Genomic DNA, 114,161 nt, shown 5'->3' with positions numbered 1-114,161 from the left:
TGCGGGAGGCCAGCTACGCGCTGGGCATCCCGAAGTGGAAAACCATTGCCAGCGTCGTGATTCCCACCGGGCTGTCCGGCATCATCACCGGAATAATGCTGGCGGTGGCCAGGGTGCTCGGTGAGACGGCGCCCCTGCTGATCCTCGTCGGTTATTCGCAGTCGATGAACTTCGACATCTTCCACGGATTCATGGGATCGTTGCCCGGCATGATGTACGACCAGACCGTGGCAGGCGCGGGCGTCAACCCGGTACCCACGGATCGGTTGTGGGGTGCGGCGCTAACCCTCATTCTGGTCATCGCGGTCATCAATGTCGGGGCCAGGGTGATCGCGAAATTCTATGCCCCCAGGAAGTCGTAGGCAGGAGCACTAGTGGCCAAGCGGTTGGACCTTAAGTCCATCAACATCTACTACGGGTCGTTCAAGGCGGTCGCCGATGTGACGATGTCGATCCTGCCCCGCAGCGTGACCGCGTTCATCGGTTCGTCGGGCTGCGGCAAGACGACCGTGCTGCGCACGCTGAACCGGATGCATGAGGTGATCCCCGGCGCGCGTGTCGAGGGCAGCGTGCTGCTCGACGATCAAGACATCTACGCCCCGGGCGTCGACCCGGTCGGGGTGCGCCGGGCGATCGGGATGGTGTTCCAGCGGCCGAATCCGTTCCCCGCCATGTCCATTCGGGACAACGTCGTCGCCGGCCTGAAGCTGCAAGGCGTACGCAATCGCAAGCTGCTCGACGAGACCGCCGAACACTCGCTGCGCGGGGCGAACCTGTGGGAAGAGGTTAAGGATCGGTTGGACCGGCCCGGCGGTGGGCTATCCGGCGGCCAGCAGCAGCGCCTGTGCATCGCACGCGCCATCGCCGTGCAACCCGATGTTTTGCTCATGGACGAGCCGTGCTCCGCGCTGGACCCGATCTCGACGCTGGCCATCGAAGAACTGATCAGCGAGTTGAAGCAGGACTACACCATCGTCATCGTGACGCACAACATGCAGCAGGCCGCCCGGGTAAGCGATCAGACCGCGTTCTTCAACCTGGAAGCCACCGGAAAGCCCGGCAAGCTCATCGAGGTCGACGACACCGAGAAGATTTTCTCCAACCCGACGCAGAAGGCGACGGAGGACTACATCTCCGGCCGCTTCGGCTAGCGCGAAGTCGGTTTGGTCTCGTCCTCGGGAAGATGCCCGGTCGCCTGGAAAATGACCCGCCGCGCCACTTCCACGGCGTGGTCGGCGAAGCGCTCGTAGAAGCGGCCCAGCAACGTCACGTCCACGGCGGCGGCGACGCCGTACTTCCATTCACGGTCCATCAGCACCGAGAACAAATGCCGGTGCAGATCATCCATGGCGTCGTCTTCCTCACGGATCCGGGCGGCCTTCTCCGGGTCGCGTGACAACACCACTTCTTGGGCGTTGTTGCCCAATTCGACTGCGACCCTACCCATTTCGGCGAAGTATCCGTTGACCTCTTCGGGCAGCGCGTGCTGAGGATGGCGCCGGCGCGCGATTTTGGCCACGTGCAGGGCCAGCGCGCCCATCCGGTCGATGTCCGCCACCATCTGGATGGCACTGACGATGGACCGCAGATCGCCGGCGACCGGTGCCTGCAACGCCAGCAGCACGAACGCGCTTTCCTCGGCCTGGGCGCTCAGCGTCGCGATCTTCTCGTGGTCGGAAATCACCTGTTCGGCCAGCACCAGATCCGCCTGCAGCAGCGCCTGGGTGGCCTGCTCCATGGCGATACCCGCAAGCCCGCACATCTCGCCCAGGCGCTCGGATAACTCAGTGAGCTGCTCATGGTAGGCCGTCCGCATGCTGCCAAGCCTACGTTCTCGATGCCGGAAACGGGTGACGCGGTAGCGCCAAAATTCTTTACTCGCAGGTGGTGTCGGCCGCGTTGGTCACCGTCAGGTCGTCGGGCAGCTTGGTCGGGGTGTTGCCGGACCCGCGTTCGATCTGCATGCTGATCGACGAGCCGCTGGGCGCGGGAGTGGCGACGGAGTTGAAGTCCGGCCCCAGCACCACCTGGATGACTTGCCCGTAGCCCGACACCCGCTGGACCTTCGCGTTGGCGAACGACGAGGCGACCGTGGCCGCGGCCTGCTCGTTGCCGGGCGAGAACAACACGGTCGTCGTGTTCACCGAACTGGGATAGTCATCCGGCGTCATCACGTTGAACCCGTTCCGCTTCAGCTGGCTGGTCGCGGTGGCGGCCAACCCGCTCTGCGTGGTGGCGTTCGATACCCGGACCGTGACGTCTTGCGGTGAGGTCGTCGTCACCTGCTGGTGTTGGGCCTCCGGGGCCGCGGTGGGGCTGGGCGCCTTTTTGGTGGTCGGGGCCTTGGTTGAGCCCGAGCCGGACCCCTGCGCGGACGACTTCCCCAAATTCAGTGCGTTCTGGTCGTTTTCCTCGGGGAGCGGGTCGTCGTTGATGATCGCGTCGAAAAGCGCACGCATGTCGGCCATCCGCGGCGGCTCGTCGCCGTTCTGGTCCGTCACGCCGGTGGGCACGGTGACAAACGTCATGTGCCCGGCCGCCATGCCTTGCAACGACTGGCCGAGCTGGACCAGGTCCTTGGTCTTGACGTTGTCCACGTAGGTGTCGTTGATGACCATGTTGACGACGTTGTTGAGCTTGTTGAGGTCGAGCAACGTGTCCTCGGAGATCAGCGAGCGCAACAACGATGACAGGAACAGCTGTTGGCGCTTGATGCGGCCGTAGTCACCGTTGGTCTCGGTGGTGACCTGGCGGGCCCGCACGTAGTTCAGCGCCGTCGACCCGTCGAGCACTTGGCGTCCCCCGTGCTCGAGGACGGTGCCCAGTTCGTAGTCGTGAATCGGTGTGCTGCTGCATACTTCGATTCCGCCGAGGGCGTCGACCATCTTGGCGAAGCCGGCGAAGTCGACGCCGATGAAGTGGTTGATGCTCAGGCCGGACAGCTTCTGAATCTCCTTGACCAGACACTTCGGGCCGCCGAAGGCGAAGGTCGAGTTCAGCTTGGTCTCCGTGTAAACCATCTTCGGACCCCAGGTCTTGGTCTTCTGGTCGTACAGGGGTCCGTACTTGCCGGTGTCTGGGTTCCACGCCTCGCATTGCATCGGAGTGATCGCGAGGTCGCGGGGGAACGACACCGCCACCACGCGTTTGCGGTTGGCGGGAATGTTGACCAGCATCACGGTGTCCGACCGCGCCCCGCCGGCGTCCTCGGTGTCCCCGGCGCCCATGTTGGCGTTCTCCCCAGAGCGGGAGTCCATCCCGACGATCAAGAAGTCCTCGTCGCCGTACTGGCCGCCGGGGTCGCGGATGTCGCTCGAATTCGGGTCCAGTGCGTTGATGATGTTGAGGCGGTTATTCTTCGACGCGCTCCACTGCCACGCCCCGCCGGTCAGGACCAGCGCCAGCACGGCCGAGAACGCCGCCATCGAGCGCGCGGCCAGCAATATCGGGCGCCGCCGTCGCTTGGCCTTCGGCTCGCGGTTCGCAGACCCCACCTCGGGTGCCGGGCCGCCCTCGGGCTCGTCGGGCTCGAACTCGTCGTAATCCGCGTAGTCGGCTGTCCCGAGGTCGGGCAGCTCCGACGGCGGGTCGAGCAGATAGGCCGGGGCGTCGATCACCTGCGTTTCCTGCAGGTCGATCGGCGGGTCGGGCTCGGGCTCGGGAGGCTCGGGGTCGGGCACGACGCGGTGGCGACTGCGCCGGCTGGTGCTCGGGGCCCCGACCTTGGCGATCAGCTCGGCGACGGTGAGCCCGCCGTCGGTGTGGCACCCGCCCTTTTCGGTCTCGACGGGCGGCTCGACGGGCTCGACGGCCTCGACGGGCTCGTCCGCGGCCGGCTCGGTCAGCCAGCGGTGGACGCTGTGATCGGACGGTGGTTGCGCGAACCGCTCCCACGGGGCGGCTCCCGGCGTCGGCTGCGGGGTGCGCCGATGGCCACGAGTGGCGTCAGTGCCGCCATCACCCATGTCCTATCGGCCTCCAAAACTCTGATGCAACTCCGATGCGACGCCGGGACTAGTCATCAGCGCCGCGACCCGCGCCACCCGTGGTCACGCGGTGTTCTCACGCTCCCGCGGCGGCACGCAACCGACCCCCACCGAAGCGCAATGCAGCAAGGTCCACATCGTACTGAGTTATCGGCGCGGACGCGATTTCGAGCGTGTTAACGCTTAGCCACCCGAGTGCATCACATCCGCCCCCGCGGGCACCGTGCAGTCGTCGGGGTCGGTCAGCCAGTCCTCGGGAAGGGCCACCCGGGCCGGTGAACCCTGCCGGCCACGAGGGCCGCACGCGGCGTCCGGAAACGGGACGGTGCGGTCCAACCGGTCGAGCAGAGCGTCGAGCTCATCCAACGTCGTGACCATCGCCAGTGCCCGCCGCAACTCCGATCCGGCGGGAAAGCCATGCAGGTACCAGGCGACGTGCTTGCGGATGTCGCGCATGCCCTTGTCCTCGCCGAAATGCGTGGCCAGCAGCCGGCCGTGCCGGCGCACGATGTCGGCGACCTCGCCCAGGGTGGGCGGCGTCGGGGCCGGGGTGCCGGTGAACGCGGCCGACAACTCGGCGAAGAGCCAGGGCCGGCCCAGGCAACCGCGACCGATGACCACGCCGTCGCATCCCGTGCTGGCCATCATCGCCAGCGCGTCGCTGGCGTCGTAGATGTCGCCGTTGCCGAGCACCGGGATGGTCCGTACCTGCTGCTTGAGAAGGGCGATCTGGTCCCAGTCGGCCGTCCCCGAGTAGCGCTGCGCCGCCGTGCGGGCGTGCAACGCGACCGCGGCCGCGCCCTCGGCCTCGGCGATGCGGCCGGCGTCCAGGTGGGTGTGGTGCTCATCGTCGATGCCGATGCGGAACTTCACGGTCACCGGAATGCGGGTGCCCTCGGTGGCCCGCACGGCCGCGGCCACGATCTGGCCGAACAGCCGCCGCTTGAACGGCAGCGCGGCCCCGCCGCCCCGCTTGGTGACCTTGGGCACCGGGCAGCCGAAGTTCATGTCGATGTGGTCGGCCAGACCTTCGTCCGCGATCATCCTTGCGGCCGCGTACGTGGTCGCGGGGTCGACGGTGTAGAGCTGCAGCGAGCGTGGCGACTCGTCGGGCGCGAACGTCGTCATGTGCATCGTGGCCGGATGCCGCTCCACCAGGGCGCGCGCGGTCACCATCTCGCAGACGTACAGCCCGCTGACCGTGCCGACCTTGGATAGCTCCAGCTCACGGCACAGAGTCCGGAACGCGACGTTTGTTACGCCCGCCATCGGGGCCAGCACCACCGGGCTGGCGAGCGTGATCGGACCGATACGCAAGGCGTCTACCGAATGGTCACCGACGACTCATGGCGAGCTTGCCGGCGGTCTTGTGCAGCTCGTAGGCGGTGGTCTTCTTGCCGGTACGGGCCTCGCGGTCGAGCTGGCGCTGCTTGGACACCTCGAACTTGTCGCAGGACGCCTCGAGTTCCTTGATCAGCACACCGAGGTCGTCACGCAATTCGGCCGCCTCGCCGGTGAAGTCCTCGCGCTCGAAGATGCGCCACTTCTTCAGAATCGGCATGACGACGTCGTCGAGGTGGATACGCGGGTCGTAAACGCCGCCCATCGCGATGATCACGGCCTTGCGCCGGAACTCGGGCACCTGGAAGCCGGGCATCTGGAAGTTCCGCAGGATCAGGTGCAGCGCCTTCATCGCCGTGTTGGGGGCGAGCTCGAACGCGGCCTCGCTGACGTCGCGGTAGAAGATCATGTGCAGGTTCTCGTCGGCCGAGATCTTGGCCATCAGCTGCTCGGCGACGGGATCGTTGCAGGCCTTGCCGGTGTTGCGGTGCGAAATCCGGGTGGCCAGTTCCTGGAAACTGACGTACAAGACGGAGTGGGTGAGGGTCTCGGCGAAGTACTCGCCCTGGTGGTTCTGGCCCGGGCTGAAGCCCCGGTTGACCACCTCGAGGCGCAGCAGCTCCAGCTCGACGGGGTCCACCGCGCGGGTCACCACGAGATAGTCGCGCAGCGCGATGCCGTGGCGGTTCTCCTCGGCGGTCCACCGGTTGACCCACTGGCCCCAGGCGCCGTCCATGCCCATGTTCATCGCGATCTCGCGGTGGTACGACGGCAGGTTGTCCTCGGTGACCAGGTTCTGCACCATCGCAACCTGCGCGACGTCGGACAGCTTGCTCTCCTCGGGGTGCCAGTCCTGTCCGCCCAGCGCGTAGTAGTTCTTGCCGTCCGACCACGGGATGTAGTCGTGCGGGTTCCAGGGCTTGTGCACGCTCAGATGCCGGTTGAGGTACTTCTCCACGACCGGTTCGAGTTCATGCAAAAGCTGTAAGTCAGTCAGCTCCGCTGACATGGCCCCTCCAGTTATCTGTGTCTGCGGGTAGCAGTCAATATATCTGTGTCCCCCGGTAGCATCAAGTTCCTCCGCGGCGCGGCATACGACAGTTTTCGAGGGGCTAACCGCTGCGGGGTGTGGGCGAAACCGCTACTCGGATTTGCCCTGCTCGGCGGGGGGTACGTAGGGCGCCGCCGCGTTGAAGAGCATGTTGACGCAATAGTCGATGAACTGCTTGCGGGTGGCCCCGAGCTGGCCGTTGAGGTAGGCGGTGAATAGGCTCGTCAGCCCGCCCACCAGGCTGGTGGCGATCATCTTCTGCAGCACCGGATCGCCGATGCGCGACAGCTTGCGTTGCAGCAGGTCGATGAAGTTGGGCATCCACTCCGCACCCGACCGGGTCAATACCGGCTCCACCGCGGGGGCCAGCAACAGCACCCTTCCCCGGACGGGATCGTCGACCATGAGCTCGACGAATTGTTCGACGGCCTCGCGCGGCGTCTTCGCGGAAACCAGCGTGTCCATCGCCCGCGCGCAGACGTCGTCATAGACGGCGCGCACGAATTCGTCGCGATCGGAGAAGCTTTCGTAGAAGTAGCGTTCGGTGAGCGCGGCTTTCCGGCACACCGCACGGACCGTCAGCGCGGGGCCGCTGTCGCTGCCGAGCAGCTGCACGCCGGCGGTGATGAGATTGTCGCGGCGCAGCGCGAGGCGGCTCTCTAGGGGAACGCCGGTCCAACGACCCCGTCGTTGACCCGTCTGCACATCGCTCCTAAGCTCTAAAGTGACAACGCTTGTAGTCAGAATTGCCGATACTTACAGGGATCTAATAGTGACCCAACATACGTCCGCAGCGCGGCCGCTGAACAGCGACGCCCCCGACGGCGTGGCCGGCGGGTGCCCGGTGTCGCCGCTGGGCTACGCCTCGCCACCCGCCCCGCTCGGCCCCGATTCATTGACCTGGCGGTACTTCGGCGACTGGCGCGGCATGTTGCAGGGCCCCTGGGCGGGATCCATGCAGAACATGCATCCGCAACTCGGCGCGGCGGTCATCGACCACTCGACGTTCTTCCGGGAGCGTTGGCCACGCCTGCTGCGCTCGCTGTACCCGATTGGCGGTGTCGTCTTCGACGGCGAGCGCGCCCCGGGCACCGGTGCCGAGGTGCGCGACTATCACACCGACATCAAGGGTGTCGACGAACAGGGCCGCCGCTACCACGCGCTGAACCCGGACGTCTTCTATTGGGCGCACGCCACCTTCTTCGTCGGCACAATCCATGTGGCAGAGCGGTTTTGCGGGGGGCTGACCGACGCGCAGCGGCGCCAGCTCTTCGACGAACATGTCGAGTGGTATCGCATGTACGGCATGAGCATGCGGCCGGTTCCGGCGTCCTGGGAAGAGTTCCAGGAGTACTGGGATCACATGTGCCGCAACGTGTTAGAGGATAACTACGCGGCCCGCGCCGTCCTCGATCTGACGGAGCTGGCCAAACCGCCTTTCGCCCAATGGCTTCCGGATTGGCTATGGGTCGCGCAGCGCAAACTGATGGCCCCGTTCTTCGTCTGGCTCACTGTCGGCCTCTACGATCCGCCGGTGCGCGCGCTGATGGGGTATCGGTGGTCGCGTCGCGACGAATGGCTGCACCGCCGATTCGGCGACCTCGTTCGCCTCGTCTTTGCCTGCGTGCCAACGCGATACCGCAAACACCCGCGGGCGCGCGCCGGCTGGGATCGCGCGATCGGCCGAATCCCTTGCGACACACCGCTGGTGCAGACGCCGGCGCGCAACCTGCCGCCGTTGGACGAGCGCGACAATCCGAAGCATTACTGCCCGAACGTCTCCTAGCTTCCGCTAGTCGTGAGCGTGGCTGTGCGACCCTTCGAGGTCGGACTGGTGCACGTGCTGATGAGTGTGTTCGGTTCCGTCGTCGTGGGTGTGGGCATGTTCGTGTGTGACATGGTCATGCTCGTGGGTGGTGTGCGCGTGTGAGTGAGTGCCGTCGGCGTGGCGGTGCTCGTGCGCGTGCGGCGCGTCATGGGTGTGCTGTTCGGTCATCGTTTACCTTCCGAGTGTGAAACGGTTTGTCGTTCAGGGCCGTTCGCCGAGGACACGGCCTTCAGCGCGCTCTCGCCCCGGTGATGGGGCGGCACGCCCGGACCGGCGTGCTCCGCGTTGCGGACCGCATCAATGACGAGTTGGCGGACGTGGTCGTTCTCCAGGCTGTAGAAGATGGTGGTTCCCTCGCGACGCGTCTGGACCAACCGCGCCATCCGCAGCTTGGCCAGGTGCTGGGAAACCGATGGCGCTGGCTTTCCCACGTGTTCGGCCAGTTCGTTGACCGACATCTCGCGGTTGGTCAGCGACCAAAGCACCTGCACGCGGGTGGCGTCGGCAAGCATCCGAAAAACCTCGACGACCAGGCTGGCTTGGTCATCGGGCAAGCGGCCTTCGCTACTATCTGCATGCATACGCAGATAGTAGCCGCTTCACCCCGGCGGGACGACCGTCGACTGGCGTTGCCCGCCGTTGCGCTCGTTCCAGAACCGGTAAACATCCACCGCGGCTTCTTCGGGTTGGTAGCGCATCGGCAGCCGACGGTGGTCCCAGGCCTTGGCGAATTCGTCGTAGAAGGTGGCGACTTCGAAGTACTTCCGGTCGTCGAGGTAGTACTGCTCGTAGGCCTCGCGCGTGGTGAGGAAGACGACTTCGCGGGGCGAGCAGTAATACAGCGAGCCCAGGCACATCGGGCACGGGTGGGCCAGCACATAGATGGTGCTGTCGACCAGGTGCTCGGTGCCGAGTCGCATGCACGCCTCCCGGATCGCCAAGATTTCCGCGTGCGCGGTCGGATCATGCGTTTGGGCCACCTTGTTGGCGCTCTCGGCGAGGACCTGGCCGTCGTTGACGATCACCGTGGCGAACGGGCGACCGCCCTCGGCGACGTTCTGGCGGGCAAGCTCGATCGTCCGTTGCGCGAAGTCCGTCACAGGTACGCAGGGTAGTCCCGAGCGGGTAGGCGATCAGCGCTGTGATACTAACTAGATTGTCTATATTTTTCGGCTTGGGGACGAGGGAATTCCATGGCGCGCACCGATCGTGATCGTTGGGACTTGGCGACGAGCGTCGGGGCGACGGCGACGATGGTCGCCGCCCAGCGGGCGCTGTCGACCGATGAGAAGTTGATCGACGACCCGTACGCGGCGCCGCTGGTGCGTGCCGTCGGCATCGACGTCTACGTGCGGCTGGTGAACGGCGAGATCCCGGTCGGCACGGACTCCGAGTTCGACCCGCAGCGCATGGCCCGCGCGATGGCCTGCCGCACCAGGTTCTACGACCGGTTCTTCCTCGACGCCGCGCAAAGCGGCGTCAACCAGGTCGTCATCCTCGCGTCGGGACTTGACGCGCGCGCATACCGCCTGCCCTGGCCGGCGGGCACCGTCGTCTACGAGGTCGACATGCCGGAGGTGATCGAGTTCAAGACGTCGACGCTGCACGACCTCGGCGCCGAGCCGACCGCCGAGCGGCGCACCGTCGCCATCGACCTGCGCCACGACTGGGCCGCCGCGCTGCGGGCGGCCGGCTTCGATCCGCAGGCTCCCGCGGCGTGGAGCGCCGAGGGCCTATTGGTATATCTGCCCGACGAGGCACAGGACGCGCTGTTCGACAACATCACCGCGTTGAGCGCCCCCGGCAGCCGTCTGGCTTTCGAATTCGTGCCCGACACAACCATTTTCGCCGACGAGCGGTGGCGCGCGCACCACGACCGGATGAGCGAACTCGGCTTTGAGATCGATTTCAACGAACTCGTCTACCACGGCCACCGCAGCCACATCCTGGACCACCTGAACCAGCGCGGCTGGCGGACGTCATCGCAAACCACGAAGGAGTTGCATGCGGCCAATGGCTTCGTCTATCCCGACGACGAACTCGCCGAGGCCTTCGGCGACGTGACTTACAGCAGCGCGACGCTCAGCGGCTGAGCAGGTCGTCCTTCAGGCGGTTGGTGAGCATCTCCTGGAACACCGTGCGAGCCGGGTCGTACAGGTCCTGGAAGGTGACCAGCACCGTGTTCCGGTCGTATTCGGGGATAGATCCCAGCGGAGTCCAGAAGCTGTCGATGTCCATCAGGAAGAACGGTCCCTGCTGGGCCGGCATGGTCCGGCGCAGGTGATAGCTCGCGTCCAGCGCCTGACCCACGCCCGGGCCGTAGCGCACGATCATCGACTTGCCCGGCTGCGCTTCGCGGTAGACCGCCGCGCCCTGCCATTCGGTCAGGGTCAGGCCGGCGGGCGCGATGCGCTGCGGCCCGAGCAGCGGCTCGGCGATCCAGTTGCTCCATTCGATGCGGCCATCCACACCCTGCGGGACCCGGATCTCGAGAACGTAGCGCAGGCCGAGACGTTCCACCCCGACGATCGGCGAGAACTGCGCGCGGGCGTCGATGACGCGCATCACCAGGTCAAGCAGCGCCTCGAAGTTGCTGTACGCGGTGGTCTCGATCACCACCGCCTGGGCCTTCATCGAGGCGGCGAGGGTGTTGTCGCGGTTGACGTAACGGACGAACCGCTCGGCGGCCGGTTGCGGTTGTCCGCCGGCGCCCATCGCCCAGGCCACGTCCTGCGCCTGGCGTTCGATGGGAAGCAGATCCGCGAGCAGACGCCTGAGTTCCCCGCTCGATGACTCCGTGAGGGAATCCGTTGCCGGGTGACGGATTTCCATGGTTACCAGCGCTACTGGCGCGTTTGGGTAGGCCGCATCGACACTCATATCGCCGAGCATAGTCATGCCGTCCGGCGGTTAAACCGGGGCATACCGCGTGTCGGCCGGGGCGGTGAGCCCCGCAGATCGGCCGCGGCGCCGCCGGGCGTCTCGCGGGTAATAAGCGCTGGTCAGTGCCCCTGTTCAGAGTCGGTTGATGCTTGACGTTTCTATGTCGGTTGATCCTTGACACTCATGTTGTGGTTAGGCCTGTGCGCTGGTGCGTAGGGCCCGTTTATTTCGTACCGTGCCGCGGCTGGTGCGGGCGGCGGTTTTGACCAGATCGTCGCCGATCCAAAACCGCAGTAGTTCACCGTCGACGTGGACATCGCAGCGGGCTCCGGCGTAGTGGCGTCCGACGCTGACCTGCTGCCAGGACACGCACACGATGCCGTTGGCGCAGACCCGGCGGCTGACCCAGTTATCACCGGCACGCTCGGCGCCGGGCGGCGCGCTGGTGGGCAGTGCCGGTGTTGCGGTGGCGGGGGTGAACCGTTGGGCGGGTGTGGCCATGTCCAGGGACTGATGCGGGCGGGTGCTGTTGTAGTAGTCCACCCATTCGTCGAGGGCTTGCTGGGCCGTCTTCAGATTAGTGAAAGCTGGTTTGTTGCTGAGGAATTCGGCGCGCATGCTGCGGTGGAACCGCTCGATCTTGCCCGTCGTCGTCGGGCTTCTGGGTTGGGTCAACAAGTGCTCGATGCCGTTTTGCCGGCAGATCGCGTCGAAGAGCACCTCCACCGGCGGATGGTTAAACCGGCCGGTGAACACCCGGCCGTTATCGGTCAGGATCTGCTGGGGCGCCCCATAGCTCGCCAACGCCGCCCGCAGCCCGTCGCAGACCGCGCGGGTGCGCTCGCGAGCCATCAGCCGGGCACAGACACACATCCGGGAATGGTCATCGATTCCGGTCAGAGCCTTGGCGCTGGTGCCATCCGCCAGTGGGAATCCACCGACGATGTCCATCTGCCACAGCTCCATCGGGGTGCCGCGTTCCCAGCGTTTCCACTTGCGCGAGCGCCGATCCCGCGTGCTCGGATCGATCATGCACGCGCGCACCAAGGCACGATAGGCGGCGGATTCCGAGGGCAGCGGCCTCACCTTACGCTTGGCCAGCTCGAACACCAACCGCCGCGGCCCCCAATACGGCCGCGACCGGCGCAACTCCAACAAGGCGGCTTCCACCGCGACCGGCATCTGATGCGGACAGCACACCGGCCGATGCGACCGGTCCACCAGCCCCTCAAGGCCCGACGCCTCATAGCGGGCCAACCAGGTATGCAGCGTCTGCCGCGATACCCCAACTTTCTCGGCGACCTGCGAAATCGACAACCCGTCGCTGATCACCGCCAACACGGCCAGATACCGCTGCTCGGCCACGCTCAACTCCCTCATCCAGGGAGTGTCAAGGATCAGCCGAAGTAACTGTCAAGCATCAGCCGAAACACTGTCAGGCATCACCCGAAGACAAAATATCAACCATCAGCCGAGGTAATACAGCTGGTCAGTGCCCCCACTAGGACTCGAACCTAGGACCTGCGGATTAAAAGTCCGTAGCTCTACCAACTGAGCTATAGGGGCGCGAACGTTCAGGATACTGGGTTGCCGACGTCGCGCGAACGCCGCTCGTTTGAGGATTGGGCCCGTGGTGACCTAAGCTTGCTTGGCTCCCAACGGTAACTGCGTTGCGAGTGCCCCCGAAGTGATTCGGTTCTGGCCCCCATCGTCTAGTGGCCTAGGACGCCGCCCTTTCACGGCGGTAGCACGGGTTCGAATCCCGTTGGGGGTACGCGACGCGGAGACGCGGAGCAAGAGCGAGGCCCTGTGGCGCAGTTGGTTAGCGCGCCGCCCTGTCACGGCGGAGGTCGCGGGTTCGAGTCCCGTCAGGGTCGCCAACACGGCGAGGCACTCAATGCCTTCCGGCCAGGTAGCTCAGTCGGTACGAGCGTCCGCCTGAAAAGCGGAAGGTCGGCGGTTCGATCCCGCCCCTGGCCACCAGTCTTGAGCTGCACGGACGCGGTGATGGCACTCTATGGATGGTTCGGTGTGTCCGGTTCCTGTCCGTTCGCCCGGTTTTTGGCGACGTCCTGAAGCCGGTCGAGATTCGTGGCTACGTGGTCGAGTTCGTCTGAATAGAGGTCGCTGTAGATGTTCGCGGTGACGGTCGGCGTCGAGTGCCCCATCGTCTTCTGGACGTAGCGGAGGTCGGCGCCGGAGGCCCGGGCCAGGCTGGCGTAGGTGTGGCGCAGGTCGTGAATCGTCAGCGGCACCAGTCCGGTTTTCTTTAGGGCTTCGTTCCAGTCGGTATGCCGGCGCCAGTTGTTTGATCTGAGGAACCCGCCATTTGGCGAGGTGATTGCATGTTCTGTGGGCGCGCGATTATCGATCCTTGGTTTGAGCGCGTCGATGACGATTTGGGGGAGTGGGACGGTTCGGGCGGCGGCGCGAGTTTTTGGCGGCCCGACGATGATCCGGCCTTCCACTTCTGGCGCGGCCTGGCGGACATAGAGCCGACGCGCAGTTAGGTCGATGTCGCCGACCCGCAGGCCGACGAGTTCGGACCAGCGCAGGCCGGTGAAGGCGAGGATGATCACCACGTCGCCGTGGTCGCCGCATGCGGCTGCCAGGGCGGCGACTTCGGTGGCGGTCAGATAGCGGTGGCGTTCTCGGGTGGGTATCCGCCCGGATGACACCCCGTCAGCCGGGTTGCTGTGGATTCGACCGTCCTCGCGCGCCATGTCGAGAATCGACCGCAGCAGCCGCAGCGTGGCGAGTTTGGCCCAGGGACCGACGGTCATGGAATCGATGAATTGCTGTATATCCTTTCGGCTGATTTCATCAACCGGGACGTGGCCGAAACGCGGACTGATGCGTAGTTCCCAATGCTGGGTGTAGCCGCTCCAGGTCTTGGGCGACACTGCGGGGCGTTTCAACGCGCTGTATTGCGTCCAGACAGCGGCGAGTTTGGCCCGGCCAAGTCGGGGGTCGAAGCGTCTGGCGCCGATCGCCGCTTCGCCATCCCGGTCGGCCTTGAATGCCCGCGCTTCTCGCAAGGTGGCGAACGTCGACGACGTCTCAGCCCATCCCGACGGGGAGTCTGAATCACGCACCAGGTAGCGCACTTGATAGCGCGGCAGACCGGCCGAATTGATCCGCTTTCGGATACCGCGCGGGACCGATCCGGCCACTTAGCGACGCACCTTACGAAGCCATGCGCGGACTTCAGCTGCGTCCCAACGTCTTACGCGATCAGATAGCGTGTAGCAGGGCGGTCCCACGTCTGCGCCGTGTTCGCGCAATGCGCCCCATCGACTCACCGTCGCAGCGGACACGCCAAGCAGCTCGGCCACCTGCTCCGCTGTTAGAAGCTCTGGAAAGGTCGCTGTCGCGGTGGCGCTGGTTTTGATGCCGAGGGTTGTCATGCCGATGTCCTCAGTTCTCTGCTGAACCAGCGCGACTTGAGCTTGTAGGCCCGTATTCTTGTGCGACAGAACGGATTAGCGAATCGGGCCAGAAGTCGGCGCGTACTCGCATCGTTGACCCGTCTTCGGCGATGACGTATCCGGTACCAGGCTCATTTGGGTTGATCCGATGCGCGGGGGCGGCGTCGGCGAGGCCGTCACCCAAGACCATGGCGACTTCGTCGCGTGAGCGCAGCCGCAGTGCGACGGTTTGGGTGAACAACCCGCGCATGGGCAGAATCTCCTTGCGAGGGTCCTGCATGAATGCGGCGACCACGATGCCTACAGCCCTACCCTTTGTCAGGATGCGTGAGAGTGAGCCCGCAACTTGCTTCCTCAGTGCCGCGTCCGTCATGTATGCGGTCAAGCCCGCGAATTCATCGATGAGCAGCACGACGAGCGGTTCGGCGGTGCTCGGTGTGTGCGAACGCGCTCGGCCGGCCATCCTGCGACCGCGGCTGTCTAGTAGCTCCTCCAAGTTGGTCAGCAGTCTCGCGGCGTTGGCCTCGGTCGTCGCAATGCCGCTGAATAGTGCAGACCCGACTGACACTTCGATCCCGTACTTGAGATCCACGGCGAACAGCCGCACGGTTCCCGCCTTGATGGCTGGGCCTAATCCGCCTGCAATGCCCCAAAAAACGGAGCCCTTGCCCGCACCCGAGCACCCAACAGTGAGGGTGTGCAGGCCGGCGACGCGCAGAGTCCATGCCGACCCATTCTCACGCCGGCCGACCTCGACGCCCGTCGGCTCGACGCTGGTTGGGAATGCAGCGGTCTCTGCCTCTGAAAGGCATTGTTTCATAACGAATTCCACGCGAACCGTGCCGGGGCCGATCAGTGTCGAGCGGGCGGAATGCGCCCCGACAGCGTCACGAATTGCGGGGACCGCGTTTTCGAGGTCGTCCACCGTCTGGCCGGTCCGTGTTCGGACTGTCATCCGTAGGCAGTCGCCGAACATGCTCACCCCGAGAAGGCGAGGATGAGTCCAAACTGTCCTCGTCCTGCTCTTGCCCTGTGCGTCCGTGCGTGTGACGTGCTCGGGAGTCGACAACCCGCAGGCCTTGGCAACCCGTGGCCAGGAGATCGATGCCCAGATCAGCCATCGGGCCCGACATGCTGGTGTTGCAACATAACGCCCAAATGTGGCGGGGGAACGCACTCTCCAAACGACGAGCGAAACGGCGACCACGCCGATCACCGCAATGAGCCACATGGCGCCGACCGCCAGCAGGTGCGTGAGGTCAAAGAAGTCGATGCCGGCGTCGGGATCTGGAATCGAATACGGATCGCTAGGTACTACGGGGTCGTACGGACTCATGCTGACACCCGGTCTCCCGCTGAGGACCCCGCCTTGCCGGTGTCCGCAGTCATACCCGAGGCCCGAAACGACCACGCGATGCGGCCGGATTCGCTCGAACGGTCTACGTACGGCAATATGTATAGTTCCTCGAAAATCACTGGTGTGAAGGGCATTCCGGCAGTGTTCGGTGGGCACACAGGCTGCTTGGGCGTTGCGAACTTGACGGTGAGAGTGCGCGCTCGCTTACTAGCTGTCGGGTCGCCGTCGAGGACTTCGACCTGCCACAACGGAGCGCCTGATTCTCGATCAGTCGCCTGGACCTTGTTGTCCTTCGTCGACCGCTCGTAATCGATCACCGCCGTCACGTCGGACACCACAAACGCTTTGCGTGGGAAAACCTGCTGGTGTGACACCTTGAGCCATTTCGGCACAGACATTTGTCGACCTTTCATGAGAACTGCTCTAGACAAGTTGAGGTTACATAGTCGTCTAGAGGAGTGCAACGGTCGACGCCCAGTTGATCGAAGACTTTGGGCTCAGCGGGCCGGGAACTCGTATTCGAGCAGGTAGGCGGAAGCAACTTTCACCGTGTCGCAGACCTCAACCGCCACGTCATTCGCGTCATATGCGGTTCGCAGCACTGTCAATACGGGAACGCCTGGTTCGAGTTCCAGTTGCCGCCGTTCTTCGGGAGTGGGCATTCGGGCTGCGACCTCCTCGGTGAAGTGACCGAGTACGTGGCCATTCTCTTCCAGTCGGGCGTAGATGCCCCCGGGCCCAGTGTCCACCTGCTCGATCCTCGTGCCTTCGGCGAAAGCAGCCGGGATGAAGGAGACCGCCGTTTCAACCGGTCGGCCATTCGCCAGGTAGCGGCGCGATCGCACGACGATGTCATCGTCCGGTGATAATCGAAGTCGTTCCGCTACAAACGAATTCGGCTTCTCGCGGCTCACCGCAATATTGTCGACTTGCGGCGAGTAACCCGATTTCTCGGCCTCGACGGTAAACGCCGCCTTGCCTGCCGCGCGATGCTGTCGCGCGAATCGATCCGACGCGAGCCGGCGGATGGGGGGCGTCGGGCGAATAAACACCCCGCGGCCATGCTGCGAGACGACCAGTCCCTCGGAACGAAGCTCCTGCACAGCTTGTCTTACCGTCATGCGTGCCACACCGAAATGCTCGATAAGTTCCGTCTCAGACGGCAGTCGTTCCCCGGGAGCTAGCCGGTTGGAACGGATCGCTTCTCGCAACATGCCCGCGATCTGCCGATATGGCGGCTTGTCATCGGCTCTGTCGATTTGTCCAAGTTGCAGCACCCGCTGGCCTTCCATCACATGTCTAGACGACTAGTCTAGGAAGCCAGTCAACCCGTGTCTCTTCTGCCGGCATCGAACAAGGAGGACCCCAGAAATGGCAACCTCGCCTAAGCACTCGGTCAGTGTCGCCGGCATCGTAGTGCGTGACGATGATCGCGTTCTCGTGATCAGGCGGGACGACAACGGCCACTGGGAAGCCCCTGGTGGTGTACTCGAACTAGGCGAATCTTTTGAGGACGGTGTTCGGCGCGAAGTCCTTGAGGAAACCGGATTGACGGTGAAGGTAGAACGTCTCACCGGCGTTTACAAGAACCTGACCCATGGGATTGTCGCTCTGGTCTACCGCTGCCATCCGGCCGATGGGGACACTCACCCCACTGCGGAAGCCCGCGAGGTTCGTTGGATGACAAGGGAGGAAGTTCAGTCAGCGATGAATCCTGCATTCGCGGTGCGTGTACTGGACGCGTTCGACGAAGAAACTCATTCGCGGGTCCATGACGGCGTCAACCTCGTGTCGGGCTGCTAGGGGTCCACTACACGCTGTCCGGATGTAATCCGAACAGTGCTTGATAGAACACTGCTCGCTTTGGGGGCGCTGGCTCGACCTCGCCCGGACGAGCCTGCACGCATCCCAGGAACGCACTAGACGACGGCGCATTCGCCGGTTTGTTCCGGACGATAAGTTTCGTGAACGCTTCGATGTACTCGAGCGCCGCTCGGATGAGGGTGAAACCGGTTGTCGCAAGGTCGGCCACCATTGACGAACCGGTAAAGGGCGAAACAGGTTCGGTCTGCCACACTCCCAGCGCGTCGTAGTGGTGCTGAGTCATCTCATTGTCGGCACCGAGGGCTAACTCGGGAATCACACTGAGATTCAGCGCCACGTTCATCGTGTTGCCGTAGCTGCGGCCAGGGTGGGTGTCGACGGCAAGAACGCCATCGTGGATGTGATTCCTCAACTGCTTGCAGAGCCACGCATACACCCGCAGGCGCGTCACGTCACCCAAAAGTGACTGGTCGTACTGCGTTCGCACTTCCTTGTCGATGAAGGTCCGCGAGTCGAGTGATCCCCGAGCCTTTTTCCGATCAACTGACGGGTCGACCATCGCTTGGTAAGCACGCCCGAAAATATCGAAAACTGCTGCAAGATAGAGTAATTCACGGTCAAAAGCTTCAGCGGTAGCCTCGGCAACATCTTCGTTCCGCTTCCCGTCCAGCGGGTTCGACAGCGCGGCCAGCAGATCGTCGAACGCGCGCGCTGCACGTCTCAGGCGGATGCGAACCGACGTGAATGCCTCTGCGGCCTCAGGTCCACCTTTAGCGGCAGCCGCAAACATTGAAGCGGCATCGAAGTATGGCAATCCGCTGACCGTGCCCCAGTCGTAAAGATTGACGATGGTCGCAGTCGACTCCGTCGTCTCCCAGCTTCCGCCACCCACCAACATGCCGCGCTCGACCGTCACAACCGGATTGCTAGTCACCCGCAAGTAGTGACCGATGAGTGGTACAGCCGCGTCGGGTGTCACGCTGACGACCACATCGTTGTCGGCGACATCTGTTCGTCCCGCAGTGGGGGCGGTGGTGACGATGGCATCGATGCCAACAGCCCCGGCGGCGGCAGCATAGGCAGCTGCACGATGTCGCTGATCGAGCGTCAACGGGGGGAGGCCGTCCGGCGCATCGTGCTCATCGAGCTGCTGGTACGCGGCGAAGAACCGAGCCTTGGACCAGGCACGGTAGCTCTCGCCACGAGCGGTGCTGACGGAGAACTCGGCCGCGTCGCAGAACTTGCCTGCGTCAGCTACGTTCGTGAAATTGACGGTGTGGCAAGGCGGTTCATCGAGCAACTCGGTCCACCCGCTCGGAGCTTCCGTTGCCGCCGGGATCAATAGGTGCACCTCGATCTCGTCGCGCGTCAGGAACCCGGTGATGTAGCCCTCCTCCGGCGGCTCCGCGATGGTCCCGACATCAATGCCCAGCCGCACCGGGCGCGTTGCCGGCCTCAATGGGTACAGAGGCTCCAACTTCGAGTCTCTCGTCGGCGGCCGAACGTAGCGCATGAAGCGCCAGTTGGGCCGGCCGGATGGGATGGTGATCGCCATATTGGGATGGTCGCACTTGGGGATGACAACTCAGATCGGTCCGTAGTGTTCGCATTCCGACGACTGCATGCATACGGCAGGTCAACCGACCGCAGCCACACCAGAGCCGCACGGCAGGGGAGGCGCGCGAGCGCATTGATCGAGGTTTGCAGCGCATTCTTGATGCATGGAACGCCCGCGATAGCGCATAGGAATACTAATAGTATCGTTGCGCTACTATCGGTAGCATAGATGGGACTCACCGACGCGTCGAAGGGGGCGGTTATGCACACGCAATGGATTGAGCAATGCACCGTTCAGCGAGTCTCGCTGCACGAAGGGCTCATACTCGACCTCGACGGTTACAACGAATTGGTGATTTCCCGACCGCTGCGACTGACCCTCCCGCCGGCAGGAGCCTGGCCGTCGGATGAAGTGTTGATCGACCCCATCAACCTTTCGCCCGAGGAGCGGCCACTGTTGGACCTTGCCGGAGCGATCTGCACGCGCGCCTGGTGCGACGACGACGGGGCCTTACATCTCTGTTTCTCCCCCGGCCACCGCATCGACGTCGACCCGGATGTAGCGGCGACCTCGTGGGAACTCTATGGCAAGTGTCACGGATACGTGGCGTGTCTGCCGCGAGGTCGCGTCCGAGCGATTCGGCACGACCTTCCTGTCGACGAGAATGACTCAGACGCAACACAACCCAAAGCCATGGCACATCAGTAGCCCGGGTGGCTGAAGACTCGCTGGATGCTTATGTCAGGGTCCTCATGGCGCGGTCGAGGAAGTCGGTAACCGCGGCGGTGAACGCGTCGTTGTTGTCGCCGGCAACCATGTGACCGGTGCCGGTGACGTCCGTCGTTTCGGCGTGCCTGACGAGCTGGCGGAATTCGCTGACGGTTTCCTGGGAGACTACGTCTGAAAGTGCCCCGCGTACCAACAGCGTTGGGGCCGTGATTCGACGTGCTCCTTCGGCGAGGAATCCGCTGATGGCGTCGAACTCCTCGCTGCCCGTCATGAGATTGCCTTGGAGGACATCGAAGTTGGAGCTGATGAAGGCCGGGTCCCAGCGCCAGATCCATCGGCCATCGCTACGTTGGCGCAGAACCTTGTGCAGGCCGTCGAGATTTTCGGGTCGCGCGCGGCGTGGGTTGTATTCGGCGATGACATCGGCGGCATCATTGAGCGTGCCGAATCCGTCGGGGTGTCCGGCCATGAATGACAGGATGCGACGGGCCCCATGAAATTCCATTCGCGGGGTGATGTCGACCAGGACAACGGCTGCCCAGAGGTCGGGTGGGGCCAGCAGATGGGTAGCGAGGATGATCAGCCCACCCAGCGACGCGCCGACGACGGCGGGGGGACTGTCGGCGCTGACGTGTCCTCGTACCGAGATCAGATCGGACACAAACCGTTCGATGTCATATTGTCCGCTCGGGTCCCAGTCGCTGTCGCCGTGACCTCGTGTGTCGTAGGCGACGACGGTGTAGCCGTGGGAATAGAGTCGACGGGCGGTGGTGGCCCACGCGTGACGGTTCTGGCCGCCGCCATGGAGCAGCAACACGACGGGGTGAGTCGCGGCGTGCCGGTAGCAATCGGCCACGAGAGTGATCCCGTCGCTGGTGCGGATGCGCTCTCGGCCAATTGTCATGTGGTCCGGTGTGGTCGGCCGTTGTGAGTCGAGGATTTCCGTTGCGGCCACCAGCTGGCCTCGCGCAGGAGCGTAGCGATCGCGGGCACCGTGAGGGTGCGAACGACGAAGGTGTCGAGTAGTAGGCCGCAGCCGACGATGAATCCGACTTGGATCATGATTCCGACAGAGCCGACCATCAGGCCGAACATACTCGCGGCGAAGATGAGCCCGGCTGAGGTGATGACTGAACCGGTGTTTGCGACCGTGCGTAGCACGCCGACGCGAATGTTGTGAGCGGATTCTTCGCGTAACCGCGAGATCAGCAGCATGTTGTAGTCGGCGCCGACGGCGACCAGGATGATGAACGCCACAAGCGGTACGGGCCAGGCGATTTCCTTACCCAGGCCGTATTGGAAGACGAGCGTCCCAATGCCCAGTGCCGCGCCATAGTTGAGTACGACCGTACCGAGGAGGTAGAGCGGGGCCAGCAAGGCACGCAGGAGAAGGACAAGGATCACTCCGACGATGACGAGCGTGGCGATCGCCAGCAGATGAAAGTCGGCCGACAGCAGGCGCTGAATATCGGAGTTGACGGCGGGGAAACCGGCCATCGATATCGTGGCGTTGGCCAGGGAGGTGTTCGGGCGTGCGGCCCCGGCAACTTCGGTGATTTTCTGAGCGAGATCCATCGCTTGGCTGCTGTAGGGGTTGTAGCTCGATTCGATCGCGAAGCGGGCGGTCTTGCCATCGGCCGACATAAAATGTTTTGCCACATCGGCGAACTGGCGATTCTCGAAGGTGTTGGCGGGCAGGTAAAAGCCGCTGGCGTTGTCCGAACCGGCGCTGGACCGCGCGGAATTTTGTAATTGGGTGGCGACCTGACTCATGCCGGACAACATTTCGATGTTGCTGTCGGCAAGGGTGTGCACGCCGGTGGCCAGGGCTTGTGCACCCGACGCGAGCTGGCTGATGCCGTTTTGGAGGCGGCGGATATTGCCGGCCATGTCGGCGGGATCGCCGAGTGCTCCGAAAGCCTTGTTCAGCGAGGTGACCGTGCTCTGCAGATCTGCTACGGTGCCCGCCGCATTGTCGCTGCCCGGCTGGTACATGTCGCCCAGGTTGGCGAGCTGGCTGAAAAAGCCGCCATCGCGCAAGGTCACCAGAATCTGCACCTGATCGCGGATCTGGGCACACTCGGGTGTGGTGGCACACCACGGGGAGGTGTTGAGCGCACCAACCAGCGGATCGATCGTGGCGATCGCGTTTTGGGCTTGTTGAGCTTCTTGACGCAGTCCCGGCCCGGTTCGGATCGCTTGATCGATGGTTGGTGTGGTAGCCGAAAGTTGCTGCAGCAGAGGGCGAAAGTGTTGAAATTGCGATCCGCTGGACTGGGCTTGGGTAAGGACCGCGGTCAGCGGTGTCAATGCCGTGCGCAGGGTGGTGTCAAGTTGCGCCAGGCCGCCGGCGAGTTGGTCGGCGCCACTGGTGAGTTTGGCCAGGTCGTCCTTATGGGCGTCTCCCTTGGCGACCGCGCCGGCCATCTTGTTGCCGATCTGGCCGTTTTGCCACGAGAGCTGTGCCTGATCGAGGCGTGCACCGGTGGGCCGAGTGACACCGGAAACCTTGGTGACGCCCGGCAATTGCGACACTCGAGACGCCATTTCATCTAGGTCGGCTAGGCCTTTACTGGTGCGCATATCTGTGGGTGATTCGACGACCATGAACTGTGTGATGACGATATCTTTGCGGAAATGCCTATCCAGCAAGCGATAGCCCTCATTGCTGGTGGTCGTCGCCGGCTGTCCTTGCCGATCGTCGTAGCTGATGTGCATAGTCAGCGCGACAGCCGCGAGGCCTAATACAAGTGCCAGGCTGGCGGCCAGCAGTGGGGCGGGTCGGCGGACCACGGCCACGGCGATCCAGTTCCAGTATCGGCGCGTGCGGTCAGCTTTGGGTTCGCCAATGCCATGTTTCGCGGCAAGCGCCAATACCGGAGGAAACAACGTTACTGTAGCTGCGACTCCGACAAAGACAGCGATCGCGCACGCCGGGCCTAATGCGCTAAATACGCTCAGCTTCGCAAAGACCAAGGATAGAAACGCAAACGCCACAGTCGCGGCGGAAGCCATGATCACCCGCCCGATGGTGGCGGTTGCGTTAATCACAGCCAGGTCAGCCGAAATCATCTGGCGGCGCTGCTCGTGATACCGGCTGATCAGAAACACGGAATAATCGGTGCCGGCACCCAACAAGATGGCAGTCATGAACGCAATCGTGAATTGCGACACCGGCATTCCTGATTCGCCCAGCGCCGAGAGCACCCCGCGCCCGACCGCCAGGCTCACACCGATCACGAGCAATGGCAGCAACGCGGTAACTAGTGACCGATAGATGACCAGCAAAATCACCGCGATCAGACCGGCTGTCACGATGGAGATGCCAATCAAATCCTGCTCAGCCGAATCGATTAGATCGCTGAATGTCGCGGGAGGTCCGGTTACACGAACGATCGTGGACGTACCGCTAAACGACTCGGCGACAATAGCGCGCACCGCCCGAACGGATTCCGCCGCTCTAGGATCGCCGAGCGTGCCAGCTACCCCGACCGGCACATACCACGCCTTGCCATCCTGGCTCATCGCCTGACCCGCAGTAACGGGGTCGGCTAACAGATCCTGAACCAGTCGCACGTGCTGGGAGTCGGCACGCAACCGCGAAACCATCGTTTTGTAGCGCTGACGCACCGGCGCAGTCAGGCCCGTCGGGTCCTCGAATGCAACAAAGACGGTGGTCTTGGACCCCTGCTCGCCGAATGCCGTGCCCATCCGGTCAACCGTCTGCAGCGATGGAGCATCAGGGGGGACCAGATTCACCGACTGCTGTTTCACAACGGTTTCCAGCTGGGGGAACAGCATCGCCAGGACGCCGGCGGTCACCACCCACGCCCCGATGACCAGCACCTTATGTCGGATGCTGAACCCCGCCAGGCGAGCTAGTCGATCACTGTATGCGCCCTCGCCCGCCGCGACCTTGCGAAGTTGCTCCCGAACTGGGCGACTCAGCGTCGCCACCCCCGAGGAAACCCACCCGTTGTCCGCCATCCCCCACCTCCGTTATCCCAAAAGAAACTAACGGTGTCGGAACAGTACCGCTAGTACCCTTTCGCTTCGTCGCCGAAACCGCGACAGGCGTGCACCCGTCGACCGCTACCGCACTACTCACCTGGATTGGCCCGAGAGCACCCCGCAGGCGACGGACCAGCATTTCGCGCCTGGCGCGACGTGCCCCTCGGCGCGCAGGTTGATTGACCGTGACGACGCACCGTCGCCGAAATTCTGAAAGGTTCATGAACGCCGCAGACGAAAAGCCAGCCGGGAAGTTAGCCTGGTGGGATCGTCGTGCACGTGGTTGTACATTTCCCGGTTCATCAAATTGTCGTCCAGGTATGAGCAGTAGCGAGGCGGGTAATGCCGAGGACGAACGCGGTCTTGGTCCGGCGGCGTTCGGTGGATGTCACTGGTAATGGTGCGGCCGCTGAGCCTGAAACCGCGAGCCGCACTCATCCACACTTGGGTCCTGGTTAGCGCAAGCAGCGCATTCATCGCAGAACGCCATCCTCGGCGTGTGCGAGTCCCTGCCGCACAAGTTGGGAGGGTTCGTGGGATGGCCTCATGAACCGACATGCCAGCCGTGCATTGGTGGCCTTTTGGACCACGGGTTGTTCGAGCCGTTGCCTGATCACGAATCCCCCTACTACGCACAAACCCCTACGAATAACTGTACTATTGGTAGCGCTATGCTACCAACAGTAGCGTTAGTTGGGTAGTGGCTGGATCAATCGCCAATGCAGATGCGATTCGGTGCGGGCCAGGTATGCGTAGGGTTTACGGTGACCATATGGAGCGCGACGGTTTTGACATGCCGGTCGACGACGATGTCGATCCGCGCCTGGTGCGCTCCCGGACCCGGCTATTAGATGCAGCCACCAAACTCCTCAGCGCCGGCGGGATTGAAGCCGTCACCATAGACGCGGTCACCAAGGCCTCTAAAGTTGCGCGCACGACCCTCTATCGCCACTTCAGCAGCTCCACTCAACTACTGGCCGCCACATTTGAACGGCTGCTGCCGCAGGTTCACCTTCCGCCGGCGACGGGATCGTTGCGCGACCAACTCATCGAACTGTTGAGCCGACAGGCCACGCTGTTCCAGGAGGCGCCGCTGCACGTCACCACACTGGCTTGGGTCGCGCTTGGCCCAACATCAAACAGCACTCAGGAGACCTACGATCGGCACGCGCTGCGGACCCGGATCATCGAGCAGTATCGCCAGCCGTTCGATCTACTTTTGCAAAGCCCCGAAGCCTGCGCCGACCTCGATGAATTCGACCCCGAGCTGATCCTGTGCCAACTCGTGGGGCCGGTCGCCTTCGCGCGCCTCACCGGGCTGCGTGCCATCGATCGTCAAGACTGTGAGCGCATCGTCGATGACTTCCTCGCCGCGCACCGCCGCAAGGTCGACGAGCCCGCATCGTAGTGATCCCGCTCCGCGGGAATGGCGCCGCCCCAGCCGCTCTGCCTGACGCGCAGTTCGGCTAATTTGCCGACCACGAGATAGGCAAAGACATATAGCCCCGGATGAGGCCCGACCGCAGGCGCTGCGCGTTCTCTAGGTCGACTTCCCAGTTGGGCACTCGGGCCAGCAGGGCGCGCAACGCTATCCGGGCCTCCATCCGCGCTAATGACGCACCGAGACAGAAGTGGATACCTCGGCCGAACGCCACTTGATGTTCGGGTTTGCGCCCGATATCGAACACGTCGGGATCAGCAAACACTCGTTCGTCACGGTTAGCCGAGCCGAACAACAGCAGCACTGAATCACCGACGGACATCGTGACGCCATGCAGCGTGACGTCGCGGGTCAGAGTTCGTGAAAGTCCTTGCACCGGTGAGTCATACCGGAGGAGCTCCTCAACTGCGGGACCAAGCAAGTTGTCATCGGCGACTAGTCGTCGGCGAATGTCGGGATCGCTCGCAAGCACTACTGCGGCGTTGCTGAGCAGGTTCGAGGTGGTCTCATGGCCTGCGATGAGCAGCAACAGGCAAAAGCCAAGGAGGTCCTCGTCAGTAAGACGCTTTCCGTCGATCTCGGCGGACACCAAGGCCGACATCAAGTCGCCGCGCGGTTCGCGTCGACGCTCGGCGAGGAAGTCGGTGAAGTAGGCATAGACGGCCGCAGCCGCGGCCAGCCCCTCGCCCATCTCACCGCGCGCCGGATTGGACTGGACCATCGTGGTTGACCACTGCCGAAACTGTGCGCGGTCCTCGCGAGGAATGCCGAGCAAATCAGCGATCACCATGGCCGGCAGGACGGCGGCAAAGTCGGCGGCAAAGTCAACCGACCCTGCGCCCCGGTCAAGGCAATCTGATAAATCCTCCGCCAGGTCCTCAATCCCACTACTTAACGCCGCGATGCGCCGCGGGGTGAACGCCTTGCTTACCAACGCGCGCAGCTGATCGTGTCGCGGGGGATCCATCAAAATCATCATGGGCAAGAACGATGCGTGGAAATCTGAGCCCGGTGGAGTTGGAAATATGCCGTCCACGGATGAGTAGGTGTGATGGTCAAGCAGCGCGCTGACGACATCTTCGTGGCGACTGAAAACCCACGTGTTGGAATCGGCTGCGCGATACAGCGGGGCTTTGTCGCGCAGCTGCCGGTAGATGGGGTAGAGATCGTCCTGAATCGTCGCATCGAACGGGTCGTAGCGAAGTTGCACCGTCGTCATCTGAGCTCCTACCGCTGTGAATCTAATTATACGGCTGTCTAATCCAGTAGTTTAGACTGTAAGTCCAACCGAGAGGAGCGTCAATGCGCGAGGTTCCGCGAAAAATTGCCGACCGCCTGCCGCCGGCGGCGGCACTTTTCGCAGACCGCGGGCTCAACGACACCAAGATCGAAGACGTCGCCGCCACCACCGGCATCGCCAAGGCCACCCTTTACTACTACTTCGCCGGCAAAGAGGAAATACTCGCCTTCCTCCTCGAAGACGTCCTACAGCAAGTCGCGCACGAGGTCGCCGCAGTCGTGGAGGCAGAAGGCTCCGCCGCTCAGCGCCTGCACGCAGTCATCAGTGCCCAGCTGCGCGTGATGGCACAGAGACCCGCCGTCTGCCGCGCTCTCATCGGGGAACTGGGCCGCGCCGCCCGCATGCCCGTCATCGCCGACATGATCAGCGCCGCATACTTCGCACCCGTCGAGACGTTACTTCGCGCTGGCGCCGGCGACGGCTCACTCGTGACCCTCGACAACCCAGCAGTTGCCGCGATCGCGCTATTCGGTGCCGTCACGACCAGCGCACTGACCTACCTAGTGCTTGACGATGCGCTCGACGAAGATCGAATTGCCAGAACAATTCACGACCTCGTTTTTGTCGGTTTACGACCGCGCTAGCCGTCCCCCGCACCGCGTGGACGGTAGTGCGCAGCTGAGCATGGCCCGCGACTCGGACTATCCGGAGCATCCAGGCGACGCGGGGTCGTCGGAGTGAGCTACAGACAGCGCGTGACGCAGCGGATGAAGTACGGCTGGCCCACCCGTATGCACCGCCAGCCGCAGCTGCTCAATGACTGTGTGCACCTGACGTCGCTCTTCAGTGTCGGAAAGTCCGAATTCATAAAGCTCCCAACGATATTTATGATCCTCCAGCCGCAGGAGTAGCTCGTTGATCACGTTGTCCAGGTCCATCTGCTCAGCGGCCAATTCCTGATGATTCCTCGGCCGCTCACCATCCGGCAGGCGCGGCGACAGTTCGATGGTCACGTGCTAAGCGTATGTAGCCGGTTGCTGCAATGCGACGGTCAGAGGTGAATTGCGTTAGATCACTTACGGCCCGCGAGTTGTTCGTCGCGCACCGCCTTCGCCCGATCCGCCGATAACGCTGCCGCGAGCTGGGATGCGAACGCTGGTCCGTCGTTCACAAGGGCGTAGCCACCCGCGAAGCCGCCTTGGCGGCAGAGAAGTCGCCTCCGACAGACGTTGCGGTGGCGTACTTTGCCAGTCTTGGAGTTTGTTCGTTGAACTGCGACGCGGGTCATTCGCGGAACGAGTGCGGTGGGGAAGCAGTGGGTGCAATCGCTATGAATGGCCTGTGAGCGAGACCACCGACGGATGATCCTTCGGGCCGTCAGGTATGCGTCCTGGGCGATCTCAACGACTGCGGTTGCTCGTTCCAACCCGTGGACCCCCCAAAAGCGACCCGGTCCGCGGCCCGGCCGCCGCCAGGCCTCCGGAACGATGTGCTGGTATTCCTTGTCGCCCAATCTATTCGGTGATGAGTGCTTCGTGAAGTAGATCGCCAAGCGTTTGGGGTCGCAAGCACGCAATCCGTTGAGGCTGTCGATAGCCGTACCGGCGCGCAAGTGGCGTGTGCGTTGTTCAGGGTCGGGATGGGCGACGACTTCCGCCCATTCCTGCGACAACCATTCGCTGAACCTACGGCCTGATCGACCGACGGTATACGGGGGAGCCATCCATAGGTGAATGTGTGGTGCGCCGCGGCGTTGAAATTCCATCTTCCAGATGTAGCGCGCTGGTTCACCCCATTCGCGCTGAAATCGTTTGCGCCACAGCATCATATGTCGCTTTACGCTGGCTCCATCGGGTGCGACCGATTCCCAGTCGCCGGGGTAGGTCAGCGTGACCATCGCGGGTACCCGTCCGCTTTCCACCATCGGCGTGTAGTCCAGCTCGGCGAAGGTGCGGCACATCGCCGCACGCGACTTGCGGGACCATTCGGTGATCGCACGGCCCGACGGGTCAGGCACATCACGACCGGCCTTTATGCGGTCTACCTCGCCCGCTACGTCCTGCATGTGCTGGCCCACGGTCCGCTCAGATGCCTTCTCCGCGCGAACGGGATTGGTCCAGCCGAGACGGACGACGCCCGGGCCGATCGTGATCCGGAATCGCCCGCACTCAGGTTCGACATCCAGCCGGTCCCGTCCATGCGCCCATGGTTCGGCCGGTTCGAACAGCGCCGCTGCCGAGGCCACCATGTTGGGCCTCGGGAACCGCAGCCCCAAGGCATCCGAGGCCGACAGTTCCGCATCAACAATGCCGTCGACGGTGTCGCGGACACTTTTGGCGCATATAACAAGCCCGTTGGTCCCAGCCGGAACACGGTCTACGCCGCTCCCGCCGTCCGACCGACCGCTACCGCTCTCGCGCCCTGCGGCCTTGCCGGCCTCGGGCACTCGCGGTCTACCGGCGTCCGCCGCTCCGTCCGTGTTCCGGCTGGCCGTTCGGGTTGTGTCCGGCCGAAGGGTGAGTCGCTCCGCAATCGAGCTCGTTGAATGCGCGCTCGACCTCGTGATGCCGGGCATCGGGTACCTGCTCCCCGGGAGCCCCCAGCGCGCATCACTGAGTGACGGGCGATGAAGGGTCCCTTGTCGGGAGTGCTGTCACCGTGTCCGGTCTGTGTCCGATCGCCGGACGAGCAGCCTGCGTCAGACGCGCTCAGCGCGGCGTATTTGACGTATGGGAGTCATTAAACCGCAGGCCAGCGGCCGTTCCATCCACCTGAAAAGCGGAAGGTCGGCGGTTCGATCCCGCCCCTGGCCACCAACGTCAGAAGGTGCCGGACGGCGCCCCGGTGACGATCGAATAGGCGGCCTCCCCTAGGACCGCCAGCTCCAAACCGCCTGCGAGCGGGAGCAATCCGACGTCGGCGGCGATCGGATAGCCGATCGCGTTGACCAGACCGGCCAGGGGCTGACCGTTGACCATCTGGCTCACCCCGTCGAGGAACAGGTTCAGGTCGTAGGACGGCAACGAGACCAGGACCGCGGTGGTGATGTCCGCCGTCGGAAGCAGCGTCGAGTAGGCCGTCGACAACGCGGTCGTCGCCGTGCCGACGATTTGGGTGTTCGCCGACTCCAGGCTCGAGATCAGGTCGGTTGGCGTGGGCGGCCCGGTGGGCAGGGCCAGGGTGCCGGGCGATGACGAGAACGATGTCAGCGCCTGCGAGATGTCCTGCAGCGACGGGAGCCGCGGGGGTCCCTCGGCGTAGAGGTCGCCGATCGCGGCGCCGATTCCCTGGTGGATCCCACTGACCAGCGCGGGCCCCAGGGCGGCGGTGTCGCTGAGCGGCGGCAAGAATCCGAACGGCGTCGTCACGTTGGCCGGCCCGGTGGACCAGCCATAATTCGGATCGCCGTAGCCCCAGTTGACCAGGGGTCTCAGGACCGGCTGCACCAGATCGGCGATCGGGTTGCCGACATAGGCGATGTGCCGCACCGGATCCAGCAGCGGCAGGTTCTGGGTCGGAATCATGTAGAAGGTGGTCGTCGTCGGTCCCTGCGTCGGCTGGACGACCGCCGAATTGATCTGCGTCGGCGTGAGATTTTCGTAGCCCCCGTGCACGGTCACCATCCCGACAACGGCGTTCAAGTCGGCGAAGATGTCGATCGGGTATTGCGGAAAATCGGCCCAGCCGTCGTATTCGAGGGTGTAGACCTTGGTCACGAAGTCATTGGTCGGCATCGGCCCGAGTGTCGAAAAACCCAACGTCGGCAAACTCAAACCCGGGAAGCGCGCGTCCCAGCCCCCGTTGGGATTCATCGAATTACCAAGCAGCACAAAGTTTATCGGTAAATTGCTCGGCGTGCCGGCCGGGTCCAGCAGCTGCATTTCCAGCGCGGCGATGTTGGCGCCCTGCGAATAACCGAGAACGTTGACGGTGTTTCCGGCGGCGAGCTGTTGTTGGATCGCATTGTTCAGGGCCGTGACGCCCCGTGCGATCGATATGTTTTGCATCAAGTCCTTGATGCCACTATCCGGATATTCGCCCGCGGGCATGAACAGGGCTTGGACGAGGCCGACGGGGAAATTGGGGGCCACGTACTTGCTGACGACGTTATTCACGAAGGTTGCGGGAGGGAAGGGCATTCCGCTGCCGCCCAGGACGAAAGTGACGGGCGGGTCGGCCAGCGGCGCCGCGCTGACGGCCTCGGCGTTGGCGTAGGCGTTGCCGGCCGCGGTCAGCGTCCCGGCGAACGCACCGTGGAACACCGCCGCCCGGCCGAGCAGCGCCTGCCACTCCTGGCCGTACGCGTTGAACAGGCCCGCAACCGCCTCGGACACCTCGTCGGCGCCGGCCGCCGCCACTCCGGTCGTCCTGCCCGCGACGGCCGCCGCGGCGCCGTCAAGCGTTGTCCGGATCGCCGCAACGTCGGCGGCCGCTGTCGCCAAGACCTGCCGCTGCGCCAGCACGTACGCCATCGGTCCCTCCCTCGCAGGCCAGCATAGGGCGGTCCGGCGGGCTGGGCGGGCGTTCAGGCCAGGCGATCGTCGGGCAAGTCCTCGGCCACAAGGCCTTTCACCTGCTGGTAGTAGATGACCTTGCCGCCGCCGGCCCAATTGCCCTCGGGGATCTCGTGAATCAGCGTCCAAACGTGAAACGCCCGCGATCCCTGCGGCTCGATTCCCGCCGCGGCGCACACCGCGCCGTGCACGTCGGCGGCGAGCTGTTCCTTGCGTTGCCGATCCAGCGCCCCTTCGAACACGGTGAGGTCGACCCGGAATCGGGGCGCTCCCGGGCCGCGGCCGCCGACCGAGAGCTGGTCGGCCTCCATCGCGTGTAGGTACACCAACGTGTTGTCCCGCAGAAACGGTGTGTCCGGGGCGCGTTCGGCGCGCAGCAGTGCGGTCACCAGCGCGTCGGCCAGCCGCCCCAACGCGTCGTCGTCCACCGACCCGCGCACGAAAGTCAGATCGATCATCGGCATCGGTAAACCGCCTCACAGCTTTCGCAGGCCGCGCACGACCTTGACGTAGGGCGCGGTCGCGGATGCGCTCTTGCGCAGACTCGGTTGGATGGCACCGGCGTTGCCGACGACGAGGTATCGCAATCCGTTGTCGCGGAAGTCCGCGATCTGCTCGATGACCTCGTCGGGGGTGCCCACCGCGAACAACTCCCGCACCAGCGATCGCGGCGCCTTGGCCGCGTAGGCAAGTGCGGTTTGCTCGTCGATGGTTTGCGGGATGAGGTCCTGCACTCCGGTGAAGTCGGTCCCCATCGGATGTTCCGCGCCGTGGCGGGCCCAGTCTTTGGCCGGACAGTTCAGCGTGAACACCCGCGCGATGTCGCTGTCCACGACCTCGTCGACCTCGTCGCGGGACCGGCCGGTGACGATGAACCGGATCAGTGCGGGGGTGATGGCCATCGGGTCGCGGCCGGCATCCGAGGCCGCCGTGCGCACGATGTCGAGCTGCTCGCCGTATTCGCTCGCGCGGGTCGTTCCGGGGAACCACCCGTCGGCGTATCGCCCGGTGGCCCGCATCATGCGCGGCCCGTGCGCCGCGATCCAGATCTGCGGCCATTTGCCCTTGTACGGGGGCAGCGCGAAAGTGGCCTTGTGCAAAGGGAAGAACGGCGAGTCGCGGGTGACCAACTCGCCGTTGGAGTTCCACAGCGCGCGGATGGTGGCCACCGCCTCCTCGAAGCGCGCCACCGGCTTGGACCAGTCGACGCCGTAGGGCGCGTTGCTTTCCCGCTCGCCGGTACCGATGCCGAGCACCGACCGGCCGCGGGTGAGCAGGTGTAGCGACGCGGCGGCTTGCGCGGTGACGGCCGGGTTGCGCCTGCCGGTGTCGGTCACGGCCACTCCCAGGCGCATCCGGCCGAGCCGATTGCGGCCGGCCAGGTAGCCGAGCATCGTCCATGGCTCGAGGTGGGCGTCCATCTTGGGAATGATCTTTGCCGCGCCAACGTGCTTGGGGGTCCACATCGACGGCGGCAGCACCGAATTGAGATGGTCGGCCACCCAGAAGGAGTCGGCGCCGCAGGCGAGTCCGGTCAGGTAGTCGGCGTGGATCAATGGCTTCGGCCCGAAGCGCGAATTGATCGTGTTGTGCATGACGCCCACGCCGAGACCGGCCATCGTGTTCTCTCCTTCGGGCCGCCAGCCACAGACTAGCCGATCGGCTACCCGGCACGATAGATCACGGATCGCCGTTCATCAATGGTCAGTCGACCACGGGGATCAGCAGGCGCGACGACGAGCGAACCGTGTTCACGCTGCTGGTCCCGACGCCGGCGTGGCGAAAGTTCATGATCACGGGCGCCGACGGGTCCTGGTCATCGCTGGTGAGAATCAGGCGGATGCGGTGGCCGGCCTTGAACCGTCGGGCGTTGGGGACCAACGGGATTCGATACTCGACGTCCTCGCCCAGCGGTACGCCCCGCGCGGTGCGGCAGGGCAACGCGGGCGCGCCGGGGCGGCTGGCCGCCTCGTCGACCTCGCGCATGCTGGCGCGTAGCCAGCCGGCCGTCACGTCGGTGGCCTCGCCGTCGGGCGCGACGTCCTGCAGCGTCGCCATCCACGCGGTATCGATCGCGGTCGCCGAGGCGACCAGCCGCAACTCGATGTCGCCGACCACGTCTAGGTCCTCGGCGAGCGGTCCGCTCGTCCAGTTCAGCGCCGACGGCGGATCGATTTCGCTGGGCTTGACGCGGCCCAGGCCGGGGCCCAAGACCATGAATTCGCGACCGCCCGGCTCGCCCTCGTCCTCGTCCAAGCCGCCGTCGGCACGCAGGGCGAGTTCGCGATGCGGTGCCTGCGACGGCGGCCACGAGTCCGCGGTGCGCCACTCGTCGGCGCCGGGCAAAAAGTACCGGATCGGTGGCCCGTCGGTGATCCCGGTGTCGAGCCCCTTCAGCCAATGGTCGTACCAGGCCAGCGCCTCAATGTGCATGCTCTCCCACGGCCAGGTCAGCCCGAACTTGCCCAGCATGCCCATCCGCACACATGCGTTGTCCGACAACCCTTTCCACGTGGTGAAGGTTGAGGGAAGGTGCAGCGGCACGTTCTCCCAGTCGCACCCGAGATACACCGGGATATCGATTTCCTTCAACAGCGGCAACAGGTTTCGCTCTTCCCACCACTCGTCGCGGGTCGGGTGCTTGAGGACGGCCTCTTGCCACAGCTCGTCCCACGGGTGCGGGTTGTGCGGCAGGCGGAGAACCCGGCGCAGCATGGTCACCGCCGCCTCGCCGTTGGCGGTCTCGAATTTCTTGTGCACGCGTGGGCTTTTCAGCACGCGCCGGGCCAGGCCGACCGGCTTGCTGCGCCAGAACTCGTCGCTGCGTTCGGCGGTCAGGCCCGTCATGGCGAGGAACGGTGTGACAAACGACGAACTGAGCAGGCCGTGGTGGTTCGCGCCGTCGTACAGGTCCGCCGTCACGGCCAGCGGGAAGATCGCCTTGAGGTGCGGCGGCCGCTCGACGGCCGCCTCGAGCTGGGTCATCGCGAAGTAGCTGATGCCGATCATGCCGACGTTCCCGTCGCACCATGGTTGGGCTGCGACCCACTCGACGAGATCGTGCACGTCCCGGCGCTCCTGAGCGTCGAACAAGCCGAAGGTGCCCTCCGAACCGCAGGTGCCGCGCAAGTTGGCGATGACGTGCGCGTAGCCGCGTGGCACCCAGAAGTCCGTCACGCCGGCCTCGATGAAACCGGCCGGGGCGCCGAGGTCCTGCAGCTGCCGCGGATAGGGCGAGGCCGCGAGCAGCGCCGGGAACCGGCCGTCGGACGCGGGCCGATGAACATCGGCCAACAGCCTGGTGCCGTCGCGCATGGCGATGGCGGTGTTGATGTCGCTGCGCTTCGCGTGCCGCGGCTCGCTGAGGTTGCGGTATTGCCGGCCGGTGGTCTGGGGGCCGTTCAGCGTGGTGATCATAGTTTCACGATACGTTGAAACTAGTCTCAACGCAAGATGAAATTTCACGGTATGGTGAGACCGTGGCAAAACGGTCGATCACCCCGGGCCCGCGCGACGAGCGTGGCGTGCTGGCCGCGCGCATCGTCGGCGCGGCCCGCGACGAATTCGCCGAACACGGCTGGGCCGGCACGGCGATTCGGGCCGTCGCCCGCGCGGCGGACGTCGATCCCGCGCTGATCTACCACTACTTCGGTTCCAAGGAGGGGCTGCTCGACGCCGCCACCACGCCGCCGCAGAAGTGGCTCGATTCGGTCACCGCGACGTGGGCCACGCCCAAGTCCGAGCTGGGCGAGCGACTGATCCGCAACGTGCTCGACATCTGGGCCGACGAGGACGTCGGCGCCGCTCTGCGCGCGGTGGTGCTGACCGCCGCCCATGAGGCCAAGACCCGCGAAAAGCTGCGGCTGATCGTGGAGGGCGGCCTGATCGGCGGATCCACCCTCGGGGACGACGAGGACGAGCGGCTGCGCCGCAGCGGACTGATCGCCAGCCAGCTGATCGGGTTCGCGTTGTTGCGCTACGTCTGGAAAATCGAGCCGATCGCCTCGATGCCCGAGGACGAGGTGGTGGCCGCGATAGCGCCCAACCTGCAGCGCTACGTCGACGGCGACATCGCCGCGAATTGAGCGTGATGCGAGCGGGTGAACCGCGAGAATGAGCAAATGCGTCTGACGGTTGTGCTCGGGGTAGTCCTTGCTTTGGTCGCCGGTGCCGCGCCCGCGCAGGCCAATCCCGATGTGCCCCCGGTCAGCGACGCTGCGCGCGCGGCCGGGTTCGTCGACGTCCGCAGCGTGGTCCCCGACGCCATCATCGACCTGCGCTACGCGACCACGAACAATTTCACCCACACGCAGTTGTATCCGTCCGACGCCCGGTGCCTGGTGCACCAGTCCATGGCCCCGGGGCTGGCGACGGCCGCGACGGCGCTGCGCCCGCAAGGCCATGTGTTGGTGTTCTGGGACTGCTACCGGCCGCACGACGTTCAGGTCAAGCTGTTCAACGCCGTGCCCAACCCGGCGTGGGTGGCTCGCCCGGGGGCGTATGCGCACAGCCACGAGTCCGGGCTTTCGGTTGACGTGACGTTCACCAGCGTGCAGCAGCAGTGCCCGGCCGAGCGGCAGGTCGACGGTTTGTGTCTGGCCGACATGGGCACCGATTTCGACGACTTCTCCTCGCGCGCAACGGCTTACGCGACCCAGGGCGTCACCGCCGACGAGCAGGCGAACCGGGCGCGGTTGCGGGACGCCATGCAGTACGGCGGGCTGGCCCCTTACTCGGGGGAGTGGTGGCACTTCGACGGTCCGGGCGCAGCGGTCGACCGACCGATCCTCAACGTCCCCGTCGACTAGCTGTCTCGCATACTGAGACAGGAAAATCATATTGTGAGTCACGCCGCTAGGCTCGGACCATGGACGACGACCACCGGACCCGCTACACACACGGACATCACGAGTCGGTGCTACGCAGCCATCGGCGACGCACCGCGGAAGACTCCGCCGCCTACCTCCTGCCCCACCTGAGGCCGGGGTTGACCGTGCTGGACATCGGATGCGGCCCCGGGACCATCACCGCCGACCTCGCCGAACGGGTCGCCCCCGCGGCGGTGACGGCCGTCGATCAGGTCGCCGACGTCCTGGAGGTGGCCCGCGCCGAAATCGAAGGACGCGGCCTGTCGAACGTCACGTTCGCGACCGCCGACGTGCACTGCCTCGACTTTCCCGACGACGCGTTCGACGTCGTCCATGCCCATCAGGTGCTGCAGCATGTCGCCGACCCGGTGCGGGCGCTGCGGGAGATGCGGCGGGTGTGCCGGCAGGGCGGCATCGTCGCGGCGCGCGACGCCGACTACGCCGGCTTCATCTGGTTCCCGCAGCTTCCCGAGCTGGATCTGTGGCTCGATCTCTATCGCAAGGCGCACCGCGCCAACGGCAGCGAACCCGATGCCGGCCGGCGGCTGCTGTCGTGGGCGCTTCAGGCGGGCTTCGACGACGTCACCCCGACGGGCAGCGTCTGGTGCTACGCGACCCCCGACACCCGCGACTGGTGGGGCGGGATGTGGGCCGACCGAATCCTGCACTCCGACGTGGGTCGAGACCTGCTGGCGTCGGGGCTGGCCACCGCGGCCCAGCTGGAGGAGATCTCCGCGGCGTGGCGGGCCTGGGCCGCGGCCCCGGATGGCTGGCTGTCGATGCCGCACGGCGAGATTCTCTGCCGCGCATAGTCTCGCGGCACCGCCGTTTTACCTGGTCAACCCTGTGGTATTGGCATTCTCTTTTTTTGCAAGTACGTTATTCACCGATGGATAATACGGCCCACACTCCGTCTGGTATCCCGCTGCAGCCCGTCTATGGGCCGGCGGACGTAACCGCGGCGCCTTCGCAGCCGGGGGAGTTCCCCTTCACCCGCGGCAACTTCGCGTCCGGCTACCGCGGCAAGCTCTGGACCTTCCGCCAGTACTCAGGATTCGGCACCGCCGAGGAATCCAACCGCCGTTACCGCTACCTCCTCGAGCAGGGCGGGACCGGCCTGTCGGTGGCGCTGGACCTGCCCACCCAGTGTGGGTACGACTCCGACGACCCAGAGTTCGGAGAGGAGGTCGGCCGCGTCGGCGTCGCGGTCGACACGCTGGCCGACTTCGAGATCCTGTTCGACGGCATCCCACTGGACAAGCTCAGCACCAGCATGACGATCAACGGGACGGCCGCCATCCTGCTGGCGTTCTACGTCGCCGCCGCCGAGAAAAAGGGGATACCGCGGGCGAAGCTCACCGGGACCATCCAGAACGACATCCTCAAGGAGTACGCCTCGCGCGGAACCTGGATCTGGCCGCCGGAGCCGTCGCTGCGGTTGATCGCGGACACCATCGAGTTCTGCGCGGCCGAGGTTCCGAGGTTCAACGCGATCTCGGTGGCCGGCGCGCATTTCCGCGATGCCGGGGCCAACGCGGTGCAGGAGATGGCGTTCACCCTGGCCGACGGGGTGACCTACTGCGACACCGTGGTGGAGCGCGGCCGCATGACGATCGACCAGTTCGCCCCCCAGATCTCGTTCTTCTTCTACACCCACGGCGACTTCTTCGAGGAGATCGCCAAATACCGTGCGGGGCGGCGCCGTTGGGCGACCATCGTGCGGGAGCGCTACGGCGCGACGACGGACAAGGCGGCGATGTTCCGGTTCGGCTGCGTCTGCGGTGGCGCGTCGCTGTACGCTCCGCAGGCGCACAACAACATCGTCCGGGTGGCCTACGAGGCGATGGCCGCGGTGCTGGGCGGCGTGCAGTCGATGTTCACGGCGGCCTGGGACGAGCCGTTCGCCCTGCCCACCGAGGAAACCACGACACTGGCGCTGCGCACCCAGCAGATCCTCGCCCACGAAACCGGGGTGGCCAGCGTCGCCGACCCGCTGGGTGGGTCCTACTTCGTGGAGGCCCTGACCGATGCGACCGAGGCCCGCATCATCGAGATCATGTCCGACCTCGAGCGGCACGGCGGCATGGTCCAGGCGATCGAGGACGGTTACCTGCAGGGCCTGATCGCCGACGAGGCGTTCAAGATGCATCAGGAAGTCGAAGCCGGCACCCGACCGGTCGTGGGGGTGAACCGGTTCGTGACCGAAGAGCCGGAACACGACGTCGTCACCTACGAGCTCGACGCCGAAGGGCGCGATCTGCAGCTCAAACGGTTATCCAAGGTCAAGGCCGAAAGGGATTCGGCCGCAGTCGAATCCAGCCTCGCAGCGCTGTCCCGTGCCGCCGAAGGAAACGACAACCTGATGCACAAGTTGATCGACTGCGCCAACGCCTATTGCACGGTCGGGGAAATGGTCTCGGCGCTCAAAGCGGTGTGGGGCGAGTTCCAGCAGCCGGTGGTGTTCTAGGTGGCGGTACGAATTCTAGTGGCCAAACCCGGCCTGGACGGACACGACCGCGGCGCGAAGATCGTCGCGCGCACGCTGCGCGACGCGGGCTTCGAGGTCATCTACACCGGCATCCGGCAGCGCATCGAAGACATCGCGTCGATCGCCGTCCAGGAAGACGTCGCGGTCGTGGGCCTGAGCATCCTGTCGGGCGCGCATCTGGCGCTCACCGCGCGGACCGTCGAGGCGTTGCGCGCCGCCGACGCCGCGGACATCGCCGTCGTCGTCGGGGGAACCATCCCGCACGCCGACGTCCCCAAGCTGCTCTCCGCCGGCGCCGCGGCGGTATTCCCCACCGGGACACCGCTCGACGTTTTGGTGCGCGACATCCGCGCGCTGACCGGCACCCCGGACCCCGAAGCAAAGGAAACACAGTGCGCGTCGGAGTGATGATCGGCGCCGAGCGTGGCGACATGGCCCGCAAGGTGGACAAGCTCGTCTCCGATATCGAATGGGCCGAATCCGCGGGGCTGGACACCGCGTGGATGCCGCAGGTGCCCAACGACTTCGACTGCCTGACCATGGTGTCGCTGATGGCCGCGCACAGCTCGCGCATCGAGCTCGGCACCGCGGTGGTGCCGCTGCAGGCTCAGCATCCCATCGCCCTTGCCCGCCAGGCGCTCTCGACGCACGCGGTCGCCGGCGGCCGGCTGGCGTTGGGCGTCGGACCGTCGCACCACTGGATCATCCGCGACATGCTGGGCTTGCCGTACGAGAAGCCCGCCGCCTACACGCGCGACTACCTGCAGGTGCTCAACGCCGCCACCGCCGGGCCCGGACCGGTCGACGTCGAGAACGATTCGTTCACAGTGCACAACCCGCTGGCGATCGGGGCCGACACCCCGATGCCGGTGCTGGTCGCGGCGCTGGGGCCGGTGATGCTGCAGATCGCCGGCGAACTCGCCGACGGCACCGTGTTGTGGATGGCCGACGAGCGCGCGATCGGCGACCACATCGCCCCGAAGATCAGCAAGGCCGCCGCGGACGCCGGCCGGCCCGCGCCGCGGATCGTCGCGGGCATCCCGGTATGCCTTTGCGCGCCTGCACAAGTCGACGAGGCCAAGGAGCGGGCCAACCGCATCCTGGGTGAGGCCGAGGTGTCGCCGAACTACCAGCGGCTGCTCGACCGCGGCGACGCCCGCGATGTCGGTGACCTGTGCGCGGCCGGCGACGAGCATGCCATCCTGGCCCGGATGCGCCAATTCGCCGACGCCGGCGTGACCGACCTGTCGGTGCGGCTGCTGCCGATCGGCGACAACCGGGACGAGCTCGTCGCCTCCAAGCGCCGCACCCGCGACATGATCGCCTCGCTCGCAGCGGAGTTGCGTTGACGGCCGACGCGGGCCCTCTGGCGGGAATACGCATCCTCGAGGTCGGCACCATGCTGGCCGGTCCGTACGCGACCATGCTGCTGGCCGACCTCGGCGCCGAGGTCACCAAGATCGAGCCGCGCGGCGGGGAGATCTCCCGCGGGGTCGGCGCCAGCTACTTCGCCAGCCTCAACCGCAACAAGTCCAGCGTCACGCTGGATCTGAATTCCGAAGCGGGACAGCGAAAGCTGGGTGAGCTGGTCGCCGAATCGCACGCGCTGCTGGTGAACCTCAAGCCGTCGGCCATCCGGCGGCTGGGCCTCACCTACGACGAGCTACGACGGCACAACGAGCGCATCGTCTGCGTCGCGATCACCGGATTCGGCCTATACGGCGGCGACGATCCGGCTTTCGACTATGTGGTTCAGGCGGGCGTCGGCACCGCCGCCCTGACCGGCGACCCGGACGGCCCGCCGACGCTGCCCGGCTACTCGTCGGCCGACAACTCCACCGGAATGTGTGCCGCACTGGGGCTTTTGGCCAAAATCATCTCCGGAACCGGCGGCCAGGTCGACGTATCACTGCGCGACGTGATGCTCTCGCAGCTCAACTACCACGCCTCGGCCTACCTCAACAACGGCGTCGAGCCGCAGCGGCGCCCCCATGGCGCCCACTCGTACTACGTTCCGGCTCAGCTCTTTCCAACCGCGGACGGATATTTGGCGCTGTTCATCACACACGACGGCTTTTGGAAGTCGTTCGCCGCCGAGGCGGGCATCGGGGGATTCGAAACCATGGCCGAGCGCGTCGCCCGCCGCGACGAGGTGCTCGCCGTCGTCACGGCGATGCTGGCGACCGACACCGCCGCCGGGTGGGAACGGCGGTTGCGTCCCCTCGGCGTCCCGGCCGCGGCCGTCAGGACGCTGCCCGAGGCGCTCAAGGCGACGCCGGAAGTCGTTGTGACGGCGGGTGATTTCCGCCTCGTCGGCAGCCCCATCCACGTGTCGGGCTACGAGCCCGACTACCGGCCCCCGCCGGAACTAGCCGACGGCTGACGCGGGCGGCCCGGTGAGGTGGGCCTCGGCGAGTTTACGAAAGGCCGAAACGAGACGGCCGCGGTCGCCGGCGCGCGTCGCCAGAACGACGTGACAGGGCTCGACGCCCTTCAATGGGACCGTGGTGATGTCGGGCCGCAGCGCGCTGCCGCGGAAGCCGGCCGTGATGGCTACCGCCTGCCCGGAGGCGATGACTTCGAACTTGTCCTCGAGCGCGTCGATGAACGGTCCATCGGGCGCTCGGCGCCCGTCCGGGCGGGGATCGATGCGCCAGAAGGCACTCCACGCAGGGTCGGAGTCCCGGATCCGCGGCATCGGTTCGTCGGCGATGTCGTCGAGGGTCACGAAATCCCGACCGGCCAGGCGGTGGTCGACGGACACGGCCAGCATCCGGGGCTCGTCGTAGAGGATGGTGACGTGCAGGCCGTCGGTCGGAAACGGTAGCCGGGTCACCACCGCGTCCACCCGGTGTCCGAGCAGAGCGTCGAGGGCCTGGCCCCAATCCAGGTGTGACACTTGCACTTCGGCGTCCGGATGCTCACGCCGCAGCTCGCGCACCGCGGGGGTGACGATCATCCCCGTCGTGTAGCCGATCGCGATGCGGCTGGGCTGCCCGGCGGCCCGGGCCTGGGCGGCGGCCTGCGCGGCGGAACGCAGCAGCGCCCTGGCGCGGGGCAGAAACACCTCTCCGGCCTCGGTGAGGCGGGTGCCTTGCGGGGTTCGATCCAGCAGCCGAACCCCCAGCTGTTGCTCGAGTCGGCGGATCTGGCGGCTCAACGACGGCTGGGCGACGCGCAGCGCGCTCGCGGCCCGACCGAAGTGGCGGTGTTCGGCGACCGCGACGAAATACCCGACAAGTCGCAGGTCGAGGTCGATAACCGGCGATGCCGATTCGGTCATGCGTGCAGTGTATCGCGATTGGTCGGACTCGGGCCTGGCCAAAAGGGCATTCAAATGCGGCGATGCCAATTCGGTATCGCGCCATATGAAACAGGTCTTGGACATCCGGGGCGGGACGCCCATTGACTGGAAGTCGCGAATACGGTGCAACGAAAGGATCATCCATGCGGGTCTTTGTGACGGGCGCGAGCGGACACATCGGTTCGGCCGTCGTCGACGAACTCATCCAGGCGGGACACCAGGTCACCGGGCTTGCCCGCTCCGACGAGTCCGCCGCGGCGCTCGAGGCCAAAGGTGTGCGGGTGCACCGGGGCGACCTCGACGACCTCGACGGTCTACAGTCCGCCGCCGCGGCGGCGGACGGTGTCATCCACCTGGCCTTCAAACACGACTTCGACGATTTCGCGGGCGCCGCCGACACCGACCTGCGCGCCGTGCAGGCGATTGGCGAGGTGCTCGTCGGGTCCGACCGCCCCTTCGTCAGTACCTCGGGCACCCTGCTCCTATCGCTGCTGGGGCAGGGCGGTCCGGCCACGGAACAGGACACGCTCCCCGGTGGACCGCGCGTCGACTCCGAGAACGCGGTGATCGCGCTGGCCGACCGCGGGGTGCGCTCCTCCGTGATCCGGCTCTCGCCGTTGGTGCACAGCGATCTCGACCACCACGGCTTCGCACACCACCTCATCGGCACCGCCCGCGAGACCGGAAAGTCCGCGTACATCGGTGACGGCGCTAACCGCTGGCCCGGGGTCCACACCCTGGACGCCGCGCACCTGTACCGGCTAGCGCTCGAAAAGTCCCCTGCCGGAACGCGTTTGCACGGCGTGGCCGACGAGGGCGTGCCATTCCGCGATATCGCCGCCGTGATCGGCCGCCACCTCGAGGTGCCGACGGTCAGCATCCCAGCTGAACAAGCCGGTCATTTCGGCTTCCTTGCGCTCTTCGCCGCACTGGACAATCCGACGTCGAATGCCCTGACCCGCAAGGTGCTGGACTGGAAGCCCGAGGGGCCAGGTCTGCTGGAGGATCTCGATGCCGGCCACTACTTCGGCGAGTGAGCGACACCGTGGCTGACGCGGTCGTCGACGCGACGCGAAAGGCGCTGGGGCCGGTGGGCGTATGCCTGCCGGTCTCGTTCACCGACACACCGTCCGCCCACGCGCTGCGCGAGACCGCGCACAGGCTGGAGCGGGCCGGATACCGCGCAGTCTGGACCAACGAGGTGATCGGCAAGGACGCCCTGGTGCAACTCGGCATGCTCCTGGCCGACACCGAGCGCATGGTGTTCGGCACCTGCATCGCCAACATCTGGGCGCGGCCCGCGCAGACCATGCACGCCGCGGCCGCCCAACTGGCGCAGGCGTATCCGGGTCGGCTCATGCTGGGCATCGGGATCGGATATCCGGAGCAGGCGACGAGCGTCGGCCGGGAATTCGGGCGCCCACTCAGCACGATGCGCGACTACCTGGAAGGGATGAACGCCCCGACGTGGCCGCCCGCGCCGGACGCGCCCTACGCCCGCATCGTCGCCGCCAACGGGCCGAAGATGCTGGCGCTGGCAAGGGATCTCGCCGACGGGGCGCTGCCGGCCGGGCTGCCGCACGAGTTCACCGCCCAGGCGCGCAGCGCGCTCGGACCGGACAAGCTCTTGGTGGTCGGCTTGTCGGTGGTTCGCGACATCCAGGCCGCCCGCGAGTCGGTGTCGGCGAGCCTCGCCGTGCCGTCCTATGCGTCCCGGCTGGCGGGGCTGGGCTACTCGTCGCGCGACATCGACGAAGTCAGCGACCGCCTGGTCAATTCCGCTGTCGCCCATGGCCATCCGGCCAACGTCGCGCGCAGCATCCGCGCACACCTGGCAGCCGGAGCAGACCACGTCACGCTGCTGCCACCGGTCGGCGCCGAATTCAATGCCGCCGTCGATCAACTCGAGGAGCTGGGCCCGGCGGTGGCCGGGCTGGGGGAGCCGGCCGTACCCTGACCCTCGAAGCTACCGAGTAGCTACCTGAACGTGCGGCTGGCCGCACGTTCAGGTTCGAGTGTGCGGCCAGCCGCACATTGGCGGTCGGCTACCGCGACGTGAGTTGCTTCTCCGCATAAAGCCGCGCCCACTCGGCACGCGACCGGATGGACACATCGACGTCGGAAGCCTTGGCGCGCAAAGCTTTAACCGTCGCCTGATCGCGGGGGGTTCGGGCGAACGGATCCCAGGTGAAGAACCGGCAGGCGTTGCCCCAGGTGATCTTGTCGATGTCGGAGTCGTCGGCGCCGGCGGCGTTCAGCTCGGCCAGCACCTGCTCGGGCGCGTCGGGCCAAAAGCAGTCCGAGTGCGGGTAGTCACACTCCCACGCGATGATGTCGATGCCGATCTCGTGGCGCAGTTTCAGTGACGTCTTATCGGTGACGTTGCAGGCCAGCGAGTGTTCGCGGAACACGTCACTGGGCAGCTTGTCGCCGAAGTCGCGGCGCAGCCACTTCTGGTTGGTGTAGTGGCGGTCGCTGCGGTCCAAATAGAAGGGAATCCAACCGATGCCACCTTCGGAGAACGCGAACTTCAGCTCGGGGTAGTTGCGCATCGCGGGACCCCACAACAGATCCTGCGCGCACATTGCCGATACCTGGGTGGCCAGGATGATCATGTTGTCGATCGGCGCGTCGGGGGCCATGCTGATCGCGCCGAACCCGGTGCCGATGTGCAGGCACATCACCACGTTTTCTTCGGACAGCGTCCGGAAGACGGGCCCCCAGTAGTTGTCGTCGTGGTAGCTCGGAAGCCCTTCCAGGTGCGGCAGTTCCGGCATCGTGACGGCCCGGCAGCCCTTGGCGGCGACGCGGCGGATCTCGGCGCACATGCCGTCGGGGGTCCAGGTCGGCAGGATTGCGATCGGGATGAACCGGTCGGGGTAGGAGCCGGCCCACTCGTCGATGTGCCAGTCGTTGTAGGCCGACACCATCACCAGGGTGACGTCTTCGCGCGTCATGTTGAGGTGACGCGCGGAGAAGCCGGTGAAGGTGGGGAAACACATTGACGCGAGGATGCCGTTGCGGTTCATGTCCCGAACCCGTTCATGGACGTCGTAGACGCCCGGTCGCATTTCGGCGAAACCGGCCGGGTCGCGGCCCCATTCGTCGGCCGGCCACGACACCACGGCGTTCAGCCCGCTCACGCCCTGCGGCCTGCCCTGGTACATCCACTGGTCGACGCCCTTGTCGTCGACCATGACGATCGGGGCCTCGTCCTTGTATTTGGCGGGCACATGGCGCAAAAACATGTCCGGCGGCTCGACGACGTGGTCGTCGATGCTCACCAGGGTCAGGTCGTCGACCTTCACGGGATCGGTCCTTCTAGCCGTTGCATTCGGCGGTCGTCTCCAGCAGTCGTGGCACGGGCGCGGGATCCAAATGCAGGGCATCGGACATGTGCAGCTGGCCGGCGTTGGCGATCATGTTGTCCAACACGGCTTGAAGATCGTCGCCTTCGATTTCATAGATCGCGACGTATGGGCCGTTCCCGTCGACCGGACGAAACCGGCGTGCCGAGACGATACCGTCGAGCGTCAGGAGTTCGGGCAGATGCACTTCGTCGTACCAGGTGTTGTACTCCTGCTCGCGGTCTGGCGAGCTCGGCCGGCTTTCGACGTACATGATTCCCTTGGCCATTGCCGCCGCCTCTCTGTGGCTACTCGTAGCGCACCGTGACGGAATCCGTGTCGGGTACGCCCTGGCAGGTCAGAATGTAGCCCTCGGCCACTTCGTCGTCGTCGAGAGCGTCGTTGACCCGCATGGTCGCGTGGCCCTCCTCGAGCCTGGCCATGCAGGTGCCGCAATTGCCCGCCTCGCAACTGAACGGCGGTTCCAGGCCGGCTCGCCGGGCGCTTTCCAGCAGCGTCTCGCCGGGGACCAGCGGGACGGTCGCCTTCTTGCGGTCGAGGTGAATGGTCACCGTGCCGACCTTGGCGCCGGTATCGGATGCGGGATCTGTCACCCGTGGAGTCTCCTCGATGATCGTGGTGACCGTCGCCATGACCGCCCCTCTATATTTGCATTCTTCAGTATAGAGAATACTATTCTCACAGAGCGATAGGGTCTTCTCAAGGCGTTCGGACTGCTGGAAGGAACGGGACGTGACCGAGCCGGCAGCGCTCGTGTTCGAGGAACGGCGGTTGAGCCCGCCGCAACTCGACGCGTTGGCCGACGGGCTGGCTACGACCTTGACGAAACGGGGTGTCGTCGCAGGTCAGCGCGTGGCGGTCATGGCGTCGAACCGGCCCGAGTTTGTGGCCGCCCTGCTCGCGATCTGGCGGCTGGGCGCGACCGCGGTCCTGATCAGCTCCGCATGGAAGCGCGACGAGGTGGACCATGCGCTGGCGATCACCGGCCCCGCCCACGCCGTCGGGGACCATCCGGTGCTGGGCGGCCTGATGCCGATGTTGCACCTGGACGAACCGATCACCCCCGGGGAGCCGATAGCTGGGTCGCCATTGCCGCGCGCCGACGCGGTGCTGGCGTTCAGTTCCGGCACCACCGGTCTGCCGAAGGCCGTGCGCCACACGCACGCGGCGTTACAGGAGGCGGTGGGGCACTGGCGCGCGGCGCTGCAGCTGACGGGACGCGACCGGATTCAGGTCGCCACGCCGCCGTCCCACATCCTCGGCCTGCTCAACATCCTCACCGCGCTGCGGACCGGCGCCCGGCTGCGGCTGCATCCGCGATTCGACATCGACCGGATGCTGCAGACGATCGAGGAAGACCGCATCACGGTCGAAATGGCGGTGGCGCCCATCGCGTTGGCGATCGCCTCGCACCCCGGGCTCGAAACCTACGACCTGTCCTCGCTTCGCTTCATCATGTGGGGGGCAACGCCCGTCAGCCCCAGCGTCGCCGAGACGGTGACCCGGCGGACCGGCATCGGTTGGGTGCCCGCCTACGGCACCACGGAATTGCCCGTCATTGCGTGTAATCCGCTGCAGGGGGCGAGACTTGACTCGGTTGGCCGTCCGGTGCCGGGGGTGGACGTGCGCGTGGTCTCGTTGGAGACCGGCCGGCCCGTCGGCCGGGGAGAGGTCGGCGAGATCCAGGCGCGATCGCTGTCGTTGATGGCCGGCTATCTGCCCGCCGAGGCGACCGCCGAGGCGATCCGCGACGGCTGGTATCGCACCGGGGACGTCGGCTGGCTCGACGGCGCCGGTTGGCTGCGGATCACCGACCGCCTCAAGGAGATGATCAAAGTTCGCGGGTTCCAGGTCGCGCCCGCCGAGATCGAGACGGTGCTACACGGCCACCCGGCCGTCAAGGATTGCGCGGTGTTCGGCGTTCCCGACGGCATCAACGGTGAGGCGATCGTCGCCGCCGTCGCGCCGTGCGCGCCCGTCGACCCGTCCGACCTCACCGCCCGGGTGGACGAGAAGCTAGCGTCCTACAAACACCTGAGCCGCATCGTGTTCGTGGACGACATTCCGCGGCTGCCCTCGGGCAAGGTGCTGCGCCGAGTGCTGAAGGAGTCTTATGGATGTACGTCTGACGGCTGAACAGCAGCAGCTTCGCGACGCCGCCGCCAAGCTGGCCGACGATCTCGGACCCGGAGCCGTTCAGGATCTCGACGACCCGAGCCGAATCGCGCGGCTGGACAAGCAGATCGAAACGACCGGGTGGAGGTCGCTGCGCTCCGACGGTGCCTCTGGTGTCGAAGTGGCCGTCGTCGCAGAGGAATTCGGGCGCCGATTGGTCGACGCACCATTCCTGGGGCCGGTACTGGCCGACGATCTGGCGCGCCACGTCGGTGCCGAAACTGGGGATTCGACCGTAGCGGTGGACGGCCGGGTGATCGACGCCCGCGGCGCCCGGCGGGCCCTGTCGCTCTCCGGCACCACGGTCCTGGCCACCGACGTGGCCGCCGGTCGCGCCGGCGCCGACCTGACCCGCGCCGAGGCCGACGCGGTGGGGTCGCCGATAACTCTGGGCGAGGTGTCGTCCGACGTGGCCGGGCGGTGGCTGGCGCTGGCGCTGGTCACCACGACCGCGGACCTGGTCGGCATCGCGCGCGGCGCGCACGCGGTCGCCTGCGACTACGCGAAAATTCGCGAACAGTACGGCAAGGCGATTGGCTCCTATCAGGCGATCGCACACTTGTTGGCCGAAAGCCTGGCGCTGATCGAAGGTTCGGTGAGCGTGCTGCGCCACGCCGCATGGGCGGTGGACGAGCTCCCGCCGCCCGAGGCGATCAGAGCCGCCCAGATCGCCAAGGTCTACTGCGCGCGTGCGACGCGCACCGTCTGCGAGACGGCGGTTCAGGTGCACGGCGGCATCGGCAACACCTGGGAATGCATCGCCCACGTCTACCTGCGCCGCGCGCTGACATCGACCGAACTGTGGCCCGTCACGTGTAAGGAGATCGACTTTGGACTTTCGTGATTCTCCCGACGAGGCCGCCTTCCGGGAGCGCCTGCGGTCGTGGCTTGCGTTGCACGCCAAGGAGTATTCCGGCTCCGGGGATGAGTACTGGGAACGCATGGCCGACTGGCACCGGGCCCTCTACGACAACGGCTTTTTCGGGCTGTCCTGGCCCCGCGACTACGGCGGCCAGGATCTGGCGCCCGTGTACGACGTCATCGTCGACGAGGAGCTGGTGCGCGCCGGCGCTCCGCCCCGTCCCAGCGTGGGCTATCTGGTTTTCGGCATCGGGCGGCACGGCAGTGACGAGCTGCGGAAGCGCTTCCTGCCCGGCATCATCAACGGCACCGAGCGCTGGTGCCAGGGCTTCAGCGAGCCCGGCGCCGGTTCGGATCTGGCGTCGCTGACTACTACCGCCACCCTCGAGGGCGACACCTATGTGGTGCACGGGCACAAGATTTGGACCAGCTACTCCGATGTCGCGGACTGGTGTCTGCTGTTGGCCCGCACGGATCCCGATGCCAAACGCCACCGCGGTCTATCGGCTTTCGTGCTCAATATGAAACAGCCTGGCGTGCAACAGCGTCCGCTGCGGATGATGAACGGCGTCACCAACGAATTCGGCCAGGTGTTCTTCGACGGCGCCACGGTGCCCGCGGACCGGATGGTCGGCGCCCCCGGCGAGGGCTGGGCCGTTGCCATGACCGTCGTCGGGCACGAGCGTGAGCCCTCGACGCTCGGCTACGCGGCCCGATACGGCAAGCTGGTCCGAAACCTGTTCGCGCGCAACTCGAACGATCAACGACCGGTTCCCGAAGAGCTCGCGTGGGCGGCGGTCGAGTCGGAAATGCTGACCCATCACGTCCGGCGGCGCCTGTCCGAGCAGCTGGACGGCGTCTCGCACGGCCCGGAGGGATCGCTCGACAAGCTGCTGATGACCTGGGTCGAGCAATCGGTGGGGCACGCCGCGCTGGCGGTCGCCGGGACCCGCGATCCGGACCTGCTCAGCGCCTATCTGTACAGTCGCGCGCAGAGCGTGATGGGCGGAACGTCACAGATACAGAAGAACATCATCGCCTCGCGGATCCTGGGATTGGGAGTCTGAATGTACGACATGCCAAGCGAAATCGACGTCCGCGCCGACGGGGCGTTACGGATCATCACGCTGAACCGCCCGGACGACCTCAACGCGGTCAACGACAACCTGCACGTCGGCCTCGCGCGGCTGTGGCAGCGGCTGACCGACGATCCCGGGGCGCGCGCGGCGGTGCTGACCGGCAGCGGCAAGGCGTTTTCGGCCGGCGGAGATTTCGCCTACCTCCAAGAGCTGTCCCAGGACGCCGCCCTGCGCGCCAAGACCATCCGGGACGGACGCGAGATCGTGCTCGGCATGGCGCGATGCCGAATTCCCGTGGTGGCCGCCGTCAATGGGCCGGCCGTCGGCCTGGGCTGCAGCCTTGTCGCGCTGAGCGACATCGTCTACATCGCCGAGAACGCCTTCCTCGCCGACCCGCACGTGCAGGTGGGCCTGGTGGCAGCCGACGGCGGTCCGCTGACCTGGCCGCTGCACATCAGCCTGCTGCTGGCCAAGGAGTACGCGCTGACCGGAACCCGCATCAGCGCGCAGCGCGCCGTCGAGCTGGGACTGGCCAACCACGTGGCGGCCGACCCCGTCGCCGAGGCAATCGCCTGCGCAAAAAAGATTTTGGAATTGCCCCAGCAGGCGGTCGAGAGCACCAAGCGGGTGCTCAACATTCACTTGGAGCGCGCGGTGCTGGCCAGCCTGGACTACGCGCTTTCGGCCGAGCACCAGTCGTTCACCACCGACGACTTCCGGTCCATCGTCGCCAAGCTGAACGCCGGCAAGAACTGATCGCGACGCCCGCGAGCCGAACCGCACCGCGAATTTCGGCCGGTTTTTTCGCAGTGCGGTTAGGCTCGCGGCGCTTCGATCGACCGCAGGAATTCGCGCATCACGCGGTCGAACTTCTCGGGCTCCTCGATGAACGGCATGTGAGCGCTGGACTCGAACAGCTCGAACCGCGAACCCGTTATGCGCCGGTGGATTTCCCATGCGTGTTCCGGCACGCATTCGTCGTACCTGCCCGCGACGACCAGGGTCGGCAACGAGATCTCGGGTAGCCGGTCGAACACATCCCAGCTCCGGATGGTCCCGACGATGTGAAAGTCGCTCGGGCCGAACATCGTCTCGAAGATCTGGGTTCCCATGGTCCGGAACGCGTCCTCGAGGTCCCTGGGCCAGGGCCGCACGCGGCACAGATAGGTTTCATTCCAGGTGCGGATGGCGGCCTGGTATTCGGCGGCATGGGTGGTGCCGGCCGCTTCATGACGGTCGATGGCCGACTGGGTTGCCGGGTCCAGCTCGGATTTCAAGCGCGCCACCATGTTCGAGAACTCGGGTATCGACGCGATGCTGTTGGAGATAGTCAGGCTGCTGGCTCCCGAGGGCACATCGAGCGCAAATTGTTGCGCCAGCATTCCACCCCACGAGTTGCCGAAGATATGGAAGTGGCTCAGCCCCAAGCCCCTTACCACGGCGTCCATCTCGGCAACCGAACGCTCCATCGTCCAAAGTCCCGGGTCGGACGGACAGTCGGAATTCCCGCAGCCGAGCTGGTCCCAGAAGATCACCTCTCGCTCGTCGGCCAACCGTTGCAGCGAGCTCAAGTATTGGTGCGGTAGCCCGGGGCCCCCGTGGACCACGAGCAGTGGGTGACCAGTGCCACCACCGACCCGTTTGAACCACACGTTGCCGCCGGGGACCGCGATCGTCCCTTCAAGCAATGTCGCGTCACCGGTCATGCTCAGCCAAAGCCCCCTGGATCGGGTGTCGAGCCGCTATCTCACCAGCAGTGTAGGCAAGTCATGGCCCGTTGGCTTCGTGCAGCTACATCAGCCGGCGCCAGAATTCGTCGTGGTCCGTTTCGTCTCGGGAAATGCGCGGTGCCACCGCGCCTTTGGGCTGAGCTCCGATGCCTGCCGGATCATTGCGCTGACCGATCGCAAAGCCGATCGCAAGGGCGACACCGGCGAGGGCGACGGCCCACAATGTCGCCATCCACGGCAGGTGCGCGAATGTGTCGCACCAACCCCAAGCGCTTCCGCCGTCCCACATCGTCATTTCGTCGCCTCCCAACGTTCAATGCGTCCGTCCGGATAATACCCATAGGGGGTATATGCGTCAAGCGCTCTGGCAGGATCGCCAACGAGACAGCTTTATCGCTCAGCCCACCGCGCAAGAGGAACGACAATGACCAGCGTCGCCAACCCGGTTCCGCCGCAAGAACTTTCGGGAATCGTCGGACACCGCTTCATCTACACCTACGCCAACGGCTGGCAGTACGAGATGTATGTCAAGAACGCCACCACCATCGACTACCGTATTCATTCCGGACATGTGGGTGGCCGCTGGGTCAAAGGGCAGCAGGTGAACCTGGTCCAACTGGACGACGACAACTACAAAGTCTCCTGGACGGAACCCACCGGCACCTGCGTGGCCGTCAACGTGCTGCCCGCCAAGCGCCGAATCCACGGCGTGATCTTCTTTCCGCAATGGGTACGCATGCACGGCGAGCGAACCGTCTGCTTCCAGAACGAACATCTCGACGAGATGCGCGACTATCGGGACCAAGGTCCGACCTACCCGATCTACGAAGTCCCCGAATTCGCCTACATCACCCTGTTCGAGTACGTCGGGACTGACGACGAGACGGTGATCGACACCGCGCCCGAAGACCTGCCGCCGGGCTGGTCCGACCGCACCGGCTGACGGAGCATTGTTGCAACTCGTACTCTCAGAATGAGAGAATAGGGTTCTCATGAAATGTGCGGGTGGCTTCCGTCCGCATTGCGCTCGCCGAACTGGAGAAACCCGTGCCCGAAGCCGTCATCGTGTCCGCCCTGCGCACCCCCATCGGCACCGCCCGCAAGGGGACGTTGCGCGACACCAGCGCGTTCGACCTCGCCCACCACGTGGTCAGCGAGCCGGCCAGGGATCTCGACCCCGCGCGGGTCGACGACGTGATCCTGGGCGAGGGCCTCTACGGCGGCGGAGTCGTCGCCCGCCATGCGGCCATCACGGCGGGCCTGCCGCATGTGCCGGGCCTGGCCAACAACCGGCACTGCGCGGCCGGCCAGGCGGCGGTGCAGAGCGCGGCGGCAAGCGTGCGGGCCGGGATGGATCAGCTCGTCATCGCAGGCGGCGTGAACTCTGCGTCGACCTCCCCGCGGTCGCGGATACAGGTCGACGGGGAATGGGTCGACTGGTTCCCGCCGACCCACCCGGACCGGCCCGACGCACCGAACATGGACATGTCGATCACCGTGGGCTGGAACGCGGCGGTCAAGGCGGGCGTGAGTCGCGAGGAGATGGACGCGTGGGCGCTGCGGTCGCACCGCAATGCCATCGCCGCGATCGACGAGGGGCGCTTCAAGGAAGAGGTCGTCCCGATCGAGACGCCACACGGGCTGTTCTCGGTCGACGAGCACCCGCGCCGCGACACCACCATGGAGAAGCTGGCCGCGCTCAAGCCGCTGCATCCGGAGATCGAGGGCTTCTCGATCACCGCGGGCAACGCCTGCGGCGCCAACGATGGCGCGGCCGTGCTGACCATCGCGAGCGACGCCCTCGGCCTGCCCGCGCTGGCCACCGTGCGCTCCTGGGCGTCCGTCGGCGTCGATCCGGCCATCACCGGTTTGGCACCCGTCGAAGCCATACCGAAAGCGCTTGCACGGGCGGGGCTTTCGATCTCGGATGTGGACCTGTTCGAAATCAACGAGGCGTTCGCGGCGATGTGCGTGGCCACCATCAAGCTGCTCGACCTGGACCCCGAGAAGGTCAACGTCAACGGTAGCGGCTGCTCGCTGGGACACCCGGTTGCGGCAACCGGGGCCCGAATGCTGGTCACACTGGTGCACGAATTGCGCCGCCGCGGTGGGGGAGTAGCGGTGGCGGCCATGTGCGCGGGCGGTGGAATGGGTTCCGCGACGGTCATCGAGGTCGCTGCGCCATAATGCGCACATGACGATCGCCGACCTGATTGCGGGAGCGCGCAACGGATCTCCGCGCGCGGCGGGTCGGCTGCTCAGCCTCGTCGAAGGCGACCAGCGGGACGAGGTGCTGGCCGGCATCGGGCCGGCAACCGCGGTCGACCTCCGGGTCATCGGCATCACCGGGCCGCCGGGCGCGGGCAAGTCGACGACGGTCGGCGCCCTGGTCGGCGCCTACCGCGAACGCGGGAGCCGGGTCGCCGTGCTGGCCGTGGACCCGTCGTCGCCGTTCAGCGGCGGGGCGCTGCTGGGCGACCGGATCCGAATGACCGCGCATATCAACGACTCCGACGTCCTGATCCGTTCGGTGGCGACCCGCGGTCACATCGGGGGGCTGGCCGCCGCGGTTCCCGCGGCCATCCGGCTGCTGGGCGCCATCGGGTATGACGTGGTGCTGCTGGAGACGGTGGGAGTGGGCCAGTCGGAGATCGAAATCGCCGCCGTCGCCGACCCGACCGTCGTCATCCTCAATCCGGGCGCGGGGGACGCGGTGCAGGCGGCCAAGGCGGGCGTGCTCGAGGTCGCCGACATCGTCGCGGTGAACAAGGCCGACCGGGAGGGCGCCGAACAGACCGTGCGGGATCTGCGCGCCGAGACCAAAGCCCCGATCGTCAGCCTCATCGCCGCCCGCGGCGAGGGCGTCGCCGATCTGGTTTCCGCCATCGAAGACCATCACCGAACCGACAGCCGGCAGCGCCGGTTGGCGCGGGCCCGTGCGCAGATCCTGTCGATGGCGCAGACCCGGCTGCGGACCCAGCCGGGTCTCGACCGGCTCGCGGAGGCGGTGGTCGACGGTCACGACGATCCGTACACGGCGGCCGAGAAGCTGCTTTCTTCCCCGGCGGAACAAGGGGATTAATCACCACGCCCCTTGCCTTGCCGCATCTCGGTGTGTTGCATGAAAACATGACACGTTCCGCCGATGAGTTGGTAACCGAATTCTGCAAGCGCTGGGCATCGCCCGATCCGGACGAGTTGTCGGGCTACTTCACCGAAGACGCCGTCTACCACAACATCCCGATGGATCCGGTGCGGGGCCGCGAGGCGATAAGGGAATTCATCGCGGGGTTCCTCGCCGCGTTCGACGGCATCGACTTCAACGTCCATCGGCAGGTCAGCGACGGCACCCTGGTGATGAACGAACGAACCGACGTGATGCGCCGCAAGGACGGTGGGACGTTCCCGTTGCCGGTGATGGGTGTGTTCGAGGTGCAGGACGACCGGATCGTCGCGTGGCGCGACTACTTCGACATGGCGACCATCACCAGCGCGTTCGGCTAGGGGTCCGAGGACTGGATCACGGCGCGCGCCAGACCTGCTGGGCAACGCGATAGAAGTTCCCGCCAAGGACGGCGTCGATGTCGGGAATGCGCCATCCGCTCCCACGAAGGTGGTCGCCGAGCTCAAGAAAGACCTCGGGCGGCATCCACCGGATCGGTCCCCAGCGGGTGTAGCTGTCATCGAACAGGTGCGGATTGCGCACGACCTCGTCGACGAAATCTGCGAAATCGAAAGAGAAGTCGGTGCTGACGCCGACATGCTCGATGCCGACGAGCTCGACCGCGTACTCGAGGTGCCGCGTCATCGCCTCGAGCGTGGGGGTGTTGGGGCCCAGGAAAATGCCGACGCCGGTGATCCCGATGACGCCGCCGGTGGAAGCGCAGGCCCGGGCCTGGTCGTCGGTGATGTTGCGCTGGTGATCCCAGACCGCGCGCATGCAGGAGTGGCTGTAAATGACTGGGCCGCTGGATACCTCGCACATGTCCAGGCCGGTGCGGGCACTGCAGTGGGATCCGTCCGGAACGACGCCTACGGTGTTCATCTCGGCGACGAGCGAACGGCCCCACGCGGTCAGGCCGCCATCCGTGCCGTCCAGGCAGCCGCTGCCGGCGCGGTTGGCGTGGTTGTAGGTCGGCAGCAGCGTTCGCACACCGAGATTCGTCAACGTCGCCAGGTTGGCGAGCTGACCATCGAGGGGCGCGGAATCCTCCAGGTCGAACGCGACGGCGATCCGACCGGCGCGGCTGATCGCTTCGACCTCAGCAAGATTGGCCGCCAGCTCCAGGTCCGGATGGGCATCGACCGCGGCGCGGTAGTGCCGCAGCAACGCCTTCGCGTCGTCGAAGGTGTGCGGCGCATACCCCGCGTTGACCGACAGGAAGGCGCCGCCGCCGCGCCGGTATCGCGTCAGCGGCTCGACCTCGGCGTCGGTCTGTAAAGGCAGGCAGGTGTGCTGGTCCCACAGGAGTGACATGGCTAGTCGAGCAGCCCCTGCCGCATCGCCTCGGCGACGGCCGCGGCTCGGTCGTTGACCCCGAGCTTCTCGTAGAGACGCTGCACATGGGTTTTGACCGTCGACGGCGCCACGTACAACTCGCTCGCGATCGCGGGGATGCTTTGGCCACGAGCGATCCGACTGAGCACCTCGCGTTCACGCGCGCTGAGGACCGGTCCTGTTGCGGTCGCGCGCTGGCGGATCTCGCCGGCCAGGCCGCCGACGAGCGAGGGTGCCACCACATCGCGACCCTTGGCGCAATCCAGCACGGCCCGGACGATTTCGGTGCGGGTGGAGTCCTTCAGCACGAATCCGGAGGCGCCCTGCTGCAGCGCCTGATACACGATCGCGGGCTCATCGTGGGCGGAAATCAGCAATACGCGCGTCGGCAAGTCGTTGCTACGGACCGCCGCCGCCACCTGCGCGCCGTCCATGCCGGGCATCTTGTAGTCCAGCAACGCGACGTCGGGACGGTGCGCCTTGATCAATTCCAGCGCTGTGGCACCGTCGTCCGCCTCGCCCACGACGTTTACCGAACCGCTCGACGACAGCGCACGCACCACACCCTCACGAAAGAGCGGGTGGTCATCGCCCACGACCACACGCACTTTCTCGGCCGTCGCAGCGCCGACCATGGCGATGAGTTTAAACCGTTCGCGCGAATGAGTGGCTCGCAATAAGGCACCGGTCGTACGGTCTTTTGGTGGCGGTGACTCGCGACGTCGAACTGTATCGGGTGCGCAGGGCCCACCAGTTGCGGTCGTATCGGTTCGCATCGGTGCTTCGGATCGGTGTGGTGGGGCTCATGGTGTTCGCCATGCTCATCGGCACCTACCGGTTCGAATGGGCCGACCAGACGACGCTGATTTTCCTGTATGCGGCGGCGGCGCTGTGCGCTCTGGTGCTGGCGTTTGCCCCCTTCCGCCGCGGGGCCGGGATAGGACGGTTCTCCGAAATAGGCCGGTTTGAGCCGTTTGCGTTCACGGTCATCGACGTCGTGACATTGACGGTCTTTCAATTGCTCTCCACCAACGGGATTTATCCGTTGCTGATCATGACCATGTTGCCAATTCTGGTCGGTCTCGACGTGTCGTCCCGCCGCGCCGGGGTGGTGCTCGCCTTTTCCATGGGTGGGTTCGCCCTCGCGGTGCTCGAAGACCCGGAGATGGTGCACGACATCGGGTGGGCTCAGGCGGCTTTCCGGTTCGTGTTGTTTGGACTCCTCTGTGCCACAGCGTTCGTGGTGGTGCGCATCGAAGAGCGGCACACGCGCTCGGTGGCGGGCCTGAGCGCCTTGCGCGAGGAGCTGCTGGCCCAAACGATGACCGCCTCGGACCTGCTGCACCGCCGGATCGCGGGATCCATTCACGACGGGCCGCTGCAGGACATCCTGGCCGTGCGCCAGGAGATCGTCGAGTTGGATGCGGCCTTCCCCGGCGACGCGCGCGTCGGGCGCGCGCTGACCGGCCTGCAGGATGCCTCGAAGCAACTGCGGCAGGCGACCTTCCAGCTGCACCCCGCCGTTCTCGAACAGGTCGGATTGGCCGCGGCGGTGCAGCAGTTGGCCTCCGACACCGCTCAGCGTTCCGGTATCGACGTCTCCACCGACATCGATTATCCGATCCGCAACGACATCGACCCGATGGTGTTCGGCGCTGTGCGCGAATTGCTTTCCAATGTGGTGCGACACTCGCGGGCGAGCCACGCGTCGGTCACCATCCGAATCACCGACGGCACATGTGTTCTGCAGGTGGAGGATAACGGGGTGGGGCTCAGCAACGAGGCCGTGGCGCGCCGCCTGGCCCAGGGGCACATCGGTTTGGCGTCGCATCGGGCCCGGGTGGAGGCCGCAGGCGGGACGTTCGTCTTCCTCGACTCACCCGCGGGCACCCATGTCCGGGTGCAGCTACCGCTGCGGTAGCCAACCCGCTACTGAAGGTCGACGGATTTCCCGGTCGCGGCCGCATGACCCGCTCGATAGCCGAAAACCATTGCCGGGCCGATGGTTCCACCCGCCCCGCCATAGGCCCGTCCGGTCACGCCGCCCATGGCGTTGCCCGCGGCGAACAGGCCCGGTATCGGGTCGCCGCCGACGTGCAGCACCCGGGCGTCGGCGTCGGTGCGCGGGCCGCCCTTGGTCCCCATGGCGCCGATGGACACCGGCACGGCGTAGTACGGTGCGGTGTCGATCGGGCCGAGCGTCTTGCCGGCGAGCGTGGGGGCGCTGTCGTCTCCCCAGTAGCCGTCGTACGCGCTGGAGCCGCGGCCGAAGTCGGGGTCGGCGCCGGCGGCCACATTCCGGTTCCAATTCTCGATGGTGCGGGCGAGGCCGTCGGCGTCGATGCCGGTCTTGGCGGCCAGCTCGGCGAGATCCGCGGATTCGCAGAACCAGTCCGGAACCGCCTGCCCCGGCTCGACACCCAGGAAGCCATAGCGTTGCAGGTGGACCGAGTCGAACACCATCCATCCGCGGTCGTTGACATACCCGCCGCGCGGGTCAAGGTACTGGAACGCGCCGGCCATCGAGTTGTAGTCGGATGCTTCGTTGACGAACCGACGCCCGGCCGAGTTGACGATGATGCTCCGCGGTCGGGTGCGTTCCAGCCGGACGCTGCGGCTTCGCGGCTTTCCTTCGATGGTGTCGCCCGGGATCTGGACGATCGGTACCCACCAGGCTTCGCCCATGTTGGCCAGATCCGCCCCCTGAGACATCGCCATCCGAAGCCCGTCCCCGGTGTTGTACGGCGGGGAGACGGCGCCGTGCATGGGACCGCGCAGAAATGCTTGGGTGAGAACGGGATCCCATTCGAAGCCGCCGGTTCCCAGGATGACGCCGCGGCGCGCGCGCACCCGGATGGTCTGTCCCGGCAAGGCGATCTGGACTCCGATGATCTCCCCGGCATCGGCGATGAGCTGCTCGGCGCGGGCCCCTACGTGGACCGTCGCGCCGGCCTCCAGCACGCCGTTGAGGAGGCCCGCGATCAGGGCGGCGCCGGCGACGCACAGCTGGCCGGGCTGTTCGTCGGCCGCCGCGTCCAAGCGCGACGCGTGCAACCGCGCCAGCGTCTCGGCGTCAAAACCCACGTTGGAGAAATCGATCGGAAACGCCGTGATCCGGGTTGCCCACTCGCCCAATCGATTCAGGTCGAATGGAGCAGGGATGTGCGATCGTCCGCCGCCCGGCCGTCCGCCGGGCAACTCGGGCCGGTAGTCGGGGAATCCGGTGGCGATCTCGAAGCGCAGCCTGCTGTTGGTCTCGACGAAGTCGAGCATCGCCGGGCCGGTCCGCACGAACGTCTCGACCAGCGCATCGTCCATCGCCCCGAGAGCCTGCGCGCGCAGGTATCGCAACGCGTCCGCGACCGTCAATTCCCCTTCGGGAGAACGGTTATGGGCGGGAATCCACACCACGCCGCCGGACACGGCGGTGGTGCCGCCGACGGTGGCGGCCTTCTCGAAGACCTCCACCGACGCACCGGCCACCGCTGCCGTCAGCGCGGCGGTGAGGCCGGCGCCTCCGCTGCCGAGCACGACGACATCGACTTCACGGTCCCACGACATGGACGGTTATCCCTTCAGCTCAGTGGCTAGCTCAACAGCTCCGACAACTGCTTTGCGGCGGTGATGACCGCGTCCTTGCCGCGCATCACGACGTCCTCACGGTGCGAGATGAGGTTGATGCAGGTCGGCGGGGACGGCGCGGGACGGTTGACCGGGACGGCCAAACCGTAGGTGTTCGGCTCGATCTCGCCGTAGGTGATCACCCAGCCGCACTCGCGAGTTTTCGCCACCAGTTCTCGCTCGCCCGGGCGCGGCGGCATGTTCGCAAGCAAGGCGATTCCCGCGGCGCCGCGGTCCAAGGGATAGCGACTGCCCTCGTGAAAGGACAGTTGATAGGCGACATGACTGGGCACGATCACCGCGACCGCCACCTGCTGATCGCCCTCGGCGATGAGCAGCGACACGGTGGTGCTCAGGTCGTCCGCCAGTGCGCGCAGGATCGGCAGGCTGACCTGTCTTACGTTGCGATCGAACGACGCGCCGAGCACCGCCAGGCCGGCCGCGGGCCGGTAACGCCCGTCGTCTCCCTTGGCCACCAACCGAAAGTCGGTGAGCGTGCCAAGCAGTCGATAGGCGATGGTGCGATGCACCCCGAGCTGGTCGGCCAGTTGCTGCATGGTGAGCCCGTTCGGGGAATCGGCGACCAGCTGCAGCGCCGTGAGCCCCCTGGCCAGCGTCTGGGAGCCCGTCATGACCTTGACAGACCTTCGTGGGAGAGCGAAGCTCTATAGATAGCGCACATCAGTGTGCGATATTAGCACACGGCATAGGCCAAAGACGAGAACGAAATTTCCGACTACCAGCAGGCGTGAGAGGAACCGTGGCGGAATTCGAGAGCATATGGAGCGATCTCCAGGGTGTTGCGTTTTCGCAGGGCTACCTCCATGCCGGGGGAGTGCGCACCCGCTACCTGCGCGCCGGGGATTCGGGCAAGCCGGTGCTGGTGTTCTTGCACGGATCGGGTGGCCACGCGGAGGCATACGTTCGGAACCTGGCCGCGCACGCCGAGCATTTCTGGACGTGGTCCATCGACATGCTGGGCCACGGCTACACCGACAAACCGGGTCACCCGCTGGAGGTCGGTCACTACGTCGACCACTTGCTGGAGGTGCTGCGCGCCATCGGTGTCGATCGCGCCAGCCTGAGCGGTGAATCCCTCGGCGGCTGGGTGGCGGCGCGCGCCGCCATCGACCATCCCGACGCGGTCGACCGACTGGTCCTCAACACCGCCGGCGGCTCGCAGGCCGATCCGGTGGTGATGCAGCGGATCATCACGCTGTCGATGGCGGCCGCCGAGAACCCGACCTGGGAAACGGTGCAGGCGCGGATCAAATGGCTGATGGCCGACAAGTCCAAGGACTACGATGACCTGGTCGCCAGCCGCCAACGGGTATACCGCCAACCGGGATTCGTCGACGCCATGCGCGACATCATGGCATTGCAGGATCCCGAGATCCGGGCCCGCAACATCATCTCTCCGGACGAATACGGCTCGATCACCGCGCCGACGCTGGTGCTCTGGACCAGTGACGACCCGACCGCCGACGTGACCGAGGGCCGGCGCATCGCGTCGATGATTCCCAACGCGCGCTTCGAGCTGATGCCAGGCTGCGGCCACTGGCCGCAGTACGAGGACGCCAAGACCTTCAACCGCCTGCATCTCGACTTCCTGCTGGGTCGGTGATGGTCGCCGTGGAGCGGGACGCACCGGTCGACGTCGAGGTCCTCCTCGTCGGTGCCGGCCCGGTGGGGCTGACGCTCGCCAATATCCTTGGCCTGCAAGGCGTCCGCACGCTGGTGGTCGACGAACGGGACACGCTCATCGACTATCCACGCGGAGTCGGGCTGGACGACGAGGGGCTGCGCACCTTCCAGTCGATCGGCCTGGTCGACCGCATCCTGCCGCACACCGTCCCGAACCAGATCCTTCGCTTCGTCGACGCCAAGCGTCGCGTGCTCGCCGAAATGGCACCTCCCGATGCGCGGTTCGGCTGGCCGAAGCGCAACGGGTTCGTGCAGCCGCTCGTCGACGCCGAATTGCTGCGCGGTCTGGACAGGTTCCCCCACGTCGAGGTGCGGTGGCAACGCCCCATGACGGCCTGCCGGCAGGACGGCGACGCGGTCACCGTCGAGCTGGGCGGCGACGGCGGCGCATCCACGACGCGGGCCCGCTACGTCGTCGGCTGCGACGGCGGCCGCAGCATGACCCGGCGCATGATGGGCGTGTCGTTCGACGGGACGACCTCCTCGACGCGCTGGCTGGTGGTCGACGTCGCCAACGATCCGCTCGGCCACCCGAACAGTGAGGTGGGAGCCGACCCCGAACGCCCCTACGCCTCCATCTCGATCGCGCACGGAATTCGCCGCTTCGAGTTCATGATTCACGGCGACGAGTCCGACGAGCAGGCCGAGGATCCGGCGTTTCTGCGGCAGATGCTGTCGCGGATGGTGCCGCACCCCGACCAGGTCGACGTGATCCGGCGCCGCGTCTATACCCATCACTCGCGGATCGCCGGGGCGTTCCGTTCGGGCCGGCTGCTGTTGGCCGGGGACGCCGCGCACCTGATGCCGGTGTGGCAGGGGCAGGGCTACAACAGCGGGATTCGCGATGCGTTCAATCTGGGCTGGAAGCTCGCCGCGGTGGTGCGCGGCCTGGCCGACGACGCACTGCTGGATACCTACGACATCGAGCGCCGCAAGCACGCGCGGGCGATGATCGACCTGTCCACAATGGTCGGCCGCGCGATCTCCCCGACCAACCGCCGGGTGGCCGGTCTGCGGGATGTCCTGGTGCGCTCGGCGTCAATTGTGCCTTCGCTCAAGCGGTATGTGCTGGAGATGCGGTTCAAGCCGATGCCGCGTTACGACCAGGGGGCCGTCGCGCACACGGAGCCCGGCCGGGCCGACTCGCCGGTCGGCACGCTGTTCATCCAGCCCCGGGTCGACACCCGTACCAAGCAGGATGTGTTGCTGGACGACGTGCTGGGCAACTGGCTGGCCGTGGTGTGCTGGAACAACAACCCGCGCAAGATTCTCGGGGACGAGGCGTTCGAGAGTTGGAAAGCCTTGGGCGCGAAGTTCTTTGCGGCACGCCCGCTGACCCAGCTGCACTGGGATGGCCATGACGACCCTGACGTCGTGATCGTCGGGGACCGTAACGGGGGGCTGAAGGCGTGGTTCGACACCCATCAGGAATCGGTGTTATTCCTGCGGCCCGACCGGTGCATCGCCGGTGCATGCATCGCCCAGCGCGCGCCCGAGCTGAGCGCCCGCCTTTTCGACGCGCTCGCTCTCAAGCCGGGAGGGGGTGATTTGCCAAGTGACACTGGCTCTGTGCTGTATGTCGCACAGCCCACTGCTGAATCTTCCGGGGCCGTCGCGGGACCTGCTTGACGACATCGAAGGCGCGATCGCGAAGGCACGAGACTTCGTGCAGGAATACCGGCCCGATGTCGTCGTGACGTTCTCCCCGGACCACTACAACGGGTTCTTCTACAAGGTGATGCCGCCGTTCTGCATCGGCACCAGCGCCAACGGCGTCGGGGACTACGGCACCTACGCCGGGCCGCTGGACGTCCCGGAAGACCTTGCCAACGAATGCGCCAAAGCCGTTCTGGGCGCCGGGGTCGACGTGGCCGTGTCGGCCAGCATGGACGTCGATCATGGCACCGTGCAGCCGCTGGAAAAGCTTCTCGGCCACGCCACTGCGCGCCCGGTGATCCCGATCTTCCTCAACGCGGTCGCCGCGCCGCTGGGGCCGCTGCACCGGTGCCGGGCGCTGGGCACCGCGGTTGGTAACTACCTGGCCGCCTTGGACAAGCGGGTGCTGCTGTTGGGGTCCGGGGGACTCTCCCACAGCCCGCCGGTGCCGACGCTGGCGACCGCGGCCGCCCCAGTGCTGGAGCGGATCGTGCATGGCAGGCCGATGACGCCGGAGCAGCGGCAGGCCCGGCAGCTCGCCGTGATCGACGCAGCCAAGACTTTCGCGGCCGGCGAGAGTGCTCTCCAACCGCTCAACCCGGCGTGGGACCACCGATTCCTCGAGATCATCGACAGCGGAAGGCTTTCCGAGCTCGATCAATGGTCGAACTCGTTTATCGCCCACGAGGGCGGCAGCTCCGCCCAGGAGATCAGGACGTGGGTGGCGGCGTTTGCGGCCCTGGAGGCCGTCGGGGCGTACCGGACGACGCTGCAGTACTACAAACCGGCTCCCGAACTGATCGCCGGTTTCGCCATCCGGACGGCAGTGCCGCAATGACTTCTTCGTTGCCCGGCGCCCCGGACGTCTTCGACCACATCGTCGACGTGCTCGTCGTTGGCTCCGGCGGCGGCGGCATGACCGCGGCGCTGACCGCGCACGCGTCGGGGCTGGACGCCCTGGTGGTGGAGAAGTCCTCCCACTTCGGTGGCTCCACTGCCCTTTCGGGCGGGGGCATCTGGGTTCCCGGAGCACCGGCGCAGCGCAGGGAGGGCTACGCGCCGCCGCCCGAAGGGGTGGTCGAGTACCTCCGGCAGATCACCGACGGTCTGGTCGACGAGGCACGGATACGCCAGTACGTCGATTCGGCGCCGCGGATGCTGGAGTTCCTGGAGAATCTTTCCGGCTGGTTCGAGTTCGTCTGGAAGCCGGGGTATGCAGATTACTACCCGGAGCTGCCCGGCGGCTCTGAGCTTGGGAGCACGATCAATGTGCCGCCCATCGACCTGCGCAGGCTGGGCCCCGACGAGCAAAAGCTGCTGGCGCCGTTGGCGCTCGCGCCGAAGGGAATCTGGCTGGGTCCCAAGGAGCTTCGGACCTTCTACCGGATCAGACAGTCCTGGGCCGGCAAGGGCGTGCTGTTGAAGTTGATTGCGCGGATGGTCCGGGCCAGAGTGTTCGGTGAGCGGATGGCGGCGATCGGCCAGTCGTTGGCCGCCCGGCTCAGGCTGGCGATGCGGGAACGCGGTGTCCCGCTGTGGCTGGACTCGCCGATGGTCGAATTGCTCACCGACGCGGGCGGCGCGGTGACCGGGGTCGTGGTGGAGCGCGACGGCGCCACCCAGCGGGTCGGCGCGCGGCGGGGGGTCATCCTGGCCTCGGGCGGCTTCGACCACGACCTCGCCTGGCGCAAGGAACAGTTGCCGGTCATCGAGCAGGATTGGAGCTTCGGCAACCCCGCCGCCATGGGCGACGGCATCCGCGCGGGCGAGAAGGTGGGCGCCGCAACCGAACTACTTGACGAGGCGTGGTGGTTCCCGGCGATCCAATGGCCGGACGGCCGAATGCAATTCATGCTCAACGAGCGGATGATGCCCGCACAGTTCATCGTCAACGGCGACGGGAAACGCTTCATCAACGAGGCGGCGCCCTACATGGACTTCGGCCACGCCATGATCGACGGCCAGAGGTCGGGGGTGACCCACATCCCGTGCTGGCTCATCACCGATCGCCGGTCGTGGAATCGCTATGTCATCGGCGGCCATCTCCCGATCCCGAAGATCCCCGGCGCGCCGGTACCCACCGGCCGCAAGGTTCCCGCCGCCTGGCTGGAATCGGGCGTGGTCAAAGCGGCCATGACGTGGGACGAAATGGCCGCCAAGATAGGAGTGCCGGCACGTCAGCTTTCCGAAACCGCAAGCCGCTTCAACGAACTCGCGCGCAAAGGCCACGACGACGATTTCAACCGCGGCGACAGCGTCTACGACAATTACTACGGCGATCCGACCTTGCCCAACCCGAACCTGTATCCGTTGGGCAAGCCGCCGTACTACGCATTCCGAATCGTCCTGGGCGACCTGGGTACCTCGGGTGGCCTGCGTGTCGACGAACATGCCCGCGTGCTGCGGCCCGACGGCACCGTGGTGCCGGGGCTCTACGCGGTGGGCAACACGTCCGCCCCGGTCATGGGCCGCAGCTATGCCGGTGCCGGGGCGACCATCGGCCCGGCCATGACGTTCGGCTACGTCGCCGCCAAACACATTGCGGCCCAGCCTGACAAACAGACCCCTTAACTCATATGGGAGGTAATCAATGAAAATTTCGCTGTTCTACGAGTTCGCCCTGCCGCGTCCGTGGGCACCGGACGACGAACACGTCCTGTTGCAGGACTGCCTGGACGAGGTGGAGGCCGCCGACAAGGCGGGGTTCTCGACGGTCTGGCTCACCGAGCATCACTTCCTCGAGGAGTACTGCCATTCCACCGCGCCGGAGATCTTCCTGGCCGCGGCCAGCCAGCGGACCAAGAACATCCGGCTCGGGTTCGGGATCATGCACCTGCTGCCCGCGGTCAATCACCCCGCGCGGGTGGCCGAACGCATTGCGACCCTGGACCTGCTCTCCAACGGGCGCGTCGAGTTCGGCACCGGGGAGGGTTCCTCCGTCGGCGAACTCGGCGGATTCGATGTCGACCCCGCCGACAAGCGCGCCCAGTGGGAGGAGGCCCTCGAGGTTTCGATCCGATGCATGATCGAGGAGCCGTTCACCGGTTTCAAGGGCGAGCAAATCCAGATGCCGCCCCGCAACGTCATTCCCAAGCCGCTGCAAAAGCCGCATCCGCCGGTCTGGGTGGCCTGCACGCGGCCGGCGAGCGTACAGATGGCCGCCCAAAAGTGCATCGGGGCACTGAGCTTCGCGTACACGGGTCCCGGGCCGCTGACCGACCGGGTCAACGGCTACTACAAGGAATTCGAGGAGAGCGGCGTGCCGATCACGCCACAGATCAACCCGAACATCCTGGCCATCGGTGGCGACCTGTCGATGATGGTCGCCAAGACGGAAGAGGAGGCCCTGCAGCGACTGGGGCAGGGCGGTGGATTCTTCTCGTTCGGGATCATGCACTACTACCTGACCGGGATGCACGTCCCCGGCCGGACCGGGGTGTGGAAACGGTACCTCGAAGAGGTCGAGAAGGACCCGACGCTGGCCTACGGCCCCGGACGCGGCGCGATCGGCTCCCCGGACACCGTGCGCGAATTCCTGCGCGGTTACGAGCAGAGCGGCGTGGACGAGATCATCCTGCTGCTCAACCCGCGCAGCCACGAGGGCACCATGGAATCCATCGAGCTGATGGGCAAAGAAGTGCTGCCCGAGTTCATCGAGCGAGACGCAAAGGCGGTGGCCGACAAGGCCAAACGGCTCGAGCCCGTCATCGAGAAGGTGGAGGCGCGGCGGCCGAAGTCGACGGCACCGCTGTTCGACGAAACGTACGCGTTCGGCGGCCTGCCCACCGGCCGTGACAAGTTCACCGCCAGCGAGATCCCCGAGGCCATGGCGGAGATCAACGAAGGCCGCGTCCAGGCCGCGCGACGCGCCAAGGAGCAAGAGAAGGGCAAGTGACGCCGGAAGCGGATTGAGCCGTGGGACAGATCGACGATCTGTGGCGTTACGACGGCCGCCGTGCCGTGGTGACCGGATGTGCCTCGGGCATCGGCGAGCACGTGGTGCGGCAGCTTAATGAACTCGGGGCCGACGTCGTCGGGCTGGACAAGCGCCGCCCGGCGTTCGAGCTCAACGCTTTTCACGAGGTTGACCTTGCCGATCCGGCCTCGATCGACCGGGCGGTGGCGTCCGTCGAGGGGCCCGTCGACGCGCTGTTCAACGTCGCCGGTGTCTCGTCCGGGATCGGCGACCCCCCGCTGGTCGTCACCATCAACTTCCTCGGACTGCGAATGCTCACCGAGGCGCTGATCGAAAAGATGCCCCCGGGGTCGTCGATTGTCAGCGTGTCGTCCCTGGCCGCGGCGGCGTATCGCGACCACCTGGGGGCGGTGGCGCCGCTGCTTAACACCGCGACGATGGCCGAAGGCATCGACTGGTGTCATGCGCATCCGGATGCGTTGGCCGGCGGCGGCTACCAATTGTCCAAAGAGGCGATCATCCTTTACACCATGCGAAAAGCCGCACCCCTTGGCGCACGGGGCATCCGCATCAACTGCACCGGACCCGGCGTCACCGAAACCCCGATCCTCGACCAGCTGCGCACGGCGTACGGACAAGGCTTCCTCGACGACATCCCCAAGCCGCTGGGTCGCGTTTCGGAGCCGGCCGAACAGGCCTCGGTTTTGGTGTTTCTCAACAGCCGAGCGGCCAGCTACATTACCGGTCAGGTGGTGTGGGTCGACGGCGGAAACGTGGGCGCGTCGATTGCGCGCGAGCTCGAGAAAGGAGCGCCGTGGCCGACGTAACCGACTTTCGGCGAGTCGCTCGCGACGTCTGCAACTGGGGGCGGTGGGGAACCGACGACGAGCTGGGCACGCTGAACTTCATCACCGCCGACAAGGTCGCGCAAGCCGCGGGCCTGGTTCGGCACGGCAAGGTCTTTCCGCTCGGCGTGGACTTCGGCGCCTCGGGGCCGCAGGGCGCCTTCGAGTTTCGGCACAATCCCGTGCATGTCATGACGGTGGACGGTGGGGACGTCCACACGCTCACGAAATACGGTCCCGATTGGGCACGCAACCCGCTGGCCAAACAACTCAGCGACTATATGACGGCCGACAATCCGTTCCGCTTCAACGACGACATGATCATCATGCCGTTGCAGGCCGCCAGTCAGTGGGATGCGCTGTCGCACGTCTACTACGACGGTCAGCTCTACAACGGCTTCCCGGCGGATTCGGTGACGAGCATGGGCGCCTTCCACTGTGGCATCGACAAGGTCGACGGCAAGGGCATCACCTCGCGCGGTGTGCTGCTGGACCTGGTCCGCCATCGCGGTGCGCAGGTCTTCCTGGAGGCCGGAAACCCGATCACGCCCGAGGAACTCGATGACGTGGTTCGCGCGCAGGGCGTGACGATCGGCCGGGGCGACATCGTCTTGATCCGAACGGGTTGGTGGGCAAGGTTTCTGGAGACCGGCAACAAGCTGGAGGGCTACTCGGGATTGGATTGGCGGTGCGCTTCGTGGCTGCACGATCACGAGATCGCGGCGGTCGCGGCCGACAACCTCCAGGTGGAGGACCTGGTCTCCGGAGTGGAAGGGATCACCTTCCCCTTGCATCTGCTTTGCCTGCGTGACATGGGGATGATGTTCGGCGAGTACTGGGACCTCACCGCGCTGGCGGACGACTGCGCGGCCGACGGCGTGTACGAATTCCAGCTCGTCGCGCCGCCCCTGAGAGTCGTTGGCGCCGTGGGTTCCCCGGTGAACCCGATCGCGATCAAGTAGAGAAGGCGGGCGCTTGGAGATTCATCGCAAGACACTGCTGGTTGACGGCCTGCACACCAGCTATCTGGAGGCGGGCGACGGCGACCCGGTGGTACTGCTGCACGGAGGCGAATTCGGCGCCAGCGCGGAACTCGGCTGGGAGCGCAACATTGCCGCCCTGGCCGCGCATTACCGAGTCCTGGCACCGGACCAGTTGGGGTTCGGGCAGTCGGCGAAGGTCATCGACTTCGTGGAAGGGCGCCGGATGCGGATTCGGCACGTGGCGCGATTCTGCGAGGAGCTCGAAGTCCACTCCGCGCATTTCGTCGGCAACTCGATGGGCGCCATCAACCTGCTTACCGACGCCACCTCGGACACGCCGCTGCTGCCGGTCCGCAGCCTGGTGATCATCTGCGGGGGAGGCGAGATCAAGCAGAACCGGCATTTCGACGCGCTGCAGCAGTACGACGCGACGCTGCCGGCGATGCGCCGCATCGTCGAGGCGCTGTTCCACGATCCCGGGTACCCGGCGGACGAGGACTACGTGCGGCGCCGTTACGAATCGAGCACCGCGCCGGGCGCGTGGGAGGCGGTGGCGGCGGCCCGATTTCGGCGCCCCGACGCCGCGCCATCCGCGACCCCGTCGAGCGCGCGCGCCTACGAGCGCATCACCGTGCCGACGCTCGTCATCGAAGGCGGGGACGACAAACTCCTCCCGCCCGGCTGGGCCGCTCAGATCGCGAAACAGATCGACGGTGCCCGATCGGTGGTCGTGGAAAAGGCTGGCCACTGCCCGCAAATCGAACGGCCCGCCGCGGTCAACGAGTTGCTGCTGGAGTTCTTCGCAACCGCCTGAAGCCTAGAAGACGTACTCGAGCCGGGTCTGCATGCCGGCTTCCTGGTGATAGGTGTTGTGGCAGTGCAACTGCCACACGCCCGGGTTGTCGGCGACCAGCACGGCCTGCACCTTCTGCTTGGGCAACACGATGACGGTGTCCTTGCGGGGGCCGGGGCTGCCGTCGGCCTTGATCAGCTGGTAGGTGTGGCCGTGCAGGTGAATCGGGTGATACATCATCGTGGTGTTGTCGAACGTGATCGTGGGCCGTTCACCCTCGCGGACGTGCAGCGGATCCGTCTGGCTGTAGGGTTTGCCGTTGATCGTCCAGTTGTACTGCATCATGTTGCCGCCCAACACCACCGGAAGGTTGAGGTCGGGCTGCGGTCGACCCAGGTTGACGGGCGTTGTGGCCGTGAACATCTCGATGGTGCCGACCCGCTGCTTGAGTTCGGCCGGCTGAAACCCCGCGTCCGGTGGGCTGCCGGCCCCGGTGGACAGCAGCGCGCGCGCCAGGCCGTTTTTTCCTTCCGCGAGTGCGACCAGCGGGAAGACGCCGTCGGCGGCAGTCACGATGACGTCGTAGCGTTCGGCCATGCCGATGAGCAGGGCGTCGACCGGGGTGGGGACGACGGGGAAGCCGTCGGTGTGGGTGACCGTCATCGAATGGCCGGCCAGCGCGACCCGAAACGCGGTGTCCGATCCGGTGTTGATGAAACGGATCCTGATGCGCTGGCCGGGCTTCGCGGTGAATGTGGTGGGAGCCGCCGGGATTCGGCCGTTGATCAGATAGTAGGGGTAGTCGATGTCGCCGGCGTCGCCGCCGAGCAGGTCGCTTCTGCCGCCGCCGTTCCCGGACATCCCGGAGGTGGACGTCGTCGAGGCCGGCGAGCCGCTCGGCGTCGTCGAAGTGGTCGTGGTCGTGGTCGTGGTCGTGGTCATGTTCGACCTGCTGGGCTTGTTCGGGCCGGTTAGCTCGCTGTAGAGCTGCTGCGGACTCTTGCCGACGCCGTCGGTCCAATCGTCAAGGACGACAATCCATTCGGCGTCGTAGTCGCCCTCGCTTGGATCGTCGACGATGACCGGCAGATAAAGCCCTTTGTCGGCGTCCAGCCCAGTGTGCGGATGACCCCAGTAGGTGCCCGAATTCGGAACGGAGAACCGGTAGGCGAAATCCTGGCCGGCCGGGATGTTCGCGGTGGCCGGCGCGGCCCCGTCCATGTCGTTGCGCAGCGCGACGCCGTGCCAATGCACCGACGTCGCGACGTCCAACCGGTTGGAGACCGTGACGACGAGCTCGTCGCCGATCTTGGCCCGGATCAGCGGTCCGGGAATGCCGTTGCCATACGCCATCGTGCGGACGACCGGGCCGCCCAGATCGATATCTGTCAGCTGCGGCGTCAGGCCGGCGGTGACGGTGCGCCCGCTGTGTGGCCGGACCGCCTCGGCCGCGGCGATGGCGGCCGCCATTTGGGCGGACGTGCTCGACCCCTGGGACTTGGTTTGGCTGCAGGCCGCCAGCGCCAGCCCGCCGGCGATGCCGGCGGCCATGAAGCCACGGCGGGTGAGCCGCGTCGCGTCGAAGGGGACGGGCATGGAGCGCTCCTCGTCTCGGGTCGAATCACCCCGGCGACTTATACCGTGCTCGGCGGTTGGCCGGAACGCAAGTGCCGGCTGGTTATCGGGCGGCCCGGTAGATCTGGTCTGCCGGGATCGAGGCCACCCCGAGTTCGGCCGCGACGGCGTCGACCGCGCGCCGGGCGACGTCGAGGTCCACCCGGCCGTCGGCGGTGAAGTGGGGGCCGATGTAACGTTCGTAATGGCGTCGGGCCTCCTCGCGCGTCAGCCGGTTCAAAAACGATGCCAGGTAATCGATCGCAACATCGGGTCGCTCGGCCATCGTCTGCAGGGCGCGTCGGTTGGCCCGCACCACGGCCTGCACCGCCCGGCCGTCGATCGGGAGGCGTTCCGCATCCACCGCCACTCCGACGGTGGGGATCTGGAAGTGATCTCCCACCCACGCCAGCACGTGGAAGCCTTCCTCCTCGGCGACCTGCTCCGGGGCAAGAGTGCTGCCGACATAGGCGGCGTCGATCGACCTGTCCCGCAGCCGCCGCAGATCCATCTGATAGTCGCCCGGGGACCGCACCACACACTCAAGGTCGCGATCGGGATCAAGACCGTGCTGGCGCAACACGATTCGCGCGAAACAACCGGGTGCGGTGTGCGGCGCGTGTACGGCGAGCCGGCGCCCGCGAAGGTCCGCCATGGAAGGCACGTCGGCGCCGCCCAGAAACCAGAACAACGGGCGGTGCGTGTTCACGGTCAGCACCGTCCACTCGATGCCATTGGTCAACCGCGACAAGACGGCACGGCCGAGGCCGATCGTGGCGCACGAGCGCAGACGCTCCGTGTCCCAAGCGATTCCGTCCCGCACGGCGACGTGGACACCCTCGTCCGCAAAGTAACCCTCCTGGTCGGCGACGTAGGCGACAAGTTCCTCGTGGACGCCGCGCCCGACATAGGCCAGGTCGATCGTGTGCATGGCGGGTTCAGTCCATCGCAAGTCCGCCGTTGACCGGCAGGTAGTGTCCGGTGGTGAAACCCGAATCCGCGCTTGCCAAGAACGCAATCGTCTTGGCCACCTCGTCGGGAGTCACGAGTCGTCCCATCGGTGAAGCCTCTCCGAGCTGACCCACCCGCTCCGGCGAAAGCTGCCCGGTCACTTTCGTTCCGCTGACGGTGGCCGGCGCGACCAGGTTCGCGGTGATCCCGTGCGGCGCCAGCTCGAGCGCGAGGTAGCGGACGAACTGGTCCAAGGCGGCCTTGGCCGTGCCCAGCGCGATCATCCCGTCGCGCGGACGCCGGGACAGCCCGGTGCTGAGAAAGATCAGCCGGCCGTACTCGCGCGAAATCATGCCCGGCACAACGGCCTTCGTCAGCGAGTACGCGGCGTGCAGTTCGTTGTCCAGCTTGCCGCCGAGCTGTTCCCAGGTGAGGTCGGCGAACGAGGTGACGACGAACGGAATCAACGCGTTGTGCACCAGCACGTCGACCCCGCCCCAGCGTTGCGCGATTTCGTCGGCCATGGCGGAGACGTCACCGGGCGCGGTGACGTCGGCCCGAATGGCCACGGCCTCGCCGCCGGCCGATGTGATGCCGGCGACCACCTCGTCGGCCTGCTCGCCGCTGGCGCGGTGGTTGACCACCACCCGAAATCCGCGTTCGGCGAGAACTCGTGCCGTCGCCGCACCGATGCCGCGGCTGGCACCGGTGATCAATGCGACCCGAGGCATCAGCGTCGATCCCCCGCGTTGGCTTACTGCGCGCCGCTGGAGGTGTGGGAGGCCTTCCAGTCGCTGAACCGGGTGGGGTAGATCGTCGGGTCTTCCCCGTCGATCGGAACGATGCTCTGGTCGTCGAGCACTGCGCCGTAGTAGGGGGCCGTGGGATCGGTCACGACTTCGCGTGCGTCGCCGTCCGCGGCGAGGCTGGCGCGGGCGAAGTCGTCCATGCCCAGCTTTTCGGGACCGGCGATGTTGGTGATGCCGTTGGTCGGATCGCCGATCGCCGCTTGGGTGACGGCCGTGGCAACGTCCTTCGCGGCGATCGGCTGGAACGCCGTATGCGGCAGGCGAATGGTGTCGCCGTCGGCCGCCGAATCGGCGATCCCGCTGACGAATTCGAAGAACTGGGTCGCCCGCACGATCGAATACGGGACTCCCGATTCCTCGATCACCTTTTCCTGCGCGACCTTGGCCCGCATATAGCCGCTGTCCTGGGTACGGTCGGCACCCACGATCGTGAGCGCGACGTGGTGCTGCACACCGGCCTCGCGCTCGGCGTCGAGGAGGTTACGGCTCGAGGTGGTGAAGAAGTTCAGCACTGCATCGTCTTCCCAGGATGGCGAGTTGGCCACGTCCACCACGGTGTGCACGCCCGCCATGGCTTCCGCGACACCCTCGCCGGTGACGGCGTTGACGCCCGAGCTCGGTGAGGCCGAAATCGCCTCGTGTCCCATCTCGGTGAGGTTGGCGATGACCTGCGAGCCGATGAGTCCGGTGCCGCCGATAACCAAGACCTTCATGAAACGATCCCTCCCGAGGTGGCCGATGAAGTGGCGAACTCAGCATTCCACGTACGCGCGAACGCGGATAGGTGCCCAGACCCGGCACCGCTTAAATCAGTTGCTTGACTTAACGCCGCGCACGCCGATTAACTCGTCGTGTGGTCAACGATCTGGCGGGCAAGGTAGCCGTAGTCACCGGTGGCGCCTCGGGAATCGGTCGCGGCATCGTCGAGAAGTTTGTGGCCGAGGGTGCGCGGGTCGTCATCGCCGACGTCGAAACCGAAACGGGGGAGGCGCTGTCAACGAGCCTGGGACCCGACACCTTGTTCCGGCGAACGGACGTGTCCGATCCCGAGCAGGTCGGGTCGCTGGTAGCCGCGGCGGCCGAGAAGTTCGGCGGCCTGCACGTCATGGTGAACAACGCCGGAATCTCGACCACCATGCATCCCCGATTCTTCGACGACGATCTGGCCGACTTCCACCGCGTCATGGCCGTCAACGTTCTCGGCGTGATGGCGGGTACCCGAGACGCCGCCCGGCACATGGCCGCCCACGGCGGGGGTTCGATCATCAACATCAGCTCGATTGGCGGAATCCAGGCCGGTGGCGGCGTGATGACCTACCGGGCCTCCAAGGCGGCGGTCATCCATTTCACCAAGTGCGCGGCAATCGAGTTGGCGCACTATGAGGTTCGGGTCAACACCATCGCGCCCGGCAGTATCCCCACCCCATTGGTGGCGAAGTCGGCGGCGAACATGGATCCGGAGCAGCTCGAGCGCTTCGAGGCGAAGATCCGCCAGACGATGCGGGACGACCGTCCGCTGAAGCGCGATGGCACACCCGAGGACGTCGCCGAGGCGGCGCTGTACTTCGCCAGCGACAAGTCGCGCTATGTCACCGGAACCGTGCTGCCGGTGGACGGCGGGACGGTCGCGGGCAAGGTGATTCGGTCCAAGCGCAAGGAGTGAGCGCGCCGGTCGGCATATTAAATCAAGCGCTTGACTTAAACTGGGGGCCGAGGTTGACTAGCAGGATGACCACCACCGCAGGCAGGGCCGTCCGCACCGAGCGGGCCAGCTCCACCCAGGAGGCGATCCTGGCGGCGGCCGAGCGGCTATACGCCGAGCACGGCATGTTCGCCGTGTCGAACCGCCAGGTCAGCGAGGCTGCCGGCCAGGGCAACAACGCGGCGGTGGGCTACCACTTCGGTACCAAGGCGGACCTGGTCCGGGCCATCGAGCAGAAGCACCGCGGGCCCGTCGAGCAACTGCGCGAGCAGATGGTGGCCGAGCTGTTGGAGTCGGGCACCAAAGACGGGCGGGTCGCGCAGATGCGGGACTGGGTGGCCTGCCTGGTGCGCCCGCTCACCGACCACCTGGCGGAGCTGGGAAACCCCACCTGGTACGCGCGCTTCGCCGCGCAGGCGATGACCGACCCGGCCTACTACAACATCATCGTCAAGGGCGCGCTCAGCTCGCCGTCGCTGGTGCAGGTCGTCGACGGCATCAACGGTTGCCTGCCCGACCTGCCGGCCGAGGTGCGATTCGAACGCAACATCATGGCCCGCAACCTGTTGATGCACACCTGCGCTGACCGCGAACGCGCGCTGGCGGCGGGTTCGACCATGCACCAATCGTCGTGGCGCGCCGCCGCATCCGGCCTTATCGACGCGATCGTGGGCCTCTGGCTGGCGCCGGTCACGCCGGACGAGTAGGGGCGCGCGGATGAAAGTTACTGTCGACCAGAACATTTGCGCGTCCTCGGGCAACTGCGTCATGAACGCGCCCGAGGTGTTCGACCAGCGCGACGACGACGGGGTTGTCGTGTTGCTCAATCCGAATCCGTCGGCCGAGCAGGCCGAGGGCGCACGCCGTGCGGCCGCGGCGTGCCCCGCGCTGGCCATCCACATCGAGGAATGACATGTCGGACACCCTGACGAGCACCGAGACCAGAGCGGATCCGCAGATCCCCGACTACCCGATGGCGCGCGATGCCACGTGCCCGTTCGCGCCGCCGCCCGACGTCATGGCGCTCGCCGAGGCAAAGCCGCTGTCCAGGGTTCGGATTTGGGACGGCAGCACACCGTGGCTCATCACAGGCTACGACCAAGTGCGGGAACTGTTTTCCGACTCCCGGGTCAGCGTCGATGACCGGGCGCCCGGGTTTCCGCACTGGAACGCGGGCATGTTGGCCACGGTGCACAAGCGCCCGCGGTCGGTCTTCACGTCCGACGGCGAGGAGCACACCCGGTTCCGGCGCATGCTGTCAAAGCCCTTCACCTTCAAGCGGGTTGAGGGATTGCGGCCCAACATCCAGCAGATCACCGACGACCACATCGACGCGATGCTGGCCGGACCCAAGCCCGCCGACATCGTCAGCGCCATCGCGTTGCCGGTCCCGTCACTGGTGATCAGCCAGCTGCTCGGGGTGCCATACGAAGACGCGGAGATGTTTCAGCACCACGCCACCGTCGGCCTCGCGCGATATGCGACGGGGGAGGACACCGCCAAAGGCGCGATGAGCCTCAACAAGTACCTCGCCCAGTTGGTCGAGGCCCGGATGGCGAAGCCTCCGAAAGAATCAGAGGACGCGGTGTCCGACCTCGCCGAGCGGGTCAAGGCCGGCGAGCTGAGCGTGAAAGAGGCCGCCCAGCTGGGTACCGGGTTGCTGATCGCGGGGCACGAGACGACCGCCAACATGATCGGGCTCGGCGTGCTTGCGCTACTGGAAAATCCCGACCAGTTGGCCGTCATCCGCGACGCCGATGACCCCAAAATCGTCGCCAATGCGGTCGAGGAGCTGTTGCGTTACCTCAGCATCATCCAGAACGGCCAGCGCCGGGTGGCCCTGGAAGACATCAGCATTGCCGGAGAGGTCATCCGCGCCGGTGAAGGCATCATCATCGACCTGGCCCCGGCGAACTGGGATTCGCACGTCTTCACCGAGCCGGATCGACTGTACCTGCACCGGTCCGGGGCCGATCGCAATGTCGCGTTCGGTTATGGCAGGCACCAGTGCGTGGGACAACAGCTGGCCCGGGCGGAGCTGCAGATCGTCTACCGGACGTTGTTCCGCCGCATCCCCACGCTGGCGCTGGCGATCCCGTTCGAGGAAGTGCCGTTCAAGGAGGACCGGCTCGCCTACGGCGTGTACGAATTGCCGGTCACCTGGTGAAATCTTTTTCCAAGCAGCCCGAAGTGCCGATCCGAACGGAGAGTCAACGATGACGACACAGACCAGCGCCCCGTCGCTATACCCGCCCCAAGGCTTTGGCGCACCGAAGGATCGCCGCGGGCACGCCGGCGGGGTCAACGTCGGCCTGCCGGAGGGCACCGTGGTGTTCTCCGCGGACAACCACATCTCCCTGGCCGACGACATCTTCTATCAACGCTTCCCCGACGAGTTCAAGGAGAAGGCCCCGCGAATCTGGTACGAGGACGGCGCCTACCAGGTCGGGCGAAAGGGACAATCATTCCTCCCCGGCGACTTCAGCGCGGTGCTCATGCAGTACGACGACCTGCCCGGCGCCGCGAGCACCAATATCGAGGCCCGGATCCAGGAGCTGCACGACGACGGCGTCGACAAGGAACTGGCATTCCCCAACGCGGTGCTCGCGCTTTTCCACTACCCGGACAAGCAACTTCGCGAACTCACGTTCCGCATCTACAACGAGTACATCGCCGAACTCCAGGAACGCTCGAGCGGCCACTTCTACGGCGCCGGCCTGATCAACTGGTGGGACCCGAAGGGCACGCGCAAGACGCTGGACGAACTCAAGTCGTTGGGAATCAAGACGTTCCTGATGCCGCTGAACCCCGGCAAGGACGACGACGGCAACCCCATCGATTACTCGAGCACGTCCATGCGCGCCGTCTGGGACGAGATCGAGGTGTCGGGCCTGCCGATCACCCATCACATCGGCGAAACCCCGCCGAAGAGCCCGTGCGAGTTCAACAGCGTCGTCGTCGGGATGATGATCAACATCGACGGGTTCCGGGAGACGTTCTCCAAGTACATCTTCGGCGGCATCCTCGACGACCACCCGAGCCTGCGGATCGGGTGGTTCGAGGGCGGAATCTCATGGGTGCCCTGGGCCCTGCAAGACGCCGAGCACCTGGTGGCCTCGTATCAGCACATGTTCAACCGGCCGCTGCAGCACGACGTGCGCTACTACTGGGACAACCACATGAGCGCCTCGTTCATGGTGGACCCCCTGGGCCTGGAGCTGATCGACAAGATCGGCATCGACAAGGTCATGTGGTCCAGCGACTACCCCCACAACGAAAGCACCTACGGCTACTCGGAGAAGTCACTGGCCGCGGTCGTCGAGGCCGTCGGACCGGAGAACGCGGCGCGGATCGTCAGCGGCAACATCACCAAATTCCTGGGCCTGTAGGGGTGGCGTAATGACGACGCTGGCACAGTCGGACGCCGGCCTGGTGCTCCCCGAGACCCCGGATTTGGCCCGGATGCGTCGCGAGACCGGCGCGCGGTTGCGCACGGCCATGGCGGAACGCGGTGTCGACGCGATGGTCCTGTTGGGCAACAACGCGGTGGTGTACGCCACCGGAACCAGTTGGCCGCTGGGTGATGCGGGTCTGTCCTACGTCGAGCGGCCGGTGGCCGTGGTGCTCGGCGACGACGAGTGGCCGCACCTGTTCCTGCCGTTCCGTGAGGGCGTCGCGCACGAGTCGGAGCTTCCCGCCGACCATCTGCACGGACCGGTCTACCTCGAATTCGACGAGGGCGTCGGCGATTTCGCTCGTCGATTGGCCGATCTGATACCTGCCGGGGCCGTGATCGCGGTCGACGAGTGCACCGGCGCGATGTCACGTGCCGCGAAGTCGTTGTTTCCCAACGGCAGGCCCGCCGACGCGGCGCCCATCGTCAGCGCCGCGAAGGTGGTCAAAACCCCGGACGAACTGGCCTGCATCCGCACCGCCGTGCGGATCACCGACGAGGCGATGATCGACGTTCACAAGGCCCTTGCCCCCGGCGTCCGCCAGACCGACCTGTCCGCAAGCTTTTTGCGGCGGGCCTTCGAGTTGGGCGCCATGGCCAGCATGCTCGAGCCGATCTGGCAGGTGATGCCGCCGAGCAAGGCCGAAGGAGTCTGGACGACGCACGGCGACCTGGCGCTGCCGCTGCTGAGCACCGAGCGCGAACTGGCCGAGGGGGACGTCCTGTGGACCGACGTCAGCATCACCTACCACGGCTACTGCTCGGATTTCGGCCGCACCTGGATCGTCGGTCGTGAGCCGACGCCTCGCCAGCAGGCGCAATTCGAGAGGTGGCAGAACATCATGACGGCCGTCGAGGCCGTGGCTCGTGCCGGTGCCACCGCCGGCGATCTGGGCAGGGCCGCCATCGCGGCCAACGACGGCACCCGGCCCTGGCTGCCGCATTTCTACCTCGGCCACGGGATTGGCGTCAACGCGGCCGAAATGCCCATGATCGGGACGGATCTCGGTCAGGAGTTCGACGACAACTTCGTTCTGCAGTCGGGGATGGTGCTGGTGCTCGAGCCGGTGGTCTGGGAGGACGGTACCGGTGGCTACCGCAGCGAAGAAGTCGTGGTGATAACCGAGGAAGGCTCGACTCGATTGACCGACTACCCCTATGCCCCTTACGGCTCCCATGTCCGTTGACGTTCTGCCCGATGAGCGGGCGCTGCGATCGGGTCGCCGTCAGCGCGCCCTCGACCAGATGGCGGCACACGACCTCGATGTGCTGGTGTTGGGTCGTCAGGCCAACACCCGCTACGTCACCGGCACCCCGCAGCTGTGGGTCGCCGGTACCCGGCCCTTCGGCCCGTCCTGCGTGCTGGTCCGCGAGACGGGCGCCATCCACTTGCTCAGCACATGGGACGAGGGTGTCCCGGAGGACATTCCCCACGAGAATCTTTACGGCATCTCGTGGAACCCCGCCAACACGATGTCGGCGTTGCGAAGCATCGACGGTGCGGCCACGGCGCGGCGCGTCGGAACCGACGCGCTCTCACCGGCTTTCGCGCAACTCTTGCCAACCGCATTTCCCAATGCCGAGCTGGTCGACGGCGAGCTGGCGATGCGCGCCGCCCGGCGGGTGAAAACCGCCGAGGAGATCGTCGCGCTGCGCGAAGCCTGTGCGGTGGCCGAGTCCGGCCTGGCCGCCGCGGTGGCCGAGTTGCACCCCGGCGTCCGCGAGCAGACATTGGCCGGCGTCGTGCTGGAGGCCATGGCGGCCGGGGGCGTGAGCACACCGTCCAATCAGGAATTCGCCTGGATCACCTCGCGCGACCACTCGTGGCGGCGGGTCAGCGGCGACGGCCGCGTGAAAGACGGCGATCTGGTGGCATTTTCGGCCGGCGTGCTGGCCGGCGGCTACATGGGCGAGGTCGGGCGCACCTGGCCGGCGGGGGACGCCGCAGGCGCCGCCGACCTGTATCGGCGCTGGGGCTACCTGTGGGCGAGGCTGATCGACGCCTGCCGGCCCGGCGCCGCGGCCGCCGAATTGCTGGCGGCCTACGAGGCCGCCGGGGAACCGGCGCCCCCGATGCCGGTGGCCCGGGGGTTGGGGCTGGGCTTCGACCCGCCGGTTGTGTCGAAGCACCTGCCGCACACCGCGGCGGACGAACGACTCGAACCGGGAATGGTTTTGGCCGTGACGGGCTACGTGTGGGAGCAGGGCGTCGGTGCGGTGTTCGGGCGCGAGGCGGTGTTGATCACCGCCGACGGGCCCGAGGTCCTGACCTCGAGCCCGTCATGGCGGGCATGAGTGAGCAACCGAGGGCCGAATCACCCTTGGCCGGCTGCACGGTGGTCGACCTCTCCACCGGAATAGCCGGCGCCTACTGCACGAAGCTGCTCGCCGACGGCGGCGCCGATGTCGTCAAAGTCGAAGCGCCGGAAGGCGATCCGCTGCGGCGGTGGTCGTCGTCGGGCGCGTCCATCCCGGCCGACACCGATGGGGCGCTATTCACCTTCCTGTCCGGGTCGAAGCACAGTGTCGTCGCCGACCCGGCGGCCGGCGACGACGTCGAGCTGGTCACCCGGTTGCTGGCCGCGGCGGACGCGGTGGTGTGGTCTCGGGGGTCGCGGGTGGCCGAACACCCACGGTTCACGCCCGACGCGATCCATCGGGCGCACCCACACCTGATCGTCACGTCGATCACGCCGTTCGGCTTGCGGGGTCCCTGGCGAGACCGGCCGGCGACCGAATTCACGCTGCAGGCATGGTCGGGCGGGATCGTCGGGCTGGGCCGCGGGTTGCCCGAACGGGCACCCGTCTTCGTCGGCGGACAGGTCGGGGAGTACATGGCCGGCGCGTACGCCAGCGCCGCGACCCTGGCGTCGCGATTGCGTCGCGAAGGCTCGGCGGGATCCGGCGAGATCATCGACCTGTCGATGCTGGAGACCCAGATCCTCTGTCTGACTTACTATCCGGTGACCTACTTCGAGATGCTCGGCCGGCCCTGGCGAGACGCGAGGCGCCTCACGGTGCCGGGCGTGGCGCAGGCGAAGGACGGCCTGGTCGACCTCGGCTGCGGGACCGCGCAGCAGTGGTTCGACCTGTGCGCGATGGTCGGCCACCCGGAGTGGATCGACGAGGAATCGCCGCTGACCATCACGGAGCAGGCCAACGTCCACGCCGAAGACATCTACGCCTGGGTCGAGGCCAACCTGGTCGACGAGATCCGCGAACTCGCGACGGCGTTCCGGATACCCAACGCGCCCGTCGCCAACGGCGCCAACATCGAGTCGATGGAACCATTCGTCGAGCGCGGATCCTTCGTGCGCAACCCGCGCGGCGACTTCCACCAGCCAAGCCACCCCTACCGGATGCACCCCGCGACGCTACGCCGGCCGGCGGCCGCGCCGCGGTTGGGCGAGCACACCGCGCGGTACCGGGCCGCGGCCCTGACCCCACGACCCGCGCCGGTGACCTCCCGGTCGCCGAAGCCATTGCCGTTCAGCGGACTTCGGGTCGTGGACATGACCACCTTCTGGGCCGGGCCCTGCTGCACTCACTTTCTTTCCATGCTCGGCGCCGAAGTCATCCACGTCGAGTCCGCTCGTCGGCCCGACGGCACTCGGCTCATCGCCGGAATTCCGAGCACCGAAAAGCAGTGGTGGGACAAGTCGCCGATCTTCGCGGCGCTGAACACCAACAAGAGGGACCTGGCGCTGGACCTGCAGCGTCCGAAAGGCCGGGAGGTCCTACTGCGGCTCATTGCGACATGCGACGTGATCGTGGAGAACTTCACCCCTCGGGTGCTGGACCAGATCGGGCTGGATTTTGCGGCGGTTCAAGCGGTTCGGGCCGACGCGGTGATGCTGCGAATGCCCGGATTCGGGCTCGACGGGCCGTGGCGCGACAACCCGGCGTTCGCCTACGCCATCGAATCGGCGTCCGGCCTGAGTTGGCTCACCGGCTACCCCGACCGCCCGCCATACGAGCCGTACTCGATCGGTGACCCGAACGCCGGTGTGCACGCCCTCAACGCCCTCCTGCTGGCGCTGGAGTACAGGCGCCGCACCGGGCAGGGGCTGCTGGTCGAGGCCTCGATGGTCGATGCGGCGCTGAGCATTTCCGCCGAACAGGTCGTCGAGTACACCGCCTACGGGGCGCTGCTGCAGCGCGCCGGCAACCGCGGACCGACGGCGGCGCCGCAAAACCTTTACCGCAGTGCCGACATCGACGAATTCGGCCGGTCCGACTGCTGGGTGGCCATCGCGGTGCAAACCGACGACCAATGGGAGCGGCTGTGCGCTGCGCTCGGATCGCCGTCCTGGGCAACCGATCCCAAGCTGTCGACATACGCCGGGCGGCGCGCTTGTCAGGACCTGATCGATGAGCGGCTCGCCGCGTGGTGCGAGCCGCGCAGCAGCGACGAGATCGTCACCGTCCTGTGGGATGCCGGCGTGCCGGTGGCCAAGGTGATGCAGCCGCACCGCCAAACGGAGCTGCAGCAGCTTTCATTTCGCGACTTCTTCGAGGAGGTCGACGACCCGCTGAACGGCCGGGCCAGGCTCAGCACCGTGCCCATGAGATTCTCCGGAGGGCCCGGGCGCTTCCACACGACTCCCGCGCCCACCCTCGGGCAACACAACCATGAGGTGCTCACCGCGCTGGGCCTGACCCCGGCGGAGATCGCGGACCTGGAAGCCGACGGGGTCATCGGCAGCGCACCCGCGATGTAGACCGCCGGCCAATGTCCCGGCCGGCGTCACACATCCGGCTGCCGCGGCGTCTAGAGGGTATGGACGCACTACTTCATCGAGGCACATTGGTTCTGCTGGGCGCCGGCGGCGCCGTCACGGGCGGGTGGGCCTACGCGGCGCCGCGGCACTGGTATGACAGCTTTCCCGGTTTCGGCATGAGCTGGCTCCCGCAACTCGGCCCGTACAACGAGCACTTCGTCAAGGACGTCGGGGCAATGTTTTTGGCGCTGACCGCGCTGACCGCGGTGACCGTTGTCCTGGTCGCCAACCAAACCCTGGTCCGGGTCACGGCGGTCGCCTGGCTCGTCTTCAACACGCTGCACTGCCTCTATCACCTGTCGATGCTGCAGATGTACAACACCCGGGACGCGACGCTGAACGGAATCCTGTTGCCGCTGCTCGTCGTAGCCGCCGCTGCGCTGTTCACTCCGGTGCGAACCGCTAGTGCGCCCAGCCCTCGGCGGCCTGCTCGTCAAAAGTGCGATCAATGCGGTCGAATCGACGCTTGACCGAGGCGCGCGCCGCCTCGTGTGGCAGCACGTACAAACGATTGGCCAGGATCGCGTCGGCGGTCAGCCGCGCCACGTCGTCGACACCCAGCGTCTGGTCCTGCGCCGGCAGCGGCCCGAGCGACCCCGTCACGTCGGGCGTCGACGCCAGGCCGTAATCCGCGCCGCGGATTCGTTCCGAGTTGGACACCAACTTGGTTTCGACCACCATCGGGCACAGCACCGAAACGCCGATGCCGTTGTCCTTGACCTCGCGGGCCAGCGTTTCGGCCAGGGCCACAACGCCGTACTTGGCCACGCCATACGCCCCGAGGCCCGCGTTGGGGACCAGTCCGGCGAACGACGCGGTGAATGCGATGTGGCCCCCGGTGCCCTGCTCGAGCAGCCGCGGCAGGAACGCTTCGACGGCGTGGATGGATCCCCATAGGTCGATGTCGATCACCCAGCGCCAGTCCTCGTGCGTCATCTGCGCGATCGGACCCGCGACCACGATGCCGGCGTTGCTGAAGAGGACGTCAACCTGGCCGAGCAGGCGAAACGCTTCGTCCGCGAGGTGAACCATCTCCTCGAGATGCCGCACGTCGCACGTCACGCCGTGCGCATCGAACCCCTCGCCGCGCAAGTGCGAGACGGCGTGTTCCAGCGCGGGCTGGTCGACGTCGGCGAGCACGAGGCGGGCCCCGCGGCGGGCAAACTCGGTGGCGGTGGCCAGTCCGATGCCACTCGCCCCACCGGTCACGACAGCGGCGCGTCCTTCAAATCCGTCCATAGGACGGACTATTTCAGACAGCTACCCGCATCGATCGGCAGGGTCACGCCGGTGACGTAGCGAGACTCGTCGGAGGCGAAGAACAGCACAGCGTTGCTGATGTCGATCGGGTCCACCCACGGGACCGGCAGCGTGTGGAACATCTGGCAGATCGGCGCCATGTCGTCGGGCCCGGGGTTCTCGAGGTCCGGCCGGAACATCCGCCACGTGCCCTCGTTCATGATCATCGCCGTGCTCACGTGCGTGGGATGCACCGAGTTGACGCGAATCATGTGTTGCCCCAACTCGACTCCGAACGCGCGCATCAACCCCACCACGCCGTGCTTGGCGGCGACGTAGTGCCCGGTGTGCGGGTACGCCTTGAGCCCCCCGACCGAGCTGGTCAAGATGATCGATCCGCCTCGTCCGCCGGCCAGGATGTGCGGGACGCCGGCCTTCACCGTTTTCCACACCCCGGACAGGTTGACGTCGATCATTTCCGTCCAGTCCTCTTCGCTGGTTTTGTCCAGCGTCTCACCGCCATTGCCGATGCCGGCGTTGGCGACGATGATGTCCAGCCGGCCCAGCTGCTCCACTCCGCTGTCGACGGCGGCTTTCAGTGCGGCATAGTCGCGCACGTCGACCTCGGCGGTGACGATCCGGCGGTTGTGCCCCTTGACGAGGTCGGCCGTCTCGGCCAGGTCCTCCGGGGTCGACGCCGGGATCGCCGAGCCCTCCGCTTGGCCCTCGCGGATGGGTTTGCAGATGTCGACGGCGATGATGTCGGCGCCCTCCTGCGCCAATCGCACCGCGTGGCTGCGGCCCTGACCGCGCGCCGCCCCGGTGATGAAGGCGACCTTGCCTTCGACACGTCCAGTCATTGCTCCTACCTCATTTCCTCGGTGGCTCGGCGCAGAACAGCCGGCATGCCCGGCGGGCGTCAACGGCGGATCCGTTTCGGTGCATTCTGATTCTAGATATTAGAGAACATCATTCTCCGCTGGCAATGGCGTGCGCTATTTGCTCAGCTCTCTAAGGGGGCGACCGGGCGCGCTAGCCGACGAATCCGCGTGAGCAGAAGTCCCACACCTCGTCGGCGGTGATGGGATGGATCGTCGCGTCGTCGGAGCCGCCGCTGGATTGGGCGATGAACATGACGGTCTGCATGGTCATGGCGGCCATCCGCTTCGGGTTGACCTCGGCCCGCAGCTTGCCGGCGTCGGCGGCGGCCTCCATGAGCTCGGTCAGCAACGCCAGCAGGGGGGCGTGGGCGACCTTGACCTCGGCAGGATGCGTCACCAGCAAACGGGGCGCAAAGTCGGTGAACAGCGGCCGCTTGGCCGTCGGGTCGGGGCGCGACGCCTCGTAGAGCAGCTCGACGGCGACCTTGAGGCGCTCCAGCGCGTCGGTCTGGCTTTCGGTGGCGGCGCGGATCTGGTCGGCGGACCGGCTCAGGGCGTCTTCGAACAGGGCGAGCAGAAGCTCGTGCTTGCCGTCGAACTGCAGGTAGAAGCTCCGCAACGACTGCCGGGACCGGTCGACGACCTCCTGGACGGTAAAGTCGGTGCTGCCCTTCTCGATGATGATCGCCTGTGCCGCGTCGAGGAACCGCTGAACTCGCTGTGCCGCACGCAATTTCGCGGTCTTGATCGACCGTTCGACGGCGCGCTGCTTCCAGGCCGGCTCTTCGCTCGGGCTTGTCACGGTCGGCTCAGACGATTGCCGCGTGGGGAGAACATGATTGGACTCTACCGGAGAACGCCGTGCCATCGGTGTGCTCGACCCCCTATGGACGCCGTGTCGGAGATTGTAACTTTCTCACGACGAGAATAGTATTCTCTTACACGTGTGTATGGAAGCTTAATCGCAAGAGCGAACCACGCCGTCCCCGAGAATCCGGAAACCGCCTTTCACAGGAGTGCTGTGCAACTGAGCTTTGATGCCGACGTCGAGGCGTTCCGCGCCGAGTTCGTGGCCTTCCTGGACGCGCATCTTCCGTCCGAGGCCGAGGCGGTCGAGCGCCCCCGGTCGAGTTCGCACATCCCGGAGTGGGCCCGGCGCTGGCAGCGGCTGTTGTTCGACAGCGGATGGCTGCTGCCCGGCAATCCACCGGAATTCGGTGGTCGCAACGCCACGCTTTTGCAGCAATACGTGTATTTGGAGGAATTGGGGCGCCGGCGCATCTATCAGAGTTTCAATCCGCAGGGCGTGGGCATCATCGCGGCGTCGTTGCTGTCCTTTGGCACCCCGGAGCAAAAGCGGCGATGGGCGGTGCCGATTCTGCGGGCCGAGATCACCGCGTCGTTGGGGATGAGCGAACCGGGCGCGGGTTCGGACCTGGCCTCGCTCAAAACGCGGGCGGTGCTTGACGGCGACCACTTCGTGGTCAACGGGCAGAAGGTGTGGACGTCCGGCGCTCACGACGCCGACGTGCTGTTGGCGTTCGTGCGCACCGATCCGGGCAAGCCGAAACACAAGGGCATCAGCGCGCTGATGATCCCGACCGACACCCCGGGCGTGGTGCGCCGCCCGTTCGCGTCGATGTGCGACGGCGATGAAATCGACTTCAACGAGGTGTTTTTCACCGATGCGCGGGTGCCGGCCGAGAATCTCGTCGGCAAGCTCGATGAGGGCTGGCGGGTGGCAACCGGTTCGCTGGGACACGAACGGATCATGCTGTGGATGGGGTATGTCGACCTGTTGCACGAGCTGACCGTCGATTTCAGTCCGTCCGGGGCGCTGGAGCGGGACCGCTACGCCACCCTGGTGATGGATTCCTACGCGCTGCGGCTGCTGGGCTCGGCGGCCCTGGCGCGCGCCGCTCGCGGGGAGGAGGACGTGCCGGCCCAGTCGGTGCTCAAGCTGCTCGGTTCGGAGGCGTTGCAGCGCGCCGCCGAGGACGCGCTGAACGCTGCGGGCGCCGAGGGACTCGTCTACCACGCGGTGACCGCCCCGTTCGCCCCGCTGAACCTCGACAGCCACTACCGCAGTTGGTTCGACCGCTACGCGCGCAGCTTCGCCGCGACCATCGCCGGCGGCACCTCCGAAATTCAGCGCAACATCATCGCCGAGCGGGTGCTCGGCCTGCCGCGCAACTAGCGCGCGTCCAACCAGGCGTAGTAACCGATCGCCGCCAGCCCCGCGGCAATCGCGATAGCCCCTAACACCATGCCCGCCAGGGCAATTCGGGGGTTGCTGGCCTCGCCGCGCTGCACTCGTCTACGGGCGACGTCGCCGGTTATCACCGCCGCTATGCCGAAGGGCACCCCGATGAGCAGCCAGCAGGTGAGGAGCGCGACGATGCCCACGAGCAACGAAGCGACGCCGACCTCGTTCCGGGGTACATCGGGTTGGGTCATTGCGTCCGATCTCTTGGTGGCCTGCCGAGTTTACGCGCCGGCCCCGCCACGCGTTACAGCTGCGCCAGCCGCGGCGCGAAGCCCTTGGCCCGCAACGTCGTCCCGGCCTCCCGGGTCAACTCCCGCGCGCTGCCCAGCAGCCCGTCCAAGACCAACGACCGCTTGACGTGGTGGTGCAGCTGGTGCTCGGCGGTGAAGCCGATGCCGCCCAGCACCTGTTGGCAGTGGCGTGCGGCGGTGAGCGCCGCCTGACCGGCCGCGGCCTTGGCCAGCAGGGACGCCAGGCCGTCGGCGTCATCCGGCTGCGCGGCGGCATGCAGGGTCGCCTCGGCGCCCTCGATCGCGACGAGCGTTTCGGCCAACCGGTGCCGGATCGCCTGAAACGAGCTGATGCGCCGACCGAACTGAACGCGGTCCACGGCATGCTGGCGCGCCAGCGACAGCATCGCCCGGCTGCTGCCGACCAGCCACCAGCCCACCGCCCGCCGTCCCGCGGCGAGCGGAACCGGATCGCCCTGCGGCACACGGCGTATCGGCAGCCCGTCCAGCGTCGGGGTGGCCCGGTCGTCGCGCTCCCACACCACCCAGGCCTCCCCGGCGAACGGCAGGGGCACGGTTCCGCGGTCCCCGCGCCCGGTGGCTCGCAGCACCACATCGTTGAGCACCGGGGCGTGCGCACCGGTCTCGCCGAGCAGCCGGAACACCAAAGGTATTGCGACCTCGGGTATCTCATCGAGCATGTCGTGCCAGCCGAGATCTGCCAGCGCCGCGTCGAGCTTGGCCCCACTCGCGGCGGTCATGGTGGTGCGCAGGGAGTCGGCCAGCAGCTGCAGCGCGTCGGCGTCCACGATTCACTCCTTCCCGAGGTCGAGCAGCCGGCGGGCGATGATGTTGCGCTGGATCTCGGCGGTTCCGCCATAGATGGTGGCCGCTCGCGAGTACAGGTACTCCGAGCGCCACGGCGTGTCATCGAGCTCCAGCGTCCCTGGCAACAGGTCACGGACGGTGTCGTAGAGCCGTTGCTCGGCGGTGGCCAGTAGCACTTTGTCGATGGAGGTGTCCGGTCCCAGTCGCGCGCCGTCGCGCAATCGGTGCTGGGTGTCGCGGGATCGGCAGCGCAGCGTGTGCAGCGCGAGATAGGCCGAGCCCAAAGCGGATTCGTCGGGTTCCCGCGCTTCGGCAATGAGCTCGTCGAAGCGCGAGTAGAGGTAGGCGATCCGCTGCCAGAAGCAGGCGGAGCGTTCATAGGGCAGCAGGTCCATCGCGAGTCGCCAGCCGTCTCCGGGTCGGCCGAGCATGCGGCTTGACGGGATCACCACGTCGTCGTAGTAGACCTCGCAGAACTCGTCGACCCCGTGCATCGTGCGAAGCGGCCGGATGGTGATGCCCGGGGTGTCCAGGTCGACGAAGAACGCCGTGATTCCGTCATGAGAGGGCTGCACCGGCGCGGTGCGGGTGAGCAGGACGCAGCGGGTGGAGAACTGCGCGAAGCTGGTCCAGACCTTCTGGCCGTTGACGATCCAGTTGTCGCCGTCCGGGGTGGCGCGGGTGGACAGCGACGCCAAGTCGCTGCCGGACCCGGGCTCGGAAAAGCCTTGGCACCAATGCTCGCGGCCGCTGAGCAGTCGCGGCACCATTTCGGCGGCGAGTTCGGCGGGCGCGTAATCGATCATCGTGGGAGCGAGCACTTCGAGCATCGAGTACGGGCCGGGCTCGGCCAGCCGCCGGCCCACCACTTCCTCGCCGACGATCGCGCGCAGCACCGCGGGCCCACCCAGGCCGCCGACCTCGACGGGCCAGCCGTAGCGCATCCAATCGGCGTCGTACAACGCACGGCTGACGCGGGCGAATTGCTGCATATGGCCCCGCAGCGAGTGATCGGGTCCCGGGGTCAGATCATTGTCGTCGAGCCACGCGCACAGGCCCGCCCGGAACTCCTCGACATTCACGGCTGCGGACGGCCGACGGCGTGTGGGCGCCCGGAGTCGTGGACGCCGCTGCGTCGGATGAAGGTCATCGCCCTTGTCTTCAGCCGCCACCCGTCGGCGGTGCGGGCGTAGGTGTCGCGGTAGTAGCCGATCCTCATGTCATGGGTGGCGTGCTCGATGAAACACAGCGGCTGCGTGCCGCTGGCCGAATCGCCGTCGATGTCGTCGACCAGGGCGGTTCCGGTGAGAAACAAGCCCTTTGGCGCCGCGGCGACCAGCTCGGGGAACCTGTCCAGCCGATAGGTGTCGCCGAACGCGCTATAGGTTCCGTCCGGGGTGAAGACGCCGATCAGTCCCTCGATGTCGCCCTGGGTGATGGTCACCGCGTAGCGGGCGAGCAGCTGCTGAATCTCGACCAGATCGTCAGTTCTGGTTGGCATAGACCTTGCCGCCTTTCATGACGAAGCTGACGTGCTGGGTAACGGTGATGTCTTCCAACGGGTTTCCGGGTACCGCGATGATATCGGCGAGCTGGCCCCGCACCAGCCGGCCCCGGTCGGTCGAGTTGATCAGCTCGGCCGCGGTCACCGTGGCCGCGCGCAGCACCGCCAGCGGCGGCAGGCCCCATTCCACAAGGGTGACAAGCTCATCGGCGTTCTTGCCGTGCGGTATCGCGGGGGCGTCGGTGCCGACGGCGATCTTCACACCGGCCTGGTGGGCGGCCAGGATCGAGGTGCGTGACCTCGGGAACATCTCCGCGGCCTTGGCCTGCAGCTCGGGCGGGGCGTGCGAGACGTCCATGCCCTCCGCCAGGCGCCGGGTGGAAACCAGGAACGTGCCGTGCTCGACCATGGTCGCGATCGCCTCGTCGTCGATCAGGAAGCCGTGCTCGATGCAGTCGATGCCGGCCGCGACGGCATGCTTGACCGCGTCTGCCCCGTGCGTGTGCGCGGCGACGCGCAGCCCGCGCCGGTGTGCCTCGTCGACGATCGCGCAGAGTTCCTCGTCCGAATAATGTTGAGCGCCAGGCGGTCCCGTCAGCGACATCACTCCGCCCGAGCAACAGACCTTGATCAGCTCGGCGCCGTGTTTGATCTGGTAGCGCACCGCCCGACGGATTTCGTCGATCCCGTTGGCGATGCCCTCTTCGACGGTCAGATCGAGCACGTGGGGGGCGAAGGCGGCGAACATCGTCGGATCCAGGTGACCGCCGGTCGGGGTGATGGCGTGGCCGGCCGGCACCACCCTCGGCCCCTCGATCCAGCCCGCATCGATGGCCTTGCCAAGCGCGACGTCGAGCAGGTAACCGCCGGTCTTGACGAACAACCCGAGGTTTCGCACCGTGGTGAAGCCGGCGCGCAACGTGCGGCGGGCGTTGCCGACCGCGCGCAGCACCCGGGTCGGCGGGTCGTCCTGAACTTGGGACAGGCCGGGTTTCTCCCCGCGCCCGCCCATCAAGAGGTTGACCTCCATGTCCATCAGCCCGGGCAGCAGGATCCGGTCGCCGAGGTCGATGAGCTCACCCTCGGGTTCACCGCCCACCCTCGCGATCCGGTCGCCCTCGATCCGGACGACGCCGGGGGAGACGATTTCGCCGGCGTCGACGTCAAGCAGCCCGGCGGCCTTGAGCGTCAACACCGGTTAGATCACCGGTTCCCGGATGCACTCCACCCAGGCCGCGCCGCTGTCGGGCACCCGCGGCTGCTTCCATGCCTCGATCGGAAACGACACCATCACGAGCGATTGCATGATGTGCATGAGACTTTTTGCGTCGTCGGGCAGATCGTCCAGTGGAAATTTGTCGCAGTAGGCGATGGCGTCGTTGAGGCGCGGGAAGGCGACATCGTAGAACGCCTGCATCTCGGGCATCGTCGAGGCCAGCCGCTTGGCGTAGCGTTCCGGCTCGGTGGCCAGATCCCAGTCCAAATAGGGCACCAGGTCGGCAAATTCAGACGGTAGCGCCATTGCGCTGGTACTCCTTTACAAAGTCGCCGGTCGTCTTGTGCAGATGACGGATCAGGACCTCCTGGTCGCACAGCAGGAATTCTTTGACGGCCCGGGTGCCGATCATGGTCTGGGTCGCCTCCAGGGTGTTGGCGTCCTGCAGCGCGTACTCCTTGAAGGTTACGGCGGCCAGCTCCTGGGCGAGGCGTTCCCGCGCGTTGCGCGGCGGGACGAAATACAACGTGCACTCGAAGGTGTGCTTGTCGACGGCGGTCGGCCAATAGTGGTAGGTCAAAAACCAGCCCGGCTCCCAGATCAGCAGCATGAAGTTCGGGTAGAAGAGCCACGAGTCGATGCCCCACTGCGGCACTCGCTTCACGTTGACACCCGGTGGCAGCTCGAGGTTCTCGATGATCTCCGGCTTGTCCCAGGGGCCGAACAAACCGCTGCGCAATACCTGGTCCATCGGCTTGACCATCGACATGTCCGGCGGCGGCGCCTGACCACCCCAGGTCGATTGCAGGTTGTGCGGGCCGGCCAACTCGTAGTGCAGCGCCTCGTAGCCGTACTTCTGGATCTTGGCGGCTTCTTCCTTGGTGTACTGCCCCTGGTGCAGGATCGGCGCGTGGTAGAACTCGACGAACGCGTCGATGAACAGCTTCCAGTTGCTGCCGACCTCGGCCCGGTACGAGTAGGTCTCGGTCATCTCGCCGAAGGGGTAGCCCTCGATGCTCTTGGCCAGCGGCCCGAGGTAGTCCGTGAGCGGCGCGGCGTTGTCGTCGAAGTTGATGAAGATGAAGCCTTCCCACACCTCGCACCGGACGGGCGCCAGGCCGTATTGGCTCTTGTCGAGGCCGAAGAACTCGTCTTCCTGTTGGACGAAGGTCAGGTCGCCGTCCAGGCTGTAGCGCCAGGCGTGGTATTTGCAGGTGAACTGCCGGCACGTGCCCGAGGTCTCCTCGTGCGGAAAGTCGTTCCACACCAGCTTGTTTCCGCGGTGCCGGCAGACGTTGTGGAACGCCTTGACGGCTCCTTCCTTGGTCTTGACGATAATCACCGACGTGCCCTTGCCCGCCGAGGGCAGCTCCTTGGTGAAGTAGCTGCCGGTGCGCGGCAGCCGCTCCACACGGCCGACGTTGAGCCAGGTCCTCTTGAAGACCGCGTCACGTTCGGCCTCGAAGAACGCCGGGTCGATGGAATCGGTGTAATCGACCGGCGCGGTGCCGAGCTCCGGGTAGTTTTCTGTCCAGCTTCCGGCAGCTGGTTTCGGGAAGTGGGGCAAGGCTCTAACCTTTCTCGTTCTCGAGCTGGACGCCAAAAGTGTTGATGGCCATCGCGAGCGCGATGTAACCGCCGACGGTGAAGACAAAGTCCATGCGCTGACGTTCGTCGAGCCGCTCGCTGAGGCTGGCCCACGTCTGGTCCGAGACGTTTGACTTCTCGTCGAGTTCGTCGACGGCGGCGAAGACGGCGCGATCGAACTCGTCGTCCGTCTCGCCGGTCTTGGCGGCGGCGATCTCCGCTTCGGACAGTCCGACCTTCTTTGCGATGTCCACGTGGTGGGACCACTCGTAGGCGCAGTCGCATCGATGGGCGACGCGCAGGATGGCTTGCTCGCGGATGCGCGCGGGTAGGGAGGAATCGAGCAGCAAGTACCCGCCGAACCGCAGATACGCCCGGGCCAGCTTCGGGTGGCGCGCCAGCGTCGACATGAGCGTGCCGGCGTCCCGGGGGTTTCGCCGTTCCGGGGGAAGCATGCCGGAAAGCGACTGCTCGACAGCCTCGTCCCACTGGTCCGCGGGCAGCGGCGGCAGGCGCATGCGCGCGTCTCCTCTCGGCGTTCTCGCGGGTAACTCTCGATCCAGGAGAATCATATTCTCATTTCTAACCAATAGAGTTGCATGATTCGGTCGGTTGGTCAATGCCGACGGCCGGGATCCGCGCTGGCCGGGCCCGCGAAGGTTGCTGGATGTTGATTCTCGCTTCGCGAGAAGATAGTTTTCAAAATAGTGATCTTGGCGCCGGGCGATCATTCGCCGATGCTGTGCGGGAGCGGCGCGTCCGAATCGCTCAGCTGGATCAGACTTGGAGAGGACTGGCCATGAACAAAGAAGACATGATCCTGATCAGCGTTGACGACCACACCGTCGAGCCGCCGGACATGTTCAAGAATCACCTGGCGAAGAAGTACATCGACGACGCGCCCCGGTTGGTCCACAACCCCGACGGCTCGGACATGTGGAAGTTCCGCGACACGGTCATCCCCAACGTGGCGCTCAACGCGGTCGCCGGCCGGCCGAAGGAGGAGTACGGCATCGAGCCGACGGGGCTCGACGAGATCCGGCCGGGTTGTTACAACGTCGACGAGCGCGTCAAGGACATGAACGCCGGCGGCATCCTGGCATCGATCTGCTTCCCGTCCTTCCCGGGCTTCGCGGGGCGCCTGTTCGTCACCGAGGATCACGACTTCTCGATCGCTTTGGTGCAGGCCTACAACGACTGGCACATCGACGAGTGGTGCGGCGCCTACCCGGCCCGGTTCATCCCGATGGCGATCCCCGTGATCTGGGATGCCGAGGCGTGCGCCGCCGAGGTGCGCCGGGTGTCGAAGAAAGGCGTGCACGCGCTGACCTTCACCGAGAACCCGGCCGCGATGGGCTATCCCAGCTTCCACGACGAGTACTGGAACCCGCTGTGGAAAGCGTTGGTGGACACCGACACCGTGATGAACGTGCACATCGGGTCGTCCGGCCGGTTGGCCATCACTGCGCCGGATGCGCCGATGGACGTGATGATCACGCTGCAGCCGATGAACATCGTGCAGGCCGCCGCCGACCTGTTGTGGTCGCGGCCCATCAAGGAATACCCGGACCTGAAGATCGCGCTGTCCGAGGGCGGAACCGGCTGGATCCCCTACTTCCTGGAGCGTGCGGACCGGACCTATGAGATGCACTCCGCCTGGACCCACCAGAACTTCGGCGGCAAGCTGCCCAGCGAGGTTTTCCGCGACCACTTCCTGACCTGCTTCATCAGCGACAAGGTCGGCGTGGCGCTGCGCAACATGATCGGCATCGACAACATCTGCTGGGAAGCCGACTACCCGCACAGCGACTCGATGTGGCCGGGCGCGCCCGAGGAACTCTGGGATGTGTTGTCCCTCAACAATGTTCCCGACGACGAAATCAACAAGATGACGTACGAGAACGCGATGCGGTGGTACTCGTTCGACCCGTTCACGCATATCTCGCGCGAACAGGCGACCGTGGGTGCGCTGCGCAAGGCCGCCGAAGGGCACGACGTCTCCATCAAGGCGGCGGGCCACGCCAAGGACTCCCGAGGCGGCTCGTCCTTCGCGGAGTTCGCGGCCAACGCCAAGTCCCTTACCGGCAACACGGACTGAGGCGCCAGGCGCGGTCCCCGCGAGCAGACGCAAAATCGCATTGTCTGGGCCGTAATTGTGCGACTTTGCGTCTGCTCGCGATGAAAAGGAGACCCAGAAGTGTCCGGCGGTGGAATGAATTTCGAGCTGACCGATGACCAGGAGCTGATCCGCCGGTCGGTCGCCGAGCTGGCCCGGAAGTTCGACGACCAGTACTGGATGGAAAAGGACCAGGCGCACGAGTTTCCGACCGAGTTCTACCGGGCCATAGCCGACGGCGGCTGGCTCGGCATGACGATTCCGACCGAGTACGGCGGCCACGGTCTGGGGATCACCGAAGCCACCATCCTGCTCGAAGAGGTGGCGAAATCCGGCGGCGCCATGAATGCGGCGAGCTCCATCCACCTGTCGATCTTCGGCATGCAACCGGTGGTCGTGCACGGTTCCGACGAACTCAAGGCGCGCACGTTGCCCAAGGTTGCGACGGGCGAGGTGCACGTCTGCTTCGGCGTGACCGAACCCGGTGCGGGGCTGGACACCTCGCGCATCACCACCTTCGCCAAACGCGACGGCGACCGCTACATCGTCAACGGCCGCAAGGTGTGGATCTCGAAGGCGATGGAGTCCGACAAGATCCTGCTGCTGACCCGGACGCAAAGCTATGACGAGGTCGCCAAGAAGACCGACGGGATGACGCTGTTCATCACCGATCTCGATCGCAGCCGGGTCGACATCCGCCCCATCCGCAAGATGGGCCGCAACGCCGTCAGCTCCAACGAGTTGTTCATCGACAATCTCGAAGTGCCCGTCGAGGACCGAATCGGCGAGGAAGGCAAGGGTTTCCAGTACATCCTGGACGGCCTGAATCCCGAACGGATGCTGATCGCGGCCGAGGCGCTCGGCATCGGACGGGTGGCGCTGGACAAGGCGGTGAAGTACGGCAACGAGCGCGAGGTCTTCGGCCGGCCCATCGGCATGAACCAGGGACTGCAGTTCCCGCTCGCCGATTCGCTGGCCCGCCTCGACGCGGCCGAGCTGATGCTGCGCAAGGCGACCTGGCTCTACGACAACGGCAAACCCTGTGGGCGAGAAGCCAATACCGCCAAATACCTGTGCGCGGACGCGGGCTTCACCGCCGCGGACCGGGCGTTGCAGACCCACGGCGGCATGGGTTACGCGGAGGAGTACCACATCACGCGCTACTTCCGTGAGGCTCGGCTGATGAAGATCGCGCCGGTCAGCCAGGAGATGATTTTGAATTTCCTGGGATCGAACGTACTGAAATTGCCGAGGAGCTATTGACCACGCCCGACGATCCCGCGCTGCTCGTCGATGACCGCGGCGGCGTGCGGACCCTGACCCTCAATCGTCCGCGTCGCAAGAACGCGATCGATCCCGCGCTATGGATCGCGTTGCGGGACGCCCTCGACGAGGCCGGGCGCGACCGCGGCGTGCGTGCGCTGGTCATCACCGGTGCCGGCGGCAGCTTCTGCTCGGGCGCCGACATCTCGGTGCCCGATGACGTTCATCCGAAATACAAGCTGCAGCGCCTGACGGACGTGGCCCTGGCCTTGCACGAGCTCCCGATTCCCACCGTCGCACAAGTGACCGGCGTCGCGGTGGGGGCGGGATGGAACCTGGCGCTGGGCTGCGATCTGGTGGTCGCGACACCGGAATCCACCTTCTGCCAGATCTTTTCCAAGCGCGGCCTCTCCATCGACCTGGGCGGTTCCTGGCTGCTGCCGAAACTCGTTGGGCTGCAGCAGGCCAAGCGTCTCGCGCTGCTCGCGGAGACCATCGATGCGGCCGAGGCGCAGGCCCTCAACCTGGTGACCTGGGTGGTGTCCGCCACCGAGATCGACGCCTTCGTCCGAGATCTCGCCGACCGGCTCGCGTCCGGTCCGCCGTTCGCGCTCGCACAAACGAAGGCCCTGCTGAACGAGGGCGCCGATCGCACGATGCGCGACGCGCTGGCCAACGAGGCGCGCGCACAAATTGGCAACTTCGCGACGGCGGACGCGGCGGACGCGTATGCCGCCTTCGCCGAACGACGCGAGCCGTCGTTTACTGGTCGGTGGGCGTTATCGAAAACTGATGGAGAAAAAGATGCGTGAGACGGTCATCGTCGAGGCGGTACGGACGGCGGTAGGAAAGCGCAACGGGGGTTTGTCCGGCATGCATCCCGCGGACCTGTCCGCGGTCGTCCTCAACGAGTTGCTGGACCGCGCCGGCGTGGGGCCGGAGATCGTCGACGACGTGGTCTGGGGATGCGTGTCCCAGGTCGGCGACCAGTCCAGCAACATCGGGCGCTACTCGGTCCTGGCCGCCGGCTGGCCCGAAACCATCCCCGGGACGACGGTCAACCGGGCGTGCGGTTCCAGTCAGCAGGCGCTCGATTTCGCCGTGCAGGCGGTGATGTCGGGTCAGCAGGACGTCGTCGTGGCCGGCGGCGTGGAGGTGATGAGCCGCGTTCCGCTGGGCGCGGCCCGCGCGTCGGGAATGCCGTACGGCCCGAAAGTCCTTGAGCGCTATGATGATTTCTCGTTCAACCAGGGCCTGTCGGCGGAGATGATCGCCAAGAAGTGGGGATTTTCGCGCGGCCAGCTGGACGAGTACTCGGTCCAGTCGCACGAGCGGGCGGCCGCCGCCCAAGACAGCGGGGCCTTTGCCGATCAGATCGTTCCGGTGTTCACCGATGACGCGACCGTCGTCGCCGACGAGGGGGTGCGCCGCGGCACCACCGTCGAGAAATTGGCGGGACTCAAGCCCGCGTTCGTCGACGACGGCGTCATCCATGCGGGCAACTCCTCGCAGATCTCCGACGGGGCGGCGGCGCTGTTGGTGACCACGGCGGAGATGGCCGTCGAACTGGGTTTGACGCCGCTGTTGCGCTACCGGGCCGGCGCCGTCACGGGTGCCGACCCGGTCCTCATGCTCACCGGACCCATCCCGGCGACCGAGAAGGTGCTGACCAAGGCCGGCGTCTCGCTGGCGGACGTGGGGGTCTTCGAAGTCAACGAGGCGTTCGCACCGGTCCCCCTGGCGTGGCTCGCGGAAACCGGAGCGGACCCGAGCCGGCTGAATCCGCTGGGCGGCGCCATCGCACTCGGGCACCCGCTGGGTGCGTCCGGCGCGGTGCTGATGACGCGGATGGCCCACCACATGCGTGACAACGGCATCCGGTACGGCCTGCAAACGATGTGCGAGGGCGGCGGCACTGCCAACGCCACCCTGGTCGAGCTCGTCTCGTAACACTCGCCGAAAGAGCGGCCCCGATGAGACGCTTGTCACAGCCGGGAAACCAACCTACTGTGTGTTCAGTAGGTTATTACAACGGCTGGCCGAGAGGGAGTCCGGTGCCCGTCGCGCGGCGATACGACACGCTTCTCGCCAAGGGCGAGGACCGCAAGCAGCGGATCCTCGACGTGGCGCAACGCCTGCTCCTGCGCAACGGCTGGCGCAACACCACGCTCGCCCAGATCGCCGGCGAGGCCGGGGTCACCCCCGCCGGCCTGCTGCACCACTTCGAATCCAAGGAACAGCTGCTGCACGCCGTGCTGGACGCGCGCGACCAGGACGACGCCACCCACGCCGATCGCGCCGGGGATCTGCTCGCCGAGATCGCCCGGGTAGCCGATCGCTTTGATCGGGCGCCCGAGATGGTGGGCACGTTCACCGTGCTGCTGGTCGAAAACATCCTCCCCGACGCCCCGCTGCACGACCGCATGCTGGATCGGCAGCGGCAGGCGATCGACATCGTCGCCGAGCTCATCCGGCTCGGCCAGGCGGACGGCCGATATCGCACCGACATAGACCCCGCCGTCAAGGCGATCGAGATTCTCGCCTTCGTCCACGGAATGGAAACAATATGGTTGCTCGACCCTTCGATACCGCTGACCGACGCCTTCAAGGAGTACGCGGAGGCGCTGGCGCGGGACTTCGCGCCGACGACGACGAGCGAGCAAACATGAGGTACCGGCTCGACGTCGTCGCCAGCAGTGTCGCCGACGTGGTCAGGTTCGCCGGCGGCTGGCTCTTCGACCGCTCGATGGCGGGATGGGACGTCACCGTCCTGCTGACCGACCTGGCCGACTGCCCCGACGTTCGGCCACTTCAGATCATTGGCGCCGGGACGCTCGACCTCGAGGACGCCCTGGCCACGGTGGAAACGCGCCCACACCCCCAGGCGCTGGCGGCCGCGGCGGACCTGTTCGGATGCGACTCGCGCGTGCGCCAGGGCGTGCTGCAGGCCCTCGACCACGGCGCCACCGAGGTCACGCTGTGGGGCGAGAGCTGGCCGGCCGAGCTGGACGACAGCGTCGGCCTGGTGCAGCACCGGCTGAGCATGGCGGCGAAGATCTTCAAGGGCCAAGCCCTGGCGGCGGCCGGGACGGGCGACGGGGTCCCGCACGGGCCGATCGGTTACCTCGAAACCTTCCGCAGCGGGCTGCTGGCGTGGCCCTCGGTGGCCGCCGACCTGGTTCCCGCCGGCTAGTCACCGCTTCCAAACTCGGCGGCTGTCGTTTGACGACGACTGGGCCGTATGGAAATGTAATACTCATCTCTGAGAGGCTCATTCTCACTGCTGAGATTCGAACGGAGCGACACGGTGAACGACTTCACCAAGATGGATTTCTTCCGCGGCAAAGAGCTCATCGCGGACCCGTACCCCTACTACGAGGCGTTGCGACAGCAGTGCCCGGTGACGCGGGAATCCCACCACGGCGTCACCATGGTGACCGGCTGGGACGAGGCCTGCGCGGTGCTCAACGACGCCGCGACGTGGTCCTCGTGCATCTCGGTGACCGGACCGTTTCCCGGTTTTCCGGTCAGCCTCGAAGGTTTGGGGGATAGCGACATCACCGAGCTGATCGAGCAGCACCGCGACGAGCTGCCGTTCAGCGACCAGTTGCCCACGCTGGATCCACCGACCCACACCAACCACCGCTCGCTGCTGATGCGGCTGATCACCCCGAAGCGCCTCAAGGAGAACGAAGACGCCATGTGGGCGCTCGCCGACCAGGCGCTCGACGATTTCCTGGCGCCCGGCCGCGGCGACTGGATCAAGGGCTTCGCCGGCCCGTTCACGCTGCTGGTGATCGCCGACCTGCTGGGCGTGCCGATGGAGGACCGGGACAAGTTCGTCAAGGGCATCGCCGAGCATGCGGGTGGCGGCGTCGGGGGCACCGGTAAGGAATCGCTGGCGCACAGTCCCCTGGAATTCCTCTACGGCCTGTTCTCCGACTATGTCCGCGACCGCCGTCGCGAGCCCCGCGACGACGTGCTGACCGGCCTCGCGACCGCCACCTTCCCCGACGGCTCGATCCCCGACGTCGAAGACGTCGCCCGTGTCGCCAGCAACGTCTTTTCGGCGGGCCAGGAGACCACCGTGCGGCTGCTCGGCGCCGCGCTGCAGACAATCGGGGAGCGCCCCGACATCCAGGCGCAGCTGCGCAGGGACCGCAGCCTGATCCCCAACTTCATCGAAGAGTCGCTTCGCCACGAAAGCCCGGTCAAGGGCGACTTCCGGTTGAACCGGGTGCCCGCCAACGTCGGCGGCGTCGATTTACCGGCGGGCACCACCGTGATGATCGTGCAGGCGGCCGCCAACCGCGATCCGCGCCGGTTCGAGGACCCGACCACATTCGATCCGGCCCGCAAAAACGCCCGCCAGCACATCTCGTTCGGGCGGGGGATCCACAGCTGCCCCGGCGCGCCGCTGGCGCGGGCCGAGACCCGGGTGGCGATCGAGCGACTGCTCGACCGGACATCCGACATCAGGATCGACGAGAGCGTGCACGGCCCCGCGAATAACCGCCGCTACCAATATGTTCCGACGTATATCCTGCGCGGCCTGACCGAGCTGCACCTGGAGTTCACGCCCGCATGAAAGTTTCGGTCGACGACCAACGCTGTCGCGGTCACGGCGTGTGCGTCACGCTGTGCCCCGACGTGTTCAACCTGACCGACGACGGTTACGCGGAGTCGATAACATCCGAGGTCCCAACGGAATTCGAGGCCGCCACCCGAGAGGCCATCGACTGCTGCCCCGAGCAGGCGATCAGCGAGACGCAGGGAGATTCGAGTGGCTAAAGGGCCCAAAGGGTACGTCATCCTGACCGAGGCCATCAAGGATCCGGAGGGCATGAAGGCCTACGCCCGGGCCGCGGGAGCGGCGATGGGCGGGGTCAACATATTGGCGGTGGACACCGCACCCACAGTCATCGAGGGCACCTGGCATGGCCACCAGACCGTCGTGCTGGAATTCGAATCGGTGGACGCGGCCCGGGCCTGGTACGAGTCCGAGGCCTACCAAAAGGCGGCGCGGCTACGCCAAGCGGCGGCCGACTGCAACGCGGTCATCCTTACCGGATTCGGCTAGCCCTCCACGATCGAGATCGCCTGCCGGGGGCATTGACGGACGGCCTCTCGCACGTCCGATTCGATCTCCGGGGTGACTTCCTCTCGCAGCACGGTCAGCATGTCGTCGTCGCCGAGGTGGAAGATCTCGGGGTTGATGCCCATGCAGACGCCGTTGCTTTCACAAAGCCCCCAGTCGACTTCGATCTTCTTCGTCATCGCGATTCCCCTTACCGAAGTATCTTGACGGGTACATTCTTCCAGCCGGCGACGTTCTGCATGTTCACCCGCTTGCACCCCGCCCAGTCCACCTCGTAGCGCGGCATGAAGTCCAGCAGCCGCTCCAGCGCGAGCCTGCTCTCCAGGCGCGCCAGCGCCGCGCCCAGGCAGCTGTGAATCCCGTAGCCGAGACCCAGGTGTTGCGCCTCGGTCTGGTCGCGCTCGATGTCGAACGTTTCCGCGTCGGTGAAGGCCTCAGGATCGCGGTTCGCGGCGGCCCCGCAGAGGAACACCGGTTTGCCCGCCGGGATCACGCCGCCGCTGACGTGCGCCTCCTTCAGGGTGTAGCGGACGTTGTATTGCACCGGTCCCTCGTAGCGCAACAGCTCTTCCACCGCACCCGGAATCTTGCTGCGGTCGTCCTGCAGCATCTGCCACTGGTCGGGATGATGGGCGAAGATCACCGCCGCGTTGCCGAGCAACTTGGTGACGGTCTCGGCGCCGGCGCCCCCCAAAAGGGTGGCGAAGCCGGTGATTTCGATGTCGTCGAGCTTGCGCGGCTTACCGTCCTCGCCGGGGATTTCGGCCGCGATCAGCCGGCTGATCATGTCGTCCTGCGGTTCGGCGCGCCGCTCCTGGATCAGGCCGAAGTAGTACATCGCGGTATCGATGTTCGCCTGCATCCCGGCTTCGCTGATCTCGATCTGCCCCGGTTCGTGGTGCAGGCTGGTGTCGATCCAGTGGCGCACCTGTTGACGGTATTCCTCTGGAACGCCGGCCATCCGGGTGATGACTTCCACCGGGAACGGCCCGGAGAAGTCCTGCACGACATCGAAATTGTCGGGGTCTGCGGCGCCCAGGTATTTCTCGATCACCTCGATGATCGTTTCGACCTGCGATTGAATGGCCCGCGGGGTGAACGCCTTGTTGAGCAGGCTGCGCATGTGGCGGTGCTCCGGCGGGTCCATGAAGATGATCGACTTCTGTTCGGGGGAGATCCCTCGCCGCACCATCGCGAGGTCGCAGCCGCGCGCCGAGGAATACGTCTCGAAGTCCTTGAACGCGGCCGCGACGTCGACGTGCCGGGTCAGCGCGTAGAAGTCCTCTTTTTCGTCGTAGTACAGCGGCGCATCCTCGCGCATCCGTCGATAGATGTCGAACGGATTGTTGAAGAACTCCTCGGAGAACGGATCGAACACGACCTTCGGCTTGGTCACTGCATGCTCCTCATCGGCGGGCTGAACCGTTACAGCGGATTGCCTGACTGTAACGCTAACGGTAGCGCTTTCGTGACGCAGCGAAAAGGCCAAAACACCACCATGTCAGACCTTCCCGCCAACCCCGTCGACTTTGATCACTTGCTCCAGCGCGCCCAGGTCACCGCCCAGTCCCGCGGCGACGTCGCGCACGACCGCCACGTCTTTGGCCACGAATTCGCCCGCTACCTCGATGAACGAGCCGACGGAGCCCCGGGCGGCGACGATGTCCAGCACCCGGCTGGTGGCGCTGCCCTGGGGGAGGGCTTCCAGCAGCGTCGATTCCGGCACGCCCAGGCTTTCCCCCAACCGGATGGCCTCCGCGAGCAGCCCGATATGGCCCGCGAACAGCGCATTGTTCACCAGTTTCACCTTCTGCCCGGCGCCGATCGGCCCGACGTGCAGGACCGGATCGCCGTAGCAGCCCAACACGGTTCGCGCCCGGTTCAGCGCGGCGTCGGCGCCGCCGACGAAGAGCGTCAGCATGCCGGCGGCGATGTCGTGCGGGCCGCCGCTGACCGGGGCGTCGACCACGCCGACGTCGGCGGCGCGGGCGGCAATCGCCTCGATCGTCTTGGGGCTCGCGGTGGTATGCACCACCAACGTGGAACCCGGCCGCATCGTGGGTAGCAGGGCGCCGTCCAGGCAGACCTGCCGCACCTGTTCGTCGGTGAACACGCAGACCACCACGACGTCGGCCCACGGACCGAGCTCACCCACCTCGCCCACCGCGTGGGCACCGAGCCACGCGAGATCGCGGCGCTGTTCGTCCGACCGGGCCAGGGCCCGGACGTCGTGGCCCGCGTCGATGAGCCGCACCACCATGGGGCGTCCCATCCGGCCCACGCCGATGAAGCCGACTTTCATCGGGGGTGCCCCATCTGGGTCAGGGTCGCGTCGGCCGCGTCGAGCACGGCGCCCCCGCGGGCCGCGGCCCGCTCGGCGAGTTCGACGATCAACCGGACGTCCTTCTGCAGCAGCGTCCCGGCCAGGCCGGCCAGCCGGTCCAGGCCGCCGATGCCGCCAAGGGCGTTGAGCGCGAAGCTGTTTGCGCTGCCGCGCGAGACGACTTCGACGAGGCGATCCGGCGACACGCCCAGCTCGTCGGCCAGCGACAGGGTGGCGGCCGCGGTGCCCAGGTTGGCGGTGAACAGCAGATTGTTGAGTAGTTTGGTGGTCTGCCCGGATCCGAGGTCGCCCAGGTGAACGACGGGGTCGGCGTAGGTTTCGAAGACCGGACGGCAGCGCTCGACGACATCGCCGTCGCCGCCGACCATCACCAGCAGCCGGCCCTCCGCGGCCGCCGGACCGCCGCCGCTGACCGGCGCATCGATGATCGAAACCCCATGAACCTCGGCCTGTTTGGCGAGCTCACGGCAGGTGTCGGGATGGACGGTGCTGTGCACCGCGATGACGCCGCCCGGTGTCATGGCCGCCAGCAGGCCGTCCTCGCCGCCGGTGAGTTCCTCGATGTCGGCGTCGCCGACGACGCACAGGCAGACGAGATCGCTAGCCGCGGCCAGATCGGCCGGCGTCGGGGCGATCTTGGCCGGGGTGTCGGCGAACGGCTCCAGCGACGCGGGCCTGCGCGCCCACAGCGTCGTCGGGTAGCCGCCCTCGATGATCCGGCGCGCCATGGGGCCGCCCTGACTGCCTAATCCGATGAACCCAACCCGCATCAACCGGCCTCCAAATCGGCTTCCGAATCCGTTGACCCCTCACCCGCGCATTCCGCCGCGAACGCAAGGACTTTCGCGTGGTAGTCGGGGGCGGTGTGGCCGAGGCTGATGTTGTGTCCGGCGCCGGATTGACGATGTACGACGAACCGGGGCGCCGCGGAGAACAGCGCACTGATCTGGGTCACCGCCCCGTCATCGGCCTGCCAGACCTTTTCGTGCTCGGCGATGCTGAAGTGCACGGGGACGCGCACGGCGGGCGCCAGCTCCGGGAAGGTCTGCCGCGCCCAGTCGGAGACCATTTGGTCCTCGTAGGCCGGCGCCGAGGGGGAAACCGTTGCGCCGCCGAGGACCTCGGGCGGATACAGCTCCGCGGGACTCCACAGCAGGTCGCGCATGCCCGGCGGGCGGCGCTCGCGGGTGGCGGTTTTCAGTATTTCCTTGGCCGCGGGGTGGTAGTGCCGACCGGTGCCGGCCAGTTCGATGCCGAGCAGCTCGGCGCCGCGCGCGTCGGCGGCCATCCGCATCGTCAATTCGCAGCCGCCGGAATGGCCCCACACGAATACGCCTGCGCCACGCGGTCGTTCGCCGAGGATGCGCTCCACTGCGCCGTAGGCGAGGTTGACCCGCTGCTCGCCGGAGGCCATCGCTTCGGGGTACGGTGCGGAGCTGCCGTAGCCGGGCCGATCGAGGGCCACGACGGTGAATCCGGCCTCGGCGCCCGTGCGCAACAACGAATAGGACGGGTGGCCGGGGCAGTCGAAATACAGCGCGGTCGTGCCTCCGCCGTGGATGGCGACGATCACCGCCGTGGGCTCGTCAGCCTCGGCGACCAGCGCCGACATCGGCACCCCGTCGACGATCACCAGCCGCGGACGGACGCTCGTCATGTGTCGGCCCGCAGTAAAAGCACGCCGCTGGGGGTGAGGCCGCCGCTGCTGACGACGCCGACGCGGGCGTCGGTTACCTGCCGGTCACCGGCCTCGCCGCGCAGCTGGCTGACCGCTTCGTGCAGCAGGCCCATGCCGTGGGTGCGACCGTGCGATAGTTGGCCGCCGTGCGTGTTGAGCGGTAATTGCCCGTCGCGCGCGATGTTCTTGCCGCCGTCCAGGAATTCCTTGGCCTCGCCGATGCCGCAGAATCCCAGCGCCTCGATCCAAGACAGGCAGTTGAAGGAAAACCCGTCGTAGAGTTCGGCCACGTCGACATCGGCGGGCCGCAACGACGTGCGGGTCCACACATGCGCGGCCTGGCCCAGCACCTGTGGCTCGTGCGTCAAAGTGCTTTGGTCCCAATCGAGTCGCTCGACGATCTGGGTGCCGACGGCCTCCACCAGGACGGGCGGCTTGGCCAGGTCGCGGGCGGCGTCGACGGCCGACACGATGACGGCGATCGCGCCGTCGCACGGCACGTCGCAGTCGTACAGCCCGAACGGCGTGGTGATGGGACGCGCGCCCAGATAGTCGTCCATCGTCATCGGGGTGCGATAGATGGCGGTGGGGTTGAGTTCGGCGTTGGCGCGCTGGTTCAGGGCGATCCAGCCCAGCGTCTCTTTCGTTGTGCCGTAACGGTGGAAGTGCCGCTGCGCGTTCATCGCCAGCGTGTGGGCGGCCGAGGTGGCGCCGAATGGCATCTGCCACCCCGACATTCGGCCCATCGAGGACGCGATTTTGCCCTGCTTCATCAGCTCGCCGTGGGTGGCTTCCCACACCGTCCGGAAGCACAGCACGTGGCGCGCGAGCCCACCGGCGATCGCCAGCATCGCAGCGATCACGGAGCCACCCGGGCCGAACGTTTCCATCGCGCCGTTGTGCCACGTCGGCCGGATGCCCAATGCGGCCTCCAGGGCGGTGGTGCCCCCCTCGCCCATTCCCGCGACGTTGAGAGCGCCGGGGTAGGTGGACAGGCCGTCGATATCGGCGAATGTCAGCCCGGCGTCGGCGATCGCCGCCTCGCAGGCCTGAACGGTGAGCGACAGCGGCAGCTGCATCAAGCGGCGGCCGATCGGCGACATGCCGATGCCGGTGAGCGCGACCTTGTCTTCGAACTTCTCCTGGGTGAGCATGGGGCGCACGCGCTCGCCGAAGCGCTCGGGCGCGATCTCGTCGGACGGCAGGGCTGCGGGTTCGGCATCGGGAATCGGCCGGAACAGCGGAAACCACACGTCCTCGACCTGCTCGAAGACCACCTCCACCTGTTGACCGAGCTCCAGCCGCTCGAAATCGCACTCGACGATGTTGGTGGTCAGCCGCACGCGCGGGTCCTCGGCGATCGCCACCTGTGCGACAACGTACGGCGCCGGCAGCCCCGGCAGGCTGAACCGCTCGTTGACGGTGAACCCGGCCAGCGTCGCCCGGCCGGAAACGTCCCGCACACCCACGTCCCGGGATCGGCAGTACCGGCACACCGGAGCCGGCGGATGGATCAGCGCGTCGCAGCTCTGGCATTCCTGTAGCCGAAGCGTCCCGTCGGCGCCCGAAGTCCAAAAGAACTCGTTGTCCTGCGTGATCAGGGGCAGCGGGCGGCCCGGTGCAGCTGACACGTCACCTCCGCGAGTCGAACGGCCAATCCGGTAGGGCCGTTATACGAATCGGAGAATCACGTTATCACTGCCAGCAGGCACCATCTAGACCGTAGGCGCCGGCCTTTCGAGCTCGTCGAATCGGGCGAGCGCGGTGTCGAGGTCCGTCTCGTCGAATATTTCGATGCGGTTGATCAGGTCGCCTTCGACCGTGACACCGATGATCTCTCGCCACTCTCCGTCGAAGCCCTGTTGCGAAGTCCCACGCACTGCCTGTGTGACGACCGCTCCGACATTGCTCAGTCGATGCACAGTCTCGACGTAGCTGTAGATGTCCGGGGCCATTTCCCACGTGGCCTGTATATAAGGGATCAGCTCGCCGGGCGCGAAGGCGATCGCGCGCCGATGGTCGATGCTCACCCATTCTTGCGTTGTCGGGGGTAGTTCGCGTCGGTTTGTCGCGGTGTAGCCACCGAGGATGACAGACCATGTGTGCGAGTGTGCGGCCGCTTCGCCGGCGAGATATCGGGCATCGAGTTCCGCCAGTGCGGCATCGAGATCATCGGTGTCGAACAGAATGCGTGCCAGGATCTGGTTTTCGGCGTTGATTTCAAGAACGCATAGTGTCTCAGACGCAGTGGACTCGGACCACTGGCCTGAAACGCTGTGACAACCGAGGAAGAGGCGCTGCCCGCGCACCGCGATCACGGTTAACGTTGCGTTGACGACGCCAACTGCGGCAATCGCCCTCTGGCTTGCAATCTCTGCATCTCGACCGTGCCGGATGCCGGCGTTCACGGTGCGGCGACGATCATCTACGCAGATGTCGTCGGCGATCAATCCCGCAACATCATCCCAGTCGCGGGCAGCGAACGAGGCCACGAAGCGTCGCTCAACCTGGCTTGCCGCGTTCTCCAGACGCGGCGCCTCAGAGTGCAGCTCCTCGAAGCGGGCGAGTGCGGCATCAAGGTCGGCCTCGTCGAAGACTTCGACGCGGCTTACCAGGCCGTCTTCCACCATAAAAACGTCGATCATCCTTGACTCGATATCAAGGCCCTGTTTCGAGCGCCCTTTTAAGGTTTGGGTGACGACGGCGCCACGTTCGCTCAGTTGATGCACGCTCTCGGCGATGTACGTGCTGACGTCCATGAGGTCCCAAATGGCACGGATGTTCGCGGTCAGATCAGTCGCGTCGTTGGTCACGAGCGGACGATGATCGATGTAGACCGAATTCTGTGTCGTCGAGGGGAATTCGTGACGGTTGAACGCGGCATAGGTCTGCGCGATGACCGACCACGTCTGCGCGTGATCGGCCGCCTCGCCGGCGAGGTAGCGGGCATCAAGTTCCGCAAAGGCAGCGTCGATGTCGTCGAGGTCAAACGAGATGGCCGCAACGAGCCGTTCGTCGGCGTCGATCTCGCCGATGCCGAGTGCCTCGGCGCCGACCTCACTGGTCATGCCGCGGTTGAAGATACGGACATGGGCGAGGGCAAGGCGCTCCCCGCGGGTCGCGATGATGCTCGAAGAAAAGGTCGGTGCGCTGACGTCGACGGTGGCTTGCATGTCCGTGATATGTACATCGCGGCCACGTCGAACCCCTGCGTTCACGACATGCCGGCGATCATCCGCGACAACGTCGTCGGCCAGTACCTCCGCCATAGCGGCCCAGTCTCCCGCCGAGATGCAGGCAAGGTACCGCTCGACTATTTGGCTTGCTGGGTTTTCCAGCCGTGGCGCCCGCGGTTGCAGTTCCTCAAATCGGGCGAGCGCGGCGTCGAGGTCCGTGTCCTCGAATACTTCGCAGCGATTGATCCGGTCGCCTTCGACTGTCAGAAGTTCGATAACTCGCCACTCGGCATTGAAGCCATCTGGTGAGGTCCCAGACGCCGTATAGGTGGCGACCGCTCCGAAACTGCTGAGCCGATGCGCCGCCTCGATGTGGATGGTGAAGTCTGGCGTGACGTCCCAAATGGCGCCCGTGGATGCCCGCGGATCAGCCGCGTCGATTAAGCCGAGCGACCGGTGATCGATGGTGACGTAGTCGGCCGCAGTTGGTTCGTGCCGGTTGAACGCGGCGCATTCCCGCGCCATCACCGACCAAGTCTGCGCGTGCGCGGCCGCTTCGCCAGCGAGGTATCGGGCATCGAGCTCTTCGAAGGCGGCGTCGATGTCATCAGCGTCGAACATGACCCGCGCTGCGATCCTCTGCTCGAGGTCGACCTCGACGACATTAAGTACCTCGGTGTGAAAGTCCGCAGCCGGCTGATCGGGCCCCAACCATCGTGCCCGACTGAGGAATAGGCGTTCTCCCCGAATCGCAACGACGTCTGACGTTACGATCTTGACACCGAGGTCTGCCATTGCCTGCGAGTAGGCGATTGTGACGTCGCGGCCGCGTCGGATTCCGACGTTCACGATCCGTCGGCGATCGTCCGTACAAGTGTCCTCGGTCAGCATGTTCGCCATTGCGTCCCAGTCCCGGGCCGCGAGGTGTGTCCGAAGTCGTTCGTCGACGCGGCTCGCCGCGTTTTCCGGCCGCGGCGCCAGCGGTTGCAATTCCTTGAAGCGGGCGAGCGCGGCGTCGAGGTCCTCCTCGTCGAAGATTTCGCAGCGGCTAAGTAGGTCGCCGTCGACCATCAGAATGATGATCTCGCCCGATTCGATCTCGACGTCTTCGCGTGAAGTCGCATGCGTTGCGTGGGCAACGACCGCTCCGAGGTTGGTCAATCGGTGCACAGTCGTGACGTCAATTCTGGCTTCCGACGTGATATCCCAAAACGCCCGGATGTTTGGAGTCACCGCATTTGCCTCGATCGTGCCGAACCGGCGATGGTCGATGCTTGTCCAGTCCCGCGTCGTCGCAGCGAGCTCGCGCCGATTGAGCGCGGCATAGGCCTGGGATATCACCGACCACGTGTGCGCGTGCGGGGCCGCTTCGCCGGCGAGGTAGCGCGCGTCGAGCTCCTCGAAGGCAGCGTCGATGTCGTCGGCGTCGAACAGGATGGTGGCCACGATCCGGTACTCACTATCGATCTGTGCGATGGCGAGCATTTCGACGCGAAACTCCCCATGCTGCAGATCGCCGTTCGAAGAACGAACACGAGTGAGGACGAGGCGCTCACCGCGGGTTGCGACGACGGTCATCGCGTTATTCGCCTCAACCTCGGCGAGGCTTCGCATGTCCGCGATGTGGTTGTCTCGACCTCGTTGGATCCCGGCGTTTATAACGCGACGGCGATCGTCACTCGAAAAGTTGTCGCCCAGTATCGCCGCCATGGCGTCCCAGTCACGGGCGGTGTAGTAGCTCCAGAAGCGTTCGTTCACTTGGCTTGCCGCGTTTTCGAGTCGCGGTGCCGGTTGGATCAGCTGATCGAATTTCGCGAGTGCGGCGTCGATGTCCGCCTCGTCGAACATTTCGCAGCGATTGACCATGCCGCCCTCGAGCGTCAAAAAGTGGATCCCCCGCCACTCGGCGTCTACGCCGTCTTTCGTGGTTCCGTGCGCAGCGTGGGTGACGACCGCTCCTCGGGCGCCTAGCCGATGCACAACCTCGATGTAGCCTTTGAGTTCCGGAGTAAGCTGCCAAGCGGCGCGGAGGTTTTCGGCCAGATCCGTCGCCTCGAACTTCGCACGTAACCGGTGATCAATGTTCACGTAGTCTGGTGCGGCCGCTGGGACCTCGTACCGGTTCAGCGCGTCGTAGCCCGCGGCGATAACGGACCATGCGTCCCGATATGGCGCCGCCTCACCGGCAATGTACCGGGACTCGAGTTCTTCGAAGGCGCCGTCGGTGTCGTCGACGTCCAACGTCACGACCGTCGCGAGCCGCTCGTCGGCGTCGATCTCCACTACCTGCAGGACATCATTGAACTGGAACGCCTCGGTTGGCTGCTCGTTGTCCACGTGTTGATGCCTCAGGGCGAGGCGCTCCCCACGGGTGGCGATAATCGTCGACGAGAGTTTGTCGACGCCGATCTCGACTATGGCTTGCATGTTTGCGATTTCGGCATCCCGACCTCGTCGCACACCGGCGTTGATCACCTGCCGACGATCGTCGTCAACTACGTCCTCGGCCATCATTTCGGCCATGGCGTCCCAGTCGCGGGCTGCGAAGCACGTCTGGAATCGATCGATTGCTCGGCTTGCCGCGTTTTCCAATCGCGGTGTCGGTCGGCTGAGCTCATCGAACTTCGCAAGTGCAACTTCGAGATCCGCCTCGTCGAAAACCTCGCTGCGGCTGACCATGTCGCCATCGACCGTCGAAATGTTAACGGCCCGCCATTCGGCGTCAAAGCCCTCCCGCGACGTCCCACGCGCAGCGTGGGTAATGACCACTCCGAGATCGCTGAGGCGATGCACAGCCTCGATGTAGACGCGGCCTTGCGGGACGACGTCCCACGTCGCACGGATGAATGCGCCCAGATCGTCCGCCTCGACGCGTTGCCCCCGCCGATGGTCGATGTTGACCCAACCCGGCGTGGTCGGCGGTAGTTCGTGCTGATTGAGCGCGGCGTAGGCGGAAGCGAGCACCGACCACGTGTGAGCGTGGGCGGCCGCCTCGCCCGCAATGTACCGGGCGTCGAGCTCCGCCATGGCGGCCTCAACTTCGTCGACGTCGAACGAGACCGCTGCGACAATCCTCTCGTCGGCGCCGATCTCGAAGACCCCGAGCACCTCTGTGAGAAATGCCCCCCGCGGCCCTCGATCGCGGCCCGAGTACGCGGCACCCATGAGAACGAGGCGTTCCCCGCGGGTTGCCATGACGGTCGATGTCACGCTCATGAGCGCCAGGTCGGCGATCGCTCGCATGTCCAGGATTACAGCGTCTCGACCATGTCGGACTCCTGCGCCCACCACCCGACGGCGATCGTCACTGGAAAAGTCGTCGGTCAAGATTTCCGCCATGGCGTTCCAGTCGCCCGCGGCGATGTGTGCCAAATAGCGCTCACCCACTCGGCTAGCCGTATTTTCCAGACGGGGTGACGGCCGGCTGAGCTCGTCGAACTTCGCTAGTGCGGCGTCGAGGTCGACCTCGTCGAATACCTCGCTGCGGTCAAGCAATTCGCCGTCTACCGTCATCAGGTTGACGCCCCGCCACTCGGCTTCGAAGCCCTGTCGCGAGGTTCCGTATCCAGTCCAAGTGAACACCGCGCCCAGGTCGTTGAACCGATGTGCTGTCTCGATGTAGAGCTTGAGGTTTTGGTCGAGGTCCCAGCCGGCACGGATGTATTCGAAACCTTCACCGGGCGCAAACGAGGCCACCCGGCGGTGGTCAATGCTCACCGGATCCGGTGTCGTCGCAGGGAATTCGCGTCGATTGTGCGCAACGAAAGCACCCGCGACTAGCGACCAGGTGCCCGCATGTACCGCGCCCTCTCCTGCGAGGAACCGGGCGTCAAGTTCCTCAAAGGCGGCGTCGATGTCGTCAGGGTCGAACACGACGGCCGCCGCCATCCGGTCGTCGGCGTCGATTTCGACGACCACAAGCATCTCGATGCGAAACGCGTCGGGTTGAGGGTCGCGGTCCGAAAATCGGTAGCGACTTAAAACGAGGCGCTGTGCGCGTGTCGCAACGACCGTTGAGGTCACATTCTGGGATCCGAGAGCTGCGTATGCATGCACGATGCGTTCAGCATCTCGACCCTCCAGGCTACCCGCATTCACGACTCGACGCCGATCGTCAACGGCAAAGCTGTCGGACAGCATCTCGGCCATTGCATCCCAGTCGCGGGAGGCGAAACACGCCTGAAAGCGCTGATCCACTCGGCTTGCTGTGTTTTCCAGTTGCGTTGCCGGACGGCTGAGTTCGTCGAACCTCGCAACCGCGGCGTCGAGGTCTGTCTCATCGAAGACTTCGCAGCGATGGATCCGGTCGCCGTCGACCAATAAGAGATCGACTGCCCGCCACTCGGCGTCGAATCCCTGTTGCGAGCTCCCATGCCCCTGATGGGTGATGACCGCTCCGGAATTGTTGAGCCGATGCACCGCCTCGATGTGGATGCTGAGGTCTGGCGTGAGGTCCCAAATAGTGCGAATAGATGGGGTCATGTTGCTGGGCTCGAACGGTGTTGCTAGTCGGTGGTCAATGGTGACCCAGTCTTCCGTCGCGGGGACTTCGTGGCGGTTGAATGCGGCGTAGCTGTCCGCAATGACCGTCCACGTGCTCGCTTGGGCAGCCGCTTCGCCAGCAATATATCGAGCGTCGAGCTCGGCGACAGCTGCCTCGAAGTTGTCGAGGTCGAAAACGACAACACCCGCAATACGCTCTTCGGCGTCGATCTCGACTATCTGGAGGGCATCGTTTTGTATCGCCTCGGGGTCAGGACCCGAAACACGAACTCCGGTAAGGGCGAGGCGCGCGCCGCGGGTAGCCAGGACGTCCAACATTGCCATCGTGAAGCCAACATCGACGGTTGCCTTTGCATCTTTGATGTTGGCATCTCGGCCATGCAGAACCCCTGCGTTCACCACCCGCCGCCGATCGTCGACGCAGACGTTCTCGGCCGATATTTGAGTCACCGCGTACCAATCGCCGGCAGCAACGTACGAATAAAGGCGTTCGAATACACGCGTGGCGGTGTTTTCCAGCCGCGGTGTCGCTTGGTTGAGTTCGTCGAACCTCCCGAGTGCGGCGTCGAGGTCCGCCTCGTCGAACATCTCGCTGCGGTTGAACAGATCGCCTTCGACTGTCATGAGGTGAATCTCGCGCCACGTGGCGTCGAAGCCTTGTTGCGAGGTCCCGCGTCCCACATGAGTGACGACCGCGCCGAGGCCACTCAACCGATGCACAGCCTCGATGTAAAAGCTGATGTCCGGAATGTGATCCCAGCCAACGCGGACGAATTTGAAGACATCGCCGTTCGGATACGTGGTCACCCGGCGGCGGTCGACGTTTACCCAGTCCGGTGTGGTGGCAGGCAGCTCGCGGCGGTTATAGCTTGCGTATGCCGCCGCGACAAGCGACCACGCGTTCGCGTAAGCGGCTGCTCCGTCGGCGAGATATCGGGCGTCGAGCTCGGCGACGGCGGCGGCGAAGTCTTCGACGTCGAACACGACAGCAGCCGCGAGTCGCTCCTCGGCGTCTATGTGGACGACTTCCAGGACGTCGTTTTGAATCGCACCGGGATCGCTTCCCGCGGCGCGAACACGCACGAGAGTGAGACGGTCGCCGCGGGTGGCCACGACGTCCAACATCGTCATCTTGAAGCCGACATCAACGGTCGCCCGGGCGGCTGAGATTGCGGCGTCCCGGCCACGTATTGGCTCGGCGTTGACCACCCGCCGACGATCATCGATGGAAACGTTCTCGGCCGCGATTTGAGTCAAGGCATGCCAGTCGACGGTGGCAAAGTACGAACAAAGGCGCTCGAATACACGCGTTGCCGTGTTCGCCAGCCGCGGTGTCGGTTGGGTGAGTTCGTCGAACCTCGCGAGCGCGGCATCGAGGTCCCCCTCGTCGAATACCTCGCAGCGGTTGACCAAGTCGCCAGTTAGCGTGATGAGACTGATCACCCGCCACTCCGCGTGGAAACCTTGTTGCGAGTTTTCATTCGTCACATGGGTCATGACCGCGCCGAAGTTGTCCAGCCGATGTACTGCCTCGACGAAGTTGGTCACGTCGAATGCGAGTTCCCACGAGGCGCCTACTACGGCGGGCAATTCACCGGGCGCAATCGATCGACCAAGGCGTCGGTGGTCGACATTCACCCAATCTGGTGTCGTCGGTGGAAGTTCGCGCCGGTTGAGCGCGTCGAAACCCTGCATGATGACCGACCACGTTTGCGAGTGCACAGCCGCTTCGTCGGCGAGGTACCGCGCGTCGAGCTCCGCGATCGCGGCTTTGAAGTCATCGAACTCGAACACAACGAATGCCACGATCCGTTCGTCAGCGTCGATCTCGGTGACGACGA

General features: G+C 66.0%; 109 protein-coding genes, 5 tRNA genes and 1 pseudogene (1 of these 115 running past the window's edge). 57 read left to right on the top strand and 58 right to left on the bottom strand.

What is annotated here, in order from left to right; all coding sequences use genetic code 11:
- Both pstA and pstB read left to right on the top strand, forming a co-directional pair.
- Positions 1-362, top strand: the end of a protein-coding gene (pstA, locus tag N415_RS07955; RefSeq protein ID WP_068179226.1) for a phosphate ABC transporter permease PstA. Its footprint begins 553 nt before the window's first position; the window shows 362 of its 915 coding nt (coding positions 554-915); the start codon falls outside the window, past its left edge; its stop codon occupies positions 360-362.
- Positions 363-374: 12 nt separating this feature from the next.
- Positions 375-1,151, top strand: a complete 777-nt coding sequence (pstB, locus tag N415_RS07950) for a phosphate ABC transporter ATP-binding protein PstB (RefSeq protein ID WP_068179224.1) — start codon at positions 375-377, stop codon at positions 1,149-1,151.
- Here pstB and phoU read toward each other — a convergent pair.
- From phoU to N415_RS07925, 5 genes are all read right to left on the bottom strand, one after another.
- On the bottom strand, positions 1,148-1,816 hold the full coding sequence (gene phoU, locus N415_RS07945) for a phosphate signaling complex protein PhoU (RefSeq protein ID WP_068111090.1): 669 nt from the start codon (positions 1,814-1,816) through the stop codon (positions 1,148-1,150). The two genes, pstB and phoU, sit on opposite strands and share 4 nt — an antisense overlap.
- A 58-nt stretch (positions 1,817-1,874) precedes the next feature.
- Entirely contained in the window at positions 1,875-3,965 is a 2,091-nt protein-coding gene (locus N415_RS07940) for an LCP family protein (RefSeq protein WP_068179222.1), read from the bottom strand.
- 204 nt (positions 3,966-4,169) lie between these two features.
- Positions 4,170-5,303 (bottom strand): tRNA dihydrouridine synthase DusB, encoded by a 1,134-nt coding sequence (gene dusB / locus N415_RS07935; protein ID WP_068179219.1) that lies wholly within the window; start codon positions 5,301-5,303, stop codon positions 4,170-4,172.
- 16 nt (positions 5,304-5,319) lie between these two features.
- Positions 5,320-6,336 carry an acyl-ACP desaturase gene (locus N415_RS07930; protein ID WP_068111083.1) on the bottom strand — a complete coding sequence of 339 codons (1,017 nt, stop codon included), beginning with the start codon at positions 6,334-6,336 and terminating at the stop codon, positions 5,320-5,322.
- Between the two features lie 132 nt (positions 6,337-6,468).
- Entirely contained in the window at positions 6,469-7,083 is a 615-nt protein-coding gene (locus N415_RS07925; RefSeq protein WP_068179215.1) for a TetR/AcrR family transcriptional regulator, read from the bottom strand.
- Positions 7,084-7,150: 67 nt separating this feature from the next.
- On the opposite strand from N415_RS07925, the gene N415_RS07920 reads away from it, so the two are divergent.
- Positions 7,151-8,164 (top strand): oxygenase MpaB family protein, encoded by a 1,014-nt coding sequence (locus N415_RS07920; protein ID WP_068179210.1) that lies wholly within the window; start codon positions 7,151-7,153, stop codon positions 8,162-8,164.
- 6 nt (positions 8,165-8,170) lie between these two features.
- Here the strand turns inward: N415_RS07920 and N415_RS30510 are convergent, their stop codons facing one another.
- The 3 genes from N415_RS30510 to N415_RS07910 are packed head-to-tail and all read right to left on the bottom strand — an operon-like array spanning position 8,171 to position 9,306.
- A complete protein-coding gene (locus N415_RS30510; RefSeq protein WP_081665111.1) occupies positions 8,171-8,374 on the bottom strand; it encodes a zinc transporter Slc39a7 in 204 nt (67 codons plus the stop codon).
- A complete protein-coding gene (locus N415_RS07915) occupies positions 8,371-8,787 on the bottom strand; it encodes a metalloregulator ArsR/SmtB family transcription factor (protein ID WP_068179206.1) in 417 nt (138 codons plus the stop codon). Before N415_RS07915 ends, N415_RS30510 begins: the two co-directional genes overlap by 4 nt.
- Positions 8,788-8,805: 18 nt before the next feature.
- Positions 8,806-9,306: a nucleoside deaminase gene (locus tag N415_RS07910; RefSeq protein WP_068179202.1), complete on the bottom strand. Its 501-nt coding sequence runs from the start codon at positions 9,304-9,306 to the stop codon at positions 8,806-8,808.
- 93 nt (positions 9,307-9,399) lie between these two features.
- Between N415_RS07910 and N415_RS07905 the strand changes: the two genes are divergently transcribed.
- Entirely contained in the window at positions 9,400-10,299 is a 900-nt protein-coding gene (locus N415_RS07905) for a class I SAM-dependent methyltransferase (protein ID WP_068179199.1), read from the top strand.
- Here the strand turns inward: N415_RS07905 and N415_RS07900 are convergent.
- The 3 genes from N415_RS07900 to N415_RS07890 all read right to left on the bottom strand — a co-directional run bounded on the left by N415_RS07900 (position 10,289) and on the right by N415_RS07890 (position 12,655).
- Positions 10,289-11,098, bottom strand: coding sequence for a TIGR04255 family protein (locus tag N415_RS07900; protein ID WP_068179196.1), 810 nt, complete (start codon positions 11,096-11,098; stop codon positions 10,289-10,291). The two genes, N415_RS07905 and N415_RS07900, sit on opposite strands and share 11 nt — an antisense overlap.
- A 183-nt stretch (positions 11,099-11,281) precedes the next feature.
- Positions 11,282-12,469: an IS481 family transposase gene (locus N415_RS07895; RefSeq protein WP_068179193.1), complete on the bottom strand. Its 1,188-nt coding sequence runs from the start codon at positions 12,467-12,469 to the stop codon at positions 11,282-11,284.
- Between the two features lie 113 nt (positions 12,470-12,582).
- Positions 12,583-12,655, bottom strand: a tRNA-Lys gene (locus tag N415_RS07890).
- A gap of 135 nt (positions 12,656-12,790) precedes the next feature.
- On the opposite strand from N415_RS07890, the gene N415_RS07885 reads away from it, so the two are divergent.
- The 3 genes from N415_RS07885 to N415_RS07875 all read left to right on the top strand — a co-directional run bounded on the left by N415_RS07885 (position 12,791) and on the right by N415_RS07875 (position 13,072).
- Positions 12,791-12,863 (top strand) — tRNA-Glu (locus N415_RS07885).
- Positions 12,864-12,892: 29 nt separating this feature from the next.
- Positions 12,893-12,969: transfer RNA gene (locus N415_RS07880), tRNA-Asp, on the top strand.
- A gap of 26 nt (positions 12,970-12,995) precedes the next feature.
- Positions 12,996-13,072: transfer RNA gene (locus tag N415_RS07875), tRNA-Phe, on the top strand.
- A gap of 32 nt (positions 13,073-13,104) precedes the next feature.
- Here the strand turns inward: N415_RS07875 and N415_RS07870 are convergent.
- The 5 genes from N415_RS07870 to N415_RS07855 form a co-directional block, all read right to left on the bottom strand.
- On the bottom strand, positions 13,105-14,262 hold the full coding sequence (locus N415_RS07870) for a site-specific integrase (protein ID WP_008263933.1): 1,158 nt from the start codon (positions 14,260-14,262) through the stop codon (positions 13,105-13,107).
- A complete protein-coding gene (locus N415_RS32560) occupies positions 14,263-14,496 on the bottom strand; it encodes a helix-turn-helix domain-containing protein (protein ID WP_008263943.1) in 234 nt (77 codons plus the stop codon).
- Between the two features lie 10 nt (positions 14,497-14,506).
- The gene (locus N415_RS07865) at positions 14,507-15,853 is read right to left on the bottom strand and encodes a hypothetical protein (protein WP_020821580.1); all 1,347 of its coding nucleotides are present in this window, start codon (positions 15,851-15,853) and stop codon (positions 14,507-14,509) included.
- Positions 15,850-16,272, bottom strand: coding sequence for a hypothetical protein (locus N415_RS07860; RefSeq protein ID WP_008263947.1), 423 nt, complete (start codon positions 16,270-16,272; stop codon positions 15,850-15,852). The genes N415_RS07865 and N415_RS07860 overlap by 4 nt, the downstream gene beginning before the upstream one ends.
- Positions 16,273-16,371: 99 nt before the next feature.
- Entirely contained in the window at positions 16,372-17,166 is a 795-nt protein-coding gene (locus N415_RS07855) for a GntR family transcriptional regulator (RefSeq protein ID WP_020821582.1), read from the bottom strand.
- A 79-nt stretch (positions 17,167-17,245) separates the two neighbouring features.
- Here N415_RS07855 and N415_RS07850 point away from each other — a divergent pair, with 79 nt between their 5' ends.
- The gene (locus N415_RS07850; RefSeq protein ID WP_008263949.1) at positions 17,246-17,677 is read left to right on the top strand and encodes an NUDIX hydrolase; all 432 of its coding nucleotides are present in this window, start codon (positions 17,246-17,248) and stop codon (positions 17,675-17,677) included.
- Between the two features lie 7 nt (positions 17,678-17,684).
- Here the strand turns inward: N415_RS07850 and N415_RS07845 are convergent, their stop codons facing one another.
- A complete protein-coding gene (locus N415_RS07845; protein WP_224097130.1) occupies positions 17,685-19,253 on the bottom strand; it encodes a hypothetical protein in 1,569 nt (522 codons plus the stop codon).
- A 264-nt stretch (positions 19,254-19,517) separates the two neighbouring features.
- On the opposite strand from N415_RS07845, the gene N415_RS07840 reads away from it, so the two are divergent.
- Positions 19,518-19,964 (top strand): DUF6188 family protein, encoded by a 447-nt coding sequence (locus tag N415_RS07840; protein WP_014710938.1) that lies wholly within the window; start codon positions 19,518-19,520, stop codon positions 19,962-19,964.
- A 28-nt stretch (positions 19,965-19,992) separates the two neighbouring features.
- Here N415_RS07840 and N415_RS07835 read toward each other — a convergent pair whose 3' ends face one another.
- Both N415_RS07835 and N415_RS07830 read right to left on the bottom strand, forming a co-directional pair.
- A complete protein-coding gene (locus N415_RS07835; protein WP_014710939.1) occupies positions 19,993-20,889 on the bottom strand; it encodes an alpha/beta hydrolase in 897 nt (298 codons plus the stop codon).
- Entirely contained in the window at positions 20,886-23,972 is a 3,087-nt protein-coding gene (locus N415_RS07830) for an MMPL family transporter (protein ID WP_024636820.1), read from the bottom strand. Before N415_RS07830 ends, N415_RS07835 begins: the two co-directional genes overlap by 4 nt.
- Before the next feature lie 796 nt (positions 23,973-24,768).
- On the opposite strand from N415_RS07830, the gene N415_RS07825 reads away from it, so the two are divergent.
- Positions 24,769-25,404 (top strand): TetR/AcrR family transcriptional regulator, encoded by a 636-nt coding sequence (locus N415_RS07825; protein WP_014710941.1) that lies wholly within the window; start codon positions 24,769-24,771, stop codon positions 25,402-25,404.
- 58 nt (positions 25,405-25,462) lie between these two features.
- Here the strand turns inward: N415_RS07825 and N415_RS07820 are convergent, their stop codons facing one another.
- On the bottom strand, positions 25,463-26,656 hold the full coding sequence (locus N415_RS07820; RefSeq protein WP_014710942.1) for a cytochrome P450: 1,194 nt from the start codon (positions 26,654-26,656) through the stop codon (positions 25,463-25,465).
- Positions 26,657-26,739: 83 nt separating this feature from the next.
- On the opposite strand from N415_RS07820, the gene N415_RS07815 reads away from it, so the two are divergent.
- Positions 26,740-27,321, top strand: a complete 582-nt coding sequence (locus N415_RS07815) for a TetR/AcrR family transcriptional regulator (RefSeq protein WP_014710943.1) — start codon at positions 26,740-26,742, stop codon at positions 27,319-27,321.
- Between the two features lie 57 nt (positions 27,322-27,378).
- Here N415_RS07815 and N415_RS31345 read toward each other — a convergent pair whose 3' ends face one another.
- Positions 27,379-27,690: a hypothetical protein gene (locus N415_RS31345; RefSeq protein WP_131806047.1), complete on the bottom strand. Its 312-nt coding sequence runs from the start codon at positions 27,688-27,690 to the stop codon at positions 27,379-27,381.
- 59 nt (positions 27,691-27,749) lie between these two features.
- Entirely contained in the window at positions 27,750-29,123 is a 1,374-nt protein-coding gene (locus N415_RS30500) for a hypothetical protein (protein WP_224097131.1), read from the bottom strand.
- Positions 29,124-29,425: 302 nt separating this feature from the next.
- Here N415_RS30500 and N415_RS07810 point away from each other — a divergent pair.
- Positions 29,426-29,493 (top strand) — tRNA-Phe (locus N415_RS07810).
- A gap of 3 nt (positions 29,494-29,496) precedes the next feature.
- Here N415_RS07810 and N415_RS07805 read toward each other — a convergent pair.
- From N415_RS07805 to N415_RS07790, 4 genes are all read right to left on the bottom strand, one after another.
- Positions 29,497-31,149: a PE-PPE domain-containing protein gene (locus tag N415_RS07805; RefSeq protein WP_068179191.1), complete on the bottom strand. Its 1,653-nt coding sequence runs from the start codon at positions 31,147-31,149 to the stop codon at positions 29,497-29,499.
- A 53-nt stretch (positions 31,150-31,202) separates the two neighbouring features.
- Positions 31,203-31,655: a tautomerase family protein gene (locus tag N415_RS07800; protein WP_068179187.1), complete on the bottom strand. Its 453-nt coding sequence runs from the start codon at positions 31,653-31,655 to the stop codon at positions 31,203-31,205.
- A gap of 12 nt (positions 31,656-31,667) precedes the next feature.
- Positions 31,668-32,786, bottom strand: coding sequence for an LLM class flavin-dependent oxidoreductase (locus N415_RS07795; RefSeq protein ID WP_275450751.1), 1,119 nt, complete (start codon positions 32,784-32,786; stop codon positions 31,668-31,670).
- Between the two features lie 109 nt (positions 32,787-32,895).
- Entirely contained in the window at positions 32,896-34,608 is a 1,713-nt protein-coding gene (locus tag N415_RS07790) for a CocE/NonD family hydrolase (RefSeq protein ID WP_068179180.1), read from the bottom strand.
- Positions 34,609-34,670: 62 nt separating this feature from the next.
- Between N415_RS07790 and N415_RS07785 the strand changes: the two genes are divergently transcribed.
- The 7 genes from N415_RS07785 to N415_RS07755 all read left to right on the top strand — a co-directional run bounded on the left by N415_RS07785 (position 34,671) and on the right by N415_RS07755 (position 40,930).
- Positions 34,671-35,276 carry a TetR family transcriptional regulator gene (locus N415_RS07785; RefSeq protein WP_068179177.1) on the top strand — a complete coding sequence of 202 codons (606 nt, stop codon included), beginning with the start codon at positions 34,671-34,673 and terminating at the stop codon, positions 35,274-35,276.
- 36 nt (positions 35,277-35,312) lie between these two features.
- Positions 35,313-35,999 (top strand): M15 family metallopeptidase, encoded by a 687-nt coding sequence (locus N415_RS07780; protein WP_068179419.1) that lies wholly within the window; start codon positions 35,313-35,315, stop codon positions 35,997-35,999.
- A 59-nt stretch (positions 36,000-36,058) separates the two neighbouring features.
- The gene (locus N415_RS07775) at positions 36,059-36,871 is read left to right on the top strand and encodes a methyltransferase domain-containing protein (RefSeq protein ID WP_068179174.1); all 813 of its coding nucleotides are present in this window, start codon (positions 36,059-36,061) and stop codon (positions 36,869-36,871) included.
- 77 nt (positions 36,872-36,948) lie between these two features.
- Positions 36,949-38,526 (top strand): methylmalonyl-CoA mutase family protein, encoded by a 1,578-nt coding sequence (locus tag N415_RS07770; RefSeq protein WP_068179171.1) that lies wholly within the window; start codon positions 36,949-36,951, stop codon positions 38,524-38,526.
- Positions 38,527-38,955, top strand: coding sequence for a cobalamin-dependent protein (locus N415_RS07765; protein ID WP_068107362.1), 429 nt, complete (start codon positions 38,527-38,529; stop codon positions 38,953-38,955). It begins immediately after the preceding gene.
- Positions 38,940-39,896: an LLM class F420-dependent oxidoreductase gene (locus N415_RS07760; protein ID WP_068179169.1), complete on the top strand. Its 957-nt coding sequence runs from the start codon at positions 38,940-38,942 to the stop codon at positions 39,894-39,896. Before N415_RS07765 ends, N415_RS07760 begins: the two co-directional genes overlap by 16 nt.
- A complete protein-coding gene (locus N415_RS07755) occupies positions 39,893-40,930 on the top strand; it encodes a CoA transferase (protein ID WP_081665110.1) in 1,038 nt (345 codons plus the stop codon). Before N415_RS07760 ends, N415_RS07755 begins: the two co-directional genes overlap by 4 nt.
- Here the strand turns inward: N415_RS07755 and N415_RS07750 are convergent.
- Positions 40,916-41,830, bottom strand: coding sequence for a LysR family transcriptional regulator (locus N415_RS07750; protein ID WP_068179166.1), 915 nt, complete (start codon positions 41,828-41,830; stop codon positions 40,916-40,918). The genes N415_RS07755 and N415_RS07750 overlap by 15 nt on opposite strands.
- Positions 41,831-41,994: 164 nt before the next feature.
- Here N415_RS07750 and N415_RS07745 point away from each other — a divergent pair, with 164 nt between their 5' ends.
- Both N415_RS07745 and N415_RS07740 read left to right on the top strand, forming a co-directional pair.
- A complete protein-coding gene (locus N415_RS07745) occupies positions 41,995-42,888 on the top strand; it encodes an SDR family oxidoreductase (protein ID WP_068179164.1) in 894 nt (297 codons plus the stop codon).
- Positions 42,889-42,896: 8 nt separating this feature from the next.
- Positions 42,897-43,808, top strand: a complete 912-nt coding sequence (locus N415_RS07740) for an LLM class flavin-dependent oxidoreductase (protein WP_239645468.1) — start codon at positions 42,897-42,899, stop codon at positions 43,806-43,808.
- An 88-nt stretch (positions 43,809-43,896) separates the two neighbouring features.
- On the opposite strand, the gene N415_RS07735 is transcribed toward N415_RS07740, so the two are convergent.
- From N415_RS07735 to N415_RS07725, 3 genes are read right to left on the bottom strand one after another with little or no spacing between them, the layout of a single operon-like run.
- A complete protein-coding gene (locus N415_RS07735; protein ID WP_068179158.1) occupies positions 43,897-45,159 on the bottom strand; it encodes an amidohydrolase family protein in 1,263 nt (420 codons plus the stop codon).
- A 13-nt stretch (positions 45,160-45,172) separates the two neighbouring features.
- Positions 45,173-45,487, bottom strand: coding sequence for a DUF4286 family protein (locus N415_RS07730; RefSeq protein WP_068179154.1), 315 nt, complete (start codon positions 45,485-45,487; stop codon positions 45,173-45,175).
- 19 nt (positions 45,488-45,506) lie between these two features.
- Positions 45,507-45,851: a 2Fe-2S iron-sulfur cluster-binding protein gene (locus N415_RS07725; RefSeq protein WP_068128388.1), complete on the bottom strand. Its 345-nt coding sequence runs from the start codon at positions 45,849-45,851 to the stop codon at positions 45,507-45,509.
- Positions 45,852-45,951: 100 nt separating this feature from the next.
- On the opposite strand from N415_RS07725, the gene N415_RS07720 reads away from it, so the two are divergent.
- Genes N415_RS07720 through N415_RS07705 form a run of 4 tightly spaced genes read left to right on the top strand, consistent with a single transcriptional unit; the run spans position 45,952 to position 50,090 of the window.
- Positions 45,952-47,355, top strand: coding sequence for a class I adenylate-forming enzyme family protein (locus tag N415_RS07720; RefSeq protein ID WP_068179151.1), 1,404 nt, complete (start codon positions 45,952-45,954; stop codon positions 47,353-47,355).
- Positions 47,333-48,238: an acyl-CoA dehydrogenase family protein gene (locus N415_RS07715; RefSeq protein ID WP_068179147.1), complete on the top strand. Its 906-nt coding sequence runs from the start codon at positions 47,333-47,335 to the stop codon at positions 48,236-48,238. The genes N415_RS07720 and N415_RS07715 overlap by 23 nt, the downstream gene beginning before the upstream one ends.
- Positions 48,225-49,322 (top strand): acyl-CoA dehydrogenase family protein, encoded by a 1,098-nt coding sequence (locus N415_RS07710; RefSeq protein ID WP_068179144.1) that lies wholly within the window; start codon positions 48,225-48,227, stop codon positions 49,320-49,322. Before N415_RS07715 ends, N415_RS07710 begins: the two co-directional genes overlap by 14 nt.
- The gene (locus tag N415_RS07705; RefSeq protein ID WP_068179141.1) at positions 49,323-50,090 is read left to right on the top strand and encodes an enoyl-CoA hydratase/isomerase family protein; all 768 of its coding nucleotides are present in this window, start codon (positions 49,323-49,325) and stop codon (positions 50,088-50,090) included. It abuts the gene before it with no gap.
- A 59-nt stretch (positions 50,091-50,149) separates the two neighbouring features.
- Here the strand turns inward: N415_RS07705 and N415_RS07700 are convergent, their stop codons facing one another.
- Complete coding sequence (locus N415_RS07700; protein WP_068179138.1) at positions 50,150-51,040, bottom strand: proline iminopeptidase-family hydrolase; 891 nt, start codon at positions 51,038-51,040, stop codon at positions 50,150-50,152.
- An 85-nt stretch (positions 51,041-51,125) separates the two neighbouring features.
- Positions 51,126-51,359 carry a hypothetical protein gene (locus tag N415_RS07695; RefSeq protein ID WP_068179136.1) on the bottom strand — a complete coding sequence of 78 codons (234 nt, stop codon included), beginning with the start codon at positions 51,357-51,359 and terminating at the stop codon, positions 51,126-51,128.
- A gap of 129 nt (positions 51,360-51,488) precedes the next feature.
- Between N415_RS07695 and N415_RS07690 the strand changes: the two genes are divergently transcribed.
- From N415_RS07690 to N415_RS07675, 4 genes are all read left to right on the top strand, one after another.
- Positions 51,489-52,007 (top strand): phenolic acid decarboxylase, encoded by a 519-nt coding sequence (locus N415_RS07690; RefSeq protein WP_068179133.1) that lies wholly within the window; start codon positions 51,489-51,491, stop codon positions 52,005-52,007.
- A gap of 104 nt (positions 52,008-52,111) precedes the next feature.
- A complete protein-coding gene (locus N415_RS07685; protein ID WP_068179413.1) occupies positions 52,112-53,251 on the top strand; it encodes a thiolase family protein in 1,140 nt (379 codons plus the stop codon).
- Positions 53,252-53,258: 7 nt separating this feature from the next.
- Complete coding sequence (gene meaB, locus N415_RS07680) at positions 53,259-54,146, top strand: methylmalonyl Co-A mutase-associated GTPase MeaB (RefSeq protein ID WP_068179130.1); 888 nt, start codon at positions 53,259-53,261, stop codon at positions 54,144-54,146.
- A 47-nt stretch (positions 54,147-54,193) separates the two neighbouring features.
- Positions 54,194-54,568, top strand: coding sequence for a limonene-1,2-epoxide hydrolase family protein (locus N415_RS07675; protein ID WP_068179410.1), 375 nt, complete (start codon positions 54,194-54,196; stop codon positions 54,566-54,568).
- Between the two features lie 16 nt (positions 54,569-54,584).
- Here N415_RS07675 and N415_RS07670 read toward each other — a convergent pair whose 3' ends face one another.
- Positions 54,585-55,541 carry a membrane dipeptidase gene (locus N415_RS07670; protein WP_068179127.1) on the bottom strand — a complete coding sequence of 319 codons (957 nt, stop codon included), beginning with the start codon at positions 55,539-55,541 and terminating at the stop codon, positions 54,585-54,587.
- A gap of 2 nt (positions 55,542-55,543) precedes the next feature.
- Positions 55,544-56,197: a response regulator transcription factor gene (locus tag N415_RS07665; protein WP_068179124.1), complete on the bottom strand. Its 654-nt coding sequence runs from the start codon at positions 56,195-56,197 to the stop codon at positions 55,544-55,546.
- Positions 56,198-56,265: 68 nt separating this feature from the next.
- Here N415_RS07665 and N415_RS07660 point away from each other — a divergent pair, with 68 nt between their 5' ends.
- The gene (locus tag N415_RS07660; RefSeq protein ID WP_068179121.1) at positions 56,266-57,483 is read left to right on the top strand and encodes a sensor histidine kinase; all 1,218 of its coding nucleotides are present in this window, start codon (positions 56,266-56,268) and stop codon (positions 57,481-57,483) included.
- A gap of 8 nt (positions 57,484-57,491) precedes the next feature.
- On the opposite strand, the gene N415_RS07655 is transcribed toward N415_RS07660, so the two are convergent.
- Both N415_RS07655 and N415_RS07650 read right to left on the bottom strand, forming a co-directional pair.
- Entirely contained in the window at positions 57,492-59,123 is a 1,632-nt protein-coding gene (locus tag N415_RS07655; RefSeq protein WP_068179118.1) for an FAD-dependent oxidoreductase, read from the bottom strand.
- 26 nt (positions 59,124-59,149) lie between these two features.
- Entirely contained in the window at positions 59,150-59,815 is a 666-nt protein-coding gene (locus N415_RS07650; protein ID WP_068179115.1) for a helix-turn-helix domain-containing protein, read from the bottom strand.
- 128 nt (positions 59,816-59,943) lie between these two features.
- Between N415_RS07650 and N415_RS07645 the strand changes: the two genes are divergently transcribed.
- The 8 genes and pseudogenes from N415_RS07645 to N415_RS07610 all read left to right on the top strand — a co-directional run bounded on the left by N415_RS07645 (position 59,944) and on the right by N415_RS07610 (position 69,101).
- Positions 59,944-60,807 (top strand): alpha/beta hydrolase, encoded by an 864-nt coding sequence (locus tag N415_RS07645; protein WP_068179112.1) that lies wholly within the window; start codon positions 59,944-59,946, stop codon positions 60,805-60,807.
- Positions 60,807-62,516, top strand: coding sequence for a bifunctional 3-(3-hydroxy-phenyl)propionate/3-hydroxycinnamic acid hydroxylase (locus N415_RS07640; RefSeq protein ID WP_068179109.1), 1,710 nt, complete (start codon positions 60,807-60,809; stop codon positions 62,514-62,516). The genes N415_RS07645 and N415_RS07640 overlap by 1 nt, the downstream gene beginning before the upstream one ends.
- Positions 62,464-63,381 (top strand): 3-carboxyethylcatechol 2,3-dioxygenase, encoded by a 918-nt coding sequence (locus N415_RS07635; RefSeq protein WP_068179106.1) that lies wholly within the window; start codon positions 62,464-62,466, stop codon positions 63,379-63,381. Before N415_RS07640 ends, N415_RS07635 begins: the two co-directional genes overlap by 53 nt.
- Positions 63,378-65,130: pseudogene (locus N415_RS07630) on the top strand (FAD-binding protein). The gene N415_RS07635 and the pseudogene N415_RS07630 overlap by 4 nt, the downstream one beginning before the upstream one ends.
- Positions 65,131-65,133: 3 nt before the next feature.
- Positions 65,134-66,438, top strand: coding sequence for an LLM class flavin-dependent oxidoreductase (locus tag N415_RS07625; protein WP_068107408.1), 1,305 nt, complete (start codon positions 65,134-65,136; stop codon positions 66,436-66,438).
- 20 nt (positions 66,439-66,458) lie between these two features.
- The gene (locus N415_RS07620; RefSeq protein WP_068179097.1) at positions 66,459-67,286 is read left to right on the top strand and encodes a coniferyl-alcohol dehydrogenase; all 828 of its coding nucleotides are present in this window, start codon (positions 66,459-66,461) and stop codon (positions 67,284-67,286) included.
- Entirely contained in the window at positions 67,274-68,266 is a 993-nt protein-coding gene (locus N415_RS07615; protein WP_068179095.1) for a cyclase family protein, read from the top strand. The genes N415_RS07620 and N415_RS07615 overlap by 13 nt, the downstream gene beginning before the upstream one ends.
- A gap of 13 nt (positions 68,267-68,279) precedes the next feature.
- Positions 68,280-69,101 (top strand): alpha/beta fold hydrolase, encoded by an 822-nt coding sequence (locus N415_RS07610; RefSeq protein WP_068179092.1) that lies wholly within the window; start codon positions 68,280-68,282, stop codon positions 69,099-69,101.
- 3 nt (positions 69,102-69,104) lie between these two features.
- Here the strand turns inward: N415_RS07610 and N415_RS07605 are convergent, their stop codons facing one another.
- From N415_RS07605 to N415_RS07590, 4 genes are all read right to left on the bottom strand, one after another.
- A complete protein-coding gene (locus N415_RS07605) occupies positions 69,105-70,676 on the bottom strand; it encodes a multicopper oxidase family protein (RefSeq protein ID WP_068179088.1) in 1,572 nt (523 codons plus the stop codon).
- An 82-nt stretch (positions 70,677-70,758) separates the two neighbouring features.
- A complete protein-coding gene (locus N415_RS07600) occupies positions 70,759-71,625 on the bottom strand; it encodes an ABC transporter substrate-binding protein (protein WP_068179084.1) in 867 nt (288 codons plus the stop codon).
- 7 nt (positions 71,626-71,632) lie between these two features.
- Positions 71,633-72,376, bottom strand: a complete 744-nt coding sequence (locus N415_RS07595; RefSeq protein ID WP_068179082.1) for an SDR family oxidoreductase — start codon at positions 72,374-72,376, stop codon at positions 71,633-71,635.
- Between the two features lie 23 nt (positions 72,377-72,399).
- Positions 72,400-73,167: an SDR family oxidoreductase gene (locus tag N415_RS07590; RefSeq protein ID WP_068179078.1), complete on the bottom strand. Its 768-nt coding sequence runs from the start codon at positions 73,165-73,167 to the stop codon at positions 72,400-72,402.
- 140 nt (positions 73,168-73,307) lie between these two features.
- Here N415_RS07590 and N415_RS07585 point away from each other — a divergent pair, with 140 nt between their 5' ends.
- The 9 genes from N415_RS07585 to N415_RS07545 all read left to right on the top strand — a co-directional run bounded on the left by N415_RS07585 (position 73,308) and on the right by N415_RS07545 (position 82,861).
- The gene (locus N415_RS07585) at positions 73,308-74,117 is read left to right on the top strand and encodes an SDR family oxidoreductase (RefSeq protein ID WP_068179077.1); all 810 of its coding nucleotides are present in this window, start codon (positions 73,308-73,310) and stop codon (positions 74,115-74,117) included.
- 65 nt (positions 74,118-74,182) lie between these two features.
- On the top strand, positions 74,183-74,863 hold the full coding sequence (locus N415_RS07580) for a TetR family transcriptional regulator (RefSeq protein WP_068179072.1): 681 nt from the start codon (positions 74,183-74,185) through the stop codon (positions 74,861-74,863).
- Between the two features lie 10 nt (positions 74,864-74,873).
- Positions 74,874-75,068: a ferredoxin gene (locus tag N415_RS07575; RefSeq protein WP_066936812.1), complete on the top strand. Its 195-nt coding sequence runs from the start codon at positions 74,874-74,876 to the stop codon at positions 75,066-75,068.
- Between the two features lies 1 nt (position 75,069).
- Complete coding sequence (locus N415_RS07570) at positions 75,070-76,323, top strand: cytochrome P450 (RefSeq protein ID WP_068179069.1); 1,254 nt, start codon at positions 75,070-75,072, stop codon at positions 76,321-76,323.
- Positions 76,324-76,483: 160 nt separating this feature from the next.
- On the top strand, positions 76,484-77,545 hold the full coding sequence (locus N415_RS07565; RefSeq protein ID WP_193376418.1) for an amidohydrolase family protein: 1,062 nt from the start codon (positions 76,484-76,486) through the stop codon (positions 77,543-77,545).
- A gap of 10 nt (positions 77,546-77,555) precedes the next feature.
- Positions 77,556-78,797 carry a Xaa-Pro peptidase family protein gene (locus N415_RS07560; RefSeq protein WP_068179061.1) on the top strand — a complete coding sequence of 414 codons (1,242 nt, stop codon included), beginning with the start codon at positions 77,556-77,558 and terminating at the stop codon, positions 78,795-78,797.
- Complete coding sequence (locus tag N415_RS07555; protein WP_068179055.1) at positions 78,787-79,905, top strand: M24 family metallopeptidase; 1,119 nt, start codon at positions 78,787-78,789, stop codon at positions 79,903-79,905. Before N415_RS07560 ends, N415_RS07555 begins: the two co-directional genes overlap by 11 nt.
- Positions 79,902-82,331, top strand: coding sequence for a CoA transferase (locus tag N415_RS07550; protein WP_068179407.1), 2,430 nt, complete (start codon positions 79,902-79,904; stop codon positions 82,329-82,331). Before N415_RS07555 ends, N415_RS07550 begins: the two co-directional genes overlap by 4 nt.
- A gap of 59 nt (positions 82,332-82,390) precedes the next feature.
- Positions 82,391-82,861 carry a hypothetical protein gene (locus tag N415_RS07545; RefSeq protein ID WP_068179053.1) on the top strand — a complete coding sequence of 157 codons (471 nt, stop codon included), beginning with the start codon at positions 82,391-82,393 and terminating at the stop codon, positions 82,859-82,861.
- On the opposite strand, the gene N415_RS07540 is transcribed toward N415_RS07545, so the two are convergent.
- The 3 genes from N415_RS07540 to N415_RS07530 form a co-directional block, all read right to left on the bottom strand.
- Complete coding sequence (locus N415_RS07540) at positions 82,794-83,630, bottom strand: SDR family NAD(P)-dependent oxidoreductase (protein WP_068179048.1); 837 nt, start codon at positions 83,628-83,630, stop codon at positions 82,794-82,796. The two genes, N415_RS07545 and N415_RS07540, sit on opposite strands and share 68 nt — an antisense overlap.
- Positions 83,631-83,638: 8 nt before the next feature.
- The gene (locus tag N415_RS07535) at positions 83,639-84,490 is read right to left on the bottom strand and encodes a mycofactocin-coupled SDR family oxidoreductase (RefSeq protein WP_068179045.1); all 852 of its coding nucleotides are present in this window, start codon (positions 84,488-84,490) and stop codon (positions 83,639-83,641) included.
- Between the two features lie 172 nt (positions 84,491-84,662).
- Complete coding sequence (locus tag N415_RS07530; RefSeq protein ID WP_068179042.1) at positions 84,663-85,313, bottom strand: TetR/AcrR family transcriptional regulator; 651 nt, start codon at positions 85,311-85,313, stop codon at positions 84,663-84,665.
- A gap of 219 nt (positions 85,314-85,532) precedes the next feature.
- Between N415_RS07530 and N415_RS07525 the strand changes: the two genes are divergently transcribed.
- Positions 85,533-86,708, top strand: a complete 1,176-nt coding sequence (locus N415_RS07525) for an acyl-CoA dehydrogenase family protein (RefSeq protein ID WP_068179039.1) — start codon at positions 85,533-85,535, stop codon at positions 86,706-86,708.
- Here the strand turns inward: N415_RS07525 and N415_RS07520 are convergent.
- The 8 genes from N415_RS07520 to N415_RS07485 are packed head-to-tail and all read right to left on the bottom strand — an operon-like array spanning position 86,705 to position 92,660.
- Positions 86,705-86,968 (bottom strand): DUF4190 domain-containing protein, encoded by a 264-nt coding sequence (locus tag N415_RS07520; protein WP_068179036.1) that lies wholly within the window; start codon positions 86,966-86,968, stop codon positions 86,705-86,707. The genes N415_RS07525 and N415_RS07520 overlap by 4 nt on opposite strands.
- A gap of 53 nt (positions 86,969-87,021) precedes the next feature.
- Entirely contained in the window at positions 87,022-87,768 is a 747-nt protein-coding gene (locus N415_RS07515; protein ID WP_081665119.1) for an acyl-CoA dehydrogenase family protein, read from the bottom strand.
- A gap of 51 nt (positions 87,769-87,819) precedes the next feature.
- Complete coding sequence (locus N415_RS07510) at positions 87,820-88,917, bottom strand: acyl-CoA dehydrogenase family protein (protein WP_068179029.1); 1,098 nt, start codon at positions 88,915-88,917, stop codon at positions 87,820-87,822.
- Positions 88,914-89,336: a nuclear transport factor 2 family protein gene (locus tag N415_RS07505; RefSeq protein WP_068179026.1), complete on the bottom strand. Its 423-nt coding sequence runs from the start codon at positions 89,334-89,336 to the stop codon at positions 88,914-88,916. Before N415_RS07505 ends, N415_RS07510 begins: the two co-directional genes overlap by 4 nt.
- The gene (locus N415_RS07500) at positions 89,320-90,534 is read right to left on the bottom strand and encodes an amidohydrolase family protein (protein ID WP_068179024.1); all 1,215 of its coding nucleotides are present in this window, start codon (positions 90,532-90,534) and stop codon (positions 89,320-89,322) included. Before N415_RS07500 ends, N415_RS07505 begins: the two co-directional genes overlap by 17 nt.
- Before the next feature lie 3 nt (positions 90,535-90,537).
- On the bottom strand, positions 90,538-90,861 hold the full coding sequence (locus N415_RS07495; RefSeq protein WP_068179022.1) for a hypothetical protein: 324 nt from the start codon (positions 90,859-90,861) through the stop codon (positions 90,538-90,540).
- Complete coding sequence (locus N415_RS07490; protein WP_068179019.1) at positions 90,845-92,122, bottom strand: aromatic ring-hydroxylating dioxygenase subunit alpha; 1,278 nt, start codon at positions 92,120-92,122, stop codon at positions 90,845-90,847. Before N415_RS07490 ends, N415_RS07495 begins: the two co-directional genes overlap by 17 nt.
- Before the next feature lie 4 nt (positions 92,123-92,126).
- Positions 92,127-92,660: a carboxymuconolactone decarboxylase family protein gene (locus tag N415_RS07485; RefSeq protein WP_068179016.1), complete on the bottom strand. Its 534-nt coding sequence runs from the start codon at positions 92,658-92,660 to the stop codon at positions 92,127-92,129.
- Positions 92,661-92,941: 281 nt separating this feature from the next.
- Here N415_RS07485 and N415_RS07480 point away from each other — a divergent pair, with 281 nt between their 5' ends.
- The 9 genes from N415_RS07480 to N415_RS07440 all read left to right on the top strand — a co-directional run bounded on the left by N415_RS07480 (position 92,942) and on the right by N415_RS07440 (position 100,601).
- Positions 92,942-94,240: an amidohydrolase family protein gene (locus N415_RS07480; RefSeq protein ID WP_068179015.1), complete on the top strand. Its 1,299-nt coding sequence runs from the start codon at positions 92,942-92,944 to the stop codon at positions 94,238-94,240.
- Positions 94,241-94,354: 114 nt separating this feature from the next.
- Positions 94,355-95,521, top strand: coding sequence for an acyl-CoA dehydrogenase family protein (locus N415_RS07475; RefSeq protein ID WP_068107463.1), 1,167 nt, complete (start codon positions 94,355-94,357; stop codon positions 95,519-95,521).
- Positions 95,518-96,333 (top strand): enoyl-CoA hydratase-related protein, encoded by an 816-nt coding sequence (locus N415_RS07470; protein WP_068179012.1) that lies wholly within the window; start codon positions 95,518-95,520, stop codon positions 96,331-96,333. Before N415_RS07475 ends, N415_RS07470 begins: the two co-directional genes overlap by 4 nt.
- Entirely contained in the window at positions 96,326-97,471 is a 1,146-nt protein-coding gene (locus N415_RS07465; RefSeq protein WP_068179010.1) for a thiolase family protein, read from the top strand. The genes N415_RS07470 and N415_RS07465 overlap by 8 nt, the downstream gene beginning before the upstream one ends.
- A gap of 104 nt (positions 97,472-97,575) precedes the next feature.
- Positions 97,576-98,190 (top strand): TetR/AcrR family transcriptional regulator, encoded by a 615-nt coding sequence (locus tag N415_RS07460; protein ID WP_068179006.1) that lies wholly within the window; start codon positions 97,576-97,578, stop codon positions 98,188-98,190.
- Positions 98,187-98,714, top strand: coding sequence for a hypothetical protein (locus N415_RS07455; RefSeq protein WP_068179004.1), 528 nt, complete (start codon positions 98,187-98,189; stop codon positions 98,712-98,714). Before N415_RS07460 ends, N415_RS07455 begins: the two co-directional genes overlap by 4 nt.
- Before the next feature lie 132 nt (positions 98,715-98,846).
- Positions 98,847-100,109: a cytochrome P450 gene (locus N415_RS07450; RefSeq protein WP_068179404.1), complete on the top strand. Its 1,263-nt coding sequence runs from the start codon at positions 98,847-98,849 to the stop codon at positions 100,107-100,109.
- The gene (locus N415_RS07445) at positions 100,106-100,312 is read left to right on the top strand and encodes a ferredoxin (RefSeq protein WP_068179000.1); all 207 of its coding nucleotides are present in this window, start codon (positions 100,106-100,108) and stop codon (positions 100,310-100,312) included. Before N415_RS07450 ends, N415_RS07445 begins: the two co-directional genes overlap by 4 nt.
- Positions 100,305-100,601 (top strand): DUF1330 domain-containing protein, encoded by a 297-nt coding sequence (locus tag N415_RS07440; protein WP_068178997.1) that lies wholly within the window; start codon positions 100,305-100,307, stop codon positions 100,599-100,601. The genes N415_RS07445 and N415_RS07440 overlap by 8 nt, the downstream gene beginning before the upstream one ends.
- Here the strand turns inward: N415_RS07440 and N415_RS07435 are convergent.
- The 7 genes from N415_RS07435 to N415_RS31860 all read right to left on the bottom strand — a co-directional run bounded on the left by N415_RS07435 (position 100,598) and on the right by N415_RS31860 (position 114,126).
- Positions 100,598-100,798 carry a ferredoxin gene (locus N415_RS07435; protein WP_068178994.1) on the bottom strand — a complete coding sequence of 67 codons (201 nt, stop codon included), beginning with the start codon at positions 100,796-100,798 and terminating at the stop codon, positions 100,598-100,600. The two genes, N415_RS07440 and N415_RS07435, sit on opposite strands and share 4 nt — an antisense overlap.
- 11 nt (positions 100,799-100,809) lie before the next feature.
- Positions 100,810-102,015, bottom strand: a complete 1,206-nt coding sequence (locus N415_RS07430) for a cytochrome P450 (protein WP_068178991.1) — start codon at positions 102,013-102,015, stop codon at positions 100,810-100,812.
- A 105-nt stretch (positions 102,016-102,120) separates the two neighbouring features.
- The gene (locus tag N415_RS07425; RefSeq protein WP_081665108.1) at positions 102,121-102,921 is read right to left on the bottom strand and encodes an NAD(P)-dependent oxidoreductase; all 801 of its coding nucleotides are present in this window, start codon (positions 102,919-102,921) and stop codon (positions 102,121-102,123) included.
- Positions 102,918-103,733 carry an NAD(P)-dependent oxidoreductase gene (locus tag N415_RS07420; protein ID WP_068178988.1) on the bottom strand — a complete coding sequence of 272 codons (816 nt, stop codon included), beginning with the start codon at positions 103,731-103,733 and terminating at the stop codon, positions 102,918-102,920. Before N415_RS07420 ends, N415_RS07425 begins: the two co-directional genes overlap by 4 nt.
- Positions 103,733-104,620, bottom strand: coding sequence for an alpha/beta hydrolase (locus tag N415_RS07415; RefSeq protein WP_068178985.1), 888 nt, complete (start codon positions 104,618-104,620; stop codon positions 103,733-103,735). The genes N415_RS07420 and N415_RS07415 overlap by 1 nt, the downstream gene beginning before the upstream one ends.
- Positions 104,617-106,272 carry an OB-fold domain-containing protein gene (locus tag N415_RS07410; protein WP_068178982.1) on the bottom strand — a complete coding sequence of 552 codons (1,656 nt, stop codon included), beginning with the start codon at positions 106,270-106,272 and terminating at the stop codon, positions 104,617-104,619. Before N415_RS07410 ends, N415_RS07415 begins: the two co-directional genes overlap by 4 nt.
- A gap of 84 nt (positions 106,273-106,356) precedes the next feature.
- Complete coding sequence (locus tag N415_RS31860; RefSeq protein WP_204366812.1) at positions 106,357-114,126, bottom strand: hypothetical protein; 7,770 nt, start codon at positions 114,124-114,126, stop codon at positions 106,357-106,359.
- Between the last annotated feature and the right edge of the window lie 35 nt (positions 114,127-114,161).

This window comes from Mycobacterium sp. UM_CSW, assembly GCF_000455205.1.
Taxonomy (GTDB): Bacteria; Actinomycetota; Actinomycetes; order Mycobacteriales; family Mycobacteriaceae; genus Mycobacterium.
This window is presented reverse-complemented; position numbering and strand designations above follow the sequence as displayed.

Bases quoted from the DNA above. Each gene is read 5' to 3' on its own strand.
- phoU (WP_068111090.1), bottom strand. From the start codon at position 1,816: ATGCGGACGGCCTACCATGAGCAGCTCACTGAGTTATCCGAGCGCCTG.
- N415_RS07940 (WP_068179222.1), bottom strand. From the start codon at position 3,965: ATGGGTGATGGCGGCACTGACGCCACTCGTGGCCATCGGCGCACCCCG.
- N415_RS07930 (WP_068111083.1), bottom strand. From the start codon at position 6,336: ATGTCAGCGGAGCTGACTGACTTACAGCTTTTGCATGAACTCGAACCG.
- N415_RS30510 (WP_081665111.1), bottom strand. From the start codon at position 8,374: ATGACCGAACAGCACACCCATGACGCGCCGCACGCGCACGAGCACCGC.
- N415_RS07915 (WP_068179206.1), bottom strand. From the start codon at position 8,787: ATGCATGCAGATAGTAGCGAAGGCCGCTTGCCCGATGACCAAGCCAGC.
- N415_RS07905 (WP_068179199.1), top strand. From the start codon at position 9,400: ATGGCGCGCACCGATCGTGATCGTTGGGACTTGGCGACGAGCGTCGGG.
- N415_RS07900 (WP_068179196.1), bottom strand. From the start codon at position 11,098: ATGCTCGGCGATATGAGTGTCGATGCGGCCTACCCAAACGCGCCAGTA.
- N415_RS07895 (WP_068179193.1), bottom strand. From the start codon at position 12,469: ATGAGGGAGTTGAGCGTGGCCGAGCAGCGGTATCTGGCCGTGTTGGCG.
- N415_RS32560 (WP_008263943.1), bottom strand. From the start codon at position 14,496: ATGACAACCCTCGGCATCAAAACCAGCGCCACCGCGACAGCGACCTTT.
- N415_RS07865 (WP_020821580.1), bottom strand. From the start codon at position 15,853: ATGAGTCCGTACGACCCCGTAGTACCTAGCGATCCGTATTCGATTCCA.
- N415_RS07860 (WP_008263947.1), bottom strand. From the start codon at position 16,272: ATGTCTGTGCCGAAATGGCTCAAGGTGTCACACCAGCAGGTTTTCCCA.
- N415_RS07855 (WP_020821582.1), bottom strand. From the start codon at position 17,166: ATGGAAGGCCAGCGGGTGCTGCAACTTGGACAAATCGACAGAGCCGAT.
- N415_RS07850 (WP_008263949.1), top strand. From the start codon at position 17,246: ATGGCAACCTCGCCTAAGCACTCGGTCAGTGTCGCCGGCATCGTAGTG.
- N415_RS07845 (WP_224097130.1), bottom strand. From the start codon at position 19,253: ATGGCGATCACCATCCCATCCGGCCGGCCCAACTGGCGCTTCATGCGC.
- N415_RS07840 (WP_014710938.1), top strand. From the start codon at position 19,518: ATGCACACGCAATGGATTGAGCAATGCACCGTTCAGCGAGTCTCGCTG.
- N415_RS07835 (WP_014710939.1), bottom strand. From the start codon at position 20,889: ATGACAATTGGCCGAGAGCGCATCCGCACCAGCGACGGGATCACTCTC.
- N415_RS07830 (WP_024636820.1), bottom strand. From the start codon at position 23,972: ATGGCGGACAACGGGTGGGTTTCCTCGGGGGTGGCGACGCTGAGTCGC.
- N415_RS07825 (WP_014710941.1), top strand. From the start codon at position 24,769: ATGGAGCGCGACGGTTTTGACATGCCGGTCGACGACGATGTCGATCCG.
- N415_RS07820 (WP_014710942.1), bottom strand. From the start codon at position 26,656: ATGACGACGGTGCAACTTCGCTACGACCCGTTCGATGCGACGATTCAG.
- N415_RS07815 (WP_014710943.1), top strand. From the start codon at position 26,740: ATGCGCGAGGTTCCGCGAAAAATTGCCGACCGCCTGCCGCCGGCGGCG.
- N415_RS07805 (WP_068179191.1), bottom strand. From the start codon at position 31,149: ATGGCGTACGTGCTGGCGCAGCGGCAGGTCTTGGCGACAGCGGCCGCC.
- N415_RS07800 (WP_068179187.1), bottom strand. From the start codon at position 31,655: ATGCCGATGATCGATCTGACTTTCGTGCGCGGGTCGGTGGACGACGAC.
- N415_RS07795 (WP_275450751.1), bottom strand. From the start codon at position 32,786: ATGCACAACACGATCAATTCGCGCTTCGGGCCGAAGCCATTGATCCAC.
- N415_RS07790 (WP_068179180.1), bottom strand. From the start codon at position 34,608: ATGATCACCACGCTGAACGGCCCCCAGACCACCGGCCGGCAATACCGC.
- N415_RS07780 (WP_068179419.1), top strand. From the start codon at position 35,313: ATGCGTCTGACGGTTGTGCTCGGGGTAGTCCTTGCTTTGGTCGCCGGT.
- N415_RS07775 (WP_068179174.1), top strand. From the start codon at position 36,059: ATGGACGACGACCACCGGACCCGCTACACACACGGACATCACGAGTCG.
- N415_RS07770 (WP_068179171.1), top strand. From the start codon at position 36,949: ATGGATAATACGGCCCACACTCCGTCTGGTATCCCGCTGCAGCCCGTC.
- N415_RS07750 (WP_068179166.1), bottom strand. From the start codon at position 41,830: ATGACCGAATCGGCATCGCCGGTTATCGACCTCGACCTGCGACTTGTC.
- N415_RS07745 (WP_068179164.1), top strand. From the start codon at position 41,995: ATGCGGGTCTTTGTGACGGGCGCGAGCGGACACATCGGTTCGGCCGTC.
- N415_RS07730 (WP_068179154.1), bottom strand. From the start codon at position 45,487: ATGGCCAAGGGAATCATGTACGTCGAAAGCCGGCCGAGCTCGCCAGAC.
- N415_RS07725 (WP_068128388.1), bottom strand. From the start codon at position 45,851: ATGGCGACGGTCACCACGATCATCGAGGAGACTCCACGGGTGACAGAT.
- N415_RS07715 (WP_068179147.1), top strand. From the start codon at position 47,333: ATGGATGTACGTCTGACGGCTGAACAGCAGCAGCTTCGCGACGCCGCC.
- N415_RS07705 (WP_068179141.1), top strand. From the start codon at position 49,323: ATGTACGACATGCCAAGCGAAATCGACGTCCGCGCCGACGGGGCGTTA.
- N415_RS07700 (WP_068179138.1), bottom strand. From the start codon at position 51,040: ATGACCGGTGACGCGACATTGCTTGAAGGGACGATCGCGGTCCCCGGC.
- N415_RS07695 (WP_068179136.1), bottom strand. From the start codon at position 51,359: ATGACGATGTGGGACGGCGGAAGCGCTTGGGGTTGGTGCGACACATTC.
- N415_RS07690 (WP_068179133.1), top strand. From the start codon at position 51,489: ATGACCAGCGTCGCCAACCCGGTTCCGCCGCAAGAACTTTCGGGAATC.
- meaB (WP_068179130.1), top strand. From the start codon at position 53,259: ATGACGATCGCCGACCTGATTGCGGGAGCGCGCAACGGATCTCCGCGC.
- N415_RS07675 (WP_068179410.1), top strand. From the start codon at position 54,194: ATGACACGTTCCGCCGATGAGTTGGTAACCGAATTCTGCAAGCGCTGG.
- N415_RS07670 (WP_068179127.1), bottom strand. From the start codon at position 55,541: ATGTCACTCCTGTGGGACCAGCACACCTGCCTGCCTTTACAGACCGAC.
- N415_RS07665 (WP_068179124.1), bottom strand. From the start codon at position 56,197: ATGGTCGGCGCTGCGACGGCCGAGAAAGTGCGTGTGGTCGTGGGCGAT.
- N415_RS07655 (WP_068179118.1), bottom strand. From the start codon at position 59,123: ATGTCGTGGGACCGTGAAGTCGATGTCGTCGTGCTCGGCAGCGGAGGC.
- N415_RS07650 (WP_068179115.1), bottom strand. From the start codon at position 59,815: ATGACGGGCTCCCAGACGCTGGCCAGGGGGCTCACGGCGCTGCAGCTG.
- N415_RS07640 (WP_068179109.1), top strand. From the start codon at position 60,807: ATGGTCGCCGTGGAGCGGGACGCACCGGTCGACGTCGAGGTCCTCCTC.
- N415_RS07635 (WP_068179106.1), top strand. From the start codon at position 62,464: ATGTCGCACAGCCCACTGCTGAATCTTCCGGGGCCGTCGCGGGACCTG.
- N415_RS07625 (WP_068107408.1), top strand. From the start codon at position 65,134: ATGAAAATTTCGCTGTTCTACGAGTTCGCCCTGCCGCGTCCGTGGGCA.
- N415_RS07605 (WP_068179088.1), bottom strand. From the start codon at position 70,676: ATGCCCGTCCCCTTCGACGCGACGCGGCTCACCCGCCGTGGCTTCATG.
- N415_RS07600 (WP_068179084.1), bottom strand. From the start codon at position 71,625: ATGCACACGATCGACCTGGCCTATGTCGGGCGCGGCGTCCACGAGGAA.
- N415_RS07595 (WP_068179082.1), bottom strand. From the start codon at position 72,376: ATGCCTCGGGTCGCATTGATCACCGGTGCCAGCCGCGGCATCGGTGCG.
- N415_RS07590 (WP_068179078.1), bottom strand. From the start codon at position 73,167: ATGAAGGTCTTGGTTATCGGCGGCACCGGACTCATCGGCTCGCAGGTC.
- N415_RS07580 (WP_068179072.1), top strand. From the start codon at position 74,183: ATGACCACCACCGCAGGCAGGGCCGTCCGCACCGAGCGGGCCAGCTCC.
- N415_RS07575 (WP_066936812.1), top strand. From the start codon at position 74,874: ATGAAAGTTACTGTCGACCAGAACATTTGCGCGTCCTCGGGCAACTGC.
- N415_RS07570 (WP_068179069.1), top strand. From the start codon at position 75,070: ATGTCGGACACCCTGACGAGCACCGAGACCAGAGCGGATCCGCAGATC.
- N415_RS07560 (WP_068179061.1), top strand. From the start codon at position 77,556: ATGACGACGCTGGCACAGTCGGACGCCGGCCTGGTGCTCCCCGAGACC.
- N415_RS07555 (WP_068179055.1), top strand. From the start codon at position 78,787: ATGTCCGTTGACGTTCTGCCCGATGAGCGGGCGCTGCGATCGGGTCGC.
- N415_RS07550 (WP_068179407.1), top strand. From the start codon at position 79,902: ATGAGTGAGCAACCGAGGGCCGAATCACCCTTGGCCGGCTGCACGGTG.
- N415_RS07545 (WP_068179053.1), top strand. From the start codon at position 82,391: ATGGACGCACTACTTCATCGAGGCACATTGGTTCTGCTGGGCGCCGGC.
- N415_RS07540 (WP_068179048.1), bottom strand. From the start codon at position 83,630: ATGGACGGATTTGAAGGACGCGCCGCTGTCGTGACCGGTGGGGCGAGT.
- N415_RS07535 (WP_068179045.1), bottom strand. From the start codon at position 84,490: ATGACTGGACGTGTCGAAGGCAAGGTCGCCTTCATCACCGGGGCGGCG.
- N415_RS07520 (WP_068179036.1), bottom strand. From the start codon at position 86,968: ATGACCCAACCCGATGTACCCCGGAACGAGGTCGGCGTCGCTTCGTTG.
- N415_RS07515 (WP_081665119.1), bottom strand. From the start codon at position 87,768: ATGACCGCCGCGAGTGGGGCCAAGCTCGACGCGGCGCTGGCAGATCTC.
- N415_RS07505 (WP_068179026.1), bottom strand. From the start codon at position 89,336: ATGCCAACCAGAACTGACGATCTGGTCGAGATTCAGCAGCTGCTCGCC.
- N415_RS07495 (WP_068179022.1), bottom strand. From the start codon at position 90,861: ATGGCGCTACCGTCTGAATTTGCCGACCTGGTGCCCTATTTGGACTGG.
- N415_RS07485 (WP_068179016.1), bottom strand. From the start codon at position 92,660: ATGCGCCTGCCGCCGCTGCCCGCGGACCAGTGGGACGAGGCTGTCGAG.
- N415_RS07480 (WP_068179015.1), top strand. From the start codon at position 92,942: ATGAACAAAGAAGACATGATCCTGATCAGCGTTGACGACCACACCGTC.
- N415_RS07475 (WP_068107463.1), top strand. From the start codon at position 94,355: ATGAATTTCGAGCTGACCGATGACCAGGAGCTGATCCGCCGGTCGGTC.
- N415_RS07465 (WP_068179010.1), top strand. From the start codon at position 96,326: ATGCGTGAGACGGTCATCGTCGAGGCGGTACGGACGGCGGTAGGAAAG.
- N415_RS07455 (WP_068179004.1), top strand. From the start codon at position 98,187: ATGAGGTACCGGCTCGACGTCGTCGCCAGCAGTGTCGCCGACGTGGTC.
- N415_RS07450 (WP_068179404.1), top strand. From the start codon at position 98,847: ATGGATTTCTTCCGCGGCAAAGAGCTCATCGCGGACCCGTACCCCTAC.
- N415_RS07445 (WP_068179000.1), top strand. From the start codon at position 100,106: ATGAAAGTTTCGGTCGACGACCAACGCTGTCGCGGTCACGGCGTGTGC.
- N415_RS07435 (WP_068178994.1), bottom strand. From the start codon at position 100,798: ATGACGAAGAAGATCGAAGTCGACTGGGGGCTTTGTGAAAGCAACGGC.
- N415_RS07425 (WP_081665108.1), bottom strand. From the start codon at position 102,921: ATGAAAGTCGGCTTCATCGGCGTGGGCCGGATGGGACGCCCCATGGTG.
- N415_RS07420 (WP_068178988.1), bottom strand. From the start codon at position 103,733: ATGCGGGTTGGGTTCATCGGATTAGGCAGTCAGGGCGGCCCCATGGCG.
- N415_RS07415 (WP_068178985.1), bottom strand. From the start codon at position 104,620: ATGACGAGCGTCCGTCCGCGGCTGGTGATCGTCGACGGGGTGCCGATG.